The 115,343-nt window shown below is 41.5% G+C and carries 117 protein-coding genes, 1 tRNA gene, 1 pseudogene, 2 riboswitches and 1 other annotated feature (2 of these 122 only partly in view); of the genes and pseudogenes, 80 read left to right on the forward strand and 39 right to left on the reverse strand.

Going from position 1 to position 115,343, the window contains the following annotated elements:
• Positions 1 to 922, forward strand: partial view of a metal ABC transporter solute-binding protein, Zn/Mn family gene (locus P9989_RS05380; RefSeq protein ID WP_283077779.1) — the 3' portion only. 95 nt of this gene lie to the left of the window's left edge; 922 of the gene's 1,017 nt are visible here — the last part of the coding sequence; its start codon lies off the left edge, out of view; its stop codon occupies positions 920 to 922.
• Between the two features lie 46 nt (positions 923 to 968).
• Here P9989_RS05380 and P9989_RS05385 read toward each other — a convergent pair whose 3' ends face one another.
• Positions 969 to 2,138, reverse strand: coding sequence for an MFS transporter (locus P9989_RS05385; RefSeq protein ID WP_283077780.1), 1,170 nt, complete (start codon positions 2,136 to 2,138; stop codon positions 969 to 971).
• A gap of 154 nt (positions 2,139 to 2,292) precedes the next feature.
• On the opposite strand from P9989_RS05385, the gene P9989_RS05390 reads away from it, so the two are divergent.
• The 3 genes and pseudogenes from P9989_RS05390 (at position 2,293) to P9989_RS05400 (ending at position 4,254) form a co-directional block, all read left to right on the forward strand.
• The gene (locus tag P9989_RS05390) at positions 2,293 to 2,685 is read left to right on the forward strand and encodes an OsmC family protein (RefSeq protein ID WP_283077781.1); all 393 of its coding nucleotides are present in this window, start codon (positions 2,293 to 2,295) and stop codon (positions 2,683 to 2,685) included.
• 103 nt (positions 2,686 to 2,788) lie between these two features.
• Positions 2,789 to 3,396, forward strand: a pseudogene (locus tag P9989_RS05395) (YczE/YyaS/YitT family protein).
• A gap of 63 nt (positions 3,397 to 3,459) precedes the next feature.
• Complete coding sequence (locus P9989_RS05400; RefSeq protein ID WP_283077783.1) at positions 3,460 to 4,254, forward strand: YfkD famly protein; 795 nt, start codon at positions 3,460 to 3,462, stop codon at positions 4,252 to 4,254.
• Between the two features lie 4 nt (positions 4,255 to 4,258).
• Here the strand turns inward: P9989_RS05400 and P9989_RS05405 are convergent, their stop codons facing one another.
• Positions 4,259 to 5,113: a mechanosensitive ion channel family protein gene (locus tag P9989_RS05405; protein WP_283077784.1), complete on the reverse strand. Its 855-nt coding sequence runs from the start codon at positions 5,111 to 5,113 to the stop codon at positions 4,259 to 4,261.
• 195 nt (positions 5,114 to 5,308) lie between these two features.
• Between P9989_RS05405 and P9989_RS05410 the strand changes: the two genes are divergently transcribed.
• From P9989_RS05410 to P9989_RS05455, 10 genes are all read left to right on the forward strand, one after another.
• Positions 5,309 to 5,455, forward strand: coding sequence for an SE1561 family protein (locus P9989_RS05410; protein ID WP_283077785.1), 147 nt, complete (start codon positions 5,309 to 5,311; stop codon positions 5,453 to 5,455).
• A 124-nt stretch (positions 5,456 to 5,579) separates the two neighbouring features.
• Complete coding sequence (locus P9989_RS05415; RefSeq protein ID WP_283078845.1) at positions 5,580 to 6,893, forward strand: Na+/H+ antiporter family protein; 1,314 nt, start codon at positions 5,580 to 5,582, stop codon at positions 6,891 to 6,893.
• Positions 6,894 to 6,975: 82 nt separating this feature from the next.
• A complete protein-coding gene (pdaA, locus tag P9989_RS05420) occupies positions 6,976 to 7,755 on the forward strand; it encodes a delta-lactam-biosynthetic de-N-acetylase (RefSeq protein ID WP_283077786.1) in 780 nt (259 codons plus the stop codon).
• A 157-nt stretch (positions 7,756 to 7,912) separates the two neighbouring features.
• Positions 7,913 to 8,782 carry a DNA-3-methyladenine glycosylase family protein gene (locus P9989_RS05425; RefSeq protein ID WP_283077787.1) on the forward strand — a complete coding sequence of 290 codons (870 nt, stop codon included), beginning with the start codon at positions 7,913 to 7,915 and terminating at the stop codon, positions 8,780 to 8,782.
• A gap of 175 nt (positions 8,783 to 8,957) precedes the next feature.
• Entirely contained in the window at positions 8,958 to 10,847 is a 1,890-nt protein-coding gene (locus P9989_RS05430) for an ATP-binding protein (protein ID WP_283078846.1), read from the forward strand.
• A 305-nt stretch (positions 10,848 to 11,152) separates the two neighbouring features.
• The gene (locus P9989_RS05435; RefSeq protein ID WP_283077788.1) at positions 11,153 to 12,001 is read left to right on the forward strand and encodes a YitT family protein; all 849 of its coding nucleotides are present in this window, start codon (positions 11,153 to 11,155) and stop codon (positions 11,999 to 12,001) included.
• 143 nt (positions 12,002 to 12,144) lie between these two features.
• Positions 12,145 to 13,716: an acyl-CoA synthetase MbcS gene (gene mbcS / locus P9989_RS05440; RefSeq protein WP_283077789.1), complete on the forward strand. Its 1,572-nt coding sequence runs from the start codon at positions 12,145 to 12,147 to the stop codon at positions 13,714 to 13,716.
• Positions 13,713 to 14,141, forward strand: a complete 429-nt coding sequence (locus P9989_RS05445) for a GNAT family N-acetyltransferase (RefSeq protein WP_283077790.1) — start codon at positions 13,713 to 13,715, stop codon at positions 14,139 to 14,141. The genes mbcS and P9989_RS05445 overlap by 4 nt, the downstream gene beginning before the upstream one ends.
• A gap of 201 nt (positions 14,142 to 14,342) precedes the next feature.
• Positions 14,343 to 14,768 (forward strand): hypothetical protein, encoded by a 426-nt coding sequence (locus P9989_RS05450; RefSeq protein WP_283077791.1) that lies wholly within the window; start codon positions 14,343 to 14,345, stop codon positions 14,766 to 14,768.
• Positions 14,769 to 14,874: 106 nt separating this feature from the next.
• Positions 14,875 to 15,126: a hypothetical protein gene (locus P9989_RS05455; protein ID WP_283077792.1), complete on the forward strand. Its 252-nt coding sequence runs from the start codon at positions 14,875 to 14,877 to the stop codon at positions 15,124 to 15,126.
• A 5-nt stretch (positions 15,127 to 15,131) separates the two neighbouring features.
• On the opposite strand, the gene P9989_RS05460 is transcribed toward P9989_RS05455, so the two are convergent.
• On the reverse strand, positions 15,132 to 15,401 hold the full coding sequence (locus P9989_RS05460) for a hypothetical protein (protein WP_283077793.1): 270 nt from the start codon (positions 15,399 to 15,401) through the stop codon (positions 15,132 to 15,134).
• Between the two features lie 367 nt (positions 15,402 to 15,768).
• Between P9989_RS05460 and P9989_RS05465 the strand changes: the two genes are divergently transcribed.
• The 9 genes from P9989_RS05465 (at position 15,769) to P9989_RS05505 (ending at position 26,228) form a co-directional block, all read left to right on the forward strand.
• Positions 15,769 to 17,400 carry a BCCT family transporter gene (locus P9989_RS05465; RefSeq protein WP_283077794.1) on the forward strand — a complete coding sequence of 544 codons (1,632 nt, stop codon included), beginning with the start codon at positions 15,769 to 15,771 and terminating at the stop codon, positions 17,398 to 17,400.
• Positions 17,401 to 17,467: 67 nt separating this feature from the next.
• Positions 17,468 to 17,701, forward strand: coding sequence for a DUF3951 domain-containing protein (locus P9989_RS05470; RefSeq protein ID WP_283078847.1), 234 nt, complete (start codon positions 17,468 to 17,470; stop codon positions 17,699 to 17,701).
• Between the two features lie 591 nt (positions 17,702 to 18,292).
• On the forward strand, positions 18,293 to 19,750 hold the full coding sequence (locus P9989_RS05475) for a PTS mannitol transporter subunit IIBC (RefSeq protein WP_283077795.1): 1,458 nt from the start codon (positions 18,293 to 18,295) through the stop codon (positions 19,748 to 19,750).
• Between the two features lie 66 nt (positions 19,751 to 19,816).
• Entirely contained in the window at positions 19,817 to 21,910 is a 2,094-nt protein-coding gene (locus P9989_RS05480) for a BglG family transcription antiterminator (protein ID WP_283077796.1), read from the forward strand.
• A gap of 13 nt (positions 21,911 to 21,923) precedes the next feature.
• The gene (locus P9989_RS05485; RefSeq protein WP_283077797.1) at positions 21,924 to 22,361 is read left to right on the forward strand and encodes a PTS mannitol transporter subunit IIA; all 438 of its coding nucleotides are present in this window, start codon (positions 21,924 to 21,926) and stop codon (positions 22,359 to 22,361) included.
• Entirely contained in the window at positions 22,362 to 23,495 is a 1,134-nt protein-coding gene (locus tag P9989_RS05490; protein WP_283077798.1) for a mannitol-1-phosphate 5-dehydrogenase, read from the forward strand.
• Positions 23,496 to 23,714: 219 nt separating this feature from the next.
• Positions 23,715 to 25,490, forward strand: a complete 1,776-nt coding sequence (locus P9989_RS05495; protein ID WP_283077799.1) for a M3 family oligoendopeptidase — start codon at positions 23,715 to 23,717, stop codon at positions 25,488 to 25,490.
• 40 nt (positions 25,491 to 25,530) lie between these two features.
• Complete coding sequence (locus P9989_RS05500; protein WP_283077800.1) at positions 25,531 to 25,827, forward strand: 4a-hydroxytetrahydrobiopterin dehydratase; 297 nt, start codon at positions 25,531 to 25,533, stop codon at positions 25,825 to 25,827.
• A gap of 11 nt (positions 25,828 to 25,838) precedes the next feature.
• Positions 25,839 to 26,228 (forward strand): hypothetical protein, encoded by a 390-nt coding sequence (locus P9989_RS05505; RefSeq protein ID WP_283077801.1) that lies wholly within the window; start codon positions 25,839 to 25,841, stop codon positions 26,226 to 26,228.
• A 105-nt stretch (positions 26,229 to 26,333) separates the two neighbouring features.
• Here the strand turns inward: P9989_RS05505 and P9989_RS05510 are convergent, their stop codons facing one another.
• Entirely contained in the window at positions 26,334 to 27,269 is a 936-nt protein-coding gene (locus tag P9989_RS05510) for an RluA family pseudouridine synthase (RefSeq protein ID WP_283077802.1), read from the reverse strand.
• Positions 27,270 to 27,556: 287 nt separating this feature from the next.
• Between P9989_RS05510 and typA the strand changes: the two genes are divergently transcribed.
• A complete protein-coding gene (gene typA, locus P9989_RS05515) occupies positions 27,557 to 29,398 on the forward strand; it encodes a translational GTPase TypA (protein ID WP_283077803.1) in 1,842 nt (613 codons plus the stop codon).
• A 66-nt stretch (positions 29,399 to 29,464) separates the two neighbouring features.
• Here the strand turns inward: typA and P9989_RS05520 are convergent, their stop codons facing one another.
• Positions 29,465 to 30,265: a FixH family protein gene (locus P9989_RS05520; protein ID WP_283077804.1), complete on the reverse strand. Its 801-nt coding sequence runs from the start codon at positions 30,263 to 30,265 to the stop codon at positions 29,465 to 29,467.
• 176 nt (positions 30,266 to 30,441) lie between these two features.
• Positions 30,442 to 31,128, reverse strand: coding sequence for a bacillithiol biosynthesis deacetylase BshB2 (bshB2, locus tag P9989_RS05525; RefSeq protein WP_283077805.1), 687 nt, complete (start codon positions 31,126 to 31,128; stop codon positions 30,442 to 30,444).
• Between the two features lie 156 nt (positions 31,129 to 31,284).
• Between bshB2 and nadE the strand changes: the two genes are divergently transcribed.
• From nadE to P9989_RS05540, 3 genes are all read left to right on the forward strand, one after another.
• Complete coding sequence (gene nadE / locus P9989_RS05530) at positions 31,285 to 32,034, forward strand: NAD(+) synthase (RefSeq protein ID WP_283077806.1); 750 nt, start codon at positions 31,285 to 31,287, stop codon at positions 32,032 to 32,034.
• 2 nt (positions 32,035 to 32,036) lie between these two features.
• Entirely contained in the window at positions 32,037 to 32,594 is a 558-nt protein-coding gene (locus P9989_RS05535) for a cysteine hydrolase family protein (RefSeq protein WP_283077807.1), read from the forward strand.
• A gap of 406 nt (positions 32,595 to 33,000) precedes the next feature.
• Entirely contained in the window at positions 33,001 to 34,929 is a 1,929-nt protein-coding gene (locus P9989_RS05540; protein ID WP_283077808.1) for an endonuclease MutS2, read from the forward strand.
• Positions 34,930 to 35,487: 558 nt separating this feature from the next.
• Here P9989_RS05540 and P9989_RS05545 read toward each other — a convergent pair.
• Genes P9989_RS05545 through P9989_RS05555 form a run of 3 tightly spaced genes read right to left on the reverse strand, consistent with a single transcriptional unit; the run spans position 35,488 to position 36,742 of the window.
• Complete coding sequence (locus P9989_RS05545) at positions 35,488 to 35,802, reverse strand: DMT family transporter (protein ID WP_283077809.1); 315 nt, start codon at positions 35,800 to 35,802, stop codon at positions 35,488 to 35,490.
• Positions 35,802 to 36,149, reverse strand: coding sequence for a DMT family transporter (locus P9989_RS05550; protein ID WP_283077810.1), 348 nt, complete (start codon positions 36,147 to 36,149; stop codon positions 35,802 to 35,804). Before P9989_RS05550 ends, P9989_RS05545 begins: the two co-directional genes overlap by 1 nt.
• A 2-nt stretch (positions 36,150 to 36,151) precedes the next feature.
• The gene (locus tag P9989_RS05555) at positions 36,152 to 36,742 is read right to left on the reverse strand and encodes a TetR/AcrR family transcriptional regulator (protein WP_283077811.1); all 591 of its coding nucleotides are present in this window, start codon (positions 36,740 to 36,742) and stop codon (positions 36,152 to 36,154) included.
• 162 nt (positions 36,743 to 36,904) lie between these two features.
• On the opposite strand from P9989_RS05555, the gene P9989_RS05560 reads away from it, so the two are divergent.
• Positions 36,905 to 37,126: a hypothetical protein gene (locus P9989_RS05560; RefSeq protein WP_283077812.1), complete on the forward strand. Its 222-nt coding sequence runs from the start codon at positions 36,905 to 36,907 to the stop codon at positions 37,124 to 37,126.
• Between the two features lie 169 nt (positions 37,127 to 37,295).
• Here the strand turns inward: P9989_RS05560 and P9989_RS05565 are convergent, their stop codons facing one another.
• Positions 37,296 to 38,411, reverse strand: coding sequence for an oxidoreductase (locus P9989_RS05565; protein ID WP_283077813.1), 1,116 nt, complete (start codon positions 38,409 to 38,411; stop codon positions 37,296 to 37,298).
• Between the two features lie 116 nt (positions 38,412 to 38,527).
• Complete coding sequence (locus tag P9989_RS05570; protein WP_283077814.1) at positions 38,528 to 39,010, reverse strand: hypothetical protein; 483 nt, start codon at positions 39,008 to 39,010, stop codon at positions 38,528 to 38,530.
• Between the two features lie 238 nt (positions 39,011 to 39,248).
• Here P9989_RS05570 and P9989_RS05575 point away from each other — a divergent pair, with 238 nt between their 5' ends.
• Entirely contained in the window at positions 39,249 to 39,647 is a 399-nt protein-coding gene (locus P9989_RS05575; RefSeq protein WP_283077815.1) for a GNAT family N-acetyltransferase, read from the forward strand.
• A gap of 85 nt (positions 39,648 to 39,732) precedes the next feature.
• Here the strand turns inward: P9989_RS05575 and P9989_RS05580 are convergent, their stop codons facing one another.
• The 3 genes from P9989_RS05580 to P9989_RS05590 are packed head-to-tail and all read right to left on the reverse strand — an operon-like array spanning position 39,733 to position 41,628.
• Entirely contained in the window at positions 39,733 to 40,506 is a 774-nt protein-coding gene (locus P9989_RS05580; RefSeq protein ID WP_283077816.1) for an ABC transporter permease, read from the reverse strand.
• Positions 40,484 to 41,404, reverse strand: coding sequence for an ABC transporter ATP-binding protein (locus P9989_RS05585; RefSeq protein ID WP_283077817.1), 921 nt, complete (start codon positions 41,402 to 41,404; stop codon positions 40,484 to 40,486). The genes P9989_RS05580 and P9989_RS05585 overlap by 23 nt, the downstream gene beginning before the upstream one ends.
• A gap of 2 nt (positions 41,405 to 41,406) precedes the next feature.
• Entirely contained in the window at positions 41,407 to 41,628 is a 222-nt protein-coding gene (locus P9989_RS05590; protein ID WP_283077818.1) for a PLDc N-terminal domain-containing protein, read from the reverse strand.
• A 306-nt stretch (positions 41,629 to 41,934) separates the two neighbouring features.
• On the opposite strand from P9989_RS05590, the gene trpE reads away from it, so the two are divergent.
• From trpE to P9989_RS05635, 9 genes are all read left to right on the forward strand, one after another.
• Entirely contained in the window at positions 41,935 to 43,452 is a 1,518-nt protein-coding gene (gene trpE, locus P9989_RS05595; protein WP_283077819.1) for an anthranilate synthase component I, read from the forward strand.
• Positions 43,449 to 44,471 carry an anthranilate phosphoribosyltransferase gene (gene trpD / locus P9989_RS05600; protein WP_283077820.1) on the forward strand — a complete coding sequence of 341 codons (1,023 nt, stop codon included), beginning with the start codon at positions 43,449 to 43,451 and terminating at the stop codon, positions 44,469 to 44,471. Before trpE ends, trpD begins: the two co-directional genes overlap by 4 nt.
• On the forward strand, positions 44,464 to 45,225 hold the full coding sequence (gene trpC / locus P9989_RS05605; protein WP_283077821.1) for an indole-3-glycerol phosphate synthase TrpC: 762 nt from the start codon (positions 44,464 to 44,466) through the stop codon (positions 45,223 to 45,225). Before trpD ends, trpC begins: the two co-directional genes overlap by 8 nt.
• Complete coding sequence (locus P9989_RS05610) at positions 45,225 to 45,887, forward strand: phosphoribosylanthranilate isomerase (protein WP_283077822.1); 663 nt, start codon at positions 45,225 to 45,227, stop codon at positions 45,885 to 45,887. Before trpC ends, P9989_RS05610 begins: the two co-directional genes overlap by 1 nt.
• Positions 45,862 to 47,055 carry a tryptophan synthase subunit beta gene (trpB, locus tag P9989_RS05615; RefSeq protein WP_283077823.1) on the forward strand — a complete coding sequence of 398 codons (1,194 nt, stop codon included), beginning with the start codon at positions 45,862 to 45,864 and terminating at the stop codon, positions 47,053 to 47,055. The genes P9989_RS05610 and trpB overlap by 26 nt, the downstream gene beginning before the upstream one ends.
• A 1-nt stretch (position 47,056) precedes the next feature.
• Entirely contained in the window at positions 47,057 to 47,857 is an 801-nt protein-coding gene (gene trpA, locus P9989_RS05620) for a tryptophan synthase subunit alpha (RefSeq protein WP_283077824.1), read from the forward strand.
• 33 nt (positions 47,858 to 47,890) lie between these two features.
• On the forward strand, positions 47,891 to 48,475 hold the full coding sequence (locus tag P9989_RS05625; protein WP_283077825.1) for an anthranilate synthase component II: 585 nt from the start codon (positions 47,891 to 47,893) through the stop codon (positions 48,473 to 48,475).
• A gap of 359 nt (positions 48,476 to 48,834) precedes the next feature.
• Entirely contained in the window at positions 48,835 to 50,247 is a 1,413-nt protein-coding gene (locus P9989_RS05630) for a sodium:solute symporter family protein (protein WP_283077826.1), read from the forward strand.
• Between the two features lie 123 nt (positions 50,248 to 50,370).
• Positions 50,371 to 50,443 (forward strand) — tRNA-Ala (locus P9989_RS05635).
• An 82-nt stretch (positions 50,444 to 50,525) separates the two neighbouring features.
• Here P9989_RS05635 and P9989_RS05640 read toward each other — a convergent pair.
• A complete protein-coding gene (locus P9989_RS05640) occupies positions 50,526 to 51,407 on the reverse strand; it encodes a LysR family transcriptional regulator (protein WP_283077827.1) in 882 nt (293 codons plus the stop codon).
• 250 nt (positions 51,408 to 51,657) lie between these two features.
• On the opposite strand from P9989_RS05640, the gene P9989_RS05645 reads away from it, so the two are divergent.
• The 6 genes from P9989_RS05645 to P9989_RS05670 all read left to right on the forward strand — a co-directional run bounded on the left by P9989_RS05645 (position 51,658) and on the right by P9989_RS05670 (position 60,927).
• Positions 51,658 to 53,838 carry a malate synthase G gene (locus tag P9989_RS05645; protein ID WP_283077828.1) on the forward strand — a complete coding sequence of 727 codons (2,181 nt, stop codon included), beginning with the start codon at positions 51,658 to 51,660 and terminating at the stop codon, positions 53,836 to 53,838.
• Positions 53,839 to 53,987: 149 nt separating this feature from the next.
• On the forward strand, positions 53,988 to 55,280 hold the full coding sequence (locus P9989_RS05650; RefSeq protein ID WP_283077829.1) for an FAD-binding oxidoreductase: 1,293 nt from the start codon (positions 53,988 to 53,990) through the stop codon (positions 55,278 to 55,280).
• A gap of 1 nt (position 55,281) precedes the next feature.
• Complete coding sequence (locus tag P9989_RS05655; RefSeq protein ID WP_283077830.1) at positions 55,282 to 56,667, forward strand: (Fe-S)-binding protein; 1,386 nt, start codon at positions 55,282 to 55,284, stop codon at positions 56,665 to 56,667.
• 11 nt (positions 56,668 to 56,678) lie between these two features.
• Entirely contained in the window at positions 56,679 to 58,136 is a 1,458-nt protein-coding gene (locus tag P9989_RS05660; protein ID WP_283078848.1) for an FAD-linked oxidase C-terminal domain-containing protein, read from the forward strand.
• 21 nt (positions 58,137 to 58,157) lie between these two features.
• Positions 58,158 to 58,934 (forward strand): fumarylacetoacetate hydrolase family protein, encoded by a 777-nt coding sequence (locus tag P9989_RS05665; protein ID WP_283077831.1) that lies wholly within the window; start codon positions 58,158 to 58,160, stop codon positions 58,932 to 58,934.
• A gap of 208 nt (positions 58,935 to 59,142) precedes the next feature.
• On the forward strand, positions 59,143 to 60,927 hold the full coding sequence (locus tag P9989_RS05670; RefSeq protein WP_283077832.1) for an L-lactate permease: 1,785 nt from the start codon (positions 59,143 to 59,145) through the stop codon (positions 60,925 to 60,927).
• A 51-nt stretch (positions 60,928 to 60,978) separates the two neighbouring features.
• On the opposite strand, the gene P9989_RS05675 is transcribed toward P9989_RS05670, so the two are convergent.
• The 4 genes from P9989_RS05675 to P9989_RS05690 form a co-directional block, all read right to left on the reverse strand.
• The gene (locus tag P9989_RS05675) at positions 60,979 to 61,512 is read right to left on the reverse strand and encodes a DUF420 domain-containing protein (protein WP_283077833.1); all 534 of its coding nucleotides are present in this window, start codon (positions 61,510 to 61,512) and stop codon (positions 60,979 to 60,981) included.
• A gap of 386 nt (positions 61,513 to 61,898) precedes the next feature.
• On the reverse strand, positions 61,899 to 62,489 hold the full coding sequence (locus P9989_RS05680; RefSeq protein WP_283077834.1) for a phospholipase D-like domain-containing protein: 591 nt from the start codon (positions 62,487 to 62,489) through the stop codon (positions 61,899 to 61,901).
• 108 nt (positions 62,490 to 62,597) lie between these two features.
• Positions 62,598 to 63,518, reverse strand: coding sequence for a S66 peptidase family protein (locus tag P9989_RS05685; RefSeq protein WP_283077835.1), 921 nt, complete (start codon positions 63,516 to 63,518; stop codon positions 62,598 to 62,600).
• A 211-nt stretch (positions 63,519 to 63,729) separates the two neighbouring features.
• The gene (locus P9989_RS05690) at positions 63,730 to 64,554 is read right to left on the reverse strand and encodes a M55 family metallopeptidase (protein WP_283077836.1); all 825 of its coding nucleotides are present in this window, start codon (positions 64,552 to 64,554) and stop codon (positions 63,730 to 63,732) included.
• A gap of 175 nt (positions 64,555 to 64,729) precedes the next feature.
• On the opposite strand from P9989_RS05690, the gene P9989_RS05695 reads away from it, so the two are divergent.
• Positions 64,730 to 65,431 carry a phosphatase PAP2 family protein gene (locus P9989_RS05695; protein ID WP_283077837.1) on the forward strand — a complete coding sequence of 234 codons (702 nt, stop codon included), beginning with the start codon at positions 64,730 to 64,732 and terminating at the stop codon, positions 65,429 to 65,431.
• 49 nt (positions 65,432 to 65,480) lie between these two features.
• Positions 65,481 to 65,642 carry a YqaE/Pmp3 family membrane protein gene (locus P9989_RS05700; RefSeq protein WP_283077838.1) on the forward strand — a complete coding sequence of 54 codons (162 nt, stop codon included), beginning with the start codon at positions 65,481 to 65,483 and terminating at the stop codon, positions 65,640 to 65,642.
• 41 nt (positions 65,643 to 65,683) lie between these two features.
• Here P9989_RS05700 and queE read toward each other — a convergent pair whose 3' ends face one another.
• The 3 genes from queE to queC are packed head-to-tail and all read right to left on the reverse strand — an operon-like array spanning position 65,684 to position 67,543.
• Positions 65,684 to 66,412 carry a 7-carboxy-7-deazaguanine synthase QueE gene (gene queE / locus P9989_RS05705; protein ID WP_283077839.1) on the reverse strand — a complete coding sequence of 243 codons (729 nt, stop codon included), beginning with the start codon at positions 66,410 to 66,412 and terminating at the stop codon, positions 65,684 to 65,686.
• Positions 66,405 to 66,878, reverse strand: coding sequence for a 6-carboxytetrahydropterin synthase QueD (gene queD / locus P9989_RS05710; protein ID WP_283077840.1), 474 nt, complete (start codon positions 66,876 to 66,878; stop codon positions 66,405 to 66,407). The genes queE and queD overlap by 8 nt, the downstream gene beginning before the upstream one ends.
• Complete coding sequence (gene queC, locus P9989_RS05715) at positions 66,878 to 67,543, reverse strand: 7-cyano-7-deazaguanine synthase QueC (protein WP_283077841.1); 666 nt, start codon at positions 67,541 to 67,543, stop codon at positions 66,878 to 66,880. The genes queD and queC overlap by 1 nt, the downstream gene beginning before the upstream one ends.
• Before the next feature lie 151 nt (positions 67,544 to 67,694).
• Positions 67,695 to 67,739, reverse strand: a riboswitch (PreQ1 riboswitch).
• Between the two features lie 166 nt (positions 67,740 to 67,905).
• Here queC and P9989_RS05720 point away from each other — a divergent pair.
• Positions 67,906 to 68,403: a hypothetical protein gene (locus tag P9989_RS05720; protein ID WP_283077842.1), complete on the forward strand. Its 498-nt coding sequence runs from the start codon at positions 67,906 to 67,908 to the stop codon at positions 68,401 to 68,403.
• 30 nt (positions 68,404 to 68,433) lie between these two features.
• Here P9989_RS05720 and P9989_RS05725 read toward each other — a convergent pair whose 3' ends face one another.
• A complete protein-coding gene (locus P9989_RS05725; protein ID WP_283077843.1) occupies positions 68,434 to 68,946 on the reverse strand; it encodes a hypothetical protein in 513 nt (170 codons plus the stop codon).
• Positions 68,943 to 69,416: a hypothetical protein gene (locus P9989_RS05730; protein WP_283077844.1), complete on the reverse strand. Its 474-nt coding sequence runs from the start codon at positions 69,414 to 69,416 to the stop codon at positions 68,943 to 68,945. The genes P9989_RS05725 and P9989_RS05730 overlap by 4 nt, the downstream gene beginning before the upstream one ends.
• 205 nt (positions 69,417 to 69,621) lie before the next feature.
• Here P9989_RS05730 and P9989_RS05735 point away from each other — a divergent pair, with 205 nt between their 5' ends.
• The gene (locus tag P9989_RS05735) at positions 69,622 to 71,799 is read left to right on the forward strand and encodes a glycoside hydrolase family 84 protein (RefSeq protein WP_283077845.1); all 2,178 of its coding nucleotides are present in this window, start codon (positions 69,622 to 69,624) and stop codon (positions 71,797 to 71,799) included.
• A gap of 62 nt (positions 71,800 to 71,861) precedes the next feature.
• Here P9989_RS05735 and P9989_RS05740 read toward each other — a convergent pair whose 3' ends face one another.
• Positions 71,862 to 72,527, reverse strand: a complete 666-nt coding sequence (locus P9989_RS05740; protein ID WP_283077846.1) for a peroxiredoxin — start codon at positions 72,525 to 72,527, stop codon at positions 71,862 to 71,864.
• 151 nt (positions 72,528 to 72,678) lie between these two features.
• On the opposite strand from P9989_RS05740, the gene P9989_RS05745 reads away from it, so the two are divergent.
• The gene (locus P9989_RS05745; RefSeq protein ID WP_390306645.1) at positions 72,679 to 73,173 is read left to right on the forward strand and encodes a GNAT family N-acetyltransferase; all 495 of its coding nucleotides are present in this window, start codon (positions 72,679 to 72,681) and stop codon (positions 73,171 to 73,173) included.
• A 63-nt stretch (positions 73,174 to 73,236) separates the two neighbouring features.
• Here P9989_RS05745 and P9989_RS05750 read toward each other — a convergent pair whose 3' ends face one another.
• The gene (locus P9989_RS05750; RefSeq protein ID WP_283077848.1) at positions 73,237 to 74,685 is read right to left on the reverse strand and encodes an MDR family MFS transporter; all 1,449 of its coding nucleotides are present in this window, start codon (positions 74,683 to 74,685) and stop codon (positions 73,237 to 73,239) included.
• Positions 74,686 to 75,650: 965 nt separating this feature from the next.
• Positions 75,651 to 75,880 (forward strand) — a binding site (T-box leader).
• Positions 75,881 to 75,931: 51 nt separating this feature from the next.
• On the opposite strand from P9989_RS05750, the gene P9989_RS05755 reads away from it, so the two are divergent.
• The 8 genes from P9989_RS05755 to P9989_RS05790 all read left to right on the forward strand — a co-directional run bounded on the left by P9989_RS05755 (position 75,932) and on the right by P9989_RS05790 (position 84,316).
• The gene (locus P9989_RS05755) at positions 75,932 to 77,170 is read left to right on the forward strand and encodes an argininosuccinate synthase (RefSeq protein ID WP_283077849.1); all 1,239 of its coding nucleotides are present in this window, start codon (positions 75,932 to 75,934) and stop codon (positions 77,168 to 77,170) included.
• Positions 77,163 to 78,536, forward strand: coding sequence for an argininosuccinate lyase (gene argH / locus P9989_RS05760; RefSeq protein WP_283077850.1), 1,374 nt, complete (start codon positions 77,163 to 77,165; stop codon positions 78,534 to 78,536). The genes P9989_RS05755 and argH overlap by 8 nt, the downstream gene beginning before the upstream one ends.
• An 88-nt stretch (positions 78,537 to 78,624) precedes the next feature.
• Positions 78,625 to 78,725: riboswitch (SAM riboswitch) on the forward strand.
• 69 nt (positions 78,726 to 78,794) lie between these two features.
• Positions 78,795 to 79,460, forward strand: coding sequence for a sulfite oxidase-like oxidoreductase (locus P9989_RS05765; RefSeq protein ID WP_283077851.1), 666 nt, complete (start codon positions 78,795 to 78,797; stop codon positions 79,458 to 79,460).
• A gap of 12 nt (positions 79,461 to 79,472) precedes the next feature.
• Positions 79,473 to 80,642 carry an acetyl-CoA C-acyltransferase gene (locus P9989_RS05770; protein ID WP_283077852.1) on the forward strand — a complete coding sequence of 390 codons (1,170 nt, stop codon included), beginning with the start codon at positions 79,473 to 79,475 and terminating at the stop codon, positions 80,640 to 80,642.
• Between the two features lie 112 nt (positions 80,643 to 80,754).
• Entirely contained in the window at positions 80,755 to 82,254 is a 1,500-nt protein-coding gene (locus P9989_RS05775; RefSeq protein ID WP_283077853.1) for a sodium:solute symporter family protein, read from the forward strand.
• 16 nt (positions 82,255 to 82,270) lie between these two features.
• Positions 82,271 to 83,434, forward strand: coding sequence for an acyl-CoA dehydrogenase family protein (locus P9989_RS05780; RefSeq protein ID WP_283077854.1), 1,164 nt, complete (start codon positions 82,271 to 82,273; stop codon positions 83,432 to 83,434).
• A 95-nt stretch (positions 83,435 to 83,529) separates the two neighbouring features.
• Positions 83,530 to 83,811 (forward strand): hypothetical protein, encoded by a 282-nt coding sequence (locus P9989_RS05785; protein ID WP_283077855.1) that lies wholly within the window; start codon positions 83,530 to 83,532, stop codon positions 83,809 to 83,811.
• 19 nt (positions 83,812 to 83,830) lie between these two features.
• A complete protein-coding gene (locus tag P9989_RS05790; RefSeq protein ID WP_283077856.1) occupies positions 83,831 to 84,316 on the forward strand; it encodes a DinB family protein in 486 nt (161 codons plus the stop codon).
• Positions 84,317 to 84,331: 15 nt separating this feature from the next.
• Here the strand turns inward: P9989_RS05790 and P9989_RS05795 are convergent, their stop codons facing one another.
• Positions 84,332 to 85,519, reverse strand: a complete 1,188-nt coding sequence (locus P9989_RS05795) for a M14 family metallopeptidase (protein WP_283077857.1) — start codon at positions 85,517 to 85,519, stop codon at positions 84,332 to 84,334.
• Between the two features lie 139 nt (positions 85,520 to 85,658).
• Here P9989_RS05795 and P9989_RS05800 point away from each other — a divergent pair, with 139 nt between their 5' ends.
• The 6 genes from P9989_RS05800 to P9989_RS05825 all read left to right on the forward strand — a co-directional run bounded on the left by P9989_RS05800 (position 85,659) and on the right by P9989_RS05825 (position 91,047).
• On the forward strand, positions 85,659 to 86,846 hold the full coding sequence (locus P9989_RS05800) for a DEAD/DEAH box helicase (RefSeq protein ID WP_283077858.1): 1,188 nt from the start codon (positions 85,659 to 85,661) through the stop codon (positions 86,844 to 86,846).
• 280 nt (positions 86,847 to 87,126) lie between these two features.
• Positions 87,127 to 87,768, forward strand: coding sequence for a class I SAM-dependent DNA methyltransferase (locus P9989_RS05805; protein ID WP_283077859.1), 642 nt, complete (start codon positions 87,127 to 87,129; stop codon positions 87,766 to 87,768).
• Positions 87,769 to 87,772: 4 nt separating this feature from the next.
• Positions 87,773 to 88,228 (forward strand): S-ribosylhomocysteine lyase, encoded by a 456-nt coding sequence (locus P9989_RS05810; protein WP_283077860.1) that lies wholly within the window; start codon positions 87,773 to 87,775, stop codon positions 88,226 to 88,228.
• Positions 88,229 to 88,247: 19 nt separating this feature from the next.
• Positions 88,248 to 89,165: a PLP-dependent cysteine synthase family protein gene (locus tag P9989_RS05815; protein WP_283077861.1), complete on the forward strand. Its 918-nt coding sequence runs from the start codon at positions 88,248 to 88,250 to the stop codon at positions 89,163 to 89,165.
• 5 nt (positions 89,166 to 89,170) lie between these two features.
• Entirely contained in the window at positions 89,171 to 90,307 is a 1,137-nt protein-coding gene (locus P9989_RS05820; protein WP_283077862.1) for a bifunctional cystathionine gamma-lyase/homocysteine desulfhydrase, read from the forward strand.
• 101 nt (positions 90,308 to 90,408) lie between these two features.
• Entirely contained in the window at positions 90,409 to 91,047 is a 639-nt protein-coding gene (locus tag P9989_RS05825) for a TraR/DksA C4-type zinc finger protein (protein ID WP_283077863.1), read from the forward strand.
• 36 nt (positions 91,048 to 91,083) lie between these two features.
• Here P9989_RS05825 and P9989_RS05830 read toward each other — a convergent pair whose 3' ends face one another.
• Both P9989_RS05830 and P9989_RS05835 read right to left on the reverse strand, forming a co-directional pair.
• Complete coding sequence (locus P9989_RS05830; RefSeq protein ID WP_283077864.1) at positions 91,084 to 91,443, reverse strand: Lin0512 family protein; 360 nt, start codon at positions 91,441 to 91,443, stop codon at positions 91,084 to 91,086.
• A gap of 433 nt (positions 91,444 to 91,876) precedes the next feature.
• Positions 91,877 to 92,695, reverse strand: a complete 819-nt coding sequence (locus P9989_RS05835) for a GNAT family N-acetyltransferase (protein WP_283077865.1) — start codon at positions 92,693 to 92,695, stop codon at positions 91,877 to 91,879.
• 153 nt (positions 92,696 to 92,848) lie between these two features.
• Here P9989_RS05835 and P9989_RS05840 point away from each other — a divergent pair, with 153 nt between their 5' ends.
• Both P9989_RS05840 and P9989_RS05845 read left to right on the forward strand, forming a co-directional pair.
• Entirely contained in the window at positions 92,849 to 93,121 is a 273-nt protein-coding gene (locus P9989_RS05840; RefSeq protein ID WP_283077866.1) for a hypothetical protein, read from the forward strand.
• Positions 93,122 to 93,187: 66 nt separating this feature from the next.
• Positions 93,188 to 93,859, forward strand: coding sequence for a DUF3298 and DUF4163 domain-containing protein (locus P9989_RS05845; protein WP_283077867.1), 672 nt, complete (start codon positions 93,188 to 93,190; stop codon positions 93,857 to 93,859).
• Positions 93,860 to 93,877: 18 nt separating this feature from the next.
• Here the strand turns inward: P9989_RS05845 and P9989_RS05850 are convergent, their stop codons facing one another.
• Both P9989_RS05850 and P9989_RS05855 read right to left on the reverse strand, forming a co-directional pair.
• Positions 93,878 to 94,432 carry a GNAT family N-acetyltransferase gene (locus P9989_RS05850; protein WP_283077868.1) on the reverse strand — a complete coding sequence of 185 codons (555 nt, stop codon included), beginning with the start codon at positions 94,430 to 94,432 and terminating at the stop codon, positions 93,878 to 93,880.
• A gap of 405 nt (positions 94,433 to 94,837) precedes the next feature.
• A complete protein-coding gene (locus P9989_RS05855; RefSeq protein ID WP_283077869.1) occupies positions 94,838 to 95,743 on the reverse strand; it encodes a TIGR01777 family oxidoreductase in 906 nt (301 codons plus the stop codon).
• A gap of 99 nt (positions 95,744 to 95,842) precedes the next feature.
• Here P9989_RS05855 and recX point away from each other — a divergent pair, with 99 nt between their 5' ends.
• The gene (gene recX / locus P9989_RS05860; RefSeq protein WP_346274892.1) at positions 95,843 to 96,667 is read left to right on the forward strand and encodes a recombination regulator RecX; all 825 of its coding nucleotides are present in this window, start codon (positions 95,843 to 95,845) and stop codon (positions 96,665 to 96,667) included.
• Between the two features lie 114 nt (positions 96,668 to 96,781).
• Here the strand turns inward: recX and P9989_RS05865 are convergent, their stop codons facing one another.
• Positions 96,782 to 97,573 carry an HAD family hydrolase gene (locus P9989_RS05865; protein WP_283077871.1) on the reverse strand — a complete coding sequence of 264 codons (792 nt, stop codon included), beginning with the start codon at positions 97,571 to 97,573 and terminating at the stop codon, positions 96,782 to 96,784.
• A 247-nt stretch (positions 97,574 to 97,820) separates the two neighbouring features.
• Between P9989_RS05865 and glcT the strand changes: the two genes are divergently transcribed.
• From glcT to P9989_RS05880, 3 genes are all read left to right on the forward strand, one after another.
• On the forward strand, positions 97,821 to 98,663 hold the full coding sequence (gene glcT, locus P9989_RS05870) for a glucose PTS transporter transcription antiterminator GlcT (protein ID WP_283077872.1): 843 nt from the start codon (positions 97,821 to 97,823) through the stop codon (positions 98,661 to 98,663).
• A gap of 329 nt (positions 98,664 to 98,992) precedes the next feature.
• Positions 98,993 to 100,984, forward strand: coding sequence for a glucose-specific PTS transporter subunit IIBC (gene ptsG, locus P9989_RS05875; RefSeq protein ID WP_390306648.1), 1,992 nt, complete (start codon positions 98,993 to 98,995; stop codon positions 100,982 to 100,984).
• Positions 100,985 to 101,000: 16 nt separating this feature from the next.
• On the forward strand, positions 101,001 to 101,267 hold the full coding sequence (locus P9989_RS05880; protein WP_283077874.1) for a phosphocarrier protein HPr: 267 nt from the start codon (positions 101,001 to 101,003) through the stop codon (positions 101,265 to 101,267).
• A gap of 52 nt (positions 101,268 to 101,319) precedes the next feature.
• Here P9989_RS05880 and P9989_RS05885 read toward each other — a convergent pair whose 3' ends face one another.
• Positions 101,320 to 101,979 (reverse strand): SDR family NAD(P)-dependent oxidoreductase, encoded by a 660-nt coding sequence (locus P9989_RS05885; protein ID WP_283077875.1) that lies wholly within the window; start codon positions 101,977 to 101,979, stop codon positions 101,320 to 101,322.
• A gap of 126 nt (positions 101,980 to 102,105) precedes the next feature.
• Here P9989_RS05885 and P9989_RS05890 point away from each other — a divergent pair, with 126 nt between their 5' ends.
• Positions 102,106 to 102,450: a YfhH family protein gene (locus tag P9989_RS05890; RefSeq protein WP_283077876.1), complete on the forward strand. Its 345-nt coding sequence runs from the start codon at positions 102,106 to 102,108 to the stop codon at positions 102,448 to 102,450.
• Positions 102,451 to 102,496: 46 nt separating this feature from the next.
• Here the strand turns inward: P9989_RS05890 and P9989_RS05895 are convergent, their stop codons facing one another.
• Together P9989_RS05895 and sspK are read right to left on the reverse strand one after the other, a co-directional pair.
• Positions 102,497 to 102,628: a YpzG family protein gene (locus tag P9989_RS05895; protein WP_283077877.1), complete on the reverse strand. Its 132-nt coding sequence runs from the start codon at positions 102,626 to 102,628 to the stop codon at positions 102,497 to 102,499.
• Between the two features lies 1 nt (position 102,629).
• Entirely contained in the window at positions 102,630 to 102,794 is a 165-nt protein-coding gene (gene sspK / locus P9989_RS05900; RefSeq protein WP_079526682.1) for a small acid-soluble spore protein K, read from the reverse strand.
• A gap of 115 nt (positions 102,795 to 102,909) precedes the next feature.
• On the opposite strand from sspK, the gene P9989_RS05905 reads away from it, so the two are divergent.
• Complete coding sequence (locus P9989_RS05905; protein ID WP_283077878.1) at positions 102,910 to 103,176, forward strand: YfhJ family protein; 267 nt, start codon at positions 102,910 to 102,912, stop codon at positions 103,174 to 103,176.
• Between the two features lie 44 nt (positions 103,177 to 103,220).
• Here the strand turns inward: P9989_RS05905 and P9989_RS05910 are convergent, their stop codons facing one another.
• On the reverse strand, positions 103,221 to 104,225 hold the full coding sequence (locus tag P9989_RS05910; RefSeq protein ID WP_283077879.1) for a metal-dependent hydrolase: 1,005 nt from the start codon (positions 104,223 to 104,225) through the stop codon (positions 103,221 to 103,223).
• 61 nt (positions 104,226 to 104,286) lie between these two features.
• Between P9989_RS05910 and mutY the strand changes: the two genes are divergently transcribed.
• From mutY to P9989_RS05935, 5 genes are all read left to right on the forward strand, one after another.
• Positions 104,287 to 105,375: an A/G-specific adenine glycosylase gene (gene mutY / locus P9989_RS05915; protein WP_283078849.1), complete on the forward strand. Its 1,089-nt coding sequence runs from the start codon at positions 104,287 to 104,289 to the stop codon at positions 105,373 to 105,375.
• A 414-nt stretch (positions 105,376 to 105,789) separates the two neighbouring features.
• Positions 105,790 to 106,815: a C40 family peptidase gene (locus P9989_RS05920; RefSeq protein WP_283077880.1), complete on the forward strand. Its 1,026-nt coding sequence runs from the start codon at positions 105,790 to 105,792 to the stop codon at positions 106,813 to 106,815.
• 147 nt (positions 106,816 to 106,962) lie between these two features.
• Entirely contained in the window at positions 106,963 to 107,145 is a 183-nt protein-coding gene (locus P9989_RS05925; protein ID WP_205439475.1) for a gamma-type small acid-soluble spore protein, read from the forward strand.
• Between the two features lie 392 nt (positions 107,146 to 107,537).
• Positions 107,538 to 108,065, forward strand: a complete 528-nt coding sequence (ntdP, locus tag P9989_RS05930) for a nucleoside tri-diphosphate phosphatase (RefSeq protein ID WP_283077881.1) — start codon at positions 107,538 to 107,540, stop codon at positions 108,063 to 108,065.
• 64 nt (positions 108,066 to 108,129) lie between these two features.
• Positions 108,130 to 109,902 (forward strand): ABC transporter ATP-binding protein, encoded by a 1,773-nt coding sequence (locus tag P9989_RS05935; protein ID WP_283077882.1) that lies wholly within the window; start codon positions 108,130 to 108,132, stop codon positions 109,900 to 109,902.
• Between the two features lie 53 nt (positions 109,903 to 109,955).
• Here P9989_RS05935 and P9989_RS05940 read toward each other — a convergent pair whose 3' ends face one another.
• From P9989_RS05940 to P9989_RS05950, 3 genes are all read right to left on the reverse strand, one after another.
• Positions 109,956 to 111,023, reverse strand: coding sequence for an FUSC family protein (locus tag P9989_RS05940; protein ID WP_283077883.1), 1,068 nt, complete (start codon positions 111,021 to 111,023; stop codon positions 109,956 to 109,958).
• 210 nt (positions 111,024 to 111,233) lie between these two features.
• Positions 111,234 to 112,529, reverse strand: a complete 1,296-nt coding sequence (locus P9989_RS05945) for a glutamate-1-semialdehyde 2,1-aminomutase (protein ID WP_283077884.1) — start codon at positions 112,527 to 112,529, stop codon at positions 111,234 to 111,236.
• A 344-nt stretch (positions 112,530 to 112,873) separates the two neighbouring features.
• A complete protein-coding gene (locus P9989_RS05950; protein ID WP_283077885.1) occupies positions 112,874 to 112,996 on the reverse strand; it encodes a hypothetical protein in 123 nt (40 codons plus the stop codon).
• An 83-nt stretch (positions 112,997 to 113,079) separates the two neighbouring features.
• Between P9989_RS05950 and P9989_RS05955 the strand changes: the two genes are divergently transcribed.
• From P9989_RS05955 to P9989_RS05970, 4 genes are all read left to right on the forward strand, one after another.
• Complete coding sequence (locus P9989_RS05955; RefSeq protein ID WP_283077886.1) at positions 113,080 to 113,490, forward strand: ion channel; 411 nt, start codon at positions 113,080 to 113,082, stop codon at positions 113,488 to 113,490.
• A gap of 65 nt (positions 113,491 to 113,555) precedes the next feature.
• Positions 113,556 to 114,026, forward strand: coding sequence for a thioredoxin-dependent thiol peroxidase (gene bcp, locus P9989_RS05960; RefSeq protein WP_283077887.1), 471 nt, complete (start codon positions 113,556 to 113,558; stop codon positions 114,024 to 114,026).
• 102 nt (positions 114,027 to 114,128) lie between these two features.
• Positions 114,129 to 115,238 carry an aminopeptidase gene (locus tag P9989_RS05965; protein WP_283077888.1) on the forward strand — a complete coding sequence of 370 codons (1,110 nt, stop codon included), beginning with the start codon at positions 114,129 to 114,131 and terminating at the stop codon, positions 115,236 to 115,238.
• Positions 115,239 to 115,269: 31 nt separating this feature from the next.
• A protein-coding gene (locus tag P9989_RS05970) for a D-2-hydroxyacid dehydrogenase (RefSeq protein ID WP_283077889.1) crosses the window boundary here: on the forward strand, positions 115,270 to 115,343 show its 5' end (the start). 880 nt of this gene lie beyond the right edge of the window; only the first 74 of its 954 coding nucleotides appear in the window; it begins with the start codon at positions 115,270 to 115,272; its stop codon lies beyond the right edge, outside the window.

A 115,343-nucleotide genomic window follows, 5' to 3' on the forward strand; every position in this document is an offset into this window, starting at 1 on the left:
GGAAATTCACACGACCGTTTATCCATTAAAGTTTTTTACAAAACAAATCGCTGGTGATTTAGCAGAGGTTTCATCCATCTTGCCCCCAGGTACAGACCCTCATACTTATGAGCCAACCACAAAAGAGATGATCAAAATAGCAGAAGCGGAGGCATTTGTCTATAATGGAGCGGGCCTTGAATCCTATGCCAAAACGATCGCTGAGACTGTGAAGCCTGAAGGGGTGGAAATTCTAGAAGCGTCTAAGGGCGTAAAGCTTGAAGAACACGTTCATGACCATGGGGGTGATCCTCATTCTGAAGAAAAGGAGACTCATGCTGAAGAAGAGCATTCTCATGAAGAAGAAAAAGATCGTTCACATATAGGGGAAGGGCATGAGGGGCATGTACACGGTAATCAAGACCCTCACATTTGGCTTGACCCCATTCGTTCGATTCAATTAGCTGAAAATATTAAAGACATGCTTATTTCTCTGCAACCCGAATCAGAGAAGCAATTTACCGAAAACTTTAACCAGCTGAAAAATAAGCTGATTGAATTAGATCAGCAATTTCATAATCAGTTAACCAGTAAGCCAAAGGATAAAATCATTGTTTCCCATGCCGCTTATGGATACTGGGAACAAGCATACGGAATCGAACAGGTGGCTGTTTCTGGTTTAACCCCAACTAGTGAGCCATCACAAAAAGAACTTGAAGAGATTATTGAAACAGCTGAGAAATATCAATTGAACTTTGTATTATTTGAACAAAACGTTACACCTAAAGTAGCCAAAGTTGTTCAGAATGAGATCGGCGCAGAACCACTGCGCATTCATAACCTTTCGGTGTTAACAGAAGAAAATATCCAATCGAATGAAGATTACTTTAGTCTAATGGAGAAGAATCTTGAAGTGCTGTCTAAAGCCCTGTCAAAACAATAAAAAGCTGCACACCGATAATGGTGTGCAGCTTTTTTACCATGGTATGTCAGGTGCTAAGGTGCTGAACTTGCGGATTCCGTTTCGAAGCGGTAGAAATAAACACGAGCAGGAGTAATCCGACAATAATATAAAAGAATGATAAGCCTGGAAAAAGATCAATAACAATCCCTGACAGAAATGGTCCCGCGATACTTCCAAGGCTAAAAGCCATCCCGCACATAATGTTGCCTGCTGGAAGTAATTCCTTTGGAAGCAAATCTGTCATATAGGATATTCCCAGTGAGAATAAAGACCCTACAAAGAGTCCGCCTAAGGCAAAGGTTACGAATAACCATAGCGTAGAATGCTCAAAGAAGGCAGCGAATAGGAAGGCCACCATTCCTCCTGCAACTACGAAAAGGATGACTTTTTTTCTGCCAATTCTGTCACTTAAAGCTCCGAGTGGTATTTGCGATAATAGACTCGCTGCTGCGAATGATGGAATGATCAGAGACAGGATGTTTACATCATGGCCAATTCGCATCCCATAGACAGGGAAAATGCCATGGAGAGTAGCTTCAAGAAATCCGTACGTCAGTGGAGGGAGAAAAGCTACCCATCCAAGCTTAAGAGCCCGGCTGAACCGTTTTATTGAACTTGTGCTGTAGACAGTCGTGTCGTTATGATCAGGCATCTCATTTCGGACAAACCACATGGTGCTCCAAACGATCAAACTAAGAAGAGCCGATACTAGAAACGGTATGTAAAGGCTGATCGACAATAAATTCGTCATTAGGGGACCAAGGGTAAACCCTACGCTGAAAAACAAGCCGTAGTAGGCAATACTTTTGCCGCGAGATTCATTGGCAGCTGAGGCGGTAATCCATGTTTGTGTGCCAAAATGCAGCACTTGATCGCCAATCCCGACGAGCATGCGTAAAGCAAACCAAAACCATAAAGCCTGCCAAAACGGAAACAAGGCGAGCGAAACAAAGACGAGGGCTCCCCCTATCATAATAATAGGCTTATACCCTAGTCTCTGAAGTGGCTTCTCCATAAATGGAGAAGAGATTAAAATCCCGATATATAATCCGGTAGCGTGAAGGCCGTTAATTGAGGAAGAGACCCCATTCTTCTCTAAGATCACCGCTAATAACGGTAACAGCATACCTTGAGAAAAACCGGAAATTGTCACAAGCCCAATGAGAATCCAAAATCTTGACCGTGCTGAAACCACAGTTCGCTCTCCCCCTTCTGTATTCAGTCATCCATATTATCGTAAACGAAATCAACCTAAGTGGGCAAGAATATTACACGTGAGGGGTTATTTACTTGCCTTTAACGGTTATTATATAAAGAGAAAGACACTTTACGGAAAGGGGAAGGATACAATGGAATTTTACATTAAAGGTGAGGGCATTCGTACATCTTTTGATTACGGGGAACTGGACATTTCTGGTGATGAAATGAATGGTTTTCGTCCATTTCAGTTGATGGTTGCCTCGATTGCCGGATGTAGTTTGAGTGTGTACCGTAAAATTTTGGACAAGCAGAGAATTGATTATGAAGACATTACGGTCCAGGCAAACGTTGAACGGAATACGGAAGAAGCCAACCGGATAGAGAGAGTCAGCCTGCGTTTCGTTGTTAAAGGTTATCATTTAAATCAAGATAAACTGCTAAAGAATTTGGAGATATCCCGTAACAATTGTTCAATGGTCCAATCTGTAAAGGATAGTATCGAAGTAGAAGAATCTCTTGAGTGTATTCAGCTCAGCAGGTAAAATAAAGGAGCCTATCCTGAAATAAGCAGGATGGAGCTTCTTTTTTATTGACTCTGAACCTGTTCAAACAACATGAAAAGGTTCTGCATACAGGGGTGGGGACATGAGGACTTTTTTAGTGAAAACACTTTTTTATATAGTGGGTTTAACCATCATCTCACTCGGTGTTACCTTAACGATTAAAGCAGACCTTGGCGCAGGAGCCTGGGATGCGATGAATGTCGGGCTCACTGAAATAATTGGCTTCTCAGTGGGGAATTGGGTCATTATTATTGGTTCCATTTTGATAGGCACCAATGCACTCATTGCCAGGGAACGTCCAGACATACTGGCGGTGGTCACTATTTTAGTTATCGGGAAGATGATTGATTTTTGGCTGATTACTGGTTTGGCTCCGTTCTCTTTTACCGGATTTTTAACTCAATTTATCTTCCTTATTTTAGGGATAGTTGTAATTGCAATAGGGGTTTCGTTATATTTACAGCCAAACTATTCACTCAATCCAATCGATGGTTGGTGGCATTACAGAAACGGTTTGGCTTATCGCTTACTGTCGCAAAAACGTTCACGGAAGGATTTGCTCTGATCCTTGCTCTCCTTTTTGGGGGACCTATCGGACTTGGGACTGTAATCATCCTCGTGTTAATTGGCCCAACGATCCAGTTCTTTGATCCAAAGGCAGAACGTGTGATGAACAAAATGATTTCTTAAATGAGAATAGTTCAGGACCATTTTTCACAAGCTATAGAAAAATGAAAGGTGGTCAGAAACAGGATGAGATTCAAGTGGCTAGGACTTATCGTTCTTATTGGCTTCATCTCTTTAGTTTCATCACAAGGTATACTTGCCAAGGAAAAAGAACAGGACAAAAATTCAACCATCCCTAATCACGTCTTAAATATTTCGAAGGATAACACCTATCCTAACTCAACAGATGATCAAGAAATATTAGAAGCTGAAAAATTAACGGATGAACTGATGGAAGAGTCAGATGTTCGGATTACGAACCCACAGTTGATCGAGATGCTAAATGAAACAACTCTAAAACCTTCCCCGTTTGCATTAGGTTATCGAGCGGAGATTTTTTTAGGACGGTGGCCATTAACTTATAAATCAACAGAGTCCAATATTAATTGGGAGTATCAGCAGATTAATGTTAATGAGCTGGACAATCATGGAGGCACCCAGCCAGCCAAAATGAGTTACGAGCAGAAGGAAGAAAAGCATGTAAAAGGTGGACTAACATCCAAGATCAGCCACAGTGATCAAATCATGAAGTTAATTTTGTTAGAGGCACAAAAGAATTCGAAGCTTCCACTTTCGTTTCACACGGTAATAGGGGCGGGAACGAAGCAGAAAAACACATACTCTGTGCCCGTTAATAAAACAGGTGTTCTTCAAGCATATGCCCCTGCCATCAACGAAAAAGGGGAAGTCACATTTGGTGATGTGTACATTAAGTTAAAAGGCTCGAAGAAAACCTTGGAAATTAAAAATGTAACTAGACAAGGGATCGGGGCCTGGATTCCCATTCAGGATCATGTCAGTTTCTCTTTTGAATTAAAATAAAGCCTTATTCCTCTGGTGAGGAATAAGACTGAACTTGAACGCGCTGCTCCGCCATGGCAATGTTATGATCAAACATTGTCTCGGCAATGATCCGGCGCGTTTCTTTTGATGCGGTCCAATAAACGAGATCTTCCACAACGCCCGTTATTGTATATTGATAGCCGTGGAATTGATCATTGAGCGAATTCATTCCATAAACTTTAAAGGGTTCAATAGGCTTTTTGGCTAAATCTTTTTTCAGAAACATGCCTATTTCATCGTTTAAACGCACACATGCGGCTTCTAAAGCCGTAAACACTTTTCTGGGATCTTCACGAAAGTTCGTGGTTACATGCTCGATGACACGCATGTAATCAAAATTGTAGTTCTCAATGGTTTTAATTTGGCCATTGCTGATCGTTAGGAGTTTTCCGCTCCATTCCCTGATCTTCAAGAAACGAAGTCCGACATCTTCAACGATACCGTGATGCGTGTTATTCAGTGTTATATAATCCCCTTTATGCAGTTGTTTCTCATACAACAGGAATATTCCTGCAAAAAAGTCTTTAATAAGGCTCTGGGCACCAAAACCTATAATAACCCCGATGATACCGGCACCGGCTAGAATTTTTCCGATATCAACCCATATGGATAACACGATAATGATAAAAGCTATTACGGCTCCATAACTGACGATCGAGTTGAGCATCGCTTCGAGTGTCTTTTCTTTTCGTTCTTCTATGAAAGATGTTCTCGTAAAGAACGATCTGATCATTTTACGAATAATCATGACAGCAAAAAACAAAACGACCGCACTAACAAGAATTAGAACGGTTTTTTGATTAAACAGACCTCTGATGATATCTACAAATTGTTCCACGTGAAATGCCTCCTGATTAAAATTATGCATGGAATGTTTTGCTGTATAGTTAAAGGACCCAGGAGACTAGAAAGGTCATCATGGGTTTACGTTATTATACCATGTATATCATATTGGATTTTATGGACACACTTTCTACTTTGTACTATGATGGGCAAGATGGTTTAAAAACAAACGTTGAAGGGGTATGAGAGAATGTCTCAGCAAGAAAAACTGACTGATCTTAAATCGCGGTTATCTGCATTTATGAATCGCGTTGATCAAATGGATCCCAATGAAACATCCGTTGAAGATATTGATGAACTGATTAAGATGCTGGAAGATCTCGAACGAAAAATGTAAACGAAAATTTCTACTCTCACGCAGCAGTGAGGGTTGATTTTTTGGCCACAATACTTTATCATGATAAATCGCTAATGTAAGAAAGTGTTAGAGAGATAATACAACTGAGAGAGGAGCGACCATGATGGCGTTAGCTGTTATTGTATCTGTACTCGTGCTCACGATCTTAAGTTTAGCCCGAGTTAATGTCATTATAGCGATTCTTGCAGCGAGTCTCACAGCAGGAATCATGAATGGAGAAACGCTAATAAGTTCATTAGAACTGTTAGTTAGCGGGATGGGTGATCAGGCGAGGGTTGCCTTAAGTTACGTCCTGCTTGGTGCTTTTGCCGTAGCAATTAGTTATTCGGGAATTACCAGTATGTTTGTCGGTTATTTGTTAAAAGTACTAAAAGATAAGCGGACAATTACTGTACTAATTATCGCGGGGGTGGCTAGTTTATCACAAAATGTGATACCTGTTCATATTGCTTTTATTCCTATTCTTATCCCCCCTTTGCTTCACATGTTCGATAATATGCAAATAGACAGGCGGGCAGTAGCGTCTGCTCTTACATTTGGGCTCAAGGCACCTTATATTATGATCCCAATCGGCTTTGGCTATATATTTCATGAAACGATTCAACAAGCGATGGCATCAAACGGTGTTTCCATTTCGATAAATACTATTGCTAAGTCACTGCTTGTGCCCGGTCTCGGGATGATTGCAGGGTTACTGTTTGCGGTATTTATTACGTACAGGAAAAGGAAGGAGCCTTCACAAGCTGAGAATTTTGATGATGAACCGAGCACACTACTGCGTAATTTCACCCCAGAGCGTTTCAACAAAAAGCACGGGTTTACGATTATTTCCATCCTTGTGACTTTGTTCATTCAAGCCTATTGGAAAGACCTTATCCTAGCCGCATTAGCCGGGTTGACCCTTATGTTTATTTTTAAAGTTGTACCGTTTAAAAAAGGTGATCGAATTGTGAATGATGGAATTGCAATGATGGGAACGATCGCTTTTGTCATGCTGGTGGCGGCAGGCTATGCCAATGTACTGACAAAAACTCAATCAGTTTCAGCACTTGTGGATGCAAGCTCCGGGTATTTAGGTGACAGCAAAGCAGTAATTGCCTTTGTATTATTGCTCGTAGGGTTAGTTGTAACAATTGGAATAGGATCATCGTTTGCAACAATTCCTATCCTCGCTGCATTGTTTGTCCCTATTTGCGTTAGTGCAGGCTTCTCTGCCATGGCTATTGCTGCATTGATTGGGACAGCAGGAGCTCTTGGCGACGCAGGTTCCCCAGCTTCAGATAGTACGCTTGGCCCGACATCAGGACTAAATGCCGATGGGAAACACAATCACATCTGGGACACATGTGTGCCGACCTTCCTTCACTATAATATTCCATTGTTTATTTTTGGACTGGTGGCTGCATTGATTCTATAAAAAAAAATTGTGGATAATAATTCAATCACCTGATATATTATTGCCCCTTTATCACATACTAAGGAAAAAGTGAGTGGTAGTTATGTGGCGACAATTGTTGGCGTTGTGTATTGCTTTTACCTTACTTATCATCCCAATAACAACGTTTGCAGAGGGATGGGGGTATAAGAAAAGCAGTGACGGAAAAGTACCCGAAGTGGGGAAATATGGGCCTCTGGTGGAGAAATACGATGGGTTTTATGTAGATCATTCTGGTGAAAAAGTGGTTTATTTAACTTTTGATAATGGTTATGAACAGGGCTATACAGCAAAAGTGCTCGATATTTTGAAAAAGCAACAAGTTCCTGCTGCTTTTTTTGTGACAGGTCATTATATTAAGAGTGCTCCTGAACTGGTTAAAAGAATGGAAGAAGAAGGCCATATTATCGGTAACCATTCTTGGAGCCATCCTGACTTCACGAAATTATCAAAGCAAGAAATGAAAAATGAACTTCAAAAAGTGGAAAAAGCTGTGAAAGAACTGACAGACCAAGACTCCATGACATACATGCGTCCTCCGCAAGGGAAATTTAATGAACAAACCTTAAAATGGACGAGGGAGTTAGGCTACGTTCACGCTTTTTGGTCACTTGCTTTTGTTGACTGGCAGACGGACGGTCAGAAAGGGTGGGAATACGCTTATCAGAGTGTGATCAATCAGATTCACCCGGGAGCCGTTATATTGCTGCATACCGTATCAAAAGATAACGCAGATGCTTTAAATGAGTTGATTATACAGCTAAGAAAAAGAGGATACCATTTCGGAAGCTTACATGAGTTAATGATGAAAAAGCTTATCCCTTTTCCAATAGTTCATTTATAGGATGTGAAAAGACCTGACCTTATAAACAGTCAGGTCTTTTTTTATATGTCCGATTGGTGTAAAATTACAAAAAAGGAATACATAACGAAAGTCAAATGCAATAAAGAGGAGCAGGCCAAGTCCTCTTTTTAGTTTATATAGAAGAGGGGGACTTAGTATGTGGGAAGTGAAGATGGAAGCTGCAGGTATATATGATTTTGATTATGCTTTGCAAAGATGGGCTATGGATCCGCTAACGCACTTAAATGTGAATGAAAAGTGGGTCGATATTCCTGTCCAGATGAAAAATGATTCCTGCGTTGTTCGAGTAACCAGCATAGGAACAACTGAACACCCCTGGTTTAGAATTGAGGGAAATAGTCAAAAGAATAAGGAGAGCCTTCTTGCTCATGTAGTTCATCTCTTTCAATGGGAGCGGAGTTTGGAAAAGGTTCAAGAGCACTTTGCTCATACAAATTTAGGTGACTTATTTGCGCTTTACCCTGGCACCCCGATTGTTAAGGATTTTAATTTATACGATTGTTTAATGAAAGTGATTATACACCAGCAACTGAATATGAAATTTGCTTATACACTGAGCACAAGGTTTGTTGAGCAATTCGGGTATAAGAGGGATGACGTGTGGTTTTACCCTAATCCGGAAGTTGTGGCTAGTTTGGACTACGGGCAGCTTAGGGAACTGCAGTTTAGTCAGAGAAAGGCAGAGTATATTATAGATACCTCACGTTTAATTGCAGAAGGGAGTTTAAATTTAGAGGAGCTTTCTAAGAGACCAAATGAAGAAGTTATGGCTGAACTCGTACAGATTCGAGGAGTTGGACCATGGACGGCAGAAAATTGGCTGATGTTCGGAGCAGGCAGGGGAAATTTGTTTCCTAAAGCTGATATTGGCATCCAAAAAGCATTACAGCGTTATTTTAAGTCAGATAAACGCCCGGATTTTGAACAAATGAATGAACTGAGTGCTGAATGGGGACCCTTTAAAAGTTACGCTTCTCTGACGCTTTGGAGAAGTATAGAAGGCTGAATAAGCATTTTTAAGTCATATTTTATCAGATCTGCTCGTATGATGATAAAAAGCTACTCGTCCTTATTTTTTCCAAACGAAATGCTGGGATGATATTCAAAATTTAATATCAATGCGTTATAATAAAACCCATGTTGGAAAATATGGATGGTAAAGGAAAGAGGTCTTAATATTGGTGACTAGAGAGAGGTATTCTGACCATGTTCATAGCGGAGAAGTGTTGGACATACTAGAAGCTAGCGGCACTCCGGCATGTCTCATCAATGTCCATTACCAGTCTGTTACATTCAATGATGAAATGCGTAAAATGCTGCAGCTTGATCAAGTGTATTTATCTTTTTGTGAATGGTTGTCTTTGATCCGCACTTCAAATCGTCCGGAAATCCATCAATTAATTCATCAGACTCCTAAGGAAAAGGAGAAGAGTCTTACAATTCATCTAAAGATTGCAAATGACTATCACATGTTTATGTGCAAGATGATCAATTTAGAAAATGATCAGAAGGTGCTTATTTTTTCAAACGCACAGTCAACTGTAAACGGCTCACTGCCCTATAAGAGGGATGAGGATCCGTTACCCTCAAATCATTCTTATTTACACTCAAATACTTCTGCGAAACAATCACAGCCTGCAATTCATAAATTAGATCTGATTTCGGATTCATTTACCGATCATAAAAGGTCATCCAAAGAAGAATTGTTTACACAAGTTGCCGATCACTTTCCACATGGGTTAGCTATGATTAATAACAATTGGGAAGTCATTTATGCAAACGATAAAATGGAGCAGTTAACCGGTCTTTCCTACCATGAGAATTCCCAGAAGAAACTATGGGATGTTATCTCTGTAGAGGAATATGCCAGCTTCTTTCAGCGTTGCCTGAGGGCTATGGATACTCAGGAGATGATAGAAGTCGAGGGGGATATACTCGACCAGACGGTGAAAATGACCATTTTACCTACAGCTCAAGGTTTAACACTAATCGGACAAGATATTACTTTAAATAAACAGCAGCTTCAAGCTTTACAAGCATCCGAGAAAAGGTTTTCCATTTTAGCCAATAATATTAATGACGTCTTTTGGATCTGTGATTTGGATTTTCAAAAAGTTCATTATATCAGCCCTGCATTCAATAAAATGTTCGGTATGAAAAGAAGAGAGCTCTTAACAGGCTGGTCTGTCCTCAAGAATTTGATCCATATGAATGATTACAATAAGGTGACCAGTGCTTTTTCTATTATGAAGCAGCAAAAGCACCATGTGGAGTATCGAATAACGACCAGGGCCGGAGAAGAAAAGTGGATCCGAACTCAAGGTTTCCCTGTTATCAATGAAGGTGCAGAATATGTCATTGGAACCCATCAGGATATTACGAAATTTAAAGAAATAGCTCAACTCAAGGAGAAATCGCAGCAATTATCAACGATTACTCAAATGGCCGCTGGTGTTGCTCATGAAATTAAGAATCCATTGACAGCCATAAAAGGGTTTCTGCAAATAGGTGCTGCTAACCCTGATTTACGTGACAATTATTATGAAATTATCCTGGATGAAGTGAATCGTATTGAATCGATTGTCCAGGATTTCATGATGCTGTCTAAACCGAAGTCTTCCATTCAGTTAGAAGATATTGATATTGAGGATGTTGTCTCCTATGTTTTGCGATTATTAGATCCTGAAGCAACGAGCAAAAATATCAATTTATCCTTTACCTGTAATATTGTAGAGAATACTTTTCAATCAGAACCCAAAAGATTAAAGCAAATACTGCTCAACATCATTAGTAATGCAATTGACGCGACTGACAAAGGTGGCAATGTGGAAGTGTCTGCCTATACAAGAGGAGACAATTTGATTCTGTCTATTATTGACGACGGACACGGGTTAAGTGATCAAGATCTGGCCAAGCTTGGAGAGCCATTCTTTACGACGAAAGAAAAAGGAACGGGACTTGGTGTCATGGTAACGAAAAAAATGGTTAATGATTTAAATGGAATGATCGCTTATAAAAGCGAACTACATCAAGGAACTTCCGTCACTGTGAGTTTGCCATATGACCTGTAACTTAAAAGATCCGTTGCGGCGTTCGCAGCGGATCTTTTTGATGCAGCAACTTTTCCTTACCCACTTGCTAGTAAATTCAGAAAACACATGTATTTTTTATAGAGATATAACAATATAATAGAGACTAAAGAACTAGCGTAACAGTTTTAATTGTATGAAAAATTCGGCAACAAACGCTTACATAAAAAAACTTTATTTTTTTAAAGCAAAGCTGTTTACAAACTTTCGAAAGCCCTCTATAATCCCGATTGTACTAAAAAATAGTCAACAGAATTAGATGCTATTGTGTAAGGGAGGGCCATTGTATGATGAAAAAATTACTTTCCTTCTTACTCATAAATGTTGGGTCTTTAGGAGTAGCTGTAAATGTTCACTTCTTTCTTTCGCCAAACGATTTAGCCACTGGAGGAGTAAGTGGGTTATCCATTGTTTTGAGCAATGTATTTCCTGATCTTTCCTTAGGATTGATCATGCTTATGTTGAACATCGTTTTATTTATCATAGGTTTTATATTTCTAGGATTTCAGTTCGGGGCTAAAACCATTTATGCAAGCTTTGCCCTATCCTTTATGGTATGGGGATTGGAAGCTCTATTTCCTATGAACCAGCCATTGAGTGATGATTTGTTAATCCAGCTGATTATAGGACAAATCATTGCCGCTTCAGGGATGGCCATCGTATTTCATCAAGGAGCTTCCACGGGCGGAACCGATATCTTTGCTATGATTTTGAATAAATATTTCTCTATCGAAGTTGGTAAAGGAGTACTTTTCTCTGATCTTGCTATTGCCGTTTCTTCCATCTTTGTATTTGGCCCTGCGGTTGGAATGTATGCATTCTTCGGTGTGATCCTAAATGGATTAGTGATCGATTATGCGTTGCAGCAGTTTAATCACAATAAAGAAATTGTTATTATCAGCAGGGAAAGTGAACAAGTTCGTCACTTTATAGTGCATAATCTTGGACGTGGAGCGACAATACATTATGCTCGAGGAGCCTTTAATCGGGAAGATAAAGAGGTTATTACCACGATCATGAACAGAAAAGATTATACACGTCTTAAAAAATATATGATGGCTATCGATGAGAAAGCTTTTATCACTGTTCATTCGATGAATGAAATTATGGGACAAAACTTTAAACGTTTAGCATAAAGCCTCGTAATTATGCCACTAGAAAAGATTATTTTTCTGGTGGCTTTTTTACATGAAATTATCTCATTTTAAAATTTTGAAAATTTTGATATACTTAAATAGATTAAAATGACTAGGTACTCATAATCGGAGGAGGAATCGCAGTGGACCAAGATCAACTGATTGCACCAGAACAATATAACATCGTAATGGAAATGGAGAAATATGCTAGAGAACCAGATAGAAAAGCCTTATTATGGCTAAATGAAGCGGGTGACCGCGATGAAATTACATATGACGAATTGATTAAAAATGCAAATAAAATTGGAAACGCTTTCCTTGAGGCGGGTTTAAAAAAAGGAGATAAAGTGTTAGTCATGATCCCGAGACTGATCTCTGCTTATCAAGTGTACGTCGCCGCCTTGAAAGTGGGGATTGTCGTCATCCCTAGTTCTGAAATGCTCCGTTCTAAGGATCTGACTTACCGTATCTCCCACGGAGAAGTCACGGCAGTTGTTAGTCATTATCCTTTTACCGATCAGTTTGACGAAGTAAAGGAAATGGAGCATGTGAAAGCATTTACTAGTGGTGGGTCCAAAGAAGGCTGGTTAAGTCTGGATGACTTGATGAACGAGCAATCTGATTCACTGGAAATGGCTGATACACATCGAGATGATATGGCATTTCTTTCTTATACTTCCGGTACCACAGGGAATCCAAAAGGGGTTGTACACACTCATGGATGGGGATTCGCTCATTTAAAGACGGCTGCCTATAAATGGCTTTCGATCGAGGATGGAGATACAGTATGGGCTACAGCTGGACCAGGCTGGCAGAAGTGGATTTGGAGTCCATTTCTTTCCGTCTTAGGTACAGGAGCAAGAGGGCTTGTCTATCAAGGTAAATTCGATCCAAACACATATTTGAGTATGCTTGATCAACATCAAGTAAATGTTCTGTGCTGTACTCCGACTGAATATCGATTAATGGCAAAGGTCGATAATTTACATGAATACAGCCTCGAATACTTGCATAGTGCTGTCTCAGCTGGAGAACCACTAAACAGGGAAGTGATCGATACGTTTAATAGGCACTTTGACATAACGGTTCGTGATGGTTATGGTCAGACCGAAAATACGTTACTTGTTGGAATTATGAAAGATATGGAAGTTCGACCTGGTTCAATGGGACGGCCGACACCAGGGAATCTTGTTGAGGTCATCGATGAGGAAGGCGAACCGATTAAGGCTGGTGAAGTCGGAGATATTGCTGTTCATTTAGATACTCCCGCCTTATTTAAGGAGTATTATAAGGACGCTGAACGCACTAAGCTGGCGCAAAGGGGAAATTATTATGTAACAGGGGACCAAGCTAAAAAAGATGAAGATGGGTACTTTTGGTTCGAGGGAAGAAGCGATGATATTATCATTAGTTCCGGTTACACGATAGGGCCTTTTGAAGTAGAGGATGCGTTAGTTAAACATGCCGCCGTCCAGGAGTGTGCAGTGGTCTCCAGTCCGGATGAAGTCCGTGGGAATGTTGTCAAAGCATTTATTGTTCTGCAGGAGGGATATGAAGGAACAGAAATGCTGATTAGAGAACTTCAGAATCATGTGAAAGAATTAACGGCTCCTTATAAGTATCCTAGAAAAATTGAATTCATTACAGAGCTGCCTAAAACAACATCAGGTAAAATCAGACGAATTGAATTGAGAAAGCAGGAGCAGCCCAATTGATACGTAATGCAGTTCAGCAGGATGCAAAAGACTTGGCTCAACTAATGGAAACCTTGGGATATCCGACGACATCAATTGAAATGGAACGTCGTCTAGCCAAGATTCTGCAAGATGATATTTACCATACGTTTGTATATGAAGAAGATGATAGACTTCAAGGTATGATCGGTTTTGTGTTTAATGTTGCTTATCATACAGACGACCCTCATCTCCGTGTGATTGCTTTCAGTGTGAGGGAAACCTGTCAAGGGCAGGGAATTGGAAGAAAGCTGATGGAGCAGACGGAACGCTGGGGGCAGCAACATGGAGCAAATATGATTGTACTAAACAGTGGAAATCGGTCAGAACGATCCGATGCGCATCAAATTTATCACCATTTAGGATTTGGGGGCACAGCTACTGGTTTTTATAAAAAAATACATTAAAATACTAAAAGACCTGAGATAAGCTTCTCAGGTCTTTTAGTATTTTTAGGGTGGTTCGAACTGAGTGATTTAATGAATGTAAAAAGTGAAACGAAAGACACGGGTTATTCGTATAGTTTACAGGGTGAACCCATTAATAGGTATGCAGTTCACATTTTACCATTTCGATAGAATGAGTGTGTAACAACAGGGGTGTAAAGTATGCGAAGAATAATAAATTATTTTATAATTGGGATGATCTTAGTGATAACTACTGTTATCTATATCAATCATACATATTTTTTTAACCCATTGTCTTTTAGCCAGGATAAAATTACCCCACATGAGTGGAGTGACTATCAACGTCCTTTAACTATTAAATTATATCGGTTCGGTGAGGAAAGAGAAATATTCACCATCAAAAAAGAAGTGAAAATCCGTGAAATTTTAAAGGCTTTAAAGAAAAGCCCTGTAATGAATCAAGAAAATAGCGGAAGCAGAACTCCGGTTGGGGGTCTTACGCTATCGACAGGGGATACTAAATTATTGGATATTCTGTTTTATAAAGATCATTGGGAGATTCTGAAGCGGGACAGCACTGCGTTTCAGATGACAAACTCCATGGAACAGATCCTTCAAAGTTACTAGCCAGGCGCTAAAATCAATAGCGCCTGGCTGTTTAATGTACATCATTTCAGGGAATCTGCTATACTTGTCGTGTTAGAATAAGGTGTTTTTTGTGAGGTGAAATAAGGTGAGTAAGACATTTACGCATATCTTTAATTCTATACTAGGTATACTGATCCTTATTGAAGGCGGAGTCTATATTTTTATAAATAATAAAGATGGACTTCATTTGCAAAGTATTATTGTAACAGTTCTTTTATTATTGGCCTGGGCATGGTCTTATTGGAAACAATTAACGAGCGAGAATTACAACAGGTGGCTTATTGTTACGATCATTATTATGATTCCGATGATCCTACCATGGTTATTTTTTATTTAGACAACTTAAACCAGCCAATAGCAGAGACCAGCTATTGAAATTAAGAGACTTGAGCTTAAGTAAAGATAGCCGAACCAGCGATGTTTTTTTTCATCGCTATTTATTTCCACTGCCCCGGCGAAAGCGAGGAACAGGATAAGTAAGATGAGCAGGACAATCTCGACATCCTCCCATTCAGATGGTTTGAATATCAGCCAAGCTGCGGCAGGCCATGCCGTATAAGCAGGAATATACAAAGGCGGGAAAAACCTGTCCCAATTTGTAAATATGCTCACCGCATCCACCTTCCTTTCCTAAGGTTAGTCAGCGAATAAAAAACGGCTGTCGTGATAAACTAAGCAAGCAAACGTAATCCTTAAAGGGTTACGTTTTTTATTACTCCTTTATCTGTTGGAATCCCATTCTAATGATTGTATAAAAGAGGAATAATGTCAACGATGTGAGAATCTTGTTGATTATCGTGTTAATCTTTTTGGGAAGAGGGTATAACTATATCATACTGCTTCTAAAGTCATAGCTTTTGTTCCTTTCAATACTAAAGGTTGTGCTCCCATCCCTCTGACACATTTTCTTCAAAGTTTTTCCTCTCTACAATACCACTAGGGTGAAACGGAACCGTTTTACCGGGAAGGAAGATGCATAGTGAATATGAAACTGATTGATTGGCCAACTTTTATTGGTGCTCTTGTCCTACTCCTAGCCGTAACGGTACCCCTTGTATTATTTCCAGAGGCCGGAAAGGAATTTGTTAATCAAGCCAACACTTTTATGACAGGGACCTTTGGAGTTCTCTATATCGTAATGGGACTAATCGTTTTTGCCTTCTTAATTTTTGTAGCTTTTAGTAAAAATGGACTCATTAAATTAGGAGATGAAGGTGAAAAGCCTGAATTTGGAACATTTTCATGGGCAGCTATGTTATTTGCTGCTGGTATTGGTTCAAGTATATTATATTGGGCTGTCATCGAATGGGCTTATTATTATCAAGGACCGCCATACGGTCTGACACCTGAATCAATGGAGGCAATTCGTTGGGCCACGGCTTACGGCATATTCCATTGGGGACCTATCGCATGGGCGATCTATACACTACCCGCTTTGCCGATTGCTTATTTCTATTATGTTAGAAAGAAGCCTGTATTAAAAGTAAGTGAGGCGGTCCGTCCGGTTTTAGGGAAATTAGTTGACGGACCATTAGGCAACCTTATCGATGTATTATTTATGTTTGGTTTGTTAGGCGGAGCAGGGACAACACTAGCTCTAGGCGCCCCGATGATTGCTGAAGGTATAAGTGATTTAACCGGTTTAGAAGCTACCCTGGGCCTCCAAGCAGGCATCATGCTCGTCTGCACTTTGATTTTTGCCATTAGTTCTTACTCTGGTCTGAGGCGGGGCATCAAGGTATTAAGTGATATCAATATTTGGCTCGCATTGTTCCTGCTAGCTTTTATTTTCCTTTTTGGGCCTACCCGTTTTTTAGCAGAAACAACCGTTAACTCAGTAGGAGTTATCCTGGATAATTTCTTTAGAATGGCAACTTGGATGGAACCCTTTGGAAACCTAGCGCAATTTAAAGAGACACGTTTCCCGGAATCATGGACTATCTTCTACTGGGCCTGGTGGCTTGTGTATGCACCATTTGTCGGTCTATTTGTAGCCCGGATTTCAAGAGGCCGGACGATACGGCAAATGATTTTAGGAACTATGATTTATGGAACTATTGGGTGTATTTTATTCTTCGGCATTATGGGGAATTTCGGTTTGTATCTGCAGCTGACAGGTCAGTTCGACGTCGTCGGTTTTATGAATGCAAACGGAGCGCCCGCAACTATTATTGAAGTCATTAATCAGCTTCCATTAGCGAAGTTTATGGTATTGGTTTTTACGGTTCTTGCGATTATCTTCTTAGCTACAACCTTTGATTCTTCATCATATATTTTGGCTTCTGTTGTACAGAAAGAAATTAAGGGAGAGCCGCTTCGCTGGAACCGTCTATTTTGGGCTTTCGCGTTAAGTATTATGCCGTTAGTACTAATGTTTTTAGGAGGATTAGATACCTTGCAGACGGCTAGTATTGTCGGAGGATTCCCATTGATTTTTATTATGTTCCTGTTAGCTTGGTCATTTATAAAAGCATCAAACACAGATATCCGAGCTTCTGATGATTACGAACCCCCAACCATTCATATTAAACGATGGAAAAAGCGTAATAAGAAGAAAAGACGTTCAGCTCTTGAAGTTTTTGAAGAGAAGAATCGTGAAGATAATGAATAAAGCTGCACAGACCTACTTTAAAGCTGAGTAGGTCTGTTTGTTGTTTCGTAAAGAATCTAAAGGGAAAATGATAAATATAGAAGGGAGCGATTATATGCTGCTCAACAGTATAGGCTTATTGATCGTAGGGATTGCTGTGTTTGTTTTGATCATAATCGTGGCCTACAAAATATTTATTAAGAAGGACCCGGTGAATAGTTCTTATACTCCTTTCGATTATATAACAGGCCAAACTGACAAAGAATTTCATCAAAATGAAGAAATGATCGTCGAAGAAAAAGATGATCAGAGTAAAGAGTAAGTTATCCTTTACAATAATGAAAATTCGCTGTCCGATTACAGCGAATTTCTCATTACGATCCTATATGTAAGCTGTTATTGCCTTTTGAACATCATTAAACCCTTCAATTCGTTTTATGAACAGAAGGGTTTCGTATAGTTTTACCCCAATTATACAATATAGATAAGAAGATAAAGAATACTTGCCAGAATAGCAGAACCTCCGAAGCCATAAATGAAATCTGTAGAATCGTACTCAGCTTGTTTCTTCATAATTGATCCCCTTTCAATGGTTATAAAATTCTGTTAGCCCATTGCTGTCAATTCTAAAAAAATTCTAAGAAATAAACCCACTGCTCATCATTCTTATACTTATTAGACGGATATAAATGTAAAAAGGTTTCATTTTCATGACGAAATATTTCATTTGTGTTACAAATACAATTTTAACATGATATAAAACTAAAAATAACCCTTAAATTTCCTTTTTCACCCCCTTTTAAAAAATGGCAACATTCCCTCTGCCAAACATGCATTTAGATTATATTGATCATCCCTCTGCAAACGCTTTACTATAAAGGTATAGAGCGAAGGAGAAAAAGGAGGAAATTTTATGACTGAACAACGTAAACAGTCAGGGATAAGGGCAGGGGTGCAAAAGTTTGGAAGCTTCCTTAGTGGAATGATCATGCCAAACATTGCTGCCTTTATTGCCTGGGGGATTATTACAGCATTATTTATAGACACAGGCTGGACGCCTAATGAGGAACTGGCAACACTTGTTGATCCGATGATTAAGTATTTATTGCCATTATTAATTGCTTTTACAGGTGGGCGGATCATTCACGGTCTCCGTGGAGGTGTTGTAGGTGCAACAGCTACTATGGGTGTTATTGTCGGTGCAGAGATTCCTATGTTCATGGGTGCAATGCTGATGGGACCTATAGGTGGATATGTGATTAAACAGATTGACCGCGCATTTGAAGGAAAAGTAAAATCAGGCTTCGAAATGCTCGTTAACAATTTTTCCGCCGGGATTGCTGGAGCCATTTTAGCGATTGTTGGTTTAAAGTTAATTGGGCCAATTGTTTCTGGAATTACTTTAGCTTTGGGTGCGGGTGTCAAAGTGATGATCAATGCGGGGCTCCTGCCATTAGTCAACATATTTATTGAACCTGCCAAAGTTTTATTTTTGAATAATGCGATTAACCATGGAATATTAAGTCCAATCGCAGTAACTCAAACAGAAGAATTGGGAAAGTCAATCTTATTCCTGTTGGAAACAAACCCGGGGCCGGGACTTGGTGTGTTACTTGCCTTTTCTATATTTGGCAAAGGAATTTCCAAACAATCCGCACCAGGAGCAGCTATTATCCACTTCTTTGGGGGGATTCACGAAATTTATTTCCCTTATATTCTGTCTAAGCCATCGTTAATCCTTGCGCTTATCGCAGGTGGTGTATCAGGTACAGCTACATTTGCCGCATTTGGAGTCGGACTTACTTCTACTCCATCGCCAGGAAGTATCATTGCCTTGCTGGCTCTTACACCTAGAGGGGATTATGTAGGAGTGATTGTTGGTGTGCTTGTGGCCGCGGCTGTTACTTTCTTAGTTGCTTCCGTTATTCTGAAGGCTGGAAAACAAGAGGAACAGGATATTACAGCAGCTACTTCACAAATGGAAGAAATGAAAGGGAAGAAAAGCCGTGTAGCCGATCAACTCACTTCAAATGAGTCACAGCAAACAGCCGATGAGGAAGTTCAAGAGGTTCCGCAAGTCAACTATGGGGAAATCAATAAAGTCATATTTGCCTGTGATGCAGGTATGGGGTCAAGTGCCATGGGTTCCTCGTTATTGAAAAATAAGTTTAAAAAAGCTTCGATTGATATTGATGTAACGAATATGGCGATCAATGATCTGCCTTCAGATGTGGATATTGTTATCACCCATAAAGATTTAACAGACAGGGCTAAACAAAAAGTCCCGAGTGCTCACCATATTTCTGTTGATAACTTTTTAAATAGTCCAAAGTACGATGAACTGGTTGATGAATTACAGGCAAGTGAATAAATAAATAAGGGTCTGACTTTGTATCAGACTCTTATTTACTCCTTTTATGGAAGGGAGGGATAATCAGTGTTTATATCAGCACGGGAAAGAAAAATGCTTCAACTTCTAATTGATTCCAATGAAACGGTGCCAATAAGAGAGTTAGCTAAATCACTTGATGTAAGTGAAAGAACCATTCATAGGGGTTTGCAGGGAATCGAGCAGATTCTTGAAGTATATGGACTTCTTTTACAAAGACAAGCAGGCAGAGGATTAGTAGTCAAAGGGGATCAAGCAAGCAGAAAAAAGTTAAAAGAAGCGATAGCAGCACAGGGTACCATTGATTATACCCCTGAGGAACGCCAGGTGCTCATCCTTTCTAAGCTGCTTGAAGCTAACGAACCAGTCAAACTTTTCTCCCTAGCGACAGAATTGGGGGTGACGGTGGCTACAATCAGTCATGACCTGGATAAGATGGAAGAGCAAGTCAATGAGTTTCAACTTGAACTGATTCGGAAAAGGGGATACGGAGTCGAGGTTAAAGGAAGTGAGTCTCATATTCGCGAAGCAATCAGCTTATTAATTATGAAGCATATGAATGAATTAGACTTTATAACGCTGATTCGAGAGAATGTGAATGATACTTCGCTGGATCAAGTGTCAGAACAATTATTAGGTCTGGTTAGCAGAGAAAATATTTCACTTATCGAAACAACCCTCGCATCCATCCGTTCCTCATTACATTACGACCTAACAGATCATGCCTATATCGGCTTAGTCATCCATATCGCTTTGGCTATTGAACGCCTGCAACAAGGTGAAGTCATCATTATGGAAGCGGAATATTTACGTTCTTTAAAGGATTCTAAGGAATTTGAAATGGCTGCCAAGGTTATTGAGAAACTTGAGAGTACTTTTGAGATTGATATACCAGAAGATGAGACTGGATACATTACGATGCATCTTATGGGGGCAAAGATCCGTTACGATACAGATGCAATAATTGAGGACAGCAGTCTAAGTATTGCTTTTAAAGCTAAGCAGCTCATTGAATTTGTCTCGAAGTCCACCCAGCAGGATCTTCATCAATCTAATCAGCTGCTTAATGATCTGGTTGTCCATTTGAAGCCAAGTGTTTATCGCATTCAGCAGCAAATGGATATCCAGAACCCATTGACCGAGCAAATTGAACAGGATTATCCGGACTTGTTCCAGACTGTCCAGAGTGCAGTCGCACAGGTGTTTCCTGGGCTTGTTTTTCCAAAAGAGGAAACAGCCTATATCGTTATGCATTTTGCTTCAGCGATGTTAAATATGGAAGGAACTCGCGGTCTCCGTGTACTGGTTGTTTGTTCAAGCGGAATGGGAACTGCGAAAATCCTGGCTGCCAAACTTCAACAGCAATTTTATGAAATTGAAGAGGTGGATCATCGCTCATTGTTTGATCTAGAAAAATTAGAACATCAGCAGTATGATCTCACGATTTCTACAGTCCCTATGAGAGAATATACTGATTCCGTGTTAGTCAATCCAATGCTGCCTACGAAGGACATTCATAAACTGCAGCACGTTATCCGAAGGGTGAGAATGGATCAGGGAATGAAACGAGCCAGGCCAGTTTCATCGGTTTCCTTCAAACGTGAATCGATGGAAGATATACAGAATTCAATAGCATCCATTCAGTCTTATGCAGAAACCATTACGGAAGTTATGAAGCATCTAGCTATCATGCATACCGCTGCAGCAGATAAGGAGAAAGCGTTGCTTGAAGCCTGCCAGCGTTTGAAAAAGCATAACGTTGTTTATGATGCCCCAGAAGTCGTAAAGGCTTTATTAAAACGGGAAAAGACTGGCGGTCTGGGCATTCCCGAAACCAAACTTGCGATTTATCATACGAAATTAAGGGAAATAGCTAAACCATGTTTTTCCCTTATTCATGTCGAAAAAGCAATCGAGGTGCAGGGGATGGATGGGCAAAGTATGGAAAGTGATTCGTTCATCGTGATGCTTGCTCCCGATGATTTATCTGTTCATGGAAATGAAGTACTAAGTTATTTAAGTTCCTTAATTGTAGAGGATGAAGAAAGCACGAAGGTACTTGAATCTCACGACGAGGAACGAATGAGAATTTATTTTTCCAACAAACTCTACCAATTTTTACAAGATAAACTTTCTAATTAAAAGGAGAATGAATATGTCTGAAACTATTTTAACTACAAATAACATTGTCTTAAACGAAAAGTTTGATCATAAGGAGGAAGCGGTTCGCTTTGTAGGAAGTCTGCTCCATAAACAAGGGTATGTAGAGGAAGAATATATTGGCCAAATGCTTGAACGAGAAGAAGTAACTTCTACTTATATGGGCAATTATGTAGCCATTCCCCACGGCACAGAAGATGGAAAGAAATCGGTGAAAGAGACAGGGATTACGATCGTAACTGCTCCCGACGGAGTCGACTTTGGTGAAGGAAATATTGTTAAGTTACTGATTGGAATTGCAGGTAAAGGCGATGAACACTTAGAAGTATTGTCTCAAATTGCTCTCGTATGCTCTGAAGAAGAGAACATTGATAAAATATTGCAGGCTGACTCGAAGGAAGACATTCTTGCCATCTTTGAAGAGGTGAATTAAATGCTGGCAGTTCATTTTGGTGCAGGTAATATAGGGAGAGGATTCATAGGTGCTTTATTGCATAAGGCAGGTTATGAAATCGTATTTGTCGACGTAAACACAGAGCTTATCGATCAAATAAATGATAGGCAAAGGTACACGGTTGAACTGGCCGGATCTGATGATGCATTAGAAGTGACAAATATATCAGGGATTAACAGTTTGACTCGCCCAGAAGATGTTGTAGAACAGGTTAAACAGGCAGACCTAGTTACAACGGCAGTTGGTCCGTCTATTCTTTCCAAAGTAGCTCCATTAATAGCTGAGGGGTTAAAGGACAGAACAACTTCTGTCAATGTGATTGGATGTGAAAATATGATCGGAGGCAGTGATCTGCTTAAGAAACATGTGCTTGCACATTTAAATCCAGAACTAGCAGCTCGTGTTGAGGAAAGGACAGGTTTCCCTAATGCAGCAGTTGATCGTATCGTACCGGATCAAGCTCACGAGGACAAGCTTAAAGTGACTGTCGAGCCGTATTTTGAATGGGTCGTTGACTCATCGTCTCTTAAAGGGGAGACCCTAGAAATTGACGGGCTTAAACTTGTGGAAGATCTGACTCCTTATATTGAAAGAAAGCTGTTTACAGTGAATACGGGACATGCCGTCGCTGCTTATTTAGGGAGTTATTACGGACTGCAAACGATCAACCAGGCTTTACATGATCATCAAATCCTCTCAAAAATAAAAGGGGCCTTACATGAGTCAGGTAATGTACTCATTAAAAAATATGGCTTTACAAAAGCGGAGCATGAAAAATATATAGAAACGATATTATCAAGGTTTGCGAATCCGGAATTATCGGATGAAGTTTCTCGGGTCGGACGCGCTCCAATCCGCAAGCTGGGACCAGATGACCGCTTAATTCGGCCGGCAGTCGAATATGTTGAATGGAATAACGAAATACCTGTTGATTTAGTCGAAGTAATTGCAGCTGCCTTACTCTATAAGCAAGATCAAGATCAGGAAGCAGCAGAGCTTCAATCCCTCTTAAAAGAGAAAGGGGTTAAGGGCACCCTGATGGAAGTATCAGAACTCAGTGAAGGGCACCCGTTACTTGAAGCAGTAGAAGAACAATTCCAATCCATGTCATGATCACTTTAAAAATCCTCCCTATGGTAGCATTAGGGAGGATTTTGCTGCTTTTGGTATTCTTTAAGACTTTTATCACTTCAGAATGAATGGTGACCGTTAAGGAAACGAAGTCCATATCGAACAAACTTGTAACTTAAAAGTTTCTATATCTTTGAAAATTTCTGATACAATAGAGTTGATTTATGTCGTCATAAAATCGATTGATAAAGGATGGTCGGAATGACAGTTTATAAACCAACTTGGGATTTAGATACCATTTTCTATGGAGGAAGTCATTCAGAAGATTTGCAAGGGTACATAGAAGATACAGAAGTTCTGTTAAGTGAGTTAGAAAAGCTGGTTCATCAATTTTTACCGCCAAAAAACCCTGAGCAGACAGATCAATTGACCACTATTATTGATAAACTCCAGGAAACGTCAAAACATTTGGATGAGTTTGGAGCATTTGTCAGCTGTTTGTCAGCTCAAGATGTCGATGATAAAGAGGCAGGATCTTTAGTCACGAAACGAAGTGAACTAGGAGCCTGGTTTAATAATGTTATGACTAAATTTGATCAGAAATTAATCCAAGTTGATTCAGATGTTTGGGGGGGTATGTTAAAAACGCCTTCTCTTTTCGAATTAGCATTTGTGTTGGAAGAACGCAGGCAAAAGGTGAAAGACAAGCTAGATGCCACGCAAGAGTCATTAATGAATGACCTGGCGGTTGACGGTTATCATGCCTGGGGACAAATGTATGATACGATCGTCGGAAAAATGATGATTGAACTCGATGGGGAGAAGTTATCAGTTGGACAAGCTGCTAATAAGCTGAATTCTTCAGATCGAGACCAACGGAAGAAAGTATTTGATACGCTTCAAAATGCCTGGACCGATCAATCGGATCTGCTCACGGAAACATTGAATCATCTCTCAGGGTTCAGGCTGCAAACCTACAAGAACCGAGGGTGGAACGACGTCCTGAAGGAGCCGCTTGAATATAATCGCATGAGTGAAAAGACGTTAACCACTATGTGGGAAACGATTTCTAAGTTCAAAAATCATTATAAAGAGTTCTTACAGAGAAAAGCGGAATTACTAGGGCTGGACAAGCTGAGCATGTATGATGTGGGTGCACCCATTGGAGATAGTAACCAGAACATGGATTACAATGAAGGGGCGCAGTTTATCATTGAACAGTTTGAGAAATTCAGTCCTAAGTTGGCGGAATTCACTGCGATGGCCTTTGACAAGCAGTGGATTGAAGCAGAAGACCGGTCAGGAAAACGTCCAGGAGGATTCTGCACGAGTTTTCCCGACAGCGAACAAACGAGGATATTTATGACCTACTCAGGATCCTTGTCTAATGTGGCTACACTGGCCCATGAACTTGGCCATGCGTATCATCAACATGTGATGAACGAATTGCCGATGATGAATCAAGGGTATGCGATGAATGTAGCGGAAACAGCCTCCACGTTCGCTGAAATGATTGTGGCTGACGCCGCAGTGAAAAATGCCAGCAATAAGGAGGAGAAAGTAGCACTACTTGAAGATAAAATCCAGCGCAGTGTCGCATTTTTCATGAACATTCATTCTCGCTTTCTTTTTGAAACAAGATTTTACGAGGAACGTAAACAGGGAACAGTTTCCACTGAACGGTTAAACGAATTAATGGTGGAGGCACAGAAAGAGGCCTACGCCGACGGCTTAGAAGAATATGACCCAACATTCTGGGCATCTAAGCTTCATTTCCACATTACAGATGTTCCTTTTTATAACTTTCCTTATACATTTGGTTATTTATTTAGCCTTGGCGTATATGCGAAAGCTATTGAGGGAGGCAGTGATTTTGAGGATCAATATATCGCGCTCTTGCAAGATACAGGGCGTATGACAGTGGAACAACTTGCCCAAAAGCATTTGGACGTTAATCTTGAACAGCCGGATTTCTGGGAACATGCTCTTGAGCTTTGCCGGGCAGATGTGGAGGAATTTTTGGAGCTTACATCATAAAAGCAATGCTGCCAAACTTTGAACTGGGGAGGATAAATTCATGGAAAGAAGGATACCTGAGGAAGAAAAGCAAGAAAAAGTGGATGCGTTAGATGGTTGGAAACTGGATGGCAAGTTTATTGTAAAACGTTATCGGTTTGGGGATTTCCTAACGGGAATTCAGTTTGTAAATAATGTTGCAGAGTATGCTGAAGATATCCAACACCATCCATTTATCAGCATTGATTATAAAATGGTCACAGTCAAGTTGACTTCATGGCAGGCGAAAGGATTGACCGATCTTGATCTCGAATGTGCAGACAAATATGACGACCTTTATAAACAGATAACAGAATAGGAGAACGGTCTATGCGTGTGTTTTTAATCACTTGGTCAGTTGCCCTTGCGACAGGTGCACTGACCTTTTTCTATCAAACGAAAATCCTTACCAGCCCGCCTGTATCATTGGGGGAGGCCGTGATTTTTTGTGCAGGGACATTGGTGGCAGCTGTATTTTTCATTTGGGCCATGAAGGAATCACCAAAGAAGTACACCATCGTAATTTCCTGGGCAGCGATCTTCTTTTTCATGTGTGCGCTGCTGTTGGCAGTTTTAAACCAGGGGGTAATGAGAAATAATGAATGGGCACTTGTCATTATGGACGTAGCCTCTGTGATTGCTTCAGGAGCGGTTGCTGTCTATGGAGGAAATTATACCTTGAACAAGCGAAAAGAAAGAAGTCGTTCATCGGAGGGATGAGCGGCTTCTTTTTTTTGGCCGGCTGGGTTTTGTTAAAATTTCAAGTGAATTTAGGCTGCTTCAGTCAGCATTCTGACCGATTGGATATCCAGACAGCATTCTAAATTACTTGTGATCTAATAATTCCTGCAGATGGTTAGAGGTAAATAAGCTTTGCTTTTGTTCAGGCGGCGCCAGACATTCTACAAATTCCTCTGTGAAAGGATGAGTAAAACTTAGTTTCGCAGCATGAAGAGCTTGTTTACCCAGGGTAGTGGGTTCCCCGCCGTAAAGCTCATCACCGAGCAAGGGGTGGCCGGCATAACTTAAATGAACACGGATTTGATGTGTGCGCCCCGTTCCTAGTTTCAGCTTAACGAGAGAGGCTTTCCGCTCGTCACTGTATTGAATTCTTTCGTAATACGTTTCGGCATGCTGTCCGCCAGCAGACACTCTTCTTCGTGCAGGGTGGTGACGGTCTTTGCCAATTGGCTGTACAATTGTACCTTGAGCGGGTTTGATTTTGCCGTGCACCCATGCCAGATATGTCCTGCTAATCTCCCTTTTCTTCAACAAATTGCCCAGCAGTGCGATCGCAAGTTCATGTTTCGCAAATAAGATGGCTCCAGATGTATCGCGGTCAAGGCGATGCACGTATTTTGGCGTGGATTCTATTCCATTGGCCTGAAAGTAAAAGGCAACAGCATTGACGAACGTATCTGTTTGCTGGGGTCTATTTGGATGAGTATCTACTCCTGCTGGCTTATTGACGACGAGTAAGTGGTCATCTTCATATAAAACGGTGATTTCAAAATAGGTCGGGGTCACTTCCAGCGGCCGGGGTTCAAACAGCTTGATACGGAGTGCATCTCCTGCACTCACTTGGGTTTGTTTCCAATGCCTCGATTCATTGTTCAGTGTTACACTCCGTTCAGACCGATGTTTATGAAGGAGTTTTCTAGGAACTTTCCATTCGCTTTTTAAGATCCGTTCAATTGTATAGGAGTCCCATTTTTTGGGGATCGTAATTTCAAACCATTCTCCCTGGCGTCTCGTTTTCATTGATTTCACCTTTTTCTTTTAGGCTGTTTTCTAAAAGATTGTTGTTTTTGACGCAAGAACTATAAACTGTCCCATAACATACAGCTTTGGAAATACAACTACGCTTTCCATAGGAGCTGCTTTCTATTCTACTGCGAAAACACATGTTTAGAAAGGAATTGCAGAACAAATCTTGTTATTCATGTGTACGTGCCCCAAAATAAGTACATAATAGGTATCGACAAATCTCGTTATGTGTTATACTAGTTAGGTTGAATAATTTGCGATTTGAAAGAGGTGTGTGCTTCATGCAACACAGAAACGATATTCGTAACATTGCGATCATCGCACACGTTGACCATGGAAAAACAACGCTTGTGGATCAGATGCTTCGCTATTCCGGTACATTTCGTGAGAATGAACACGTAGATGACCGTGCTATGGACTCTAATGATTTAGAAAGAGAACGCGGCATTACAATCTTAGCCAAAAATACCGCGATTAATTATAATGATGCTCGAATTAACATTCTTGATACACCAGGCCACGCTGACTTTGGTGGAGAAGTGGAACGTATTTTGAAAATGGTAGACGGTGTACTATTAGTCGTTGATGCTTATGAAGGTTGTATGCCACAGACACGTTTTGTTCTGAAAAAAGCGCTGGAACAAAAATTAACCCCAGTCGTTGTTTTGAACAAAATTGATCGTCCTAATGCTCGCCCTGACGAAGTAGTCGATGAAGTACTTGATTTATTCATTGAGCTTGGTGCAGACGATGAACAGCTTGAATTCCCAGTTGTATATGCATCCGCATTGAATGGTACGTCTGGTGATGAGCCTGAAGATCAGAACGAAACAATGGATCCGATCTTTAAGCTGATTATGAATAATATACCGGCTCCTGTCGATACACAGGAGGACCCGCTGCAATTCCAAGTTACCCTTCTTGATTATAACGATTATCTTGGTCGTATTGGAGTAGGACGTGTATTCCGTGGAAGTATTAAAGTGGGACAGCAAGTGTCACTTATGAAGAAAGACGGTTCCGTGAAAAACTTCCGTGTGTCTAAGCTGTTTGGTTTCATAGGTCTGAAGCGTATCGAGATTGAAGAAGCGAAAGCTGGGGACATTATTGCTCTGGCTGGTATGGAAGACATTAACGTTGGAGAAACGGTTTGTCCGACAGATAACCAGGAAGCAATGGAAATTCCACGTATCGATGAGCCGACCCTTCAAATGACGTTCCTTGTGAACAACAGCCCATTTGCAGGCCGCGAAGGGAAGTATGTAACATCCCGTCAAATCGAAGAACGTTTATTGACACAATTGGAGACAGATGTAAGTTTGCGTGTTGAACCTACAGAATCTCCTGATGCCTTTACCGTATCAGGCCGCGGGGAATTACACTTGTCTATTCTTGTGGAAAATATGCGTCGTGAAGGCTTTGAACTTCAGCTTTCTAAGCCGAAGGTTATCTTGAAAGAAGTCGATGGAGTAACTTGTGAGCCAATGGAGCGTGTTCAAATCGATACCCCTGAAGAATATCAAGGTGCTGTTATGGAGTCGATTGGAATTCGCAAAGGCGAAATGCAGGACATGGTTAACGATGGAAACGGTCAGGTTCGTCTTGAATTCCTTGTACCATCCCGTGGCTTAATTGGGTATTCTACTGAATTTATGACGCAAACCCGTGGGTACGGAATTCTGAACCATACGTTCGATGGCTATGCTCCACTCAATAAAGGGCAAGTAGGCGGTCGTCGTCAGGGTGTACTTGTTTCACTTGATAAAGGGAAATCTTCTACCTATGGTATTATGAACCTTGAAGACCGCGGAACAATTTTCGTGGAGCCTGGTACAGAGGTTTATGAAGGAATGATTGTAGGAGAGCACAGCCGCGAAAATGACCTGACCGTTAATATTACAAAAGAGAAGCACTTGACTAACGTGCGGTCAGCAACGAAAGATACGACGAGCACCATCAAAAAGACTCGTCAGCTAACGCTTGAAGAAGCGATCGAATATTTGGATGACGATGAGTATTGCGAGGTTACACCTGAAGCGGTACGACTTCGTAAGAAATACTTGAATAAGAACGAACGTGAGAAAATGGCCAAGAAGAAAAAGCTGCAGAACGCAGAGTTGTAAATTAGAAATAAGTTTTAAAAAAACGTCTGATCCAAAGTGGATCAGGCGTTTTTTAAAATGGCAATGTTATTTAGTTACTGCAACGGTTTCTTCCTGGTGCCCGTGAATACCCTGATCAGGTTTTTCATAATGAATCGTTACTGTGTATTCACCCTCAGAAGGGAACGTATAGGCAGCTGTGTACTCACCAGGGCTCACTTCTTCAGCAGGAATGTATTTATGCTGTTCCAGTTTGTCTGAGCTGATTTCAAACTTTACCATTGCTTTTTCAAAAGGTTTCTCTTCATGATTAATGTGAGTGGTCAGCGTAGACTTTTCAGTTGCTTTGAATTCCTGATCGTTCATAAAATGGACCATAAACGCGCTGCCTCCATGACCGTGACTATGAGAAGATTTACTCTCTCCACCGTGATCATGTCCGCCTTCCTTCTTAGCATCTTCTTTGCCTTCTACCTTCACCTCAACTTGTGGCATAACATGCATGGTAGCCGTTTGAGTATGAGCAATCACTTGATAGGTGCCTGGCTTCTCAAAGGTATAGGCAGCTTCATAAATCCCGTCGCTGGTATGTTCTGCTTTCACAGTATCGGACTGCTCCTGTCCAGCGTTAGTATGCCAGATTTCGAATTTAACTGACTCAGCATCTGTCACCTTATTTTCTCCCTTGGTCACGACGGCTTGAATGACTGTTTCCTCTTTCAATGGAAGGGGCTCTTCCTCGAATTGAACCTCCACCTCTGGCATTATAGGCTCTTTATTACTAGTTGTATTGGATTCTTCACTCTCACCGTTTTCAGTGGAGGATCCACAAGCAGCAAGTATGATGATTAGTCCAAGAAGCATTGCTATTTTTGTTAAATTCTTCATATTTATTACTCCTTTTTTCTAAGTTAACCATCTCAATCATAACATGTACCATCCTGGTGTGATATGGCTTTAAATCTCGTTGTTGTGGCAATGATGTGACACTATTTTATTTAATAAGCAATCATTTATTTTTAACTAATGGATCACATTTCAATAAAAAAAGCTGATCCGAGTGGTCAGCTTTTCTTATGATCATCCCATTTATAGTTGTAAAAGGCTTCCTCTGTTACCCATTTTAATGCTTCTGGATCATTTGCTCGAATTCCTTCATCAAGGGTCTCAAGCATCCTGGCTGTCTGTGATATGTGGGCACGCATAGCATTCAGCTTTTGTTCTTGGACCTTTGTTATATCATGGAGTATATCTGGCTTACCAAGTTCCTCCTCGGTATTATTGGCAAAGGCAACCGCATGAAGCTTCGGGCGCTTAGACGGTTCGATTTGCTGTAGAGCACGGACAACAGCTCTTGCTGTCGCTTCGTGATCAGGGTGAACAGCATAGCCTGGATAGAAGCTGATCACTAGAGACGGCTGCAGTTCCTCGATTAGCTCGCTGACAAGCTGTTTCATTTTGTTATCATCTTCAAATTCTAACGTCTTATCCCGCAATCCAAGCATCCGCAAGTCATCAATCCCCATCGCTTCTGCAGCATTTTTCAGTTCTGCACGGCGGATATCAGGGAGTGTTTCCCTTGTAGCAAAAGCGGGCATGCCAAGATTTCGTCCCATCTCGCCAAGTGTCAAACAAGCATAGGTAAGCGGTGTGCCTTGATTAATGTAGGAGGCAATCGTTCCTGAAACACCGAATGCCTCATCGTCAGGGTGGGGGAAAATGACGAGTACATGATTTTCTTTTTCGATCATAAGTGAATCGCTCCTTAAGAGAGTATCTAATTCTTCATTATTACTTAGTTTAGGCTGTTTTTAAAGCTATTTGTTTTAAAGGGTACCTGAACAGGTTTAAATGCAGATAGATAAAGGAATTAGACACATAGTATGAGACAGAGAGGAGTTCTTTTTATGGATCAAAGAATCAATCATCTTGTTAATTGGCTGCAGATGAAGGTAAAGGAAGCAGGGGCAAAAGGAGCCCTTGTTGGAATTAGCGGCGGAATTGATTCAGCTGTGGTAGCTTATTTAATCAAACGCGCCTTCCCTGATCAGTCGCTTGGGGTGATACTTCCGATCAATCAACGGGTTGAAGACCAAACGGATGCCGTTGCTGTGGTAGAGAAAGCAGATCTCAATTATGTCGGAATAGAACTGACGGATTCTTATAAAGAAACTTATTCATCTATAGAAAAAAAGCTGGTAGAAAAGGGAGACTGGAATGAAGAAACGTCACAGCTGGGCGGAGCAAATCTTCAAGCCCGATTACGAATGAGTACACTTTACGCAGTGGCCAGTAATTATGGATATTTAGTGGTAGGTACGGACAATGCTGCCGAAGATTATACCGGATATTTTACAAAATACGGAGATGGTGGTGTGGACCTTGTTCCCTTGATCCATATGAGAAAAGAAGAAGTGCGCGAAATGGCCGAATATTTAGATGTTCCCGACACAGTGATCAGGAAGAAGCCAAGTGCTGAACTATGGGAAGGTCAGTCTGACGAAGACGAAATGGGCATTACCTATGAAGCTATTGATGCTTACTTGCTTGGGGAGACAATCTCTCCAGAGGATGAAAAACGATTGCAAGCGCTCCATGAACGAACAGAACATAAAAGGCAAGTTCCAGCTGGACCGCCTAAATATAAGGGAGAGTAACAATGTCACAGAAAACCGCCTTACTCATCATTGATATGATTAATAAAATGGACTTTGATGGCGGAGAGGAACTGCTGGTAAACACAAAATCCATTATGGACAACTTAAATCACTTGAAAGAACAGGTCAAGCAAACTGGAATACCTGTGATTTATGTTAATGATAACTTTGGGTTATGGCAGGATAATAAAACCGATCTGATTGAGGAATGCAGAAAGGGGATCGGTCAGCCGATTGTGAACGGGATTCTTCCGGAAGATGACGATTATTTTATTATCAAGCCTAAACACTCCGGTTTTTACGGGACTCAATTGAGTATCTTACTGGGACAGTTGGAAGTTTCCAACTTGATCTTAACAGGAGTGGCGGGAGATATATGTGTATTATTTACAGCGAATGACGCTTACATGAGAGATTTTAATTTATGGGTTCCACGGGATGGGATTGCTTCAGAGAAGGACGAAGATAATCTGAATGCGATTAAAATTATGGAGAGATCGCTGTTTGCTAATACAGATAAAATTAGCGAAGTTGATGTAGGCAAGGTCTTTGAAGATTGACATTTTTAAATTAACTGTATATTCTAAGGGAAGAGAACATGTTAGTTCTGCCATTTAAATCCATTCTTTAAAGGAGAATGTTTGTATGAGTGTTGTTCTTAACTAAATCCGTTAATTGGATACTGTTCTGAAATTTTGAGAAAGACATGCAATATGCAGGTCATATTTGTGTTTTCTAAATTTTTCGGAATAAAGTTAAGAGCAAGCATCATCATAGCAGAAGTATAAGATATTCAAAGCTATGGCTTACTTAGTCATAGCTTTTTTTATATCCTTTTAAATGGCGGAGCACATCAGGGGCGCAATTATTCGTCCACCGTTCTCCATAAGAACCATTAATTAGCTGCGATGAGCCCTTGAGCTTATGGCGGTTTTTTTAATGGATAAAAATAGGAGGTAGTCAAAGTTGAACGCAGAAACCTTTCAGACGTTAGACTTTCATGAGATTTTACAAAAGGTAAGCGACTATGCATGGACAGATAAAGGAAAAGAAACAATCTTAGCATTCAAACCATCATTCGATAAACGACTGATTACTCATCGGCATCAGGAAATTGATGAAGCAAAAGCAATCCTGGCCAGCCCTGGAAATGTGCCAATTCATACCTTGAGTGACGTCACCCATTTGCTTCAACAAGCAAAAAAAGGGATGTTGATTCGGGCTGATCAATTTTCCCAGCTTGCTTCATTTTTAGATCATTGTACAAAATTGAAACGATACATGAAAGGGAAAGAATTCCTTGCACCGACCATTAGCTTGTATGCATGGTCAATCACAGATTTAAGCACACTTGAGGAAGAAATACAGAGGGTGATTCGGTATGGTCAAGTAGATGACTACGCCTCAAAATCCTTAGCGAAAATCCGTAAGCAAATAATGGCTAAAAGCACAAAGTTGAAAGAGAAAGTCGATCAAATGACAAAGTCGTCTAAATTGAAGCCGTATATGCAGGAAAAAATGGTTATCGAAAAAGATGGAAGATACACCCTCCCGATTAAGAAAGAAAGTCGAAATAAAATAAAGGGAACCGTTGTTGAGCAATCTTCCTCAGGTGCTACTTTATTTATTGAGCCAGAGGAGATTACGGTTCATATGGAAGAGCTTCATATGCTCAAGATTAGCGAGGAGCAGGAAATCGAGCAAATTCTATACAACCTGACTAATAAGGTAGTCGATTGCGAACAAGAGTTATCGATCGCCATGGAGACGATGCATAAGTATGATGTTATTTTCGCAAAAGCGAAGTACAGTCAGCACATCAACGGAAAGTCAGTGGCACTAAATGGAGAGCACATCATCGATTTACAAGAAGCCAGACATCCTCTGCTTGGGGAGCAAGCTGTTCCTTTGACGATTATGATGAACTCAGAAATTCAAAGCTTAGTAATTACGGGGCCGAATACGGGGGGGAAAACAGTTGCCCTTAAAACGGTTGGACTGCTGGTCGTAATGGCTCAAACAGGACTTCATATACCAGTAGGAAAAGAAAGTACGCTGCCGCTTTACCAGCACGTTCTCGTTGATATCGGGGATGGACAGAATATCAAGGAAAATTTAAGCACGTTTAGCTCAAGACTGGTAAACATTATTGAGGTGTTGAGGCAAGCCAATGACCAAAGCCTTGTCCTGCTTGATGAATTAGGTTCTGGTACGGATCCTGGAGAAGGAATGGGCCTGGCTACAGCTATCTTAGATGCGTTAGCTGATAAAGGGGCAAGGATTTTAGCTACTACCCATTACAGTGAAATGAAGGACTATGCAGTAAATAAACGTGGCTTCCTAAATGCTGCCATGGAGTTTGATATCGACACCTTAAAACCAACGTACAGATTGATCATGGATGCAACAGGGGAAAGCCAGGCATTTGATATTGCCTTAAAGCTTGGTTTACATCCGAAAATCATCGAAAGAGCCTATGCCATTACGTATAAACAGGAAAAAGAGTTCCCTATGGATGATTCGTTGCTAAGAAAGTTAGATTATACCCAACAAGTTGCCGTTAACCGTTACAGGAGAAAGGTGACCCATTCGGAAGTAGAAGCTGCTCGGACATTGGCAGAATTCCAGATGGGTGACAATGTTACGGTTCAGTCGACAGGAGAAACGGCTATTGTTTACAAGGGCCCCGATCAACGAGGTAATTATATTGTGCAAATTAAAGGAGAGAAGCATACCATTAATCATAAACGGTTAAAACTTCATATCCCAGCCAAAGAACTTTATCCTGATGACTATGACTTTGATACTATTTTTAAATCAAAAGAATACCGGAGAATAAAACACCAAATGGCGAGGAAGCATGTGGAAGGACTCAGTCTTGAGGAAGAAGAATAAACAGTGTTCAAGTCAATTTGATCCAGATGTAGTCCATATGAACAACTGCTAATCTCGAGCGTTTTAAAGGAGAAATTGTAACAGAAGAATTTTATCGAGTAGAGGAATAATAAGGACTATTGTAAGGGGAGAAGACCGCGAGTTGGATCTGCGGCAAAAAACATTAATCATCAGAAACCCCGCTGTCTGAGGCAGCGGGGTTATTATCAATACTTTTCTGTTTGTTTAGGTTCCATTTGCGTCGGTTTTGATTCAAGGTCTGTGTAACCTACAAAACCGAATGAAAAGACAATGAGTAACAAGATTGCGAATAATACTTTTCTCACTATAATACCCTCCAAGGAATAATGTGTACATTATATTTAGACGAAAGAGATCCCTAGAAGTTATGTTAAAAGAATTACAAATGGTCTAAAATTGTCGCATTACAAACTTTGTAGAAGGGATCAAAGAAGTATCTATCAAATGGTGTCATTCACTAGAATTTCCTTTTTTATTTTACTTGCTGCCTAGGACAATTGCAATATATTTAGACGAATTTACAAGAAAATCTTAACTTTATGAAACTAGCTTTAAACCGACAACACCAATCACGATACAACTGACAAAAAATAGTCGTTTTACATTAGCTTTTTCTTTAAATAATAATATGCCAATCAGTACGGTTCCAACAGAGCCTATTCCTGTCCAGATTCCATAAGCCGTACCGATGGGAAGATCTTTAAGCGACAAGGAAAGAAAGTATAGGCTTAGTCCGCCTGAAACGATAGCCAATATAGTAGGAATTCGCTTGCGGAATCCTTCTGATAGTTTGAGGAATAGCATCCCGGACATTTCTCCCACTCCAGCAAGAAGTAAAAAGATCCATGACATTATAACCCCTCCTCAGTAACTTCCACCTTTGAAGACTCTGACATTTTTAAGCCGATGATTCCAAAAATTAAAACGGCAATAAAAAAGACCTTTCCGGCGCTTGTAATATCGCCAAGAAATGCCATTCCGATTACGGCTGTACCAGCTGCGCCGATTCCTGTGAAAATGGCGTATCCAGTGCCGATGTCGATCATTTTTAATGCTTTTGTAAATAAGAAGAAGCTAATGAAAATCGATATCAAAGTAAAAGCAGTGATGAAGGGTTTTGTAAACCCTTCAGACATTTTAAGACCTACAGCCCAGCCAATTTCAAACAGAGCACCTATAAATAAATAGATCCAGGCCATATTTATTCCTCCTTGCTTGGCTTTTGTACACCAAGCCAGAATATTTTAAAACTCGCTTGCTCCCGTTGAGCCAGCGTATCTTCATCGTAAAAATTCTCTTCCAAAAATAATCCGTCAATTAACGTATAGAAGGCTGAAAGTATATCCTCAATGGGCAGCTGCCGCAAACTGCCTTCTTTCATCCCTTGCTGAAAAATAGGTCGGATAATATCATTCGCCTGTTCTTCTACTTGCAAGAAGACGAGTTTAATTTCATCTGCGAAATCTTCAGGAGGAAAGAACGTAAACCGTTTAAAAAATGATCCTTCAGTAGAATTAGCCATATGACCAACATAAAACTGATAGACTCTTTCTAGGCGTTGTTTAATCGGTTGATTACCTGTTTTTTCAGCAAACGCCTCGAAGTGCTTCGATTCTTTCACGGCTACTTCTTTTAATACCTCCAAAAAAATTTCTTCCTTGCTTGCAAAGTGATTATAAAGAGAAGGCTTCTTAATTCCTACTTTAGAAGCAATATCTGTAAGACTTGTATTTTCATAGCCGTTATGAGCAAAACACTCAAGGCTGACATCAATTATTTTTTGTTTTGACATATGCATCCCTCACTAACTAACTAACGGTCGGTAGTTTAATTATAACACTGTATATATTGTCTGTCTAGATTTTTCAATGAGGACGGTTTACAGAAAGCGGTACAGGGTATAGACAATCATGTCGGAATTTTTAGAAATTTAGGCTATGGGGGGACTTTTTCTTTGAATAAATATAAGTTAGACCGTTATGAAGGTGCATATGCCATATTGATTCAGGAAGATACCAATAAAAGCGAACTTTTAGTCTTAAAAGAACGCTTGATTGCATTCGCTGAGGCGGGAGATTTACTGTCTATTGAGTTTGATACGATGGGGAATTTAAAGGAGGTTCAAGTTGTGCAGGGAGAAAACGACGGAAATAAAATTAAGCTTTCGCGTCTGTAAACAGAGCGAAAGGTATGTACAGAAAAAAGTCGTTCTGATTATGAAGTGATTATTGACCACGCTCTTATTAAAGTAAGTAAAATGCAACCAATAGGCTTTCAATTAAAACTCCGCAAAAAAATTAAGGATGCGGAGTTTTAATTGAGAGTTTCTAGTGCAAAATTTGCGCTTATTCTATAATTTCCTTTTCTAATTCATGTTCTTTTATATAAGCCTTCGGAAGCATAATGGGATCAAAGTCGAATGGTTTAATTTCCTTATTATACATGATCCGGTGGGGAAGATCCGGGTTTTGTAAAGCGCTCGTCGCTAAACTGACTAAGTCTGCCTTATTTTCTTTTATTAGTGAATGGGCAGTCTCAGGATCCTGAAGCTGCCCATTAGCGATCGTTGGCAGTCCGGTATATTGTTTAGCTGCTTCTGCAATAGACCTGCTGCCTTCTCCAAAGCTTGGTTGTGTACCAGAAGCATCTGTAACGTGAATATAATTCAAGGAAGTATCGCCGAGTTCTGTGAAAATTGTTTCAGCATCACTCTCTCCTAAAGACCAACGGTGTTCAGCATCTGTGACTTTCCCTTGTGAAATCCTAATACCGACCATGAACTCTTTGCCGACCGCTTCTCTAACACTATGAATGACCTCTGTTAGAAAACGAACACGGTTTTTTGTTGCGCCGCCATATTGATCTTCTCTTAGGTTCATATAATCTGTTAGAAACTCATCAAGTAAGTAACCATTGGCGCCATGGATTTCAACCCCATCGAAGCCAGCCTCTTTGGCATGCTGAGCAGCCTTTGCAAAGCCTTGTTTTACCTGTTCCATATCTTCATGGCTCATCTCAGTGGGAACTGGATATGGACCTTCACCTCCATAAAGAGGAACCATATCTTTCTTTGGTTTCACAGCCGAAGGAGCAATCGAATGATCGGCATGCGGGTTTCCTTGTGATTGTGAACCTGCATGCATCAGCTGGGCAATAAATAGAGAGCTGTTAGCATGAACACTTTCCACAATAGGTTTCCAGGATTCCAACTGTTCCACATTCGCAAGCCCCGGCTGGTGATGATATCCTTGTGAATATTCTTCATCAGGATAAATTCCTTCCGTAATAATAGTTCCAAACCCGCCTTTTGCATAACGTTCATAATACCGTTTCATGGTTTCGTTTGCCAGGCCGTTATTCTCAGCGCTGATACGTGTCATAGGAGCCACAACATATCTGTTGGGAAGTTCTCTCTGATTAATGGCTATCTTTTCAAATAATGAATTATATGTGTGATTCATTTATCTCAACTCCTTTATTGGCATTAATCATATAATTATCCTTAAATCGAGATAGTTAAACTACTTTCAAGAAAAACTAATAACAAAACCGCCACTTAAGAAGGTGACGGTTTTATCTAAGATATAGAGTTGGTGATTTCCATGGCTTTCTTGAGGCGTTCTTCTTTGTTATTACTAGTATATTTGAGCTGGTAAATCACATCATCATCTCCATTATACCATTCTACAAAAACATGGTCGTCTCGTTTTTGAACACCTGCAACGCCTCCTGCGTCGAGAGGAATTTGCAACTCGGATTCTTGTAGATTATTGCCTGGGTTGAAGATCGTGCGAACAAGGGCTTGAACTTCAGATTTTGATTGATAAACAATCTCCGCTTCACTGCCTTTAACATTTGCTTTCAACGCCTCCAGGTCAAAAGGAAGCTTTTCTGGAAGTCCCAGCTTATCTTGCTTTTCCTGTGGTAAGGAATCTATTGGGGCTGCAAAAGTTTCTGGATAAAGTTCTTTTAGGTGACCTAACGAAAGGTCAGGCCCAGACGAGCAGCCTGCTAATAGAATAAAACAGATTACAAGAGATAGTCTATTGATGACTTTCATATGTACACTCCCTGTGTTAACTAACAACGTTATCATATACAGATCATATTTTAGCATAAATCGAGATAGATTAGAAAAGCTTTCAAAAGTTTGTTAAGAGTGATTCGATAAAATAATCTGAAACCAGGATACAGAGTCATTCGTTATATAAGTAAGTTAGTAGAAAATCTAGAGTTTCATGGGATGATTCAGAAAGAGAAGACTGATTAAAAACCATCTATTAAAAGGGGAGTATCCAATGAGTAACTTTGCAATTCGTACTTTTCAGGAAAATGACTTCGATATGATTCAGTCATTATTGCAACAAGAAGAATGGAGCAATCTTGTAAAAAATAGTGAGGAAACGATGCAGGCCTTACTGAATTCGGATCTTGCTTTAGTAGCAGTGGATGGTCAGGAAGTCGTAGGGTACTTAAGAGGCCTGACAGATGGGGCAGTAACCTTGTATATTTGTGAAGTGCTTATTAAAGAAGACTATCGGAAGAAAGGGATAGCTCAACAGCTCATGGAGGAAGCGCATGGCTGCTATCCAAGTACTAGAATTGAAATGCTGGCTACCAGTTCCTCGAAAGAATATTATACTGATCGTGGATATCGCGCTTTTTACGGATTTAGAAAAACCCCGGAAGAAGTGTAGAATAATTAATAAACATTTCCACCTCAGGTCATCCAATTGGTCATCCAATTTATGGATGACCTGAGGTGGTTAAATATGGGTGTGATCAGGCGAGTTCTTTGTGTTTCAGGATGTAGCTTGCTGAGATGAGCAGGGCAGTAATAAGCAGGATGGTTACGACTGCTGTTCCCCATAAGTTGTCAGGAATTGAACCAGTTTGAAGCATGTCGCCCAGGTACGATGTAAGAAGTGAAGGGTTCCATTCTATGATATGAGCCAATATCATACTAAGAATAAACATTGCGACCAATGTGGCGATTGATAAGAACGCTGCTAAGCCGGGCGTTTTTACCAGGGTATTCATGAAGATGGTCACGGTAATCACAAAGATTATCCAAAGTCCGTAAAAACCTGCAGCAGCCCCTATTAGTTCAAAGCTTAACTCACCGAACAGGAGGTTGACATAGTACCAGCTGCCAAGTATTCCGGCCATCATGCTAAGCAAACTCAGCACGACAATACTTGCCCATTTGGCTGTCACATACGTGCCATAGCGGACCGGCTTTACGAGAATCAATTCTGCAATTCCACTCTTGCGTTCGTTGGCAATTGTGCCCATGGACATAAGGACGAGAACAGCTATGCCAATCATATTAAATTGGCCGATGCTCATCATAAATACGTCCGCAGGGGGAGGAGTAGGAATTTCAATTGTTGCTCCTTCAGGCAACCCGCCAACAGACTCGAGAATTTGCGGCAAATAGTAGGTAGATAGTGGATCCATAATTCCGAGCAATATAAATACGAGTGGTACCCAAATCAATTTATAATTACGCCACGCTCCGATCGATTCTGTTTTAAAAACGGTCATCCACTGCATGCCCATTCACCACCTTCATAAATAAATCCTCAAGCGTTATTCGTCCAACCTCGAAATGCTCCAAATCCCATCCTTCTTCTAAAGATTGTTTTAAAAGCTGTTCGCGCGCAGATTTTATGTCGCTCACATATAAATCGAGTCGCTGCTTATCTCTTTCCACACGATTAATAAAATCCAGCTGATCGACCTTACTCTTCAAAACCTCTGGAGGAAGTTCTGACTGGATTGAAATTTTGTCCACATGATGTCTTTTTCTTAGCTGATCTAACGGACCAGATTCAACGATCGATCCTTTATGCATTAATAAAATTTCGTCACTTGCTTCTTCTGCATCACTGAGAATATGAGTAGAAAAAAGCAGTGTTGTTTCCCGCTTTAATTCTTCCATTAAGTTAAGTACATCGCGCCGGCCAATGGGATCGAGGGCTGACACAGGTTCATCCAGCATCAGCAGCTTCGGCCGGTGGATCATCGCTTGAGCGATCCCCAGGCGCTGTTTCATTCCGCCAGAGTAGGTAGCGATCTTACGTTTGGCAGCGTCTTTTAACCCAACTCTTTCTATTAAAAGTTCCGCCTTTTTTCTTGCTTCTTTTTTACTTAAATAAGCAAGCTGTCCTACATAGATAAGGAACTCTTTGCCTGTCATCCAAAGGTGAAAGTGAGGGTGTTGAGGAAGGTAACCGATCTCTCTTCTAATATCCTTATGGTTGGAAGTGCCAAGGTTAATTGAACCGCTTGTTGGGCGAATTAATCCCGACATCATTCTTAATGTGGTTGTCTTGCCGGCGCCGTTTGGACCTAATAAGGCAATACAGTTTCCAAGAGATAGTTGAAAACTGAGGGATTTCACAGCAGTGTTTTTGCCGTACAATTTAGTAAGCTGGTCGACTTTAATCATTATTAATAATCTCGCTTTCCAAAAATGAAATAGATAATTGGACCAATAATATTAATAAAAATAATAATAATGGCCCACATCCACTTCGGTCCGTTTGCTGCTTCAACTTTTGCTAAACTGATGAGGGCTACGATCATAAGTAAGAGCTGAATGATGAATAATGGAGCTAATATTGCAAAGTTCTCCTGAATAACTCGTGTGACGTCCTGCATTAGCAAAATCATAAGTTTACCTCCTCATTCGTTCTGATGGTTTCTGTACGTTTAAGCAATCATGTTGGTTTCCTTTTTTAAACGAAAACGTTTGACTTTATTATCAGAATTTTATACACTGTTACGAAAGTATTTAGAGTTGAGAATGAGATTAGATGAGTTGAGGAAATAGGATGAGTTGAGCAGAGAGAGCTAGGGATCCTTGGACATGAGGAGCCGTTTGGATTGCCTGAGCCAAATTTTGATTTTTCATCCCCTATTTATACCCCTCAACGTCTCATTTTCCATAAAAATTTTTATGGAGAGGTGAGTCCGCATATGAGTAATACTACCCTGGAATCGTTCCTTGCAAGCGTCAAGGAATTTAAAACGATTCCCATCACTAAAACGTTTTACACCGATACGTTAACACCCATTCACATGTTTCACGCATTGAAAGATGAAGCCGTTTATATGCTTGAAAGCCAGGACCCGGAATCTCCATGGTCTAATTTCTCATTCATTGGGTTAGATCCAATGATAGAAATTAAACAGAACGAAGGTTATTTTGTTATCCGTGATGTTCGTACAGGTCGAGAGGAGAAAAGGTCTTCCTTTAAAGAAGCCTACGAAAGTACAGTCGATCAGCTTGACGTGCAGCCTGCTGAGGTTTCTTTACCATTTAAAGGTGGGGCAGTCGGCTATATGGCCTATGATGCGATCTCTGATTATGAGCCTGTGCCACAAGCGATCCAGGATGATATAGACTTATCCAATTACCATCTATTATTCTGCCAGACACTCATTGCTTACAATCACCGAACAAAGGAAGCAACCATTCTGACTTATACCAGACTCGGTGAAGACACGGAAGTAGATCAGGCATTCTATTCGGCACAAGAACGATTACAAACGATAGAGAGAGCCTTAAAAGGTCAGAACTTCTTGCCCGATTTAATGCTTGGTGATGAAAAAGAAAATCTCACACCGTCTATAAAATTTGCCAGTAATTATCAAAAGCCTGTGTTTAAACAGGATGTAGAAACCATCAAAGAGTACATTCGAGCAGGAGATATCTTTCAAGCCGTTTTGTCGCAGCGTTTTGAGGCAATAACCAATAGAAACGGCTTTGAACTGTATCGGGTTTTAAGAAAAGTGAATCCTTCACCATATATGTTTTATTTACATTTTGACGAGGTAGAAGTGATTGGAAGTTCACCGGAGCGGCTGCTGCAGGTGCAGGAACAGCTGTTAGAAATTCATCCGATCGCCGGCACAAGAAAAAGAGGCGCAACACAAGAGGAAGATGATGCCCTGGCTGAAGAGCTGCTGGCCGATGAGAAGGAACAGGCAGAACATCGGATGCTAGTCGATTTAGCCCGTAATGATATTGGGAGAGTCTCTGAGTACGGAACAGTCAACGTTTATGATTATATGACCATCGGACGTTTTTCCAAAGTTATGCACATTATCAGTAAAGTAACAGGCCAATTGAAAAAGGAGATTTCTCCAATTGATGCCCTGATTTCAGCTTTCCCGGCAGGCACGCTATCTGGAGCACCAAAGGTCCGGGCGATGCAAATTTTACGAGAACTGGAACCAACTCCAAGACATCTTTATGGAGGAGGCATTGTTTATTTAGGGTTTGATGGCAACATCGACTCTTGTATTACGATCCGGACGATGACTAAGATGAATGAAAAAGTATACGTACAGGCAGGAGCTGGCATCGTGGCTGATTCTGACCCTGAGACAGAGTACCAAGAAACGTTAAACAAAGCGAGTGCCTTAAAGAGGACGATTGAGCTAGCAGAGCAGTTATTTGAGCAGAGTAGAGAGGGAGCTGAGACAAAATGAAACAGCAATTAAGCAGCTTAGTGGAAGGCAACGTATTAACAGAGGAAGAAGCTTATCAGACTATGACTCAGATCATGAACGGTGAGGTATCCACAGGACAGCTCATGAGTATGCTTTCCATCATGCGTCACAGAGGTGAAGCTGTGGAAGAAATGACGGGGTTCGTCCGAGCGATGCGCGCTAAGATGACAAAGCTTGAAATGGCACCGGATGATCTCGTTGACACGTGCGGTACCGGAGGCGACAGCAGTTCCACCTTTAATATTTCTACAGCCGTTTCGATTATATTGGCGGCACTTGATGTGAAAGTTGCCAAGCACGGCAACCGTAAAGTATCCTCCAAGAGCGGAAGTGCTGATGTTTTAGAAGCACTGAGGGTCCCGATCGCTTCAACACCAGAACAAGGTGTTAAGGCGATTACGGAAAAAGGGATGACCTTTTTGTTTGCCCCTAATTATCACCAGGCGATGAAACATGCGGTTCCAGCTCGTCAGGAACTCGGTTTTCGAACGGTGTTTAATTTACTTGGTCCGATGGCAAACCCTGCTAATGCCCGGCGCCAGTTGATCGGAATTTATGATACGTCTTACGCTGAAAAAATGGCAGAAACGCTGAGACAGCTAGGGAGTAAAAATGTACTATTCGTTACCGGCCGGGACGGATTGGACGAAATTACGATGACTGGGGTAACGGATGTTGTAGAGTTGAAAGACGGCAAGATTGAAAGATTTACCCTCTCCCCTGAAGACCTTGGACTCACAAGAGGAAAACTTGCAGAGATTCAAATTACGGATAGTCAGCAGAGTGCTGAGTTAATTCAACAAGTCCTATCGGGAGAAGCCAATGACAGTGCGATGACAATCGTGACGATGAATGCAGCAGCGGGGCTTTACGTGGCTGGAAAAGCTGCCAGCTTAACGGATGGCGTAAAACGTGTCAAGGACGCGATCAACAGCGGAAGCGTACAAACATATTTCACATCGATCCAGGAAGAAAAGGAGAATTGCCAGTATGCTTGAAACCATTTTAGCTATAAAAAAACAAGAGATAGAACGATTGTATTTGCCTGAGGAAGCAAATGTAGCGAAACACTCTTTCTATCAATCTTTGAAACAATCACCTTATGCAGCCGGCTTGATAGCTGAAGTGAAGAAGGCATCACCATCAAAAGGGATTATTCGTGAGGATTTTAATCATGTGATGGTTGGAAAACAGTACTCTGATGCTGGAGTACAGGCAATTTCAGTGTTAACAGATCAACACTTTTTTCAGGGACATCGTGATTTTTTAACAGATATTAAAAAGTTTGTAGATGTGCCGGTAATGAGGAAGGATTTCATTATCGATCCTGTTCAAGTGGCAGAAAGTCAGTTGATTGGTGCGGACGCGATTTTGCTAATTGGAGAAGCTCTTGAAGCAAGCAAACTGCATGAGCTTTATTTACAGGCGTATGAAGCGGGCCTTGAAGTGCTGGTTGAGGTACACAGTGAGGAGACGCTAGAAGGGATATTAAAGGAATTCACCCCGAAGATTATCGGGATTAATAACCGTAATCTGCACACGTTTGAGACGACACTTGAGCAGACGAAACAGATAGCGAAACTGGTGCCGAGCGACTGTTTACTCGTTTCTGAAAGTGGGATATTTACTCATGAAGACATTGAGCAGGTTGCCGGTTATGGGGCAGAAGCCGTGTTAGTCGGAGAATCGTTGATGCGCCAAGCTAATATAAAACAGGCAGTTGAACAATTAATGAAAGGGGTGAACGTGTGATGCTTGAACCGTTAGTGAAATTTTGCGGCAATCGGTCCTTACGTGATGTGCAGAAGACGGCTTCTTCATCAGCGACTCACCTCGGGTTTATATTTGTAAATAGTACGAAGCGTTATGTGCGTCCAGAACAGGTTGGTAAGTGGATAAGAAGAGTGCGTCCTCAGCAAAAAATCGTCGGTGTTTTTGTAGAACCTTCTATGGAACAGTTAGACGAAGTGTTGGCTTTTGCGCCATTGGATGTTATTCAGCTTCATGGCAAAGAAACAGTATCAGATATTTTGAAAATTAAAGAATCGTTTGATCTGCCGGTATGGAAGGTAATCCATCATCAGGAAAACGGCTTAGAGCAAATGGACCTCTTTAAAGGTGTAGTTGATGGCTATGTGATCGATTCGAAGGTCGCCGGATCTCATGGCGGCACGGGAGTTCGATTTAACTGGAATGCAATTGGAAACTATCTTGAGGCAGCGAATGCCCAAAACGTATCTTGTCTTATAGCAGGCGGAATTAACCCAGATAATATTGAGCAGTTAATGGATGATCATCCAGATGGAATCGACGTATCAAGTGGAATTGAAACAGATGAGCAAAAGGATCTTAATAAAATTCAAGCCGTTATGAAAGGAGTGGAACGTCATGTTGCAAGTGTTTCCGGATGTTAAAGGTCGATTTGGAGATTTTGGAGGTAAATATGTTCCTGAAACGTTAATGGGGCCGCTGCAGGAACTGGAAGAGGAATTAAATAAAGCAATGGATGACCCAGATTTCCTTCAGGAGTACCATGATGTATTGAAAGAATATGCCGGGCGCCCTACTTCATTAAGTTTTGCCGATAAAATGACAGAACATTTAGGCGGAGCAAAAATCTATCTGAAAAGAGAAGATTTGAACCATACCGGGGCTCACAAGATGAATAATGCAATTGGCCAGGCATTGCTTGCCAAACGGATGGGGAAAAAAAGAATTCTCGCTGAAACAGGGGCTGGTCAGCATGGGGTTGCCGCTGCGACTGTAGCAGCCAAGTTTGGCCTTGAATGTCAGGTGTTCATGGGCGAAGAAGATATTCGCCGCCAGGAGTTAAATGTGTTCCGTATGAAATTGCTCGGTGCGAAGGTTACTCCGGTTTCCAGCGGTAATGGGACGCTGAAGGATGCCACAAATGAAGCGATTAGATACTGGGTAGCGAATTGTGAAGACCATTTCTATCTGATTGGATCTGTGGTTGGCCCACACCCTTACCCGAAAATGGTCCGGGATTTTCAGCGTGTGATTGGTGATGAATCGAAACAGCAATTTTTAGAGGTTGAAGCAGAGCTTCCTGACCGGATCTACGCTTGTGTTGGCGGCGGGAGTAACGCAATGGGGATGTTTTATCCATTTCTGGAGGATGCTTCTGAGCTGATCGGGGTGGAAGCAGCCGGTAAAGGAATCGAGACTTCTGAACACGCTGCAACGTTAACAAAAGGGAACCCGGGTGTCATACACGGTTCACTGACGTATTTAATGCAAGATAAAAATGGACAAATAACCGAGCCCTATTCGATCTCAGCTGGATTAGATTACCCAGGCATTGGTCCGGAGCACGCTCACCTCTTCCAAACGAAGCGGGTCAGATATGAGTCGATTACCGATAAAGAAGCACTAGATGCGTTGAAGCTTTTGACGGAACAGGAAGGGATTATTCCGGCGATTGAAAGCGCCCATGCGCTGGCCCAGGCTTTTAAAGAAGCAGTAGAAATGAGCTCCGATCAAACGATCCTGATTAATCTTTCAGGACGCGGAGATAAGGATATGGCGACATTAATGCAGCATTTTCAGGAGGAGGAGTAACATGCTCACGAAAACATCTTTCAAGGGTAAACTGACGAAGACCGAAGATTTGTTTATTCCTTTTATTGTAGCGGGGGACCCAACTCCAGAACTTACGATTGAATTTGCCCTTCGATTACAGGAAGCAGGGGCAGATGTGCTTGAGCTTGGCATTCCTTATTCTGATCCACTTGCAGATGGTCCTACTATTCAACGTGCTGCCAAACGTGCTTTAAAAAATGAGATGTCGTTAACGAAAGCCATTGAACTCGTGCCTGAGATGCGCCAGGCGGGTCTTGAGATTCCAGTTGTTATTTTCACTTATTATAATCCAGTGCTGCAGCTAGGGTATGACCGATTCTTTGAGCTGCTTGATGAAAACGGTGCAGAAGGGGTGTTGATCCCTGATTTACCTTTTGAAGAAAGTGAAGAAATACGCAAGCTGGCGTCTGAACGTGACGTAGAATTTATCTCCCTTGTAGCCCCGAATTCAGACAAACGAATTAAGCAGATTGCTGAGCATGCGAACGGATTTCTCTATTGTGTATCAACACTTGGTGTAACAGGGGAACGAAATGAAATGTCTGCGGATGTCTTAACTTTTATTAAAAAAGTAAAAGAGCATAGTTCCGTTCCTGTTGCCGTAGGGTTCGGTATATCGACTAATGAACACGTCAACCTGGTGCGCGAACATGCTGACGGTGTCATTATTGGGAGTAAGATTATCCGTTTGATTGAAGATGAGATTGAGGCATTTAAGGATGGAGAAGAGGCAGACGCTCTTGAACGTTTCAACAAGAGTGTCCGTGAGCTTGTTAAATAGGAAGAGAGGCTGAGCATAGAGGAGTTGAGCAGAGTGATATATATGATCGACCACTATGATTCATTTACCTACAACATCGTGCAATACTTAGGCGAGTTAGGTGAAGAAATCGTTGTCCGGCGTAATGATCAGGCGAGCATAGCTGAAATTAAGCAAATGCGGCCAGACTTGTTGTTGTTGTCACCAGGTCCTTGTTCCCCAGATGAGACAGGGACCACACTGGAAATCATTAAGTATTTTAAAGAAGAGGTACCGATTTTCGGAGTGTGTCTCGGTCATCAGACAATTGCCCAAAGCTTTGGTGGAAAGGTGGTTCGCGCCGATCAACTGATGCACGGGAAGTCTTCACAAGTCCATCATGATGCTCAGGGTATTTATGAAGGACTAAGTAATCCGATGGAAGCGATGCGCTACCACTCATTAATAGTGGATCTAGATGGATTGCCAGAATGCTTTGAAGTGACTGCTGCAACTGTAGAAGGGGAAATCATGGGGATCCGGCATGTAAGTTTGCCGATAGAAGGGGTGCAATTTCATCCAGAATCGATTGGAACTAGGGACGGAAAACAATTGTTGAGTAATTTAATTAGGCAGCGAGTAAAAGCTATTATTTCTTAAGGAATAAAGCCTGTTGGCAAATAAATGCCAACAGGCTTTTGTAGGTATTTAGACTTATTTTTTCAATAGTATTTAGCTACTCGAATTTGATTTATTTAAAGTTTCGCAATAATAATGCAATTTCTCTAAGCTATGTCACAGAGGTGATAAGTCACTTTGTGAAAAAATAACATACTCATAAATAGCGATAAAACAGCTGTTTTTTAGAAAATAATAGCTATTTTCACAATCTATGAAACTGTGTTAGGTTAGATAACGTTGTGTCAACGAGCTCGTATAACACGCTGTGATTGGGAGAAAATAGTCTGGACAATTAAATTTGAAATTATTTTTTAATCTTAGGAGTTGAGTATGTAGTTATGGAATTGCAAAATGATCCGACTTTACTTTGGTTTATCGGACTTTATGCCGTTGTCATGATCGGTATTGGAATATTTACATCAAAAAAAGTGTCAGGAAGTGAAGACTTCGTTCTGGCTGGAAAGAGTTTGGGCCCTTTCGTATTAATGGGGACACTGCTCGCTACATGGACAGGGAGCGGAAGTATTTCTGGCGGTGAGACCTCAATGGCCTTCAGTTACGGAATTTGGCCTGCATTAATGCTGATGCTTCCTACGCTGTTAGGTATTATTATTCTTTATGTCATTGCACCAAAAATCCGTGAATTCGGTAAATTTACAGTATCAGGCATTCTGCAGGCGAAATATGGCCGTAAGTCACGGAATATTGCCAGTGTAATTATTATTCTGGCCTATGTAGGAATTGTGTCTTATCAAATGAAGGGCTTTGGTTTTATATTAAACTTGACCACAGGCATGTCTGTAGGATTAGGTACACTGCTTGGCGGTATCATGATTATCTTTTTAGCGATGATCGGCGGTTTGCGTTCGGTATCCCAAACCGATGCGATCAGTGGCTTTTTAATGGTTGGTGGGCTTATCATTACAGTGCCTACGATTATTGCAGTTGCTGGTGGCTGGGGAGACATCGTTGCCAACGTCCCAGAATCTCATATGACAGCAACTGGCGGTTTAACAACAATCCAGCTGATGGGTTACCTGCTTCCATCACTGTTTCTATTATTAGGTGACCAAAATATGTATCAGCGCCTTGCTTCATCTAAAGGCGACAGTTCTGCTAAAAAGGGTCAAATCGGCTGGCTGATTGCCATGATTATCATTTCACCATCTATTTCGATTATTGCCTTCGCCTCACGTTCTATTTTCCCTAATATTGATCCTGGGATGGCCTTGATGGCAACAACGCTTGCTTTGCCGACAGTGATTGGCGGAATTTTACTTGCTTCAGCAGCCTCCTTTATCATCACGACAGGTAATTCCTATCTGCTATCTGCAGCGACCAACTTGACATATGATATTTATAGCAATTATGTTGATAAAGAAGCCTCAGATAAAAAATTGTTGGGCATGACACGTCTTTTCATCGTTATACTGGGTGTGCTTTCTTACTTGCTGATTAGGTATTTCCCAACTGTACTCAGCGTACAAATGTATGCTTACACCGTATATGGAGCCGGTTTAACACCAGCATTACTCGCTGTCTTCTTCTGGAAACGTGTCAATGCGATCGGCGGCATTTCTTCTATGCTATCAGGGGTAGTAGCCACATTAGTATGGGAATTGATCTTGCAAAAGCCGTTCGATATCAATAGTGTCGTTATTGCCGTTCCGATTGCCGTTATTGTCTTGATTGTGGTTACGCTTATGACAACAAGTGGTAATGGGAACAATCGTGAACCAGTGAATGCTTAATAAGAATGAATAAGCCTCCCTTTTGTTGCAGGGAGGCTTTCATTATATGAAATGTACAATTATTTAAAAAAAGTATTGATTAGATAAAGTTGAAACGATATAATAATTATTGTCGATTCAGACGGGGCATTAGCTCAGCTGGGAGAGCGCTACACTGGCAGTGTAGAGGTCAGCGGTTCGAGCCCGCTATGCTCCATTACTACAGAAATACCTTAAACCCCTGTTTTAGCAGGGGTTTTTCTTATGCTTACTCCAAGTAAAAAGTAGTAACCCCGATTTTACGTCACAAACCCCTTCGCCATCGCGATAAATTCCCGGACACTGTACGGTAAGTACTTATTCTTCTTCCACACCATCCCTAACTCAAGGTTGATATTAGAATTCGTTAAGGAAACCGCCTTTATCTCCGGATTATTAATTTTTTCACAGATTTTACTGGGTAACAAGGCGATCCCGAGCTTAGCTTCAACCATTTCAATCATAAAATCTTTTTGCGAACTGTGGCAGACGACTTTCGGTTCGAATCCTTTCAATCCACACTCTTCCATAATCCGGTCATGGAGAGTAAAGTCTTCTCGATACAAAATAAAGGGTTCATTTTGCAATCCCGATAAATCGACGGATGGGTGCTCGGCTAATGGGTGAGAGCTAGGTACGATTAACATTAAAGGATCTTTGATAACTCTGACGATTTCAAAGTTTTCTTTTTTTATAGGAGTATTGCAAATCAAGCCAATATCGAGGGAACCTTCATCCACTCCGCGCTTAATTTCCTTCGAGCCTACCTCCGTTAAACTGATTTCAATGAATGGATAAATTTCTTTGAAATGAGTAATCAGTTTTGAGAAAAAAGCTGCTCCAATAATGGGAGGGATGCCGATTCTTATTTCACCTTTTTTTAATTCCATAATATCTGTAAGTTCTGATGTTAAGTTAGAGAACGCCTCGAGCACATCCTTGGCATTGGCTAACACGGCTTTTCCGGCATCTGTTAATTCGAGGTGTTTGGATCGATAGAATAAGGGGACTTCTAATTCATCTTCCAAGTTTTTAACAACTTTACTGATGGAAGGTTGAGATACATGTAAGGAAACGGCTGCTTTCGTAAAGCTTAAATGTTTGGCAACTTCTGAGAAATATTCCAAATGTCGAATATCCATAGAATTCCTCCAGTTTTTAGCGAAAAATCAATTATAACTAAATTGAATACATCACATTCTATATATGTATTTTTGGTGTCTGAATATTTATTATATTATAAAAGGTGAGACGCGGGAAGGTGTAGCTGAATGGAAGGCCGAATATATTGGAAAGGCCCTCAGCTGCGAGTGAAATGCAGAAACAGTTGCGGGAACTCGTCAAGAATGCATTCCGCCAGTAAACCTATTCATTTTAAGGAGGAAATGACCTATGAAGGAATACGTCCAAATTGAAAATCTTCAAGTATCCCCTGTTTTATATGAATTTATTAATTCGGAAGCCCTACCTGGAAGCGGACTGACAGGTGAGGAGTTTTGGCATGGTTTAGCAGCTATCATTCAAGATCTTTCTCCCAAAAATAAGCGCTTGTTAGCTAAAAGAGATAAAATGCAACAGCAGATAAATGAGTGGCATAAAGAACATAAGCATGATTTTGACAAAGAAAATTACAAGTCGTTTTTAAAAGAGATTCAATACTTGGAACCACCTGTGGAAGAGGCACAAATCACTACTGAACATGTGGACGATGAGATTGCACATCAGGCAGGTCCTCAGCTTGTGGTGCCCGTGAATAATGCTCGTTATGCGATCAATGCAGCAAATGCTCGTTGGGGAAGCCTGTATGATGCTCTTTACGGAACTGACGTGATTAGTGAAGAGGATGGGGCGGAAATAGGAAGATCATACAATCCTCTCCGCGGTGAGAAGGTCATTGCTTATGCTAAGGAGTTTTTAGATCGAGTTGTACCTTTACAACAAGGGTCCCATAAAGAAGTAGAGGTTTACTTCGTCAATAGCGGCAAATTAGCTGCTACGTTAAGTAATGGCAAAACAGTCGGTCTAAAAGAACACGAACAGTTGACAGGATATACTGGGCAACCGCAGCAACCTGAAGCCCTCTTAATTAAAAACAATGGCATTCATTTTGAAATCGCAATTGATCGAGACGATTCAATCGGGAAAACAGACAAGGCTGGTGTAAAGGATATTCTTGTGGAATCCGCCTTAACGACCATTATGGACTGCGAAGATTCGGTTGCTGCGGTCGACGCTGAGGATAAGGTACTCGTCTATAGCAATTTACTAGGTTTATATAAAGGGGATTTATCAACAACGTTTACAAAAGGTGACCGAACGATTACGAGAACATTAAACCCTGATCGGACGTACTTTTCACCAGAGGGAGAGGAATTCTCGCTACCTGGACGTTCGCTCATGTTTGTCCGTAATGTCGGTCATCTAATGACAAGCGATGCTGTACTTGATAAGGATGGAAACGAAGTTCCTGAAGGGGTATTAGATACTGTTATCACCGGTTTGTTAGGGAAACATGATGTATTAAGAAATGGAAACTATCAAAATTCTACTCAAGGTTCAGTTTATATTGTTAAGCCAAAAATGCATGGGTCCGAGGAAGTCGCGTTCGCGAATGAACTCTTTAATCGTACGGAAGACTTGCTTGATTTAGACCGTAATACGTTAAAAATTGGCGTAATGGATGAAGAACGTCGTACTACTTTAAACTTAAAAGCAGCTATTCATGAAGTAAAAGAGCGGATCGTCTTCATTAATACAGGTTTCCTCGATCGAACGGGTGATGAGATCCATACTTCCATGGAAGCGCATGGTCCAATGATCCGTAAGAATGACATGAAGTCTTCGAAGTGGCTTCAAGGCTATGAGAAATCGAATGTAAAAGCAGGAATGGAAAGTGGATTACAGGGCAGGGCGCAAATCGGTAAAGGGATGTGGGCGATGCCGAACATGATGAAAGCCATGATGGAACAGAAAGGCGGACATCTTGAAGCAGGTGCCAACACTGCGTGGGTACCATCGCCAACCGCGGCTACTTTGCACGCACTGCATTATCATGAGGTAGATGTACGCGATGTACAAAATCATTTATCACAATCACTAACGGACCAGCAGGATGATATTTTAGCAATTCCGTTAACAGCTGATCCGCAGTGGACTCCAGAGGAAGTGCAGGAAGAACTGGATAATAATGCTCAAGGGATTCTAGGCTACGTTGTGCGCTGGGTGGAGCAAGGAGTTGGCTGTTCGACAGTACCTGATATTAATAATGTCGGGCTGATGGAAGACCGTGCCACATTAAGAATCTCTAGCCAGCATATCGCGAATTGGCTTCATCACGGAGTATGCTCGGAGGAACAGGTGCTGGAAACATTAAAACGAATGGCTAAAGTAGTGGATCAGCAAAATGCTTCTGATCCAGAGTATCGAAATATGGCTCCGGACTATGACGATTCTGTAGCTTTTCAAGCTGCTTGTGACTTGGTATTTAAAGGTTTGGAGCAGCCAAGTGGGTACACTGAGCCGATTCTTCATCGTCGTCGGATTGAAGCGAAAAGCCGGGTCCACGCTAAATAATGGGAGGTAGGACCATAGTTTATGGTCCTCTTACCTCATCATAAAAGCCTTCCATATATTTTTTTTGAGATTATTTTTTGAATATTTAAATATTTTGTCGAAATATGCAGGGTTACCACACAGCAAGCTTTCATAGGAGGCGGATGGTCATGGAGCTGAAAGAGACCATAAATGAAAAGAGGATCCCGAATAAAGCGTTTGGTAATAACGGATTGTCTGTACTCACCCCAATATCTGAAAGTGAAATTTCAACTATACTCAAGGCTGCTCAGGAGGAAAAGAAGAAGGTATCTGTTATGGGCAGGGGAACGAAGCAAGGTTATGGAGGCGGGATGGAAGAGTACGATTATTTGCTATCTTTAGCTAAGTATAAGGGGATTGTTGAACATACTGTCGGGGATATGACGGTGACTGTAAAACCTGGTACGACTATATCGGAACTACAGAATTACTTGCATGAGCATAATCAGATGGTGGCCATAGACCCCGACTGGCCTGGTGATTCGACAGTTGGCGGTGTTATTGCAGCGAACGAAAGTGGACCCAAACGGTTAACGTATGGATCAGCACGGGATCTGGTGATTGGTTTACGGATTGTATATCCAGACGGAAGTGTGATTCGTACAGGAGGTAAAGTCGTAAAAAATGTCGCGGGCTATGATATGAACAAGCTTTTTATTGGATCGATGGGTACTCTTGGAGTGATTTCTGAAATCACATTAAAATTGCGCCCTGCCCCTAAGTATGAGAGCTTAGTAATCCTCTCCGCAGCGGAAGACCAGCTTGAGAAATTGCGAGCATTTGCAGTTCAGCTGCAGGATTCGATGCTGGAACCGGGTTCATTGGAATTACTGAATCCAACGCTATCCTATAATCTACTTAATAAACACGAGTATACCTTATTAATCTCATTTGAAGATGTAGAAAGTTCGGTTCAATACCAAGAGAATTGGGTGGAAAATCACAAACCTGCGGGAACAAAAACAACCCGATTATCGGTACAGGAATCCAAAGATTTTTGGGCTCAATTTACTGCGAACGCTCCGAATTGCTTACACGAACTGTGTGACAGTGATGAGGTAGAGGGAATTCTGAAAATAGGAAGTAAAAACTTAGATGTGTTCGAGATTATTGAAGAAAGTCATAGTATTCAAGAAAAATACGATATGAAGGTGGAATCCCACGGTGGAGCAGGTCACGGGATAAGTCATATCCTTTTGAAAGGATCAGAAACGAGTATGAAGCTGGCGATTCCATATATCAGAAATATTGCTGAACAAAAGAGTGGTCATGCTACTATCAAATATTTACCGCTTACCCTTCGAACAGAATTAAACGTCTGGGGAAGTCCTCCTTCCTACTTTTTCTTATTCAAAGGCATTAAGGAAAAAGTAGATCCCCATAACACGTTAAATTATAAGAGGTTCATAGGAGGGATATAGGATGTTGGTAGAAAAAGTGAAAAACAATGAGCCTGTTTGTTCGACTGCCAGCCTAAGCAATTATTTTCCTGAAGATCATCCTGATGAGAATAAATGGGCTGACTGTGTGCATTGCGGCATGTGTCTGGAGTCTTGTCCAACGTATTTAGAAACAGGACAAGAACAGCATTCACCGAGAGGGCGTGTCCATTTAATAAAATCCGTTGCGGAAGGGAAGATCGAATTAAACGAGGAGTTTATGGACCCGATTTTTCAATGCCTTGATTGCCGTGCATGTACGACAGCTTGTCCGGCAGATGTCGATGTTGGTGGCCTGATTGAAGAAGCACGAGGTCAAGTTCGTAAGGCGATACCGCTGACAGGTGTAAAGGGTGCAGTGAGCAAGTTTTTCCTGCAGGGGCTATTTCCTCACAAGAAGCGTTTAAATACCGTTAGTGGTCTTCTAAGATTTTATCAAACGAGTGGGCTTCAAAAGGCTGTCCGTAAGACTGGAGCAATTCGTGTGATGCCTAATCACCTTGCTGACATGGAATCAATCATGCCAAGGGTCAAAACATCCGTGCAAAGTAAATACAAGGATGTAGGGGGGGTTCCAGCAAAAGGAGAAGTAAAATCACGAGTAGCGATGCTTACTGGATGTATTATGGACGTTATGTTCAGTGACATTAACCAATCAACGATTAACGTTTTGACCCATAATGGAAATGAAGTTGCTCTTCCTAAAAATCAGACATGTTGTGGGGCTCTTCATGTTCATGCTGGTGATCGAGATACAGGAAAAAAGCTAGCTAAACAGAATATTATGGCCTTTGAAGAATCAGAAAAAGTCGTAGTTAATGCGGCCGGATGTGGGTGTGCGTTAAAGGAGTACCCAGAATTATTTAAAGATAATCCTGAATGGAGAGCAAGAGCGGAATCATTTTCAGCAAAGGTAGAGGACATTTCTAAATACTTATATGACAACGGTTACGAGAAACCAAAAAGGGAGCTGAATAAAAAAATTACGTACCATGATGCGTGCCATTTGGCTCATGGGCAGGGGGTCCGTCACGAGCCTCGACAGCTCATCAAGGACATACCTGGAGTGGAATATATTGAACAGCCTCATGCAGATACATGTTGTGGCAGTGCCGGAATCTATAACATTACCAATCCGAAAATGGCAGACTCTGTGCTAGAAAGAAAGATGGAAAATGTTCCTGAGGATGTAGAGATGATTTCGATGGGGAACCCCGGATGCATGCTTCAGATGGCTTTAGGTGTTCAAAAGTACGGTAGAAAGGCAGAGATTGTTCATACCGTGCAATTGCTAGATTGGGCTTATCAAAAGGATCAGGAACAAGGAAATCTAGACAAAGATAAATTTTTATCCGCCAGAGAGGGGTGAATCCGTTGTTCTTGTTAAATAAAAAGAAGCAGTCAAGCGGTGATAGGCACATTGATCAACTGGCGAACATTGTTGGAACAGACGCGATTCTCTATAAGAAGGCAGACCTTCTATCCTATGATTGTGATGGGTTTGCTATTGAAAAAGCTCTTCCAAAGGCAGTCGTTTTTCCGAAAAACACCGAAGAGGTTGCGGCTTTGGTTAAGTATTGTTCTGAGCACCAACTACCTTTCCTGGCTAGAGGGGCCGGAACGGGGTTGAGCGGAGGAGCCATACCCCTGCATGAAGAAGTGATCATCAGTTTGGTCAAGATGAAGAAGTTGATCAGCGTTGATTACGAAAACAGGCAGGCTGTGGTACAGCCAGGATTTGTTAATTTGAAATTAACGAACTCTATTTCTGACAAAGGATATTACTATGCACCGGATCCATCTAGTCAATATGTGTGTACCATCGGAGGGAATGTTGCGGAAAATGCCGGGGGAGCACATTGTTTAAAGTATGGGGTTACAACTAATCATATATTAGGTCTTGAAGTCGTGCTTCCCGATGGTGAAGTCATAGAGGTCAGCGAAAATGGGATTCCTGATACTCCGGGTTATGACCTATTAGGCTTGTTGACAGGTTCTGAGGGAACACTTGGGATTGTTACGAAGATCACAGTCCGGATTTTGAAAAATCCGCAAGGGAAACAAACGGTACTTGCCTATTTTGATGATGTGAAAGATGGAAGTTACGCGGTATCAGATATTGTCTCGGCAGGGATTGTTCCTGCTGCTCTAGAAATGATGGATAAAATTGCGATTGAAGGTGTAGAGGCGGGATCTTTTCCAGTAGGTCATCCAAAAGATATCGAAGCCTTACTGCTCATTGAAGTTGATGGCATTACGGCGGGTATTGATGAACAAATTGAGGAAATATTGAACGTTTGCCATCAACGAAAGGTAAGAGAGGTAAAAGTGGCTCAAAGCGAGGCGGAAAGAGGGGCCTGGTGGGCCAATCGAAAAACCGGCTTTGGAGCGATGGGGGCGATATCACCAGATTATCTTGTGCAGGACGGAGTCATCCCAAGGAGCACCCTTCCTGAAGTATTAAACAACATATCAAAGATAAGCAAAGAATACGGTTTGAGAATTGCTAACATTTTTCACGCAGGAGATGGGAACCTGCATCCATTAATTCTATTCGATTCCAGAGTCCCAGGTGACACCGAGAAGGCTTTGAAAGCAGGAACGGCATGTTTGAAAGCTTGCGCTGACGTCGGTGGTTCGATAACCGGGGAACATGGTGTCGGGATTGAAAAGAAAGAAGAAATGCGATTCATATTTTCAGATGAGGAGCTTGAGGCACAAACGAAAATCCGCGAAGTGTTCAACCCGGAAAATTTATTAAATCAAGGGAAGCTGTTCCCGACGCCAAGTCGCTGCATGGACGTGAAAAAGGTTGTAAAAGATACTGTAGCCCATTAATAGATCGAGAGGAGTGGAAAGATGAAATTTGCTAGATTTCGCTACAATCATTCAGAACAATATGGGGTGGTGACAGAGGAAGGTATCAAGCCAGTGACAGGGAATATTTTTGATGAGTGGGAATTCACTGAAGACCTCCATTCATTCGAAAATGTCGAAATTCTAGCCCCTGTTTCCCCCGGTAAAGTTATTGGAATAGGCGCGAATTATGTGGCTAGTAAGGGGGAACTTCCTGATACAGTCCCTGACCTTCCCGTATTCTTTTTTAAACCTAATTCATCTATTATAGGACCAGAACAGGATGTTGTGATCCCGGATGAAATAGAGAAAATAAAGTTTGAATCAGAATTAGCTGTTGTCATCGGGAAGGAGGCAAAGAATCTCTCTAAAGATCAAGTGCTTGACCACGTTTTTGGTTATACGTTAGGTAATGATGTGACAGCGCCTCAATTTTTCCATGAAGATGGTCATTGGACAGTGGGGAAGTCCTTTGATACCTTTACACCGCTTGGTCCAGTAGTTGAAACAGAGCTAGATCCGTTAAAGGTAAGAGTGAGAGCTGAAGTTAATGGTGAAGTAAAGCAAAACAGCCCTACGGAACTGATGATTGTCCCATTGAAAGAGATGATTGCCTATCTGTCTACAGTCATGACCTTGAATCCAGGGGATGTGATTCTTACGGGGAGTCCACTCGGGGCTCATTTCGTCAAAGAAGGGGATGTGATTGAATGTAAGGTAGATGAAATCGGCACATTAAGAAATACGACGGTCAACTCACAAACTTTAGTGAGTTCCTAACCTCAAACGATCCAAGGCATGAGTGATGATTAACTACCACGACCCCGCCATAAATAAATACTGTTCATTCAAAAAAGCATAGCGTCACCTTATACGCTATGCTTTTTCGCATTACGCTACTGCATACAGTCGCTATCCTCTACATAAATATGCCGGATAAAAAGTCAAGGTAGTGTAATGCCATAAAATAATTTTTGGAGGGAAAATAATGAACACAGGTGTCTTAGCATTATTATCGATTTTGCCGATAGTAGCTGTAGCGGTCTTTCTCGTGGGTCTTAAATGGCCAGCTAGTAAGGCCATGCCGATTTCCTATCTTGTGGCTGTGGTTTTAGCTTTGTTTGTGTGGCAGGTCCCTGGTGCTGTTGTAGCGGCAGCTTCCATTAACGGTTTAGTGGTGGCAGCAACGCTTCTCTATATTATCTTTGGTGCTATTTTATTATTAAATACTTTGCAGGAGAGCGGTGGGATCAAGACAATTCGTCAAGGGTTTATCGGTATTTCTCCTGACCGGCGAATTCAGGTGATCATTATTGCTTGGTTATTCGGATCATTCATAGAAGGATCAGCGGGTTTTGGGACGCCGGCAGCGGTGGCTGTTCCTTTGCTCGTTGGTCTCGGATTTCCAGCAATGGCTGCTGTTGTGGCAGGGATGGTGATCCAAAGTACACCTGTTTCATTTGGTGCGGTAGGAACACCGATTCTTGTTGGTGTACAGTCTGGCCTGGCAGCAGACCCAGGGATTACAAGTAACTTTTTAGCACTTGTAACGATGATTGGCGGCAGAGTGGCTATCCTCCATGCAATCGTCGGAACATTAATACCGTTATTTGTTGTTGCGCTAATGACAAGGTTTTTTGGGAAAAATAAATCGTTCAGTGAAGGCCTGAGAGTGTGGAAGTTTGCTTTATTCGCAGCTTTCTCTATGACCATTCCATACGTTATTGTGGCTAACCTTCTCGGACCAGAATTCCCATCGATGATTGGCGGATTAGTTGGATTAGTGATCGTAGTTTCAGCTGCTAAAAGGGGATTCCTAATGCCTTCTAAAGAGGAGCAGTGGGATTTTGAAGAAAAATCTCAGTGGGATCCTGAATGGACGGGAAGTATAGAAATAAAGGATATTTCTCATAAAAGTGGAAAAATGTCGATGGTTCGAGCTTGGACCCCTTATATTTTAATAGGATTGTTTTTAGTCATCACCAGATTGGAAGCGCTGCCATTCCTTGAGTTGATCAAAGCCTGGACCCTTTCAGTCCCTAATATTTTTGGAACTGACATTACAGCAAGCTTCCAACCCCTTTACTCACCAGGATCGGTGTTTGTTCTCGTTTCTCTCATTACATTTTTCATCCATCAAATGAATACTTCCGGTTATAAACGTGCATGGTCGCATTCTGCTAAAACCATGATTGCAGCATCGACAGCTTTAGTTTTTACTGTACCCATGGTGCAAGTCTTCCTAAATTCGGATGGAGGAGCTGCGGGGTATGAAGGTATGCCTATTGAGTTGGCTAATGGAGTCGCAGCTTTAGCAGGGGACTTCTGGCCATTGTTTGCCCCTCTTATTGGAGGAATTGGAGCATTTATAGCAGGGAGTAATACTGTTAGTAACATGATGTTTTCCCTGTTTCAATATGATGTGGGAGCACAAATTGGTGTAGACGCTTCCTGGATTGTCGCCCTCCAAGCGGTCGGTGGAGCAGCAGGGAACATGATTTGTGTGCATAATGTTGTAGCAGCCTCTGCTGTTGTTGGTTTAGTAGGAAAAGAGGGAGAGGTGATCAGGAAAACCATTATCCCATTTATATATTATATTACGACGACAGGAGCGCTCGGGTATGCGATTGTGTGGACAGCTGAAAAAGGCTGGTTTAATTTAGGGACTGTTATTGTTTCAATCATTGGAATTCTGGCTATCTATATTATCGCCACCAATCGAAAGCGGAGTGATTTACTCCTTATGGAAAAACCTTTTAAGTCGGTGAAGTAACAGGAAAATCCGATTCAACCCTTTACTGTTGAATCGGATTTTTTGTGCTGTTTAATAATAAGGTGAAATCATTAAATAGACGATGACGCCGGTTAAGCTTACATATAACCACATCGGCATCGTCCAGCGTGCAATTTTTCTATGGCGTTCATCCTGACGGTTGAGACCGCGGAATAAAGTAATCAGAGCCATAGGAACGATTGCGATGGATAGTAAAATGTGTGAAATTAAAATAAAGTAGTACCCATACATAATCAATCCGTCCGCGCCAAAGTGCGTTGACTCAGCAAGCGCATGGTAAGTGACGTACGAAAGCAGAAAGAAGAAAGTTGTCGTAAAGGCTGCCAGCACAAATCGTTTATGGACTGTAATGTTTCGTTGTTTAATCATAAATAGCGCTGCCAGCAGAAAGATGAACGTAAAGCTATTTAATACGGCATTTAACAAGGGCAGAAATGTTACATCAAGATGGCTGAATTGGTCCAGCTTTGGCATAAAGAAAAGCAAAGCAATTAAACCATTAATGGCCAGGGTAAGAATGACTACAATTCCTGTATAATTTTTTTGATTAGTTGTCGTTTTCATTTGTGTCTCCTTCAAATATATTTGCTATCTAGGCGTAGTATAAGATTTGATATAAAAAGTAACTAATCTAATTTTAACAGAAATATTCCCTGTACCAATCTAAATGCTGATTTAGTCAAAAAGATGTCGAAATCTATGTAGCCCTACAGGACGTAGGGTCATTCGGCGGTACGGTCCAATTCCTGAATGACTGACCGAAGAACCTCCCAGACACTGAAGGGGAATCTTCACGAACATAATGTAGTTGCCCTTGAAGAACACAACAGAGGAAGTTCGACTAAGTTCGGCTTATAAGGAAGTTCGGTTAAGACCGGGAATAGCGGAAGTTCGGTTAAAAACGGCACGCCCTGTGCCAACACCGAACTACCCCACATTCGTGCGAGGGCCTAAGCATATTTCTCGTCGGTATCCTGTGAATAAGGACTGTAATGTGAGCTGTCATTCCACATTGAATCGAACTTGTCGGTCCACTCCTCACCGATCTTTTTGCCCCTGATGACGACCAGTACTTCATCATTTTTATTCTCAGCTGAATACGTGAAATTATAGGACCCGGTAGTGACAAGGTTCTGATCTGAGATCATGACTTTTAAATGCATATTTCCATCGTAAGTGTTGACTTTAACGGGTACACCAGCCTCGATTAGCTTCTGGATATTTGCGGTTTGTTTTGATAGATCACTCGTTTGGGTTCTATCAGTAATCACTCGAACGTTTACCCCTCGCTTGGTAGCCTTGGTGATCTGTGTAACAAAATCGGTTTCCGTTAATAAAAACATAGCTACATCTAATGTCTTTTTCGTGTGATCGATGACTTCTTTAACTTTTTGTTTAGGTGATTTATTTGATTTCGTAAACACATACTCCACAGGGGTGAGGGGTATGTGTTCCGTGTGGTCTTTTTGTGAAAACTTATAGACCCCATAAGAAATCGAACCGATGAGTAAAGTTGTTCCCGCAGTAATGACGAGGTCCATCGATATCCCTTCTTTCTTGATAATAGTTCACTATATGCTTGTTACTTTTTGTCCTATTCTCAAAAAAAGAACAAGATGTTAGCTCATCTTGTTTAGAATCAATGGATTTTATTGTACCCCTGGATTTATTTTTAGTGTTTTTGAAGGGCTCGAAAGTGTAGCCAGACTGCCCAGAGGCACGGCAAAGTGGGGCAGACAATGACCAATTTTAAACCCTGATAAGACAGGTTTCTTAAGCGAAGAAAAATAGAAGTTGAAAACTTGTTCCAGTGTTAAGGAACCTTCTGGGTTTTTCGGTGTTGCTTTACTAAAATCACCGATGATAACTCCTGCTGCTTGATCTAACTTCCCGGCAAGTTTAAGCTGGCTTAAGAAGGAGTCGATGCGATAAGGTTCCTCGCCAACGTCCTCAATGAGTAACAATTTATTTCTCGTATCCATTTCATATGCAGATCCGATTGAATTTACAAGTAAGGATAGATTACCCCCGACAATTTCACCGCAAGCCTCGCCATGGCTAATGATGTTAAGAGGGGATATAGCTTCGGAATAGGTTAACACCATTGGTTCAAACAGCTGTTGAAACATCGATTTAGATAAGGGGTCAAAGTTTTCCTTCCCTACATCTGAACAAAGCATGGGACCGTGAAAAGTAACAAGCCCTGTCTGTTGCTGAATGGATGTATGTAAAAAGGTAATATCACTGTAGCCCCAAAAGATTTTTGGATTTCGTTTAATAAGCTTGTAATCAATGAATCGTGCTATTCGACTCGTGCCATAACCACCGCCGGCACAAATAATACCGCTGATCGAAGAGTCGGCAAACATGGTATGAAGGTCCTCGAGCCTTTGGGAGTCGGTGCCAGCCAAATAGCCATATTCACTTCTCACATGTGGTGCGATTTTGACATGCAAACCGAGTTGGTGGAGAAAATGAAGCGAACATTGTAAATTCGATAAGTTTGGCGGACTAGCTGGCGCGACCACACCAACAGTGTCACCGGATTTCAGTTTTTTAGGAAGTAACAATTAAATTTCTCCTTCCCTCAATGTGTTTTCAGCAAGAATTCATGTTAAAAGCCCGAAAATAAGAGCGCTCTTATAGAACCTTTTTTCGCTAATAAAATGCTGACAACCGCTCACCTTAAGCCTTTTTGAGATCAACACGCCATTAATTTTCCTGTGGTTTAAACCTCTCCGTTATTGTATGCAAAGAGCTCCTTTATAAAGTACTTTTTGACTAACTGAAAGTGGTCCGATCAGCGAGTTCTGTCATCACTAACATGGCTTGGTAAGCTTCGCGGATATCTTTTGCTTTATAGGAAACGATCGTAGTACCCAGCTCGAGTTCAGTGCCTGGCATAAGATTCGCCCATTCAGCTTGACCGTAATTGGTAAATTCAATCCGTAGAGTAGGATGGGAAGGCGGGACAAGCGGCTGAATCTTAGTCCGGTTTTGAATAGCCTGCGCTGTTTTATGCTGGAGAAGTTCGCCGGCTCTCTTTGGTGACAATGTTTTGACAGCGGAACGGGAAATGGTTTCTTTTACGGGAGCGGTGATGACATGTGGAATAAGCTTCTCCGCTTCCTGTGCAGCCATATCATCCCCTGAAACCATGAGGACAGGGATACCATAATACCCAGCATAATAAGCGTTTAGACCAAGTTCACCAACAGCTACATCATCAATAAAAAAGTTGCGGACGCTGTTCGTCATCGAGTGGGACATAACACCTCTGTTTCCTGCTCGCGCATGATAACCTAGAAAAATAGCTCCTTCATACGTGTGGTCCAGTCCCTGGACCATGGAAAAAGGTTTAACGTCCCCTGTAATCAGTTGGACGTCAGGGTGAAGCCGTTCGACTAGCAGGTTATTCATCTTAGAGTGGCTGTCATTCACGACTAATTCCGAGGCTTCGTAGTCAAAAGCAGCTTGAACCACATAATTTGTTTCCTCTGTCATGATGAGTCGTCCTCTTTCATAATTGTGACTGTTTGCCTCAACAAATGACGAATCAGGTAAACCTGTAACACCTTCCATATCAACAGAAATGTAAAGCTTCATATGAATCTGCCCCTTCCGTAATTTTAATAATTTTCAAACAATCGTATCAGTATTTTATCATGATGACAATCTTTATGGAGGGAGGAGGAGTGGGGCGGAGATCTCGTTTCATCTCGTTAGGAAAGGGGAATACTATTGATTATGAAAAAGTTTATTGGGCGGGAGGTATTAGATTTTGCTGTTTTCCGGGACAAAACTTTCCGATCTTTCAAAAATGTCCGTTTTATTGATTATTGCAGGATTTGCTGCAGTTGGAAGTGCTGCTTTCATATTTATTGAAATAGCAGAAGATGTTATAGAAAAAGAGAAATTTGCCATCGATCAGGCTGCTACGAATATCGTGAACATGATTAGTTCTGAACAGCTTTCTATGATTGTGGGGTGGATTACAGATATAGGGTCTGTGCCACTGATTACGATTCTATCGATCATTTTGGCTGGTTACCTATTGTTTTTCTCTTCATTTAGTGCGTGGGTAACGGTTTACTTTGCAGTCAATATGATTGGAATCAGTTTATTGACCAAAGGCTTAAAGCTGCTATTTGAAAGGCAGAGGCCTGATATTCTTGCACAGTATGATGGCACAGGTTTTAGCTTCCCAAGTGGGCATACAACGGGGGCGGCTACTTTTTACGGGTTTTTTATCTACCTTATCGTGATTAGTTCATTAGATAAAAAATGGAAATGGCCGATTAATGTCGGATTAATGATCGTCATTTTGCTGGTTGCTCTCAGTCGTGTGTACTTGGGCGTTCACTTTTTTACAGATATTATCGCGGGTCTCTTACTGGGGCTTTCTTGGCTATTTATTTGTATTGGTGCACTGGAGCTCACGATTTGGAGGCAGAGAAGCAGGCAAAGAAAGTCGATAAGTTAGGCAAGTTTGCGAATCGGGTAAGGATAAGTAGAAGGAGTTGAGGAGAAGCATGTTATATATTCTAGCGATACTATTGCCGCCGGTAGCGGTTCTATTTACAGGAAAACCGTTAAAAGCGTTATTAAACTTACTCTTAACGATGATCTTTTATGTGCCAGGTGCTGTACACGCAGCTGTGGTCGTTAAAGGACATTATGATAGTAAAAAATGACATTAAAATGGAGCTCACATCATTAGGTGTGAGCTCCATTGTTATACGCCGCGCTTGTTACCCCAAAGCAAGGCATGTACTTGCGGCAGCACACGCACATGGTTAAGAGTCGTAGAAGCAACGACTTGGTCGATCAGCCATTCATATTTTGTTAAAAGATCTGAGGCTAAACGAGCAGGTTCAGATTCCTGTAAATCATCATTCCCGACTTGAAGGAAGAAGGGAATAGCAGGATATCGTTGGTGGACCTGCTCGGCATACTTAAGGTCTTCCTCTCCAAAAATAACCACTTTAAGGCTTGTGTGCTCCAGCCTGCCATTTGACTTCAAACGTTCAACGATGTCGTCTAACACATTCCAGTTGGTTGTCATGTTAGAACTTGGGGGTTTGGGCGAGATTGTTAAATCATCGATGGTTAGAAACCAGTCTTGCCAGCGGCTCCCCTGGGTTTCAAGTGCTACTTCTATACTTAATTCATGAAGCGCATCAATTAATTCATGAAGGTTTTTTAACAGGGCCGGATTGCCGCCGGATATCGTCACATGGTCAAAATGGTCGCCGCCGGTTTCTTTAAGCTGCTGGACAACTTCCTCAGTCGTGAGGCGCTGCACTTCTTCTTTAGCACTGCCATCCCAAGTGAAAGCCGAATCACACCAGGAACAGCTGTAGTCACATCCAGCAGTACGGACAAACATTGTTTTTCTTCCAACTACCATACCTTCTCCTTGAATGGTAGGTCCGAAGATTTCTAAGACAGGGAATTTATTCATCGTTCATCCACTCCCGTCTAGCCTCGGCATAGCTTGTTGGTGTTTCATAAAGTTTAACGAATTCCGTACGCAGATCATCTCGCTGATTGTTTAAGGCCTGGTCCATTTTCTCATAGATCCAGAACACCATATTTTCAGCTGTTGTATTCATCTGTGGCAATGTGTCGTTCAAATAACGGTGGTCGAGGTGGACTTCAATTTGCTCTTTCCAGATGGTCTTAATGTCCCCAAAGTCGATGACAATCCCAATGTCGTCGACGTACCCACTAATGCCAAAAATGACTTTATACGTATGGCCGTGAAGGTTTTTACACTTTCCTTCATAACAATGCAAATGGTGGGCGGCATCAAAGGTGAACTCCTTACTGACAAGCACCCGTTTGTTATGATATTTCAGTTCATGCCGCTTAATATCTTCATCAATTTTCTGCAAGTTTTCTACGATGGTAAACCCGTACTGCTGCATTAGCTGCCCACCTCTTCACGTTGCTCAAGGTAAGTGTCAAGACCGTTTTGTCTGAGATTACAGGCTGGACATTCTCCGCAGCCATCACCGCGAACCCCATTATAGCAAGTTAATGTTTTCTCTCTTACATAAGAAAAAGCGCCGAGCTGATCAGCAAGCTCCCACGTCTGGGCTTTATCAAGCCACATTAACGGTGTGTGGACGACAAACTGGTCATCCATGGATAAATTCAGTGTGACGTTTAGTGATTTGATAAAAACGTCACGGCAATCAGGGTAGCCGCTAAAATCGGTTTCGCACACCCCTGTAATGACATGCTTTGCTCCAACTTGTTTTGCCAAAATCGCTGCAAACGATAAGAACAATAAATTACGACCAGGAACGAAAGTCGATGGCAACTCTCCATCTTCACCATCTTTTACTTCGATGTCATCTCTCGTTAAAGCATTGGGGGCCAACTGGCTTAATAAGGACATATCCAGTACATGGTGCTCCACCTTTAGATCATGGGCGATTTCTTTAGCCACTTCAATTTCCTGATTATGACGCTGGTTATAATCAAACGTCACAGCTTCAACTTCCTCATATTTTTCAAGAGCCCAGAATAAACAGGTAGTACTATCCTGTCCTCCGCTAAAAACCACAACTGCTTTATTTTTATCCATAAAAAAATCTCCTTTCAAGAAAAGCGTAAGCGTCGCGTAGACACGACCGGGATAGGAAGTGTCTGAAGGGCTTGCGCTAGACTGTTTTTGAAAAGAGAATTCTACTAACCCAAAAAACGTAAAAAAACCGTACCTAAGGGAGGGTACAGTTCCATCCTTAGTTTTTTATAGAGGGTGTAGCTAGAACCTCTCCTGTATCTGTAACAGATTTATTATTAAAATTTTGACAGGTGCCATTATACCATAAAAGTGCAGCCAAACATAGCCCTATCAATTTGTGGAAAAGACTGCTTTAGGACATGATCTGCTAGTCTATCACATAATGTAACGTAACTAGATTTTAGAAAAAGGAGAGTGAACCTATGAAGAAGCTGTTGATGATGATTGTTTTATTTTTGGCCGCATGTTCCTATGAGGTTAGTTTAGCAGAGTTGAAAGAACAATATCCGAAAGCAGTGAAAGAAAAAATAGCGGAGCTTCCTGAAAAAATCCAGCAGCAATTAACAATTCCTAATCAGCTTCCGTTTCAACCGACCTATGTAAACTTTGGTTATGAAACAGTATCGGCACAGTCAGACGGAATAACGAGAACAGAATTTCTGATTTCCAACCAAGAAGCGAACTTACATGTTGTGCATTGGTACACGGAACTTAGAAGGAATGACGATCAAAATCATAGAATAATGACTATTAATGAAAGGGAGGTAATGGTGTTGAGTGACAAAGAAAGAGTGAAACAGCTTCAATGGGAGGAAAGTGACGGTTCGACGATGGTGCTGAGTTTAATTATCTCAGAAAAGGCAACAGGAAAGTACACGTTGAATGATCTTGTGGAGGCAGCGAAATCCATGCCAGATTGAAACATTCAGGTGTCCGTATCCCATTTGAAGTTAGTTAGGCTGTTCAGTGTTTTTAAACACCTTATGCTTTGACTTGATCAACTGATAGTAGAGGACTGTCATCGTCTGGGTGGTCAGAAATACTGGAAAAGAGTAGAGCAGTTGATAGCCGTTCTTAGGATTCACAATATCAATTAGTATGAAAATCCAGTGAAGTCCTATCCCGATTAGCGCCCATACCGTCACATACCAAATGAACGTTGCTCGATTGATGTGAAAGACCTCATAGAAGTAAACAAAGAAATAGCCAAACGGAGCAAAAGCGAGATAATAACACACATCGTTTAGTCCGTATTTATTAGAATCATTCAATAAGTAAAAGTCAATTAAACCGCCGCCGATTGTAAAATCAAAGAAGACCCCGATCGTAAAACCCCACACTAATAGTAAAATGATAATATCACGTGTGAATTTTTTAGGGAGAAGGAAAAATACTCCATAAGCCAGGATATTGAGAATTAATATAAATATTTCATTCTTATCGAAAGCTTCCCATAGAATCATGAGTAATCCACCCCACGGTATGAAATTTTTCTAAATAACCAGAGGAAGAAATAGGTGACGATATGAAGCCCGGTAAAATACAGAAAGTCGTAGAAGATATTCCACTTTTGATAAGTTGTAATGCCAAAAAAGATTGAAAGTCCGTCCAGTAGAAGTAATGTTGCAACAGAAAGGACTGTAATTACAGCGGTACTGCCGAACATTTTTGATCGGTGAATCAAATTCAGCTGTAACACCAGGAGCATTGGAATCGTAACACTTCTAAAGAACAAAAAACCCGTATAGTTCATTGGTTCCTTGGTGATTTTAATAAACTTGAAGCCTTCGTAAATAATCCAGGACCAATTGATGCTGATTACAAGAATGAGCATAAAGATAAAGGTGTTCTCGATAAGTGTTAATTTTTTTGGAATCGCAAAAAATATTGCTGTAATCAGCCATGCTGTAAAGAAAAACACTGCAAAAGCCATAAATTCCCCTCCGTTTCTGTTTTCCTATTCTTTGTTCGTGGGTAGAAAATATACAATAAACTGAGGTATAATGTCCTGTCTATTTTACTAATCTTAGCACTAAAGTGGTATAGACAAATATACATATAGTTGTTAATCTAATTGAAAGCGTTTACAAATCGAAGAATCGACATCTTTTTAATTTTTAAAAAGGTGGGTGGTAGGTTTGTTAGCGACAAGACCGCGGTTGTTTTTCAGTTTGTTCATTCTGTTCATCACGTCATTGATGATGGTCAGCTCCGTATATGCGGAGAAGAGCGAAGGGGATGATGAGTTAGAGATTAATCCCAAACCTCAGGAAGTGAAAAAGCTTGGTGAAGGATTCCCATTGACCCCTGTTGTAGGTTTGGTTGTTGGGGAGGATACAGATGAATCAGCTATCCGCGAAGTCGAACAAGCTTTAAAAGAAGCAGATGTTAAACGAATTATTCGAAAGACAGATGAGGAGTCAACACCAAATACTCCTGTTACAATCTGGATTGGGAGACCTTCTGTAAACACGAAGGTGGTGGAAGTGTTAGAGAATTCGGAAGTGGATGGGCCTGAAAAGCTGCAGGATGAAGGATATGTAGTAGTTTCTCAAAGTAAAGATAAAAAGCAAATTGTTCTGGCAGGAAAGGATAAGGCTGGGACGTTTTATGCGGCTCAGACGTTTGAACAGCTCATAAAAGAAAAGCAAGGACGGGATTGGATTCCAGCTGTAGAAATACGTGATTGGCCTGATATGGATATCCGTGGTTCGATTGAAGGTTTTTACGGCCCTCCCTGGTCACATAAAGATCGTCTAAGTCAGCTGGAGTTTTACAGTGAGAATAAAATGAATAGCTACATTTATGCCCCGAAAGATGATCCTTATCATAGAGAAAAGTGGCGTGAACCCTATCCTGAAGAAGAGTTAAGTGAGCTGCAGGAGCTGGTGGATAAAGCCAATGACAATCATATTGAATTTACATTTTCCCTTTCACCAGGAAATACAGTTTGTTATTCAGGGGATCAGGATTTTGATTTATTAATGGATAAAATGCAAGCTGTGTGGGACCTAGGAGTTCGCTCCTATGCGATTTTTCTCGATGATATCAGCTACGATCTTCACTGTGAGCAGGACAAGGAGAAATTCGGAGATCAACCTGATCCGACGGCTGCCGCTCAAGCTTATCTGTTAAATCGGTTTAATCAGGAGTTTATTCAAACTCATGAAGGAGCCGAGCGGTTAATTACAGTCCCGACGGATTACGCTGGAAATCATACGAACACGTATCGTGAACAATTTGCTGAATTAGTTGATGATCAGATTGTAGTAATGTGGACAGGCCCTGCAGTTGTCCCTGAGGAAATAACTTCTGAAGGGGCAGCAAAGGTCTCGGAAATCTTTCAGCATGATCTGTTAATTTGGGACAATTATCCTGTAAATGACTTTGAGAGAAAACGTTTATTTTTGGGACCTTTAGTCAAAAGGGATGCCGACTTAACGGAAAACGGAGTCATCGGCTTGACCGCGAATCCTATGAATGAGGCAGAAGCTTCGAAGATTCCGCTATACACCATTGCTGATTATACATGGAATTCTTATGCCTACAATCCAGAGGAGTCATGGGAACGCAGCATTAAGTCTTTTGGAGGTGATGCTGCAGAAGCATTGAGAACTTTTGCAGAAAACTCTTACTCCTCCCGTATTACAGATAAAGAGTCGTTAACGTTAAGTCCTTTAATTGAGAAGTTTTGGCAGTCATACGAATCATCAGATGCACAACAAGCAGCAGCAAACTTGATTGCTGAATTTGAAAATATACAATCCGTACCGGAAAGATTACGAGAGAATATGGATAATCAGAGATTCCTGGATGAGGTAGGTCCATATCTTGAGAAATTAAAATTATCCGGGAAAGCTGGTGTTACAGCTGTACAACTACTAATGGCAGAGAAAGCCGAAGACTCAAATGATGCTAATCAGTATAGAGAGAAGCTTATGGCTCAAATCAAAAAGCTTGAAGAAATACCACAGCAGGTTGGTAAATTTGTGATAAAACCATTTCTGTTCCAGGCTGTCTATGGAGAATATGTACTGTCCAGGCCGCTTGATGGTATCAACAAATTTAGGGGGGCTGGGGAACTTATCCAATATACTCCTGAGCATGGTGATACCACAGGCACTAACATTTATGGGTATGAGGTGACTGTAGTAGAAGGAAAGGTAGTTAATAGAGGTGGCAACAATTCACCTATCCCAGACAATGGGTACGTGCTGAGTATTCATGGTAGTGATTGGCTAATGGAGAATGCTTTAATGGGGGCAAAAGTCGAAATTAAGGGTGGTCGAGTACTTATTACTATCCCTAAGCAATAGTGAACAAAAACCCTCATGGCCGTGAACGGTCATGAGGGTTTTGTGCGTTCGAATGATTCGTTTTATTTGTTGAGGTCCTTTTTGCAGAAATACCAATCTACACAGTCATAATTTGGATCATCCATCCGCTTCTCGGCCTCGTCTTGTGTCTTTGGAGGAGGAGCGATCACTTGCTCACCCTGTTGCCAGTCGGCCGGGGTGGAAACGCCGTGCTTTTCCGTTGTTTTCAGTGCTTCGACTAAACGCACAATTTCAGCCATGTTTCGTCCGGTTGTCAGTGGATAGTAAATGATGGATCGAATTGTCCCTTTATCATCAATGACAAATACAGCACGGGATGTCTCGGTGCCGCTGCTTTCAGGCATGATCATTCCGAATTTTGTTGCTACTTTTTTATCCAAATCTGCGATGACAGGAAATTGGATTTTCGTTTGAAAGTTTTCTTCAATATTTCGAATCCAGGCGATGTGTGACGAAATACTATCAATGCTTAAACCGACAAGCTCTGTATCGAGATCTTGAAGCTGATTATAGATCCCTTGAAAGCCAACGAACTCTGTTGTGCAAACAGGGGTAAAATCAGCAGGGTGAGAAAATAAAACAAACCATTTTCCTTTATAAGAATCTAGAGACAGATCTCCTTGTGTAGACGCGGCCTTAAAGTCAGGTGCTTTTTCACCAATGCGAGGCATGCTGATAGTTTGAGTTTGACCTTGATCGTGTTCCATTTTGTTAACCACTCCTTTTAAAAATTCAAATGTACATTATAATCTATGTATCCAATTTAATGCCATTCTAAACTAGCATGTAGGAGCCGCTTCATAGAGTTGGAGAAAGTGAGGAAATAGGCAAAACCAAAAAGGACGTACTTTTACGTTTATTAAGGAGGAGAATAGATATTATGATGTTATTCCCACTCATAAACTAGATCAAAAGGCAGTAACAGCCTTTTTTACGGCTCATTGGGGAAGTCCGAAGATGGTCATCTCTAGGGGAGTATTTCAGTGTGACCAATTAGATGGGTATGCTGTATTAAATGAAAAGGAAGACATAATTGGCCTTATTACATATATGATCGAAGATGAGTGCGAAATTATTTCATTAGATAGCTTAACAGAGAATAAGGGTGTGGGTACGCTCCTTGTACAAAAGGTTGAACAGACTGCCCGTGAAAAAGGTATTCAACATATCCGTTTAGTGACGACAAATGATAATATCCATGCGATGAGATTCTATCAAAAGAAAGGGTATCGTCTGTCAGGGATTTACCATGATGCGGTCGAGAAGGCGAGGAAGTTGAAACCCGAAATTCCCTATGTTTCTGACAATGGGATACCGATAACTGACGAAATCCTATTCGTAAAAACCTTCTAACGATCACAGACATAGAAAAAAGGAGAGAGTTTCCAGTCGACGGATTCTCCCTCCTTTTCAAATTTACGTATTTTCTGCTTTTTCCCTACCATACTCTGTTTCCACCGGTTCAAATTCTTCTTCAGCCGGTGGATAGGTCCTTTTAACAAATATAGATAAGATAATCCCAATGAACGATAAAACGGTAATAACTAGAAAAGCAACGTTTACTCCGTGAATGCCAGGGTTTTCGATCGATGGAGCTTGCTGGGCGCTTTGAGCCGTCATCGTCATGATCGTAACGAGGATGGCGGTCCCGACAGATGCAGCGATTTGCCGCATCGTATTATTCATAGCCGCACCGTGTGGGATCAATTTTTGCGGCAATTGATTCAAGCCTGCTGTCGTCACAGGCATCATTACCATTGAGAATCCAAACATGCGAACAGCATACATGACGATCAGGAACGAGAGCGTAGTTGTGGTGCCGAGGAAGCCAAAGGCCAAGGTTGCACCAGTCATGATAATCAAACCAATAATGGCTAACAAGCGAGCTCCAATCCGGTCAAAAATTCGCCCCGTAATCGGAGACATTAATCCAGAAATGAGAGCACCGGGAAGGAGAACTAATCCAGACTCCATGGCTGTGAAATCTCTCATGTTCTGCATATAAAGCGGAATTAACGTTTCAGAGCCGATCAATCCGAGAAATGAAATCATGCCAATTATTGTAGTGATTGTAAATGTGTTGTATTTGAATACCCTGAACTCAAGCATTGGGTGCCTCATACGCAATTGCCGCATAATAAAGGCCACAAGGGTAAGGGCCCCAATTGCAAGGATAGCTATAGTTCGTCCACTATCCCACCCGTAGTTTCCGGCACTTGAGAATCCAAACAGCAGTCCTCCAAAGCCTACGGAAGATAAGATGATCGATGGAATATCGAGTTTCGGATATGTGAGTTCTGTAACATTCTTTAATATGAAATAAGCAATAAAGATTATTAAAATGGCTAAAGGTAAAATGAGCAGAAAAAGAAATCTCCAGGAATAATGAGATGTCACCCAGCCGGACAATGTCGGTCCAATAGCTGGAGCAAAGGAGATAACGAGTCCGATATAACCCATTGCTGCTCCTCGTTTATTAACGGGGAAAATTAACAGGAATACGGTCTGCATGAGCGGCAGCATAATTCCGGCCCCGGCTGATTGAATAATTCTTCCTAATAACAATACACTGAAGTTTGGGGCAAGCCCTCCTACAATTGTCCCGACCGTGAATACACTCATAGCTGTCATAAATAGCTGTCGAGTCGTAAAGCGTTCAATTAAAAAGGCAGTAATGGGAATCATCACACCATTGACAAGCATAAATACCGTAGTCAGCCATTGAGCTGTATTAGCTGAAATATTCATTTCATCCATGATTGGAGGAATAGCTGTAATCATAAGCGTCTGATTTAAAATCGCGATAAAGGAACCCGCGAGCAATAGAGCAGCCATTAACGTTTTGTTATAAGGTTGCATCGTCATTATATTCCTCCTCTTTCTTCTATCAAATAAATCATGTAACTATCAAATTATACTTGGTGTGAGGACAGCTTACAACTATTTAATTCAGCTCTTTTCCTCCGCTATATCTCATCCTAACGAAGGACCCCACTCATCGAAGCATTATAACCTATAACTTTACTAATTGAACGCAAAAAGGAAGTACCAGTACCTCCTAAAAAGTCTAGTCAAGTAGGATGAAATAATTTTGATTAAGATCCGTTATCTTGAAGACTCGACTCCAAGACTTTAGTTTGTATAAGGGACTCCGGGAAACGGTTCGCTTTCCGTGGGCGTGTGCTGAGCCTCCTCAGGCTTCGCCTTGCGGGGTCTCATCTATCCCGCGCATCCCACAGGAGTCTCACCGTTTCCCTCCACTCCTTTACCATAAGATTTACTTCTGATTAATCGACAACCGCTTCATGTTGGATGGCTGGAAGACGCTCAAAAAAATAGGACATAGGACAAAGCTATATCCAGCAGGTTCCGTGACACTTTTGAAATAATGGTTTCGTTCTACTTATTAAAGTAATGGGGGCTGGAAAACTGCGAGACTCCTGTGGGAAAAGAGTCCTAGGTGAGACCCCGCAGAGCGGAGCTCGAGGAGGCTTGCCGGACTCCCACGGAAAGCGAGTGGTTTTCCGGACCCCATCCGCCATCTTCAAGTAACGAAACCGGTCTTCAATAAACGGGGGGCGATTGTGGAGCAACACTGATAGAAAGTGATCAAACTTCTTTATAAACCCGAAAAAATCTTCTGGATAAGAATCCATTTTGAAAAACTTTTTGAAAAAAGAATCTTATACTCTACCAGTCTTTGGCATGTTTAAGAGCAATTTATGAAATGAATACAGCTAAATCCGTTATAAATTTTTGTAAAAGAAAAGTAGATAACACGTTGACTTCTATAAATGAATATGTATAATTATAAATATTAAATCATAAATATACATTCAACGACGAAGAAAAGTAGATCGGTGATGAACGACAGCGAGCCGGGGAGTGGTGGAAGCCTGGTGGTTCAACCCGTATCGAAACGCCCTTCTGAGAAGTTCGAGTGAACAGGAGTAGCTCGTAGACCGGGACACCCCGTTATCAGGATTCAAGCGGGTCTATGCTTTCATAGACAATCAGAGTGGTACCGCGGATTAATCACAGATACAAATCCGTCTCTTACATTAGTTAGAGGCGGATTTTTTTAATGGAATTTTACAAGGAGGCATTTACAATGACAAAACCTAAAGTAGTATTGGCCTATTCAGGAGGACTGGATACATCGATTTCGGTAAAATGGATTCAGGAAAAATACGGGTATGATGTAATTGCGCTGGGCTTGGATGTTGGCGAAGGAAAGGATCTTGAAACGATTCGCCAGAAGGCGCTGGATGTTGGGGCTATCAAGGCGATCATGGTAGATGCGAAGGAACTCCTTGCTGAGGGCTACCTGATGCCAGCCCTGAAAGCAAATGCGCTGTACGAAGGGAAATATCCTTTGTCTTCAGCCTTGTCTCGTCCATTGATTTCCAAGCTATTAGTAGAAGTGGCAGAACAGGAAGGGGCTGTGGCGGTCGCCCATGGCTGTACAGGAAAAGGAAATGACCAGGTGAGATTTGAAGTCTCTATTCAGGCACTGAACCCGTCTCTTGAAATTATCGCACCTGTCAGAGAGTGGGGGATGACACGCGATGAACAAATTAAGTACGCAGAAGAAAAAGGGATTCCGGTCCCTGTTAATTTAGATAATCCATTTTCGATCGATGCAAATATTTGGGGACGTGCCTGTGAAGCTGGAGTGCTTGAGGACCCGTGGGCCGAAGCCCCTGAAGCAGCGTATGCATGGACAAATTCGGTTGAAAAGACACCAGATACTCCGGATGTAATAGATATCGAGTTTGCTAGTGGAGTTCCCGTTGCCTTAAATGGCGAGCAAATGGACATTGTGCCCCTCATCGAAAAATTAAATGATTTAGGCGGTATGCATGGGGTTGGCCGTATTGATCATACCGAAAATCGCCTCGTCGGGATTAAATCAAGAGAAGTATATGAGAATCCTGGAGCGATGATCTTAATCAACGCACATAAAGAACTCGAATTCCTCACGTTAACAAGAGAGGTATCCCAGTATAAAGCAACGGTTGATCAGCAAATGGCTAAAATGATTTATGATGGCTTATGGTATTCACCGTTGCAGCCAGCACTTCAGGCTTTTGTCGAGGAAACGCAAAAGGTAGTAACAGGTACTGTAAAAGTGAAGTTGTTCAAAGGACATCATACTGTCATCGGCAAGAAATCACCGCTTAGCCTTTATAATGATGAACTATCCACGTATTCGAAGCATGATGCGTTTGATCATGATGCCGCAGTTGGTTTCATTAAATTGTGGGGGCTGCCGACTAAAGTTCATGCAGATGTGCATAAAGGTAAGGAGAAAAAGGCTCCAGAACAGCCGGTGAGTATGTATGAGTAAACTGTGGGGCGGACGTTTTACGAAGCCAACGAACAAGCTGGTCGAAGAGTATACCTCTTCAATCGGTTTTGATGTAAAGCTGGCTTTGCATGATATTCAGGGCAGTCTTGCACATGTGGAAATGCTCGGAGACTGCCACATTATTTCACAAGAAGAGACCTCCCAAATCAAAGAAGGCCTACACATCATCAAGAACAAAATAGAGAATGAAGAAGTTGAGTTTTCCGTTGAACAGGAAGATATTCATATGAACATCGAAAAGCTGTTGATTGAGGAGATTGGTCCTGTGGGCGGTAAACTTCATACCGGAAGAAGCCGAAATGATCAAGTGGCGACAGATATGCATTTATATTTAAAGGAAAAGACTAATCATTTAACCGATTTGGTCGAAGCTGTTCAGAAGGCGCTTGTGCACCAGGCGGATGCTCATGTGGATACGATCATCCCGGGATACACACACTTGCAGCGAGCCCAGCCTGTCTCGTTTGCTCATCATTTGCTGGCATATTTTTGGATGTTTGAGCGGGATAAAGAACGCCTTCAGGATAGTGTGAAGCGGATTAATTGGTCGCCGCTGGGTGCAGCAGCGCTTGCTGGAACACCTTACCCGGTCGACCGTCAGAAGACAGCTGAGACGCTCGGATTTGATCACGTTTATCCAAACTCATTGGACGCCGTCAGTGATCGGGATTTCATCCTGGAGTTTTTGTCGATTGCTTCCATTTTGATCACACATATATCGAGACTTTCGGAAGAGCTGATCCTGTGGAGCAGCCAGGAATTTAATTTCATTGAGCTTGATGATGCGTTTTGTACGGGGTCAAGCATAATGCCGCAGAAGAAGAATCCGGATGTGCCGGAACTGCTTCGTGGCAAAACGGGTCGGATCTATGGCAATTTGATGGGTTTGCTGACACTTCTGAAGGGGCTTCCGCTTGCGTACAATAAGGATATGCAGGAGGACAAGGAAGGGATGTTCGATACGGTGGAGACGCTTGATGGGGCGCTTTCGCTGCTGGCTCCGATGATGGAATCGATGGAAGTGAAGGGCACTAATATGCGTCAGGCGGTCAATGAAGATTATTCAAATGCGACCGATATTGCAGATTATTTAGCTGTGAAGGGTCTGCCGTTCCGTCAGGCGCATGAGGTGATCGGTAAAATTGTACTTTATGCGATTCATGAGCAGAAGTTTTTGCTTGATTTGACGCTCGACGAGTACAAGGAGTTTTCTGAGCTGTTTGAAGAGGATATCTATGAAAAATTAGCGCCTGAACAGGTTGTGGCTGCCCGAAATAGTGAAGGCGGCACAGGATTTGAACAGGTGGCACAGCAGCTTGAGTTAGCTAAACAGCATGTAAAATAGTGTCTTGCATTTCGTGGAATTTTCTAAATATTATTGACTTTAGTACGGTTTATTTGTAACATGGCAAGTAACTTAATTACGTTTACTACTCTTATCTAGAGCAGGCTGAGGGATTTGGCCCTTTGACGCCCGGCAACCGGTCTATCGACACGGTGCTACTTCCAACGGACGATGTCCGGCAGATGAGAGGTCGAAGCAGAATCTTCAGCCTCTTTCATTTGAAAGGGGCTTTTTATTATTCAAAAGCGGGTGATGTAGATGAATAAGGCGGAGCGGTTAAAGCGATCCAAGGATCCACAGGTGACAGAAAGGTTTGGCGGACGGCTGCCGCCTGGTCAGGTATTAACAGAGAAGTTTCCTATTTTAACAGTCGGTGAGGTACCGTCCTATGACCTCGATAAGTGGGATTTTCAAATGACCGTAGCTGGTAATAAACCGCTTGTTTATTCATACAAGGATTTAATGGAGCTGCAGCAGTCAAAGGTTATTTGTGATATACACTGTGTGACGAGGTGGTCGAAATTCGATAATGAGTTTGAAGGAGTTCTGGTAAAAGACTTGCTGGATGGGTTAGAGATTCCTGAAGACATTCGGTACGTGATGGTGCATGGAGATTATGATTATACAGCCAATCTCACTCTCCAAGATTTGTTAGCGGAGGATGCGATACTTGCTCATTCCTATAATGGTAAGCCGCTGACGGAAAAGCACGGCTACCCATTTCGGCTCGTCATTCCGCACTTGTATTTTTGGAAAAGTGTCAAGTGGATCAGAGGCTTTGAGTTTAAAATGTCTGACACGCCTGGATTTTGGGAACAAAATGGGTTTCATGACGAAGGAGACCCGTTTAAAGAACAGCGTTTTTCTGATGAGAGTGAAGTCATGGAAGAGGATAAGTGGAAAGAAAAGGATTTTGATTACTAAGGAGGTTGGAGAATGAGTGTTGTCATTTTAGATGGTGTTCGAACACCTTTTGGTAAATGGAAAGGTGGTTTATCCAAATTAGGAGCAAGGGATCTGGGCATTCAAGCGACTAAGGCGTTGACGGAACGCGTGCCGGAAGTCTTACATGCGAATGGAGTCATTTTGGCACAGGTGATCCAGGCAGGGCAGGGGCAGAATCCTGCGAGATCTGTTGCTGCAGGGGCTGGAATTCCATGGTCGGTACCGGCAATTACGATCAATAACGTATGTTTGGCAGGGGTTGCTTCGGTGGCGGATGCGGCTAGACGGATCAAGCTTGAGGAAGGCGAGCTTTATGTTGTTGGTGGGTTTGATTCGATGACGAATGCTCCTCATGTGGCGACCATCCGTAACGGGCTGGCTACAGGACCTGTTGAATTTACAGATACCCTGATCAACGATGGTTTGTGGTGCTCTCTAACGGATTCCTCCATGGGTGAACTGACAGATATTCAAAATGGGGAGCTTCTCATCAACAGGGAACAACAAGATCAATTTGCTTTAGATTCCCAGTTAAAAGCAGCCCGGGCCCAGGAAGAGGGTTGGTTTAATGAAGAGATTGTTCCGGTACAAGTCGGCAGCAAACAAGTAACAGCTGATGAAGGCATCAGGCCACAGTCAACGTTAGAAAAATTAAGCAAGCTGCCTCCTGCTTTTAGAGAAGGCGGCACGATTACTGCCGGAAACGCATCACAAATGACGGACGGAGCCAGTGTCGGTGTGGTTGCGTCGGAAAACTATGCGGAAAGGATCGGGCGGACTCCACTTGCTCGAGTGATTGGCTGGTCAGAAACAGCCGGACCTGATTCAAGCTTACATACGAAGCCGGCAGATGCGATTGCAAAACTTCTCAAACGGTATCAAATAACCAAGGAGGAGATTGATCTATTTGAGATTAACGAAGCTTTTGCCAGTGTAGCCCTGGCTAGTATTAACGAGCTTGGATTAGCTCCTGAGAAAGTGAACGTGAATGGTGGAGCGATTGCAGTCGGCCATCCACTTGGCGGTACAGGATTTCGGTTAGTTCTTACATTGGTTCATGAATTAAAGCGCCGCGGAGGAGGCCGAGGAATTGCTTCACTATGCGGAGGTGGCGGGCAAGGATTTGCCATTCTCGTGGAAGTTCCAAAAGAGTGGTCATAAAAGGGAGGAATAAACCATGTTTGTTACTTATGGAATAGGAATCGCAGTATTCTGGATTGCAGGATTGGCTCTATGGCAAGGGATGTATAAGCCATCCAAAGGGGGGAAGTAAATGGAGTCCTTATCAGCGGGAACGATTTGGCTTATAGGCGGTTTGTTGTTCGTTTACTTTTTGTTTGTCACATGGATTGGCCGGAAAGGGTCGAAGTACAGTAAGACGATGAGTGGTTTTGCCACAGCACGGGGCAAAGTGAGCCCCTGGATCGTTGGAGCTAGTTTTGCAACAACTTATGCAAGTGCAAACTTATTTATAGGAGTTCCAGGGCTCGCTTATGAATATGGTATGGCAGTGCTCTGGTACACCTTAGGGTGCTTTGGTGTTTCATGGTTAGGGTTACTGTTTTTTGCTAAAACATTCTTTCGATATGGTAAAAAGTTCGGAGGGGTATCGACATTACCTGAATGGCTGGGCAAAAAGTACAACAGTAAAACCCTGCAAGTGATTGTTGGCTTGCTTATCTTATTTAATGTGTACTACATCGTCGGACAAAATGTCGGTTTGGCGACGATCTTTGAAACGGTTCTTGGGATTCCCTATATGTGGGGAGTGATTATCGGGGTAGCGATTACCGTCGTGTACATTGGCTTAGGCGGCGCGTTTGCACAAATTATTACCGATGGCATCCAGGGAATATTTATGGCGTTTACATCTGTACTCATTTTACTTTCGCTCTTATGGACAATCGGGGGCGGGTTCGGAGTCTTCGGAGAGCTATCTAGTCGCTTGGCTGGAATCGATCCCAATCTGGTTGGGCCCTTATCGTCTACAGGACCGTATAATAGTGTTCTTGCCATTTTGGCAGTGCAGTTTCTATTATTCAGCTTTGTGTTAATGCCACATCTGTTAAATAAAGTACTTTCATTAGAAACAGAGGAAGAACTGCGTCCGTTTACGTTATCAGCTGGAATTACCTTATTTTTAATTTCCACATTGATGGTAATAGGCGGATTGGCGGCCCGTGTAATGATTCCATCTTTAGAAAGCGCCGATAAAGCGATTCCTGCTTATTTAATGGAAGCTTTTCCACCGGTAGTTGTCGGTATTTTAATCGTAGGAATTATATCTGCCATATTATCCAGTACAGACAGTCTATATCTTGGTGTAACAACCAGTATTGGCAATGATATTTACAAAGTGCTTGCTTCCCTTTTTACGAAAGGCGGAGGTGATCCGCAACTGATTGACAGACGGAGTGTAAGGGTGGCGAAATTTTCCCTTATTATGATTGGGGCGATTACCCTATATATTTCGCTTGACAGGCCAGAGTCGCTATCCATTCTCATTCAGTTCAGTTTCTCAGCGATCATTAGCGGCATCATAGCACCGATCACATTGGGTTATTTTTGGAAACGAGCGAACCGACTGGGAGCCATTGGAGCCGTTGTAGTAGGCGTAACTTTTTATGTACTATTTACGAATCAAGCGATTATTGAAAACATTTATTTAGCAATGTTTGCAAGTTCTGTAGCCGGATTTACGGTTATGTTTATTGCAGGAATGCTGCCTGACAAAAAAGTGGAAGAGTCCATTCAGCTTGAAAAAAATGCGTGAAAGAGGGGAAGCACATATGACAGATGAACAAAAGCAAGGTCTCCTGGAAAAAGTAATTCAATTTCGCGATCAATTTCATAAGCGGTCTAAAGAAGTGGATCAATCCGGTGTCTTCCCACATGAAAACTTTGAGGAATTAAAAGAGGCCGGCTACTTGTCTTGGACGGTACCGAAGCAGTACGGGGGACTTGGTCTTAATTTGTATGATTTTTTGCAGCTGCAAGAACAATTAGCTCAAGGGGATGGGGCTACTGCTTTGTCGGTTGGCTGGCACTTAGGAAGTATCCTCGAATTAGCCGAAAACCGAAACTGGGAGGAGGCAACATTCCGTGACCTTTGTGAGCGTGTTGTTTCAGAACAAGCTTTAATAAATCGGACCGCAACGGAAAAAGGAACAGGCAGCCCAACTAGAGGGGGGATTCCAGAAACACAGGCGATCTTACAAGATGATCACTGGGTTATAAATGGCAGAAAATCTTTTGCGTCTATGGCGGAAGCGTTGGATTACTCTTTAGTAACTGCTCGAATTGAACATACGGATCGGGTGGGAATCTTTTTAGTCGATCACAGCCATAAAGGTGTAAAAGTAGAGCCTACATGGAATTCTGCTTCCATGAGAGGAACAAGAAGTGATGATCTAATCCTCCAAAATGTAAGTGTCCGAACAAAGTACTTTGTTGAAGAAGAAACGCAACAATCGGGACCGCCTTTTCCGAAAGGATGGCTGCTCCATATCCCGGCATGTTATGTAGGGATCGCTTCAGCCGCCTGTCGATATGCGGTCGAGTTTGCAAAAAACTATCAGCCGAACAGCTTGCCTGGCCCAATTAAAGAAGTTCCAGAGGTGCAGAGGAAAATAGGCGAAATGGAGCTTGCCTTATTTCAATCTCGTGAAATCCTCTACTCGGTAGCGGACAAATGGGTGGAACAGCCTGGTCACAGGGCCGATATGGGAGCGGAATTAGCAGCTGTAAAATATATCGCCACAAATCAAGCTGTTCATGTCGTTGATTTAGCGATGAAAATTGTTGGGGCACGCAGTTTGTCAAGAGATTGTCCATTGGAACGGTATTATCGGGATGTCCGCTCAGGTCTGCATAACCCGCCTATGGATGATGCCGTAATCAAGATGTTTGCGACAAAGTCATTGCAGGAATCTCAGCCGCCTGTCACTTCTTAAATCGACCTCACATACCATAACTTGTGTGTTCTTCATGTTTGAGGGGATTGAAAAGGGGTATGATAAACAGTAAAACGAAAAAGGAGTTTGACCCTATGACTAAACATGTAGAGACTTATTTTGAGACGGAAAATGATGCTGAAAGCGCTAAGGCTTCCTTGCAAAAGCTTGCAATTGAAGAGGAATATATCGAGCCTATTCCAGATAACACACCATTATTATCCCGGCTAATCCCGTTAAATAACTTAGATAAGTCTGGCCCTGATAAACATTTAACCCATTTGCTGCGCTTTGATGTTAAGGATGAGAATTATGAAAGTGCTTTAAATGTGATTAAGGAGCATGCAGGACACATGGATCCTTCCGAATTAAAGTAAGTAAAGTAGGAGTGGCGTGATGAACGGTCTAGATTTTTCTAAAAAACAGCAAGTTATCAGGCATTTGGAAGAGTCGATCGATTGGGTGCAATCCCTGAATCAATTGCCTGAGGAGTCATGGCGGCTGCCCGTTGAAGAAGGAAAATGGAGCGTCGCTGAAGTCATTCGCCATCTTGCTCTATGGGATGACTTTATAATCCATAAACGGCTACCGTACCTGTTTACTTCTCAAAATTTACCCGTTGTTCCCGATCCAGAGGTTATCAACTCTAAAGCGGCCATTCAGGCTAGGAACGATAGTATAGAAGAAACAGTTGAGTTATTTAAACAAACGAGAAGCGAATTATTGGAGGGGTTACGAGATATTGAAGACATCCGATATGATGAATCTCTTACCTTGAAATCGAGAAAAGAAAGCTTATATGATTATTTGAAAGGAATTATGGAGCACGATGAACACCATTTTGAGCAAATTAAACAGGTTATCAATGAAAAAGATGCCTAATAACAGGCATCTTTTTTACATGTACATGCTCGCTAGAAAGATTCCGCGGGATTTATTAAAAATTTCATTAAATTGACTGAGCGGCAGCGGGTTAACCCCATGCCCTAGTTCAACGGTAAAGCCGGGACGCCGCCATTCTTTTATAAACCAGTCTTTGTAGCCCGTATAACTATCAACGAACCGGATGGGCTCATAACTGCTTCCCCGAGCAAATTCATCGACAATCTTTTCAGCTTTTGAAGGCTCAAGACCTTCATAGCCCCAGTAGATGACTTCTCCTTGAGTGTGAAACGCCAGCACTTTTTCAAATGATCGTTCTTCGGCTAACTTCGCCATGGCTATACTTTCTGGTTCTGTCAGCGGCCTAGTGCCCGGAAAGTCTCGAGGTGAAGGCTTCTTCGGTTTACGCGCAGCCTCGAGTTCCCACTTGGCAGGATATTGTTTATTCAAATCAACACCACGTATATTAGCTTTCCAACCTTTGAAATCTGTGCTTCCATTGTTAATTCTTAGTGCCAGTTCGCCGAATTCTCCTTTTGGGGGACCGTTTAAAACGAGGTTTACTCCATCAGGATCGACCATTGGAACAATCGAGAGAGTAACCTTATCATAAAGTGGGTTCGTCATACGGCCGCGAATCGGTTCCTTGTTAGTGAGGGATAATAAGTACTCATTGAGAAACTCCATTATTATAGCTGTCGTAATCCACTCATTGGCATGAAACGATCCATTCCAATGCACAAGTTTCGGACCTCGGCCAATTTGCAGTTCGACTAAATGTTTTCCCATTACACTATTTCCGATCGTTTTTCTTCTTATAAAAGGGTATAATTCATAAAGTTGGTTTAAATGATTAGTCAGCACTTGAAAGTCATAGTTTTGATTACCGTTGACCACCGGATTTGTTACGCGAGTCGGAATTTGAATGACTTGCCCAACCTGTAGTTCAGCAGAGGTGGCTGACGGATTGAGCAAGAGCAGATGGTCTAATGAGACTTTATTAGATCCAGCAATTTTATAAAAGGTATCTCCTGCTTTTATTTGATAGCTGGTAGAACGATAACCAGGAATCTGTACAGTTTTCCCAATAGGAAGAGCAGTAGGAGAGAGGGCGGGGTTGGAGTCAATCATTAATGATAAAGGAACATTAAAGGTGGCTGCATAATACCAAAGTGTATCTCCTTGTCTCACTTGAACTTGCATAGGTATCCTCCTCACATAACATATTCGATATAGTATATGGATGACTAGCGTCGTACATGAAATAATTTTCCGGAAAGGGCATACAGAATCCGGGTTTGAGGACATTTAAAAAATATAAATGAACTAAAGAAAGAAGTGAATGCTGTTGAAAACATTTAAAGAGATTGGAATAGAAAAGCACTTCATAAAAAAACTTGACGAACAAGGCATTACAGTGCCTACACCAATTCAAGAAAAGACGATTCCTCACTTGTTAACAGGAAAAGATGTTATCGCAAAAGCACAGACGGGGACAGGGAAGACGCTTGCTTTTTTGCTACCTATTTTACAAAAAATCGATGTCGATAAAAGTGAGGTTCAAGGATTAATCATTACGCCAACTAGGGAGCTCGCTATTCAAATTACCAAAGAGGCGGAAAAGCTTCTCCCAAACGGAGTAAATGTTCTAGCTGTGTACGGGGGCCAGGATGTAGCCGCGCAGGCTCACAAATTAAAAGGACGAGCACATCTCGTTGTGGCCACACCTGGACGACTGCTCGATCATGTGCGAAGAGAAACGATCACACTCGTTAATGTTAATCATGTCGTTCTTGATGAAGTAGATCAAATGCTTGAAGCTGGTTTCCTAACAGATGTAACTGACATTTTGCAGCAAACACCTGAAGATCGGCAGACGAGTGCTTTTTCAGCAACCATATCAAACCAGGTTACTTCACTTTCTAATAAATATTTAACTCATCCAGAGAAGATAACGGTGAAGTCGGAGTCAGTTACATTGTCGGAAGTTAAACAGCTTGTCTATGAAACGACAGACCGTGCTAAACAAGATACTTTATTAAAAATCATGAGTGAACATCGTCCATATTTGGCTGTTATTTTTTGCCGAACAAAAAGAAGGGCCAAAAAGCTGAATGACTCTCTGCTTAGACATGGATTTGAAGCAGATGAACTTCATGGCGATTTATCTCAAGCGAAACGAGAGAAAGTGATGAAACGTTTCCGTGAGGCGAAAATCCAGTATTTAGTTGCCACAGATGTCGCTGCTAGAGGCCTCGATGTTGAGGGAATTACCCATGTGTTCAACTATGATGTACCTCAAGACTCTGAGAGTTATATTCATCGAATTGGCCGAACAGGGCGGGCCGGGGGCAAGGGGCTGGCCATAACGTTTATCGCAGCTAAAGATCGTCAGGCTCTACGCGAAATAGAGAAGGGGATCGGGGAGAAACTCCACAGGCGCACACTGGATACGCTGTCCCCAAAGAAAGAAGATGATCGACCTGGTTCAAATAAGCCAAAACGTTCATCTAAACGAAGAAGAAAGTAAGTAGCCAATGCAGCCTCTAAGCAGGCTGTATTTTTTTATGGGGAGAGTGGTTAGGGAACAATCCTGAGGAGTTAGGTGTATCCCTTCGAGTTAAGAAACAATTTCTTACGTTAGAGAACAAACCATTTATTCAGACTTCTGTACAGCCTAGACTCGTACGGTTTATAAATAAACTTTTTCAAAAATCAATAACATTGAGTCAGGTAGTAAAATATGATAAATTATAAATATAATTCCGAGTATATGGATAGGAATTATTAATTATAAGGGGTGGAAGCTAATGGGAGTAGAATTTGTCGACTTGTTTAATCAATGGGCAAGTTCATATGATGATACAGTTTCGGGGAAGGATCCTGAATATAAAGAGGTTTTTGAAGATTATGATGTTATGCTTCAGGAGCTGGCAGATTTAGCGATCTCCCCTGTACTTGAGTTTGGGGTAGGAACGGCAAATTTAACGAGAAAAATGGTTTCCCAAAATAAAGTGGTAGCAGGTATTGAGCCTTCAGAAGAAATGCGTCAGATTGCGAATGTGAAATGTCCTGAAGCAGCTGTTTATAAAGGTGATTTTATCAATTTCCCTTCTTTACAACTGCCTGTTCGTTCAATCGTCAGTTCCTTTGCTTTTCATCATTTAAAAGAAGAGGAGAAACGATTAGCATTAAACGTTTATTATGATAAACTTGAAGAAGGTGGAGAGGTTATCTTCATCGACACCCTCTTTAAGGATGAGGCACACAAATTGTCCTTAATAAAAGATGCTGAGGAGAAAGGTCACCTTAACTTAGCACAGGATTTGCAGGAAGAATATTATCCTTACCTCGGAGACTTAGAGCACCTGTTTGTGCAGCAAGGTTTTGAGGTATCGTTTAAACAAAAGAACAAATTTGCTTGGTTAATACAAGCTAAAAAAGGAGACTAAAACTATGCCTATGAATGTGGAAAGTTTCAATCTTGATCATACGAAAGTAAAAGCACCATACGTACGTCTGGTCGGTGTAACAGAAGGAGAGCACGGCGATAAAATTTATAAATATGATATCCGTCTGAAGCAGCCGAATAAAGAGCACATGGATATGCCGGCATTGCATTCTCTAGAACACCTTATGGCGGAAAAAAGCCGTGACCACCATAGCCGTATCATTGATATCGGTCCTATGGGATGTCAAACAGGATTTTATTTAGCAGTCCTCAATGATGATAACTATGAAAATGTCCTTCAATTGCTGGAAAATACCCTGAAAGATGTGCTTGAAGCAGAAGAAGTTCCAGCATGCAATGAAGTGCAATGCGGTTTCGCAGCAAGTCATAGCTTAGAAGGTGCGAAGAGGCTTGCTCAAGAACTGTTGGATAAACGTGACGAATGGACAGAAGTCTTTTAATTTTGGAGGGTGAGCATGTATGGCTTACGTTAAAAACGTACAATCATTAATCGGCAACACACCGATGATCGAGCTGACTCACTCATCGATTCCAAATCAGGCTCGTATTTTTGCTAAGCTTGAATTCATGAACCCAGGCGGTAGTGTAAAAGACCGGCTGGGTTTAAAGTTGATTGAAGATGCGCTGGGGAGAGGTCTATTAAAGCCTGGTGGAACGATAATTGAACCAACAGCCGGTAATACGGGTATCGGTGTAGCCCTGGCCGCAATAGGCAGAGGGTTCCGTGTCATGTTTGTAACTCCTGAGAAGTTTAGTCAGGAAAAGCAAACCTTAATGAGAGCGCTTGGAGCGGAAGTTGTCAATACACCGACTGAAGATGGGATGCGTGGGGCGATCAAACGAGCGGAAGAGCTTTGTAAGGAAATACCTAACTCATTCAGCCCGCAGCAGTTCAATAACCGAGCTAATCCCGATACGTACTATGAGACGCTGGGACCGGAAATCTATCGTGATGTAAATGGCGAGATTGACGTGTTTTTAGCTGGAGCCGGCACAGGCGGGACTTTTATGGGGACTGCCCGCTACCTTAAGGAACAGAACGACTCCATTAAAACAGTCATTGTTGAGCCAGAAGGTTCAATTTTAAACGGTGGAGAACCTGGTTCCCATCTAACAGAAGGAATTGGAATGGAATTTTTGCCTTTTTATATGGAAAAGGAATATTTTAATTCGATTCACACGATTCCCGATCAAGTGGCTTTTAACCGAGTGCGGGAGCTTGCTCTCAACGAAGGAATGCTTGTCGGGAGTTCTTCTGGTGCAGCCTTTGAAGCAGCACTAAAGGAAGCTGAACAGGCGAAACCAGGAACGAAGATTGTTACGATTTTCCCTGACAGCAGCGAACGCTATTTAAGTCAAGGGATTTATGAGGAGTGATGTCAATGAGAAAGAAAACACAGCTGATTCATGGTGGAATTACTGGAGATGAAAAAACAGGCGCGGTTTCTGTGCCCATTTACCAGGTAAGTACCTATGCTCAAGATGGTGTCGGCCAACATCGCGGGTATGAATATTCAAGAACAGGCAACCCGACGAGATTTGCCCTTGAAGAATTGATTAAGGAGCTTGAAGGCGGACATGCAGGTTTCGCTTTTGGTTCCGGAATGGCCGCCATAACTGCCGTATTAATGACGTTCAATCAGGGCGACCATATTGTGTTTACTGATGATGTGTATGGCGGGACATATCGTCTCGTTTCTAATGTGATCAATCGTTTCGGGTTGGAAGCAAGCTTTGTTGATACGAGTGATGTAGAAAATATTAAAGCGGCCGTAACAGATCGCACAAAAGCAATCTATGTAGAAACCCCAACCAACCCGCTTTTGAAAATCACTGATTTGAAGAAAGTATCTGATTTTGCGAAGGAAAAAGATCTTACTTTTATTGTTGATAACACCTTCAGCACACCTTATTGGCAAAATCCGATCGACTTTGGAGCGGATATCGTTCTTCATAGTGCAACCAAATATCTGGGCGGACACAGTGATGTTGTAGCTGGTTTAGTTGTTGTGAATTCACAACAATTGGCTGAAGATGTACATTTTGTCTTAAATTCTTCAGGCGGTATCCTAGGGCCGCAAGATTCTTGGCTACTGATGCGCGGTATCAAAACACTGGGTGTTCGCATGGAAGAGATTGAGGATAACACGCGTCAATTTATTGAGTTTTTGCAAGGACTTCCGGAAGTGACTAACATTTATTATCCTGGCCTTGAAGATCATAAAGGATATGACGTTCACAGCCAACAAGCTCGCGGCAGCGGTGGAATGATTTCCTTTGATGTTGGAAGCGGGGAAAAAGCAGACCGAGTCCTCAAAAATACTCGTTTCTTCACACTAGCTGAGAGCCTTGGAGCTGTGGAAAGTCTAATTTCCGTTCCAGCAAAAATGACCCATGCGTCGATTCCCGCCGACCGTAGAGGAGAACTGGGAATTACCGATGGCTTAGTAAGAGTATCCATCGGCCTTGAAGATATTGAAGATTTAAAGGAAGACTTTTTACAAGCGTTACGTAAATAACCAACAGAGCGGCCTTTTCAGAAAGGTCGTTCTTTTTTTTGATTGTATAGGGAAGGTTGAGATAGCCACACTAATCAGTAAGAAAGACTGGAGTGTGAAAAATGGATTATACACATTATAAAAAACAATTAGAAGAACGCAAAAGAGAGATTGAACAGCAGTTAATTGACAATAACCATTTCGGGCTGGAGCGTGGTATGGCAAGCGGTCGGTCATCTGGGGAATTATCACAATATGACAATCACCCGGCTGACTCGGGAACGGATCTTTACGAACGAGAAAAGGATATGGCGTTGTTAACCCATTTACAAGATGAACTATCGGAAATATCCTACTCCTTAAAGCAAATCGAACAAGGCACATATGGGATTTGTGAGGTAACTGGAAATGAGATCCCTCCCGAGCGGCTGGAAGCGATGCCGACTGCAAGAACTATTAAAGCTGCAGCGGACCAGCACGTCCCTGGCGACCGCCCGGTGGAAGAAGAGGTGCTTCATGAACTGGAATGGGATGATGGAAATGACAGTTATGAGGAAGTCGCTTCTTTTAATGATAGTGGGATGACCTATGAAGGATCGTCTTTGATGGAGGCTGATGAAAATCCTGGTTATGTTGAGGAATTTGAACCGTTTGTTTCAACAGAAATTGAAGGGTATACCGGATCAGAACAAGTTCATTTCCAGAGAAATGAGTATTATGAGAAATATATGGACCAGCAAGACGAGGAGCAATCAGAATAAAACTTAGGCCCCAGAAAAAACTGGGGCCTATTTTAATCAATAACCGACTTCAACGGCCGTATTTACAATATACATCATATCATTTTGGTCTTCTTTATCTTCTAAGAAAATGCGACTTGATGTCAGCATACCGCCCTGGTTTTTTTCCAGGGTTACCTGGCCGTATGGTATGGCCTGTTTCACTTCTTCTTCGTCAAGCTGATCATGATCTGTAGGCAGAGCCAGTTTCACATGAATTTTCATTTCATCAAGGGACTGATTAGGTAATGCAGTTTTTATCCCAGGCATTGAGTTTGAATGGATCGCATTCTGGATGGCTCTGACAGAAGCTTTCGTTATATTCTGTCCATGTACATCGGTGCCGGTTCCGGTTTGGATAAACATGACTTGTTCCATTTGGATCTCCTCCTTCATGATGGTGTCCTACTGTTTCTATTTACTTTCAGCTAAGGTTTTAAACTTATATACTGAGATTTAATCAATAATAAATAATTAACTTACAAAAAGTAAGTGACCGTGGATGTTTCAACGATAGAAGATTTATATATAGGAACCGTCACAATTAGAGTGACTGACTTAAAGAGATCCATACTTTTTTATGAAGAATCGTTGGGGTTACAAACAAGGCGGACCTGATCATGTGTTTAGCGAAGCCATACACAGCAAATATGGGAAGCCATTAAAGAAAAGTTAACGGCGCACGATTACCCATTTGAACTAGAAGGGAAAACAATAAAGGTCAAGGATCCGGATGGAAACTCATTAATTGTTGTTTATTAAGCAAAAAAGGAACAAATCTTTCGGGAGATTTGTTCCTTTCTTTGTTGACTTATATAGTTGAAGGCTCTTTTACCTTTTCGAAAATATGCATCATCCACTTGCCGATATCCTCAAAGCCAAGTCTTTTATAGATCGATCCTGCCTCAGGGTTATCATAAAAGAGACAGAGCATTCTCCCTTCTGCTAATAAATCCCGACACAATTTATGCATGCAGGAACTTGCCAATCCTTGACGTTTATAGTGGGGATGGGTACATACACCAACGACCATTGCTGACTTTGAGTTTTCGGCCGTTGTGGATGCACTTGAAATCATTACGCCCTGTTCTTCAATGTAATAACTTCTTGCCGATTTTTGTTCAATCCCTCTCCTGATGCTATCTTCGCGACTGTTATCCTGCTCAAATTCAGAGATCTGATTTTGTAATTTAACAAGTCTCGGGACGTCTTCCGTGGTCGCCTGTTTAACACGATTGATGTCGAACTCTGGGTTCAACTTTTTGGCTTCATCACATTTGGCGTAGTATAATTCGCGGGTTCTAACCTTTCCGTTTTTAATATGGGGAAGGATTTTTTCAGTGATTTTCTGGAGACCGGATAACTGCATAAACTCTGGATCACTGTTAATAATAGCCGCAAACCCCTTGGCATTAAAAGAATCGTTTGCATAAGCAATGTAATTGTTGTGGTATTTTAAAAGTACAGCACGTAATTGCTTAACTTCTGAAAAATCTCCCCACAATTTCTGGAAATCCTGTTCATAACCAAAATTTTCAATATCGCCAATAATAAATAAATTTTCAGCCGGTTTAGCGGATAAAAGCTGCTGACATTGCGGATCGTCTTGAGAAGTAAGCCTGCGAATCATACAATCCCTCCCTTTTTTAGTAAAGTGTTAAACAGTTTATCAAATTTTCACAAAAAAGCAACATTAATTTTCGAATTTAAAAAAAAGAGTTGAATTGTTGGAAAGGGATGGATATAATAGAACAAATGTTCTTGTTGGAAGGGTGATGGAAGGATGAAAGGCTGTCTGATTGTTAAAGCGGCAAAAATAAAAGCAAATGAAATAGCAGAAGAATTGGTGGAAACTTTTGGTGCCAGCTTAATTAGTCAAAGGTCACTTAATGAGAGTATTGTTACGGTAGCAGAGATTACGAATAAGTTAGATATCTGGCAGACTGCTTTTAAGTATGAGTGCCTAGGAATTGAAACAGCATATGGATTCGCAGATGGAGAAAACGAAGCAATTTATATCGCGAACGAGAAGATGGATCAGCGAATGGAAAAATAAGTTATGGTTTTTCTCCTTTAGATTTAACTAATTTGGTCACACTAATTCTAAAGGAGGAATGGGCTTTTGAAGAAAATAAGTATAATATGGTTTCTACTCATAATTACATTCAGTGCACATGTATTTGCTACTGAAAGTTTATATACGATTGAAAACAGAGACAAAGTCATGCAGGATTATGAAATTCACATTGATTATCCAGTGTTTAATTCTCTTCACAATATGGAACTTCAAGAAAAAGTAAATAAGAAGATTAGCAATCATTTGGAAGATACAATGAGGGAAGTGAAGCGGGTTGCTGAAGAATCGAGTGGCTTTCCTATTCTCTACTATGGAGAAGAATTTGTTGTGGGAGAAGATCAGTTTTATTCTGTGGTTCTGACCGCTAATATTTCAAGAGGGAAGAAATATAATTCGAGTGTGACATCCATAAATTTCGAAAATGAGGAAGATGGTCAAATCTTTACTTTAAAGGATATAGTAGACATGAATTTGCTAAATCAAGAAGTAAAAAAAGAGTTGGCCAGTGAACCAGATACTTATTATCACCAATCGTTCAATTCTGTGAGAGAAGATACAGCTTTTTATATTAGTGATGAAAAACTTACTCTTGTTTTCAATAAATATGAGGTTGCCCCAGGAGTATATGGTACTCCGGAAATTAGCATTCCCCTGAAAAAGGTAAAAAAAGATCCCCCTGCCGACGAAACAAACGTTCCATTTCCGCAAATCATATAAAAGAAGCATAAGAGCACCTTATGCTTCTAACATTTCCTCTTTGTTTTGTCCCGACTCGCCATAGTAATGGAAGAGATACTGTTCTTTCGTGATCACAAATAAATCATAAACTTCGTAGTCATGGTTAATCCTCGATAAGACATCTGGAAAAAGTTCGTTTGCCATCATGACATAGGGGATCTTCAGAGCAGCTTTCATGGATCGAATATTCGTACGGCGAATTTTCATAAAAACCGCTTCAATATCGAGCTGGAAAAATAACTCCTCGAAAAATAACTCTTTGGCCATTCGATTATACCCTTTTCCGAAGTAAGGCTGACCAATCCATGTTGCCAGGAAGCCTTTGTTATCCTCGATATCAAACAGATTAATCGTTCCGATTGGCTGTGTCCATTCATCAAGGACGGTACGAGAAATTAGCTCACCGTTTTCCTCTGCCTCTACCATTTGCTTCGTCAGGAAATAAAATTCATCACTTGAGAGAGCTTTGTGACGAACATATGGAAAAACTTCTGGATGAATCATCAGGTCGAATAGTGGTTTAGAATCATGCAAATCACGCTTTATTAACATTAAAAGTCCCTCCTTACGAATAAAGGAGGGCAGTCTGAACGCAGGGAAGTAGCGTGCTTAGTTGGTCCGGACCACCCTCGAATTTTTATCAATTGCTCACAAAAATTCGGGGTGGGAATCGAACCCACTAGAACCAGCATCTCAACTGGTGGCGCACCATTTGCCTTCCCTGCACCTACGGTCAATATGACTTACTTAAGGTAATCATAATCGAATTTATTTGAAAAGGGAATAGGCATTCTTACAAATTTTCGTTTACGTCACTGCCTTCCCATCCACCCCCCTCAACATAGAGTCAAAGATAAGGTATGAACATCTGCAAATCCTGGATAAGGCCAAGTCTTTTACCATCAGGTTATAAGTGAATAGGAAGGTAGAAGAAAGCGAGCTGGAAAGCAGCATCGCTCATCGTTTTAAGATAGACTGTAATGCTTGTTTTAATTCAGGGAATAAAAAAGTGTATCCCTGTGCTTTAGCTTTTTTAGGCATGACAGATTGGCCATCTAACAGCAGTGTACTCATATCACCAAGGATGGTTTTCAAGGCAAAAGACGGTGCCGTAATCCAGTGGGGTCGTCCAAGTACGCTGGCAAGGGTTTGACCAAAGTCTGTATTTCGTTTGGGATTGGGTGCTGTCCCATTGATAGGACCTTCCATTGAAGGGGTGTTTACCGAATGGGTAATGAGCTCTACGACATCCTTAACGTGGATCCAGGACATCCATTGTTCACCTGAACCCAAATTTCCTCCTACCAGAAGTTTGTAAGGCAGGATCATTTTTGGTAAAGCGCCCTCCTCCCCAAGAATCAAACCGAATCGAATGTAAACTGTACGTACTCCAAAATTTTGAGCCTTTGCTGCTCGTTTTTCCCATTCAACGACGACATTCGCAAGGAAGTCGCTTCCGGGTTGGTCTGTCTCCTCCGTAAACGTTTTTGTGTCCGATTTACCGTAATACCCTACGGCAGACGCATTAACGAGAACCTCTGGCTTACGGTCCATTCGTTCGATAAGATCGATCACACCTTCTGTAGCTTGAATACGACTGTTCATAATATTCCGCTTTCGTTCATCTGTCCAACGTCCGCTGCTTAAGGATTCTCCGGCCAGGTTGACAATGGCATCAACTGACGGTAAGTACTCCCAGGGGGCAAATTCATCCTTTAACCAGCCAATATAGCTAACATTCTCCGTATCATTATGCTTTTGAGGATTTCTTGTCAGTATATAAACGTGATGCCCCTCACGAGTGAGTTTGTCAGTGAGTTTTGAACCCACGAATCCTGTTCCGCCAGTAATAGCAAATTTCAATTGGATCTCCTCCTAGATTTTTGATCATGTGGGAAGGAAAAATAGTTCGTCACATGATCGTGTTCAATTATTCCCATGCTACAATAAGTGAGAAAGGGTGTGGTTCTTTTGCCAAAAATTACGCGAATTACGACACAGAAAAAGTCGAAAAACCGTTATAATATCTTCTTGGATCACGGTCAGGGCGAGGCTTATGGTTTCAGCGTCGATGAAGAGCTCCTCGTTAAATTTCACCTTCGGAAGTCAATGGAGATTGATGAATCTATGATCGCAGCGTTGATCCAGAAAGATACGATACATAAAACATATACCCTCGCTATTCATTATTTAAGCTACCGTATGCGTTCAGAAAAGGAAATACGTGATTATTTAGTAAAGAAGGAAGCTGATGATGAACAAATTGATGAAGTGATGAACCGTTTAAGAGAAGAGAAGCTTGTCGATGATCAGGAGTTTGCTAATTCTTTAGTCAGAACCCGTGTGCAAACCTCGAGTAAGGGACCGCTCTTAGTCAAAAAGGAATTAATCGAAAAAGGAGTAAGTGCTTCTGGAGCGGAAGAGGCCCTTCAGTTTTTCCCTTTTGATAAAGCGGTGGAAAAGGCTTTGAAATTTGCGGAAAAGAAAGCAGCCAGCGAAAAAAAGAAATCTCAGCGTCAGCTCATCCAAACCATCCAGCAGAATTTGATGCAAAAGGGATTTCAGAGCGATGTCATAAAAGAAGTATTTGAGCAATTACCAGAAGAGGAAGGGGAAGATACAGAGTGGGAAGCCATCGTTTACCAAGGAGAGAAATTACTCAAGAAATTTGAGCGAAAAGCAGAGGGATACGAACTAAAACAAAAGATTAAAACCGGGTTATATCGCAAAGGATTCAGCTTCGATTTAATCGAACGGTTTATTGAGGAAAAGATCAATGAGAGGTAATGTGCCTAAGAAAGCTTCGGTCATATCTGCTGAAGTCTTTATGTCACGATTTTATTATTGATGGATTATAATTAAACCGCTCAGCTATTTCAAATCACTGGGCGGTTCTGTATGTTAGACGAGACCTCGGTGGATTAAGTCATCAATTGCTTCATGGACATGATCAACGACAGTGTGGGCTTTAGCTTGAACTTCTGGATGAGCCGTTGACATGGCGTAACTGTTTGGCGTGACGGCAAACATAGAAAGATCATTAAAAGAATCTCCTATACAGGCAATTTCGTCAGGTTTGACATTAAGATGGTCTAATAAAGCTAAAACGCTATTTCCTTTATTAATTGATGGTGGCATAATGTCAATGACATTCTCGTGGGAAATAAAGATATCGACCGTTTTACCAAATTGATTTACAAGCTGTTCATGTACATGTGTAATATCTTCTTCATTTCCGTGCAGTGTGAATTTAGAAGGGTGGATAGATTGACCGAGCTCCATCACCATATTAGGATCAACAATAATTTCATGAAAAAGCTGTTCATTAATGATATCAATCCATTCGTTATGTTCTGATGTATAAGTGTCTGTTGCTGTGGAAATCGTTGTAACCATAGGGTGGCCCTGAATGTTATGCAAAACGTGATCAGCACTGGTTTTCGTAAATGTTTCTGAATGGATCAGAGAGTCGTCCTGGCCATAGATAAACGCACCATTTTGACTAATCCTATGCCCTTTTAGTTTCATTCTTCGGAGAATTTCTGTACTTTCATGTTCCATACGTCCTGTCGCAATCGCTAGTTCAATGTTGTGGTTAAGTAACCGATGAAAAGACTGAATATCTTCTTGTTTGATATAGTGGTCCTTACCCAGTAATGTTCCGTCAAGGTCTGTAATGAATAATTTTATCATGAGTTGAACTCCTTCCTACTCCCAATTAAGTCGTTAAAAAGCGCTGTCCATATAATCACTTCTTCATGAGCGAGTCTTGTAAACACGCCTTTGGAAATTGTACAACTTCAGCTAATGGGAAACAATGAAAAAGCTATTTTCCAAGTCTAGCTGTTGTCAAATGGGAACAGGAACTATACGATAAGAACTAGAGAGATAAACAGAAGGTTAGTAAAAAAGATTGGTATGATGGTGTGGAGGAACAAAAATGGATGAAGGTTTAATGATTGATAAAGTATTGAATAATAATGTGGTGATTGCGAAGCATCCCTCTTATGAGGAGGTTGTTCTCATTGGGAAGGGGATAGGCTTTGGCAGGAAAAAAGGGGATGCTGCTTCGTTTAATAAAGCCGATAAAACGTTTTTGCTGCGCAATGAGAAGGAGAAGGAACAGTATGTGAATCTCCTCCCTTATATTGAAGAAGACTTTATCGATTTTATGAACGATATTCTCTATCATATTGAAAATAGAATGGGACAGGAGTTAAATGAGCATATCCATGTGGCTTTAACGGACCACTTAGCTTTTGCGATCAATCGGTCACAAAAAAATATGCAATTTAGGAATCCTTTTTTACCTGAAATTGAGTCGCTCTACCCGAAGGAGTATCAGGTGGCCATGGAAGTTGTTACGATGATTTTTGACAAGACAAACATTCAATTCCCTGAAGGTGAAGTAGGATTCATCGCCTTACATATTCACAGTGCGGTAACGGATAAAACGCTTCGTGAGATCAATCGTCACAATCACTTGATTACAACACTAGTTCAGCTTGTGGAAGAAACAATGGAAGTGAACATTGATCGTCATAGTGTTGATTACCATCGTCTCGTCCAACATTTACACAGGGCAATAGACAGAGTCTATCAAGAGGAAAATACAGGAGATGAAATTCGGCTCGCTAATATGTTGAAACAAGAGTATCCTGTATGCTATAATCTTGCATGGAAGTTGATTAAAGTGATGCAAAAACAGCTAAATAAGCCAGTGGATGAATCAGAAGCTATTTATTTGACGATTCATCTGCAACGGTTAACCTATAAATCTTAACGTTACGTGTTACTGATACGATCAGGCATGAGTATCAGAGATCCTTGGTTATCATTGGGATATGTATATCCAAATGGTGCTGCAGGAACTCTATACTCATGCCTTTTTTAATGGTTAATTGTGGCGGTTTGAAGGGACTCTCGCTAGCTCCGGTCTTAATCGAACGTCTTTTCTCGTTCTACCGGGCACTTGTCCCTTTTGTTTTCAGCAATTATGAAACCGTTTTATTTTTCTGACGATTGCTGTTTTTCTCACAAATAAAAAAATAGGAGGAGATTTACTTGTTTAAAAACGCATTTGGTACATTGCAAAAAGTCGGTAAAGCCTTGATGCTCCCTGTAGCATTGCTGCCAGCTGCTGGTATTTTGCTGGCTTTCGGAACAAGTTTTGCTCAAGATGACTTTGTTGAAAAAGTTCCATTCTTTGGCACACCATGGGTTCAGACTCTACTTAAAGTAATGGCGGAGGCCGGCGGAATCGTCTTTGACAACTTGCCGTTATTGTTTGCTGTAGGTGTAGCGATTGGCTTGGCGAAAGGAGACGGTGTTGCCGGATTAGCTGCCATCATCGGTTACCTGATTATGAACGTCGTGATGGGGGTTCTAGGTGAAGTAACCCCGGAAATGGCAGCCTCAGAACCTGCTTATGCTGAGGTTCTTGGTATTCCAACCTTGCAAACAGGTGTCTTCGGCGGGATAATCGTCGGTATATTAGCGGCCTCGATGTATAATAGGTATTTCAATATTGAGCTACCGCAATTCTTAGGATTTTTTGCTGGTAAACGATTTGTACCTATTATCACAGCTTTTACGTCTTTATTCTTAGGGATCATTATGCTGTTCGTTTGGCCCTATGCGCAAACTGGTTTGAACGCATTGTCCCACTTAATGCTTGAAACCAACCAGACTGTGTCTGTCTTTTTCTTCGGTATGATTGAACGTGCGTTAATTCCATTTGGATTACATCACATATTCTATTCACCTTTCTGGTTTGAATTTGGTACGTACACAACTGCTGCCGGAGAAATTGTCCGTGGTGACCAGGCGATTTTCTTTGCTCAGCTGCAAGACGGTGTTGAATTTACAGCAGGTACCTTCATGGTCGGTAAATTCCCATTCATGATGTTCGGACTTCCAGCAGCGGCACTTGCAATCTACCACACTGCTAAGCCGGAACGTAAAAAAGTGGTTGGCGGGATTATGGCTTCGGCTGCCTTGACATCCTTCTTAACGGGGATTACCGAGCCAATCGAATTCTCATTCTTATTCGTAGCCCCGTTACTATTCGGTATTCATTGTATTTTTGCTGGTTTTTCCTTTATGATAATGGAGATTCTCGGTGTGAAAATTGGACAAACCTTCTCAGGCGGTTTGATTGATTTCATTCTCTTTGGAGTACTCCCTAACCGTACGGAATGGTGGTGGGTAATCATTGTAGGTCTTTGTTTCTCAGTGATCTATTACTTTGGTTTCCGTTGGGCCATTCTGAAGTTTAACCTAGCTACACCAGGACGTGAAGATGAAGCGGAAGATGCTGAAGATGATGGAGAAGTTGGCGATCTTCCATTTGAGATCCTCGAAGCTATGGGTGGTCAGGAAAATATCGATCACTTAGATGCATGTATTACACGACTCCGTGTTTCTGTGAATGATAAAGGTAACGTCAATAAAAACCGTTTGAAAAAACTTGGCGCTTCAGGTGTTATGGAAGTTGGAAATAATATTCAAGCGATTTTTGGTCCTGTTTCTGATACACTAAGAGGGCAAATGCAAGATATTATTGATGGCAAAACGCCTCGATCCAGGGAAGATGTTGCTGAAATTGTCAATGAAGCTAAAAGTGCAGAAGCACCTGTAACAGCAGGTAAATTAGAATTTATCAGCCCTATCCAAGGACGTGTACTCCCTATTACAGAAGTACCTGATCAAGTATTCTCTGGTAAAATGATGGGTGATGGTTTTGCAATTGAACCGAAAGATGGTAAGATAGTTTCGCCTATCAATGGTAAAGTGCTTAATGTTTTCCCAACGAAGCATGCGATCGGACTTCAAGCAGACAATGGAATGGAAATTTTGATTCACATTGGAATTGATACCGTCAAACTTAAAGGAGAAGGCTTTACGGCGCTCATAGAAGAAGGAGACACGGTTAAACAAGGCCAGGCCTTAATGGAGGTAGACCTTGATTATGTGAAGGAACATGCTCCTTCCATTGTGACACCAATCGTCTTCACTAATTTAAATGAGGGTCAGTCTGTGGAGCTGAAAGCAACGGGTGAAGTTAAGCGGAACGAGCCTGATATTATTCAATTAAGTAAATAAAAAGGAGCGAATTTTCATGGCAGAAGAAACAATAACGATTACTTCAGGTGACGGCCTGCATGCACGTCCAGCAACAGCTTTAGTGCAAATTGCAGGTCAATATCAATCTGATGTGAACATTGAGTACAAAGGGAAGTCCGTAAATATGAAGTCCATCATGGGAGTTATGTCCCTTGGGATTCCAAACGGAGCTGAAGTGAAGTTTACGGCTGAAGGTTCAGATGAAGCGGAAGCTATTGAAGCGATTGTGGCTAAAGTGAAAGAAGAAAAACTTGGCGAATAAGGAATAAAAAGGCTGGTCATTGCGATCAGCCTTTTTTTACATCTATACATACTTATTTATCAATAATGATTTCCTCGCGACCGTCATCTTCTTGGAAAATCTGCTCGGCTACGCCTTCAGGGCCTTTTAATATTTCAGGATTTGAAACATGTGTGCTCTCATGCCAGAAAGGTGTATTCATGCCGCCCATATATACAGCTGTAGCAGCCATTTCTTCGTGCTGCCATTCTTGATGGAGGCATTCCGTGAAGCCGCGAACTGCAAATTTTGATGCACAATAGACACTTTCGTTCGTCTTTCCTCGCAAACCGGCTGTAGAAATAATGTTTAGTACTCGTCCATTGGAAACCCTTAGTAATTCAGTAGCTTCCTTTGTCATGAGAATTGTACCTTTGACATTGGTATTAAACATTTTGGTAATATCTTCTTCGTCATAGGATTCTACATTTTTAAATATCCCCAGACCAGCATTGTTAATAAGGACATCAAGGTGACTAAGCTGCTTAATCGCTTCACTTACAGAGGCGGGCTCCGTGACATCGCAAATTAATACTTCGGCACTGCCCCCTGCCTTAGAGATTTCGTTTTTTACAATAAGCAGTTTGCGTTCTGTTCTGCCTGATAAATAAACGTGATAGCCATTATGAGCGTACTGATGGGCCAGTGCTCGGCCAAGACCTGTCCCGGCTCCAGTAATTAATACGTTTTTCATTTTCCAATCCTCCCATATAAATCTCCTCACCGTTTCTATTGTGAACAAATCCTGATAAAATGTAAATAGAGGGGCTGGGATGATGGCTTACAGTCCTAGCTGATAGCTGACAGGTTACAAAGGAGAATGAATGTGGAGAGAAGATATAGTGATCTTAGCTATGAAGAATTAAGATCAGAAATTGCCGAACTAAAAGAGAAAGCACTCAAAGCCGAGCAATTGGGGATGGTGAACGAGTATGCCGTTCACGAACGAAAAATCATTATGGCGAAATCGTATATGATAGACCCGAATCAATTCAAGGCAAACGAAGTCTATCAAATAGATGGGGACCCGGCCCATACGTTTTTCATTGAGTACATGAATGGAGTATTCGCCTGGGGTTACCGTAAGAACCAACAGGGAGAGCGTGCTGGAAAGGAAGAAGTGGCACTCCCGATTTCCATGCTGGGTGAAAAAATAACTAGGTAAAAATAGGGGAAACCTGTACACCAACATAAGTGTACAGGTTTTGTCTTTACATTCTTTTTCGCATTTGAACTTCTGTAATACGTTCAGATTGCGTTTGTGCTGTTTCACCATTTACCCTGTCTCTTAAGTGTTTTGTTCCACGGTGGGGAAAATGCTTTTTGCCTTTGTTATGAGACATACTAATATTTCCCTCCCTGGTTGACTTCACGTTCCCGCGATTTCAGCGCGCGCTCTTGGGGGTTAGAGTTTATGCTGCCGTCAGGACGTAAAGCTAAAAATTCACTTTGATCTTCAGGAGCACTGGTCATTTTCTTATTTGGAAATCCTTTTGCTTTATTACGCAATGTTCATTCCTCCTTGTCCACCTCAAGCTGTGAACGAACTTAGTATATGTCATATCCCTAGTGCTATGTGCTACAATAACAATGTAAACTTTGCCACTTTTTTGAGGTGAAAACGATGGAAGATAATTTTCAACGACTTGCTGAATATTTGTACGAAAAAAATGGTCATTTAACAATTGATGAAGCAAGAACATGGGTGGAATTGCTTTGGGAAGACTTTGAAACCACTCAGGCCAAGGCTGGGCGGCAATATAAAGGGAAGCAAATGACTGAACAGATCGTGGTAAGGTGGATTGAGAATTATGGTCCAAAACTCCATGAGTTTATTGCTACAAACCCTAAATATAAAGAACTGTTAAGGAAAAAAGGGCATCTTCATTAAGAAATCCGTGCTGAAGTCAGCACGGATTTCTTACTTGAGAATGATTAGCCTTTTGATTCGGGCGCTATCGATAATTTGTTTTGTAATTTTTCTTCGGTAAATACCCAGCCTGTGTACGAATTCAATATTTTAAGTTCATCTCCATGTTCATCATCAATTTGCGCAAGTGCTACAAACGGATAACGACCTTTTGAGCGATACCGTAAATCAGTGAAGCGCACTTCAGTGAATTCATCAAAATAGTTAATATCGTAACGATACACCGGTGAAAACGATAAAAAAGCTTTGATATTATGATCAGTCAGCGCTTTTTGGACGACAGGATCCTCGTAGTCAATGACTTTGTTTATAAATTCGTCCTGAATCGTAATGTGTCCATCGACAGCACGCCCAACGTAATAATGAGTTTTAGTGGTAATCGCGATTCGCCATACATTTTGTTTCATCGTAGGCGACGTAGCGACAAGCTCGACATCGTCAAAATAATGGTGGACGATTTTAACGAGTTCACGTTTTTCGAAATATCGTTTAACATAATAGAGGGCGATCACGAAATAGATAATCAGCCACGTATATCCTGGGTTAGCACCTAAATTCCAGGCGACGATACCTGCTAAATGCATAGTAAATATATAGGGATCAAACGTGTTAATGAACCCGTAGGCGACCCATCTTTTTGTAAAAGGTCGATATGCCTGGGTTCCATACGCATTAAATACGTCAACAAATACATGAAGAATAACCGCCAGAAATGTCCAGAGCCAAAGGTGTAAAAAGCTCACCTCAGGAGTGAATAAATGTATAAGAAAAGGGATGCCAAGTCCCCATAAAATAACAGCTGGGATCGAATGAGTAATTCCACGGTGATGTCGGATATACACAGCGTTATTTTTAAGTTTAAGAATCGTGTCGAAGTCAGGTGCCTGAGATCCTGCAAGTGTTCCAACCAATACCGCGTTAAATAACATAGGATCAGATTGGACAACAGGATCCAGAGTGGCTAATCCACCCAGCGCGACTCCCATGACTACGTGTGTACCAGTGTCCATTAAAGCTACCTCCTTTGGCAAAACGGCATAATCTAAAGTGTAACACGAAGGATGATGTATGATGAAAGTCGAAGAAAGAGTTCCTCAGATAATCGAGCAGTTTAACGAGCAGCATTTTAGGGACCAGTTGATTGACTGGTTTGATAAAGAGCAACGGATTCTCCCATGGAGGGAAAATCAAGATCCTTATCGTGTCTGGGTGTCAGAAATTATGCTCCAGCAGACACGTGTTGATACCGTCATTCCATATTATCATCATTTTATGAACCTTTTCCCAACTCCTAAAGATCTGGCAGATGCGGACGAGCAAGCCGTTTTAAAAGCATGGGAGGGTTTAGGGTACTATTCCCGAGCTCGTAATCTTCAAAACGCTGTACGCGAGGTAGTACAGGACTACGGAGGGATTGTACCGGATGATAAGTATAAACTTAAAAAATTAAAAGGTGTAGGTCCTTACACTCAAGGGGCGATCCTAAGTATTGCCTATGACCAGCCAGAGCCGGCAGTCGACGGTAACGTTATGCGTGTGCTATCAAGGATTTTGAATATTGACGATGATATCGCCATACCTAAGACACGGAAACTCTTTGAAGGTCTAGTATATGAACTGATTTCGGAGTCGAACCCTTCTGCATTCAACCAGGGGTTAATGGAGCTTGGTGCACTCATTTGCACGCCTAAATCTCCTTCCTGTCTGCTGTGCCCCGTTCAGGATCAATGTCGTGCATTTGCTGAAGGTGTCGAGTCAGAATTGCCTATTAAGTCTTCAAAGAAAAAGCAAAAGAAGGTCCCATATCTAGCCTTGATTATAGAAGATGAGAGTGGTAATGTACTTATTGAAAAAAGACCTGAGGAGGGTCTTTTGGCTTCAATGTGGCAATACCCTATGGTACCTATGACAGACCTGGATAAGGAGAGTGTAAAGCATTGGTTTTATGGTGAATATGGTCTGCACATAGAATTGCAATCGACCGTAGACCATGTGAAGCATGTCTTTTCTCACCTTATTTGGGAAATGGAAGTTGTACGTGTCAGCATCGTCGGTGGCGATCTTGATCGACAAAATGCGCAATTTGTATCGAAAGACGATATCGATAAGTTTCCATATCCTGTTTCACATCAAAAAATACATCAATATACTCTTTTGTAACAGCTATAATGTTCTGTATCTAAAGCTTTGCAGGTTTTTTATAAACTTCTGCAAAGCTTTATTTTTTTGTAAAATTTTTATTAATTTTCCAGGTGGATTAAGTAACGAAAACCAACAGCTTTTTTATGGTTACGACAAATTTTGACCGAAGTTATGAGCATCTTTTCATCTTCTCATTATTATGACTTTTTAAGCCAGTTTTATGCAGTAAAATAAGGATTCAGGGGTAAAAAATGACTATAATAACTAAACATGTAACACAACTGTAATTTAAATGTAACGAAACGTGGTGAAGCTTGTCATATCAAGGGAAATAATAGATTACTAGTCTATTACTCATGTTTCGGACTATTTACAACTAAATCTAATTTATGAATAATAGAAAACAGAGTAAATAATAGAGAGGGTTTTACGATGAATAAAAAACAATTGGCAACTGCTGTTGGGGGAACTTTAGTCGGAGCGTCACTTTGGGGAACGACAGTTTTTGCGGATGAATTACATAAAGTAGAATCAGGCGATACTCTTTGGGAATTAAGTAATAGATACGGATCTTCAGTCTCAGAACTTAAGTCATGGAACAATATAAATAGTCATCTTATCTTCGTAGGTCAGTCACTAGTTGTAAATAAAGATGGTTCATCATCAAATGAATCGACTTCAAGCAACGGTACAGCAAGTACATATACAATCAAAAGTGGAGACACTTTATCAGGAATTGCAAGTAAATATAATGTTTCCGTAAGCAATTTGATGGCATGGAACAACTTGAGCTCTTCTTTAATCTTCACAGGTGATCAGCTGTCCATTAATGGAACAAGCAATACATCTGGAGATTCAAGCGAAGTATCACGTCCTTCCAGAGAATCAACTGCCAGTGATAACGTTAAAAAATACACTGTGCAGCCTGGTGATACATTATCTGAGATTGGGTCTCGTTTTGGCGTAGGCGTTTCTTCACTGAAAAGCTGGAATAACATTTCCGGTCATATCATCTATGTGGGCCAAACGTTAAGCTTAAAAGGATCAGCTCTTACGGATAAGGTTGACACTTCATCTAATACCACAAATACAGAGGTTTCAAACTCTGGATTAATTCAAGAAGCTAAACAACATATTGGCACACCCTATCAATGGGGCGGAGAGTCACCAGCAGGATTTGACTGCAGCGGTTTCATCCAGTATGTATTTGAAAAAGAAGGGATCAGCCTTCCACGTACTGTTGCTTCCATCTACGCTGACAGCCGCTTAGACAGTGTTTCTAACTTGCAAGTAGGAGACCTTGTTTTCTTCGAAACGTACAAGCCAGGTGCTTCTCATGCTGGAATTTACGTTGGCGGTAATCAGTTTATCCATGCAGGATCTTCACGTGGAGTAGAAATTAGTTCACTTTCTAACCCATACTGGAGCCCGCGTTACATTGGAGCAAAACGCTTCTAAAATAATGATTTATACAAGAACGCTTCTTCGGAAGCGTTCTTTTTATTGTGCCATGATTCGCTCGAACTATTTACTACAAAAAAGATGAAAAAAAAGAGAATGAAATTGGTGTATCTGCGCACAATAATTTTTGCGGAGGTGATTATGATGGCTAAACAACCCAAACAAGCGGGTAAACAAGCAGCTGGTACTGATGCACAGCAGGTTCGTAAGCAGAACCAACAAGCTGCCCAAGGTCAGGGCCAATTTGGTACTGAATTTGGTGCAGAACAAACTAATGCACAACAAGTACAAAAGCAAAATCAAAAATCTCAGGCTAAGAAAAAGTAACCTGAGTTCTGATCTAGCTTGGTCAGGCTGCTAGTTAGCCTGGTATCAAACTCCCGGAAGCCGTCCAAATGTGGGCGGCTTCTTTTTTGACCCTACACGACTTAGGTCGTTAAGTATTGGCACATGCCCCGCAGGACGCGGGTTAGTTCGGTGTTGGCACATGCCCCACAGGATGTGGGGTAATTCGGTGTTGGCACAGGACGTGCCGTTTTTAACCGAACTTCCGCTAACCCCGGTTTTAGTCGAACTTCCGCTAATCCCGGTCTTAACCGAACTTTCTCGTCCCTCTACGCTTTTGTTTTTTAAACCCAATTGTTTTCATTCAGTATCGATTGTCGTTATAATAGATAGAAGGTGTGATTCGGGAAAATAAAAGGGAAGGGGAGATGAATATGCCCGGCCCCGCCGCTGGAAAGCGAATTGAAATTCAAAGCTATAAACATAATGGACAGCTGCATCGTGTGTGGGAAAGCACAACGATACTTAAGGGTACGAGGAATGTAATTATTGGAGCCAATGACCGTACAAGGGTAAAAGAAAGTGACGGGCGTACGTGGATTACGCGTGAACCGGCTATTTGTTATTTCCATTCAAAGTATTGGTTCAATGTAATAGGTATGCTGAGAAATGATGGGGTGTACTATTATTGTAATATCAGTTCCCCTTTTATATATGAGGATGAAATGATTAAATACATTGACTATGACTTGGATGTAAAGATATTTCCAGATATGACGTTTAAACTGCTTGATGAAGACGAGTACGAAATACACAAACGTCAAATGAATTATCCTCATGTTCTAGATCGGATTTTATACAATAATGTAGACACCCTTGTTCGATGGGTCAGGCAAAGAAAAGGTCCGTTTTCGCCAGAATTCATTGATCAATGGTATGAACGTTACTTAACATACCGGTAAGATTATTTTTTTGCGCACTGTAATGGTGCGCATACTTATGGTTAGGGAAAATAGGTGATATAGTTTGAATAGTATTAAGCGCTACTTAGCTTTTGTTAAGCCATATAAAAAAAAGATTGCTCTGACTGTTTCTGTCGGAGTTGTAAAATTTTCAATCCCGTTATTGATGCCGTTGATTATAAAATATGTGATCGACAATATCATTAATTCGGAATCATTAGCACAATCAGAAAAAATTGATCAATTACTGCTGCTTATGGGCGGCGCCTTTTTTGTGTTTCTGATCTTGCGTCCGCCTATTGAGTACATTCGTCAATATTTAGCTCAATGGATCGGAAATACGATATTGTATGATGTGCGGGATAAGCTGTTTGATCACATCCAGAAACTTAGCTTGCGATTTTATTCACAAACCAAGACCGGTGAAATAATTTCTCGTGTCATTCATGATGTGGAGCAGACCAAGACTTTTGTGATAACAGGGTTAATGAATATTTGGTTAGATATGTTTACAATTGTTATTGCTATTATTATCATGCTTACTCTTGACCCTTGGTTAACACTGGTATCTGTCGCACTGTTTCCGTTATATGGGTTTGCTGTCAAGTTTTTCTATGCAAGGTTAAGGAAGCTCACCAGAGACCGTTCACAGGCACTTGCTGAAGTTCAAGGGCACCTCCATGAACGGGTTCAAGGAATGCCGGTTATACGCGGCTTTGCACTTGAAGATCATGAACATGAACAGTTTGATACACGTAACTCGAACTTTTTAGATAGAGCGATTAAGCATACGAATTGGAATGCTTACACGTATTCTGTTACGAATACTATTACTGATCTGGCTCCCTTACTTGTCATCACCTTTGCTGGTTATCAGGTGATTACGGGAGCTTTGACGGTAGGTACAATGGTAGCGTTTGTCGGATATATGGACCGTGTCTATAACCCGTTAAGACGCCTGGTCAATTCCGCCACCGTCTTAACTCAATCCATTGCTTCCATGGACCGGGTGTTTGAGTTTTTTGATGAAAAATACGACATCGTGGATAAGAAGGATGCCAAGCGGTTAGAACACGTCCACGGCGATGTGACGTTTAAGGATGTATCGTTTCGATATGATGAAGGGGAACCGGATGTGTTGAATGAGGTAAACCTCCAGGTTGAAAAAGGAGAGACGATTGCTTTCGTAGGCATGAGCGGGGGTGGAAAGTCAACCTTGATTAGCTTAATACCTCGTTTTTATGATGTAACGAGTGGTCAAATCTTAATCGATGGCCAGGACATTCGTGATGTGCAAGCCCGTTCCTTACGTGACAAGGTGGGAATGGTGCTTCAGGATAACATTCTCTTTAGTGAGTCCATTGCTATGAACATTAAGATGGGGAATCCCGATGCTACTGAGGAACAAATGATCGAGGCGGCTAAGGCAGCAAACGCTCATGACTTCATTATGAATTTGCAGCACGGCTATGATACGTTAGTCGGCGAGCGTGGAGTCAAACTTTCTGGCGGTCAGAAACAGCGTGTTGCGATTGCCAGGGTATTTTTGAAAAATCCTCCACTATTAGTGCTTGATGAAGCCACATCGGCGTTGGACTTGGAAAGCGAAAGCCTTATTCAATCAGCGCTTGAACGTCTGGCTTCTGATCGAACTACCTTTATCGTGGCACACCGGTTAGCAACGATCACCCATGCGGATCGTATCGTTCATATTGAAAACGGTGAAATCGTTGAAGTAGGGTCACATGAAGAATTAATGCAGCAAAAAGGTCATTATTACGATTTGTATCAGGTTCAGCAGCTTGATGATCATAAAACAGAATACTTGGGAACTTAGATGAAATGTGAACAATTATAAAAAGCAGGAGACCGTCAACGGTCACCTGCTTTTTACTTCTCAGTTGTTTGTATGGAATTGTGATGACGGTGTTTTTCGTAGCTTTTTAATAATCGCTTAAATTTCTCCAGCTGGTAATGATACTCCATCAGTTGGGAAGCCAGCGGCAGGAAAATAAGCTTATCTGGATTATGATTTTCTTCATATACTTGAATCAGCTGTTCTACAAGCACTGGAATATTCGGATCTTCAATTTCTCTCAGTGATTGTTTATGGGTTTGTTTAATTCGTCCTTTTAAGCTGAGGACGATTTTTTCATGTGCATTGATTAGCTTGTCGAGCTCGTTCACTAATGAATCTTGAAATTGGCTTGGTATTTGTTCAATTCGATGATCAAGCCGGTAAAAAGCTTTAAGCACATCAAATGATTTCTTCGTTGTCGTAATCAACTGTCTAAATAAGACAAGCTTTCTTCCTTTGGCAAACCGTTTTCCCTTAAAGTAAGTTCGTTCCTCAGAGTATAACAAATAAGTATGATCAATCCAGCGAAAGTTATCCTGGATACGCGTGATTTCGTATTTTAATGCTGGTTCGTCTGAAAGCTGTCTTGTCGTGACCCGTAACCACTGAAGAATATCAGTAGTTGTGGTATCAATTTTTGCAAAAAGGCGTGTTTCATAATGTGGTGGGACGAACACAAGGTTGACCACAAATGCGGCCAATATCCCTAGCAAGAGTGAACTCAGACGCGAAGCCGCAAAATACATAAACGTCAGATCAGTTGAATCCATAAGGGCAACAACAGCTACGGCGGCTAATGAAATCGTACTCTCATTCATCTTCAGGTTCATAGTGAGGCCAATCACAACAATAATGGCAAAAGCAACCACAAAGGGATCGTTCCCTAGTGTAAATACAGCAATAATAGCAATCCCGGCACCTATTAAATTCCCCTGGATTTGTTCCACAATCGATTGATAGGATCGATAGATAGAAGGTTGAATCGAAAATAGGGCTGCAATAGCTGCTAAAAGTGGTGACACAAACCCTAGTAATTCAGCTACATATAAGGCTACAGCTACGGCTAACCCAGTTTTCATCATACGTGCGCCTAATTTCATTGAACGACCATCCTTACCTTTTCATTCGTCTATATTAGTATATCCTATCACTTCTTTAGTAGGAAGAGACAGGATGAACTATACAAACTATCGTACCCGTTTGCGAAAAGAAGTAATCGAGTCCTCGATAAGACAATGGGTGAAGGTGATAAAGAATGCCCTAGATCGTATAAAACCCTTGAGAATAAACTCAAGGGTTACAAAGCTGGCCTAGCCTTGGGCCATTATTTCAAATGTATGCTGGACAGCCTGCAGTGTCGTATTGATATCTTCTTCTGTGTGAGCTGTGGTTAGGAACCAGGCTTCGTATTTAGAAGGGGCCAGGTTAATTCCCTGATCAAGCATAAGCTTGAAGAATTTAGCGAATTGTTCGCCATTTGTTTGCTCAGCTTGTTCATAATTTTCGACTTTTTCATCGGTGAAGTAAACCGTCAAAGCACCTTTTAGACGATTGATGGAGATGGAAATATCGTTCGCCTGGGCGTGTTTGTAGATTCCTTCTTCCAGAAGAGCACCAAGCCTATCCATTTCCTCATAAATGCCTTCTTGCTGAAGGACTTCCAGACAAGCTATCCCTGCTGACATCGAAGCTGGGTTTCCAGCCATAGTGCCTGCCTGATAAGCTGGTCCCAGTGGTGCAACTTGTTCCATAATGTCTGCACGTCCACCATAAGCACCGATTGGTAAACCGCCGCCGATAATTTTACCCATAGCCGTCATATCTGGTTCAATATCAAGGATTTGCTGCGCGCTTCCATATGTAAAACGGAAGGCTGTGATTACTTCGTCATAAATAACGAGAGAGCCGGCTTCATGGGCCAGGTCATTGACTTGTTGCAAAAATCCTGGATTCGGCTCTACAATCCCAAAATTTCCTACGATTGGTTCTACGAGCACCCCTGCTATTTGATCACCGTAGCGTCTAACCGCTTCTTTATAAGGTTCAATATCATTAAATGGTACAGTAATTACATCTTCAGCAATAGAAGCAGGTACACCTGCTGAATCCGGGGTACCAAGAGTAGAAGGTCCAGAGCCAGCGGCAACCAAGACTAAGTCTGAATGACCGTGGTAGCAGCCTGCAAATTTAATAATTTTATTACGGCCAGTGTAGGCACGGGCCACACGAATCGTTGTCATCACAGCTTCTGTTCCTGAGTTTACGAAACGGACCTTATCTAAAGACGGGATAGCATCTTTCAGTTTTTTGGCAAATGTATTCTCAAGTACGGTCGGTGTGCCGTACAATACACCAATTTGGGCTGCTTTCGTAATCGCTTCAGTAATATGCGGGTGGGCGTGCCCTGTAATAATCGGTCCATATGCCCCTAAGTAATCAATATATTTTTGGCCGTCGACATCGTAAAAATAGGCGCCTTCTGCCCGGTCCATGTACACCGGTGTTCCGCCGCCCACTCCTTTATAGGCACGTGACGGGGAGTTGACTCCGCCTACAATGTGTTGCTTGGCCTCATCATATAATTGTTCAGATTTAGTGAAATTCATGAACTTCCCTCCAATAATCAAACTTCCATCATCTATTGTAGCATGTTAAAAACAAAACCATGAAAGGAAAAGAAAGCCACCGCAAGGATCATCCAGAAGAATGGATGATCACTCTAAGGAGTCCTCTGAGATAGGTTCTATTTGATATAAAGTACGCTGTTTTAGGTGCTGCCCTCCTAAAAACAGACCCTGATACCGAGGGTAGAGAGTGCGAATATATAAAGAATGTTTTCATTTGTCAGCGGGCTATTGACGTTAGGCTGCTAACTTCAGAACAAGCATAAACAAGAAAGTCATTACATAATAAAAAAGTATATACGGAAGCTTGTCTTTTAAAAATAAATTCATCCAGAAACACTCCATTGTGACTCAAGTTTATAGTCAGCTCCCCTAATCGTCATAATTGCTTGTTCAATACTAAGTTCCACAGGTTTATTCCTCACTCGGGCGATCATCACTGTTAACATCAAATGGCGATTTTAGAATTACCTTTTACAATAATTTTCATGAATATCTACCTTTCTTATTTGCTAAAGGGAGTGTATCCAGGTTGGTTTCCATAGTTGTAGCTTTCATCATTTTATTATTAATTGCTGGGAGTCTGCGACAGTTGTTTGCTTCTCTCGAAGTGGAGCATCGAACATTTTCTGTCGAGATCTTCTTTGCTTTACTTCTATTGTACACGATCGTAATGGTTGGATTTGGGGTTATTTATGCGACACTTTCTTATCAGGGGATCATTATATTCGCACATACTTCCGGTGTATTTCCCACGGAGTGGGTCACAGAACTTGCTCGTGGTGTCTATTTTAGTGGGGTTACGTTGTTCACTGTAGGATACGGCGATTTTATGCCGATTGGATGGGGACGATTTGTCGCTGTCGTTGAGGCGTTAGTCGGCTATACATTACCTGCAGCTATTGTCGCTAAGGTATGGCAATCTTCTGCACGCGACTCCTGATAGTGGATGTAACTCACCCGTACATGATAGTCTAAGACTAGACACTCATTAGGAGGGATTTAACCATGACAGTAGAAACTGGACAAAAAGCCCCTGACTTCGAATTAACGGCAAACAACGGGGAAACCGTAAAACTATCAGATTACCGTGACAAGAATGTTGTACTCTATTTTTACCCGAAAGACATGACGCCAGGATGTACCACAGAAGCTTGCGATTTCCGTGATCAACACGAAAGCTTCGAAGAATTAGATGCCGTAATTCTTGGTGTAAGCCCGGATCCAGTCGACAGCCATAGGAAATTCATTGATAAGCATGAATTACCTTTCCTGCTGCTTGCTGATGAGGACCATAAAGTAGCCGAAGAATATGGAGTATGGAAGCTGAAGAAAAACTTTGGTAAGGAGTATTACGGAATTGAACGTTCTACCTTCATTATTGACAAAGAAGGCAACTTAGCTGAAGACTACCGAAAAGTTAAAGTGGACGGGCATGTTGAATCAGCGCTTCAGTATATTCGTGAAAACTTAGCGTAACTTAAGTAAACCGTGATAGACTCGTCTATCACGGTTTTTGTTTATTTTTTGAAGGAAAAAATCAACTTTTACAGAATTATATGATGGGGAGGTCTGATACATATGAGAGACACCAGGTTAAAGGAATTAGCTGATGTGCTGTTATCACACTCACTTGATGTGAAACAAGGGGAAAAGGTGATGGTGCAAGGCCAGACGAATACTAAACCTTTAATGAAAGAATTGATTTCAGGGATTCACGACAGGGGAGCACTTGCTTTCTATGAGATTGATGACGATGAACTGATGAGAGTATGGGTATCGCGGGCACCGAAGGAAGTTTTTACCCAAACGAATACAAGAAAACTCGAGGAGAATAAAGAGATCGATTCATTTATCCAAATTCTGAGTGAAGAAAATGATGCGGAGATAAGCGGGATCCCTCCGGAACAGTTTCAAATGGCGATGCAGGAAATGAAGCCCGCGGGCGAACTTGTCGTAAAAGAAAAGAAGTGGGTGCTGCTGAATTATCCAACGAAAGCTGCTGCTCAAAAAGCCGGCATGCCCTATGATAAGTATGTGGATTACTTATTGGAAGTTTGTACAATTGATTATAAAAAAATGAGTCGGGCACAAACAGAATTATCACAGTTACTGGACGAGACGAAAGAAGTAAGAATAACGGCGGAAGGTACGGATCTTACTTTTTCTATTGAAAACATTCCGAGTGTGATCTGTGCAGGTAAGAGAAATATTCCGGACGGTGAAGTGTACACGGCACCAATTAAAGATAGTGTGAATGGCACCATTCGCTTTAACACACCAAGTCCCTATCAAGGTGTAGTGTTTCGCGATATCACCTTAACATTTGAACATGGAAAAGTAATCAAGGCTGTCGCAGATAAAACAGAGGAGCTCACCAAAATTCTCGATTCCGATGAAGGGGCACGATATATCGGTGAATTCGCTTTAGGCCTTAATCCGGTCATTACCGAGCCAATGGGAGATATACTTTTTGATGAAAAAATTTGCGGAAGCCTGCACGTAGCGTTAGGACAATGCTATGATGAAGCCAAAAACGGCAATGATTCCACTGTGCATTGGGATATGGTGCTGATTCAGCGGCCTGAGTATGGTGGCGGTCAAGTTTACTTTGACGGAGAATTAATAAGGGAAGATGGTTTGTTCGTGAAAGAGGAACTGCTGGGATTAAATCCAGAGCAGCTGAAATAATTGGTAATCGAGGGAAAACAGAGGTGAACGTATGAAGGTTGTATCGGCTATTAAACGAGTTCCTGAAGACATAAAAGCTAGACTTAAGAATAACTTTGAGCAAGT

The organism is Halobacillus naozhouensis (genome assembly GCF_029714185.1).
GTDB lineage: Bacteria > Bacillota > Bacilli > Bacillales > Halobacillaceae > Halobacillus_A > Halobacillus_A naozhouensis.

Excerpts from the sequence above, each read along its gene's own strand:
- P9989_RS05770 (WP_283077852.1), top strand. The coding sequence starts at position 79,473 with ATGAGTGTTGTCATTTTAGATGGTGTTCGAACACCTTTTGGTAAATGG.
- P9989_RS05775 (WP_283077853.1), top strand. The coding sequence starts at position 80,755 with ATGGAGTCCTTATCAGCGGGAACGATTTGGCTTATAGGCGGTTTGTTG.
- P9989_RS05390 (WP_283077781.1), top strand. The coding sequence starts at position 2,293 with ATGGAATTTTACATTAAAGGTGAGGGCATTCGTACATCTTTTGATTAC.
- P9989_RS05850 (WP_283077868.1), bottom strand. The coding sequence starts at position 94,432 with ATGTTAATAAAGCGTGATTTGCATGATTCTAAACCACTATTCGACCTG.
- P9989_RS05865 (WP_283077871.1), bottom strand. The coding sequence starts at position 97,573 with ATGATAAAATTATTCATTACAGACCTTGACGGAACATTACTGGGTAAG.
- P9989_RS05815 (WP_283077861.1), top strand. The coding sequence starts at position 88,248 with ATGGCTTACGTTAAAAACGTACAATCATTAATCGGCAACACACCGATG.
- P9989_RS05700 (WP_283077838.1), top strand. The coding sequence starts at position 65,481 with ATGTTATATATTCTAGCGATACTATTGCCGCCGGTAGCGGTTCTATTT.
- P9989_RS05920 (WP_283077880.1), top strand. The coding sequence starts at position 105,790 with ATGAATAAAAAACAATTGGCAACTGCTGTTGGGGGAACTTTAGTCGGA.
- P9989_RS05565 (WP_283077813.1), bottom strand. The coding sequence starts at position 38,411 with ATGAATCACACATATAATTCATTATTTGAAAAGATAGCCATTAATCAG.
- P9989_RS05755 (WP_283077849.1), top strand. The coding sequence starts at position 75,932 with ATGACAAAACCTAAAGTAGTATTGGCCTATTCAGGAGGACTGGATACA.
- P9989_RS05740 (WP_283077846.1), bottom strand. The coding sequence starts at position 72,527 with ATGGAACACGATCAAGGTCAAACTCAAACTATCAGCATGCCTCGCATT.
- P9989_RS05890 (WP_283077876.1), top strand. The coding sequence starts at position 102,106 with ATGAATGTGGAGAGAAGATATAGTGATCTTAGCTATGAAGAATTAAGA.
- ptsG (WP_390306648.1), top strand. The coding sequence starts at position 98,993 with ATGCTCCCTGTAGCATTGCTGCCAGCTGCTGGTATTTTGCTGGCTTTC.
- P9989_RS05665 (WP_283077831.1), top strand. The coding sequence starts at position 58,158 with ATGAAATTTGCTAGATTTCGCTACAATCATTCAGAACAATATGGGGTG.
- P9989_RS05945 (WP_283077884.1), bottom strand. The coding sequence starts at position 112,529 with ATGAATTTCACTAAATCTGAACAATTATATGATGAGGCCAAGCAACAC.
- P9989_RS05910 (WP_283077879.1), bottom strand. The coding sequence starts at position 104,225 with ATGGACACTGGTACACACGTAGTCATGGGAGTCGCGCTGGGTGGATTA.
- ntdP (WP_283077881.1), top strand. The coding sequence starts at position 107,538 with ATGCCCGGCCCCGCCGCTGGAAAGCGAATTGAAATTCAAAGCTATAAA.
- argH (WP_283077850.1), top strand. The coding sequence starts at position 77,163 with ATGAGTAAACTGTGGGGCGGACGTTTTACGAAGCCAACGAACAAGCTG.
- P9989_RS05510 (WP_283077802.1), bottom strand. The coding sequence starts at position 27,269 with ATGAAAACGAGACGCCAGGGAGAATGGTTTGAAATTACGATCCCCAAA.
- P9989_RS05495 (WP_283077799.1), top strand. The coding sequence starts at position 23,715 with ATGACAGTTTATAAACCAACTTGGGATTTAGATACCATTTTCTATGGA.
- mutY (WP_283078849.1), top strand. The coding sequence starts at position 104,287 with ATGAAAGTCGAAGAAAGAGTTCCTCAGATAATCGAGCAGTTTAACGAG.
- P9989_RS05450 (WP_283077791.1), top strand. The coding sequence starts at position 14,343 with ATGCGAAGAATAATAAATTATTTTATAATTGGGATGATCTTAGTGATA.
- P9989_RS05885 (WP_283077875.1), bottom strand. The coding sequence starts at position 101,979 with ATGAAAAACGTATTAATTACTGGAGCCGGGACAGGTCTTGGCCGAGCA.
- bcp (WP_283077887.1), top strand. The coding sequence starts at position 113,556 with ATGACAGTAGAAACTGGACAAAAAGCCCCTGACTTCGAATTAACGGCA.
- P9989_RS05575 (WP_283077815.1), top strand. The coding sequence starts at position 39,249 with ATGAGTAACTTTGCAATTCGTACTTTTCAGGAAAATGACTTCGATATG.
- P9989_RS05690 (WP_283077836.1), bottom strand. The coding sequence starts at position 64,554 with ATGAAGCTTTACATTTCTGTTGATATGGAAGGTGTTACAGGTTTACCT.
- P9989_RS05570 (WP_283077814.1), bottom strand. The coding sequence starts at position 39,010 with ATGAAAGTCATCAATAGACTATCTCTTGTAATCTGTTTTATTCTATTA.
- P9989_RS05490 (WP_283077798.1), top strand. The coding sequence starts at position 22,362 with ATGCTGGCAGTTCATTTTGGTGCAGGTAATATAGGGAGAGGATTCATA.
- trpA (WP_283077824.1), top strand. The coding sequence starts at position 47,057 with ATGCTCACGAAAACATCTTTCAAGGGTAAACTGACGAAGACCGAAGAT.
- P9989_RS05780 (WP_283077854.1), top strand. The coding sequence starts at position 82,271 with ATGACAGATGAACAAAAGCAAGGTCTCCTGGAAAAAGTAATTCAATTT.
- trpB (WP_283077823.1), top strand. The coding sequence starts at position 45,862 with ATGTTGCAAGTGTTTCCGGATGTTAAAGGTCGATTTGGAGATTTTGGA.
- P9989_RS05470 (WP_283078847.1), top strand. The coding sequence starts at position 17,468 with ATGATAAATATAGAAGGGAGCGATTATATGCTGCTCAACAGTATAGGC.
- P9989_RS05580 (WP_283077816.1), bottom strand. The coding sequence starts at position 40,506 with ATGCAGTGGATGACCGTTTTTAAAACAGAATCGATCGGAGCGTGGCGT.
- P9989_RS05730 (WP_283077844.1), bottom strand. The coding sequence starts at position 69,416 with ATGGCTTTTGCAGTGTTTTTCTTTACAGCATGGCTGATTACAGCAATA.
- P9989_RS05630 (WP_283077826.1), top strand. The coding sequence starts at position 48,835 with ATGGAATTGCAAAATGATCCGACTTTACTTTGGTTTATCGGACTTTAT.
- P9989_RS05750 (WP_283077848.1), bottom strand. The coding sequence starts at position 74,685 with ATGACGATGCAACCTTATAACAAAACGTTAATGGCTGCTCTATTGCTC.
- P9989_RS05435 (WP_283077788.1), top strand. The coding sequence starts at position 11,153 with ATGATGAAAAAATTACTTTCCTTCTTACTCATAAATGTTGGGTCTTTA.
- P9989_RS05400 (WP_283077783.1), top strand. The coding sequence starts at position 3,460 with ATGAGATTCAAGTGGCTAGGACTTATCGTTCTTATTGGCTTCATCTCT.
- glcT (WP_283077872.1), top strand. The coding sequence starts at position 97,821 with ATGGATGAAGGTTTAATGATTGATAAAGTATTGAATAATAATGTGGTG.
- P9989_RS05645 (WP_283077828.1), top strand. The coding sequence starts at position 51,658 with ATGAAGGAATACGTCCAAATTGAAAATCTTCAAGTATCCCCTGTTTTA.
- P9989_RS05520 (WP_283077804.1), bottom strand. The coding sequence starts at position 30,265 with ATGAAGAATTTAACAAAAATAGCAATGCTTCTTGGACTAATCATCATA.
- queC (WP_283077841.1), bottom strand. The coding sequence starts at position 67,543 with ATGGATAAAAATAAAGCAGTTGTGGTTTTTAGCGGAGGACAGGATAGT.
- P9989_RS05415 (WP_283078845.1), top strand. The coding sequence starts at position 5,580 with ATGGCGTTAGCTGTTATTGTATCTGTACTCGTGCTCACGATCTTAAGT.
- trpE (WP_283077819.1), top strand. The coding sequence starts at position 41,935 with ATGAGTAATACTACCCTGGAATCGTTCCTTGCAAGCGTCAAGGAATTT.
- P9989_RS05805 (WP_283077859.1), top strand. The coding sequence starts at position 87,127 with ATGGGAGTAGAATTTGTCGACTTGTTTAATCAATGGGCAAGTTCATAT.
- P9989_RS05475 (WP_283077795.1), top strand. The coding sequence starts at position 18,293 with ATGACTGAACAACGTAAACAGTCAGGGATAAGGGCAGGGGTGCAAAAG.
- P9989_RS05795 (WP_283077857.1), bottom strand. The coding sequence starts at position 85,519 with ATGCAAGTTCAAGTGAGACAAGGAGATACACTTTGGTATTATGCAGCC.
- trpD (WP_283077820.1), top strand. The coding sequence starts at position 43,449 with ATGAAACAGCAATTAAGCAGCTTAGTGGAAGGCAACGTATTAACAGAG.
- P9989_RS05880 (WP_283077874.1), top strand. The coding sequence starts at position 101,001 with ATGGCAGAAGAAACAATAACGATTACTTCAGGTGACGGCCTGCATGCA.
- P9989_RS05500 (WP_283077800.1), top strand. The coding sequence starts at position 25,531 with ATGGAAAGAAGGATACCTGAGGAAGAAAAGCAAGAAAAAGTGGATGCG.
- P9989_RS05820 (WP_283077862.1), top strand. The coding sequence starts at position 89,171 with ATGAGAAAGAAAACACAGCTGATTCATGGTGGAATTACTGGAGATGAA.
- P9989_RS05785 (WP_283077855.1), top strand. The coding sequence starts at position 83,530 with ATGACTAAACATGTAGAGACTTATTTTGAGACGGAAAATGATGCTGAA.
- typA (WP_283077803.1), top strand. The coding sequence starts at position 27,557 with ATGCAACACAGAAACGATATTCGTAACATTGCGATCATCGCACACGTT.
- P9989_RS05965 (WP_283077888.1), top strand. The coding sequence starts at position 114,129 with ATGAGAGACACCAGGTTAAAGGAATTAGCTGATGTGCTGTTATCACAC.
- P9989_RS05825 (WP_283077863.1), top strand. The coding sequence starts at position 90,409 with ATGGATTATACACATTATAAAAAACAATTAGAAGAACGCAAAAGAGAG.
- P9989_RS05585 (WP_283077817.1), bottom strand. The coding sequence starts at position 41,404 with ATGATTAAAGTCGACCAGCTTACTAAATTGTACGGCAAAAACACTGCT.
- pdaA (WP_283077786.1), top strand. The coding sequence starts at position 6,976 with ATGTGGCGACAATTGTTGGCGTTGTGTATTGCTTTTACCTTACTTATC.
- P9989_RS05640 (WP_283077827.1), bottom strand. The coding sequence starts at position 51,407 with ATGGATATTCGACATTTGGAATATTTCTCAGAAGTTGCCAAACATTTA.
- P9989_RS05725 (WP_283077843.1), bottom strand. The coding sequence starts at position 68,946 with ATGATTCTATGGGAAGCTTTCGATAAGAATGAAATATTTATATTAATT.
- P9989_RS05650 (WP_283077829.1), top strand. The coding sequence starts at position 53,988 with ATGGAGCTGAAAGAGACCATAAATGAAAAGAGGATCCCGAATAAAGCG.
- bshB2 (WP_283077805.1), bottom strand. The coding sequence starts at position 31,128 with ATGATCGAAAAAGAAAATCATGTACTCGTCATTTTCCCCCACCCTGAC.
- P9989_RS05940 (WP_283077883.1), bottom strand. The coding sequence starts at position 111,023 with ATGAAATTAGGCGCACGTATGATGAAAACTGGGTTAGCCGTAGCTGTA.
- P9989_RS05905 (WP_283077878.1), top strand. The coding sequence starts at position 102,910 with ATGGAAGATAATTTTCAACGACTTGCTGAATATTTGTACGAAAAAAAT.
- P9989_RS05925 (WP_205439475.1), top strand. The coding sequence starts at position 106,963 with ATGGCTAAACAACCCAAACAAGCGGGTAAACAAGCAGCTGGTACTGAT.
- queD (WP_283077840.1), bottom strand. The coding sequence starts at position 66,878 with ATGCAGCAGTACGGGTTTACCATCGTAGAAAACTTGCAGAAAATTGAT.
- P9989_RS05550 (WP_283077810.1), bottom strand. The coding sequence starts at position 36,149 with ATGGCCTGGATCTATTTATTTATAGGTGCTCTGTTTGAAATTGGCTGG.
- P9989_RS05545 (WP_283077809.1), bottom strand. The coding sequence starts at position 35,802 with ATGTCATGGATCTTTTTACTTCTTGCTGGAGTGGGAGAAATGTCCGGG.
- P9989_RS05505 (WP_283077801.1), top strand. The coding sequence starts at position 25,839 with ATGCGTGTGTTTTTAATCACTTGGTCAGTTGCCCTTGCGACAGGTGCA.
- P9989_RS05830 (WP_283077864.1), bottom strand. The coding sequence starts at position 91,443 with ATGGAACAAGTCATGTTTATCCAAACCGGAACCGGCACCGATGTACAT.
- trpC (WP_283077821.1), top strand. The coding sequence starts at position 44,464 with ATGCTTGAAACCATTTTAGCTATAAAAAAACAAGAGATAGAACGATTG.
- P9989_RS05675 (WP_283077833.1), bottom strand. The coding sequence starts at position 61,512 with ATGAAAACGACAACTAATCAAAAAAATTATACAGGAATTGTAGTCATT.
- P9989_RS05840 (WP_283077866.1), top strand. The coding sequence starts at position 92,849 with ATGAAAGGCTGTCTGATTGTTAAAGCGGCAAAAATAAAAGCAAATGAA.
- P9989_RS05425 (WP_283077787.1), top strand. The coding sequence starts at position 7,913 with ATGTGGGAAGTGAAGATGGAAGCTGCAGGTATATATGATTTTGATTAT.
- P9989_RS05800 (WP_283077858.1), top strand. The coding sequence starts at position 85,659 with ATGCTGTTGAAAACATTTAAAGAGATTGGAATAGAAAAGCACTTCATA.
- P9989_RS05410 (WP_283077785.1), top strand. The coding sequence starts at position 5,309 with ATGTCTCAGCAAGAAAAACTGACTGATCTTAAATCGCGGTTATCTGCA.
- P9989_RS05790 (WP_283077856.1), top strand. The coding sequence starts at position 83,831 with ATGAACGGTCTAGATTTTTCTAAAAAACAGCAAGTTATCAGGCATTTG.
- P9989_RS05720 (WP_283077842.1), top strand. The coding sequence starts at position 67,906 with ATGAAGAAGCTGTTGATGATGATTGTTTTATTTTTGGCCGCATGTTCC.
- P9989_RS05535 (WP_283077807.1), top strand. The coding sequence starts at position 32,037 with ATGTCACAGAAAACCGCCTTACTCATCATTGATATGATTAATAAAATG.
- P9989_RS05670 (WP_283077832.1), top strand. The coding sequence starts at position 59,143 with ATGAACACAGGTGTCTTAGCATTATTATCGATTTTGCCGATAGTAGCT.
- P9989_RS05590 (WP_283077818.1), bottom strand. The coding sequence starts at position 41,628 with ATGATTTTGCTAATGCAGGACGTCACACGAGTTATTCAGGAGAACTTT.
- P9989_RS05835 (WP_283077865.1), bottom strand. The coding sequence starts at position 92,695 with ATGATTCGCAGGCTTACTTCTCAAGACGATCCGCAATGTCAGCAGCTT.
- nadE (WP_283077806.1), top strand. The coding sequence starts at position 31,285 with ATGGATCAAAGAATCAATCATCTTGTTAATTGGCTGCAGATGAAGGTA.
- P9989_RS05895 (WP_283077877.1), bottom strand. The coding sequence starts at position 102,628 with ATGTCTCATAACAAAGGCAAAAAGCATTTTCCCCACCGTGGAACAAAA.
- P9989_RS05950 (WP_283077885.1), bottom strand. The coding sequence starts at position 112,996 with ATGTTAACAGTGATGATCGCCCGAGTGAGGAATAAACCTGTGGAACTT.
- P9989_RS05810 (WP_283077860.1), top strand. The coding sequence starts at position 87,773 with ATGCCTATGAATGTGGAAAGTTTCAATCTTGATCATACGAAAGTAAAA.
- P9989_RS05765 (WP_283077851.1), top strand. The coding sequence starts at position 78,795 with ATGAATAAGGCGGAGCGGTTAAAGCGATCCAAGGATCCACAGGTGACA.
- P9989_RS05680 (WP_283077834.1), bottom strand. The coding sequence starts at position 62,489 with ATGGACCTCGTCATTACTGCGGGAACAACTTTACTCATCGGTTCGATT.
- P9989_RS05655 (WP_283077830.1), top strand. The coding sequence starts at position 55,282 with ATGTTGGTAGAAAAAGTGAAAAACAATGAGCCTGTTTGTTCGACTGCC.
- queE (WP_283077839.1), bottom strand. The coding sequence starts at position 66,412 with ATGAATAAATTCCCTGTCTTAGAAATCTTCGGACCTACCATTCAAGGA.
- P9989_RS05610 (WP_283077822.1), top strand. The coding sequence starts at position 45,225 with ATGCTTGAACCGTTAGTGAAATTTTGCGGCAATCGGTCCTTACGTGAT.
- P9989_RS05555 (WP_283077811.1), bottom strand. The coding sequence starts at position 36,742 with ATGTCAAAACAAAAAATAATTGATGTCAGCCTTGAGTGTTTTGCTCAT.
- P9989_RS05485 (WP_283077797.1), top strand. The coding sequence starts at position 21,924 with ATGTCTGAAACTATTTTAACTACAAATAACATTGTCTTAAACGAAAAG.